Annotated in this window: 108 protein-coding genes, 2 tRNA genes and 3 rRNA genes (2 of these 113 running past the window's edge); 81 read left to right on the plus strand and 32 right to left on the minus strand. The window is 66.4% G+C overall.

Going from position 1 to position 111832, the window contains the following annotated elements; all coding sequences use genetic code 11:
- The 3 genes in view from ACWW1C_RS06300 to ACWW1C_RS06310 are tightly spaced (each overlapping or abutting the next) and all read right to left on the minus strand, a layout consistent with a single transcriptional unit that may run on beyond the window.
- Positions 1 to 384 carry the beginning of a dipeptide ABC transporter ATP-binding protein gene (locus tag ACWW1C_RS06300; RefSeq protein ID WP_455982638.1) on the minus strand. Its footprint begins 1452 nt before the window's first position, so only the first 384 of its 1836 coding nucleotides appear in the window; its start codon is at positions 382 to 384; its stop codon lies beyond the left edge, outside the window.
- Positions 381 to 1292, minus strand: coding sequence for an ABC transporter permease (locus tag ACWW1C_RS06305; RefSeq protein WP_455982639.1), 912 nt, complete (start codon positions 1290 to 1292; stop codon positions 381 to 383). The genes ACWW1C_RS06300 and ACWW1C_RS06305 overlap by 4 nt, the downstream gene beginning before the upstream one ends.
- Positions 1289 to 2263, minus strand: coding sequence for an ABC transporter permease (locus ACWW1C_RS06310; RefSeq protein ID WP_455982640.1), 975 nt, complete (start codon positions 2261 to 2263; stop codon positions 1289 to 1291). Before ACWW1C_RS06310 ends, ACWW1C_RS06305 begins: the two co-directional genes overlap by 4 nt.
- A 226-nt stretch (positions 2264 to 2489) precedes the next feature.
- On the opposite strand from ACWW1C_RS06310, the gene ACWW1C_RS06315 reads away from it, so the two are divergent.
- From ACWW1C_RS06315 to ACWW1C_RS06345, 7 genes are all read left to right on the plus strand, one after another.
- Entirely contained in the window at positions 2490 to 2735 is a 246-nt protein-coding gene (locus ACWW1C_RS06315; RefSeq protein WP_455982641.1) for a hypothetical protein, read from the plus strand.
- A gap of 187 nt (positions 2736 to 2922) precedes the next feature.
- On the plus strand, positions 2923 to 3168 hold the full coding sequence (locus tag ACWW1C_RS06320; RefSeq protein ID WP_455982642.1) for a hypothetical protein: 246 nt from the start codon (positions 2923 to 2925) through the stop codon (positions 3166 to 3168).
- A gap of 127 nt (positions 3169 to 3295) precedes the next feature.
- On the plus strand, positions 3296 to 4000 hold the full coding sequence (locus tag ACWW1C_RS06325) for a response regulator transcription factor (RefSeq protein WP_455984176.1): 705 nt from the start codon (positions 3296 to 3298) through the stop codon (positions 3998 to 4000).
- Complete coding sequence (locus ACWW1C_RS06330; protein ID WP_455982643.1) at positions 3978 to 5582, plus strand: sensor histidine kinase; 1605 nt, start codon at positions 3978 to 3980, stop codon at positions 5580 to 5582. The genes ACWW1C_RS06325 and ACWW1C_RS06330 overlap by 23 nt, the downstream gene beginning before the upstream one ends.
- Positions 5583 to 5629: 47 nt before the next feature.
- A complete protein-coding gene (locus ACWW1C_RS06335; RefSeq protein ID WP_455984177.1) occupies positions 5630 to 7489 on the plus strand; it encodes a glycosyltransferase family 39 protein in 1860 nt (619 codons plus the stop codon).
- A 217-nt stretch (positions 7490 to 7706) separates the two neighbouring features.
- Positions 7707 to 8963, plus strand: a complete 1257-nt coding sequence (locus ACWW1C_RS06340) for a glycosyltransferase (RefSeq protein WP_455982644.1) — start codon at positions 7707 to 7709, stop codon at positions 8961 to 8963.
- A 52-nt stretch (positions 8964 to 9015) separates the two neighbouring features.
- Positions 9016 to 10935, plus strand: a complete 1920-nt coding sequence (locus tag ACWW1C_RS06345; RefSeq protein ID WP_455982645.1) for an ArnT family glycosyltransferase — start codon at positions 9016 to 9018, stop codon at positions 10933 to 10935.
- Here the strand turns inward: ACWW1C_RS06345 and ACWW1C_RS06350 are convergent.
- Positions 10920 to 11333 carry a PaaI family thioesterase gene (locus tag ACWW1C_RS06350; RefSeq protein ID WP_455982646.1) on the minus strand — a complete coding sequence of 138 codons (414 nt, stop codon included), beginning with the start codon at positions 11331 to 11333 and terminating at the stop codon, positions 10920 to 10922. The two genes, ACWW1C_RS06345 and ACWW1C_RS06350, sit on opposite strands and share 16 nt — an antisense overlap.
- Before the next feature lie 177 nt (positions 11334 to 11510).
- On the opposite strand from ACWW1C_RS06350, the gene ACWW1C_RS06355 reads away from it, so the two are divergent.
- The 8 genes from ACWW1C_RS06355 (at position 11511) to ACWW1C_RS06390 (ending at position 20777) form a co-directional block, all read left to right on the plus strand.
- Positions 11511 to 12191, plus strand: a complete 681-nt coding sequence (locus ACWW1C_RS06355; protein WP_455982647.1) for a TetR/AcrR family transcriptional regulator — start codon at positions 11511 to 11513, stop codon at positions 12189 to 12191.
- Between the two features lie 29 nt (positions 12192 to 12220).
- On the plus strand, positions 12221 to 13177 hold the full coding sequence (locus ACWW1C_RS06360) for an SDR family NAD(P)-dependent oxidoreductase (RefSeq protein WP_455984178.1): 957 nt from the start codon (positions 12221 to 12223) through the stop codon (positions 13175 to 13177).
- Positions 13167 to 14849 (plus strand): AMP-binding protein, encoded by a 1683-nt coding sequence (locus tag ACWW1C_RS06365; RefSeq protein WP_455982648.1) that lies wholly within the window; start codon positions 13167 to 13169, stop codon positions 14847 to 14849. Before ACWW1C_RS06360 ends, ACWW1C_RS06365 begins: the two co-directional genes overlap by 11 nt.
- A 25-nt stretch (positions 14850 to 14874) precedes the next feature.
- Positions 14875 to 15993: a lipase family protein gene (locus tag ACWW1C_RS06370; RefSeq protein WP_455982649.1), complete on the plus strand. Its 1119-nt coding sequence runs from the start codon at positions 14875 to 14877 to the stop codon at positions 15991 to 15993.
- A 135-nt stretch (positions 15994 to 16128) separates the two neighbouring features.
- Complete coding sequence (gene cysD, locus ACWW1C_RS06375) at positions 16129 to 17079, plus strand: sulfate adenylyltransferase subunit CysD (protein WP_455982650.1); 951 nt, start codon at positions 16129 to 16131, stop codon at positions 17077 to 17079.
- A 1-nt stretch (position 17080) separates the two neighbouring features.
- On the plus strand, positions 17081 to 18928 hold the full coding sequence (gene cysN, locus ACWW1C_RS06380) for a sulfate adenylyltransferase subunit CysN (RefSeq protein ID WP_455982651.1): 1848 nt from the start codon (positions 17081 to 17083) through the stop codon (positions 18926 to 18928).
- On the plus strand, positions 18925 to 19668 hold the full coding sequence (locus ACWW1C_RS06385) for a 3'(2'),5'-bisphosphate nucleotidase CysQ (RefSeq protein ID WP_455982652.1): 744 nt from the start codon (positions 18925 to 18927) through the stop codon (positions 19666 to 19668). Before cysN ends, ACWW1C_RS06385 begins: the two co-directional genes overlap by 4 nt.
- 380 nt (positions 19669 to 20048) lie before the next feature.
- Entirely contained in the window at positions 20049 to 20777 is a 729-nt protein-coding gene (locus ACWW1C_RS06390) for a hypothetical protein (RefSeq protein WP_455982653.1), read from the plus strand.
- Here ACWW1C_RS06390 and ACWW1C_RS06395 read toward each other — a convergent pair whose 3' ends face one another.
- Both ACWW1C_RS06395 and ACWW1C_RS06400 read right to left on the minus strand, forming a co-directional pair.
- The gene (locus ACWW1C_RS06395) at positions 20778 to 21932 is read right to left on the minus strand and encodes a hypothetical protein (RefSeq protein ID WP_455982654.1); all 1155 of its coding nucleotides are present in this window, start codon (positions 21930 to 21932) and stop codon (positions 20778 to 20780) included. It lies immediately after the preceding gene.
- Positions 21925 to 22851, minus strand: coding sequence for a metal-dependent hydrolase (locus ACWW1C_RS06400; RefSeq protein ID WP_455982655.1), 927 nt, complete (start codon positions 22849 to 22851; stop codon positions 21925 to 21927). Before ACWW1C_RS06400 ends, ACWW1C_RS06395 begins: the two co-directional genes overlap by 8 nt.
- Positions 22852 to 22960: 109 nt before the next feature.
- Here ACWW1C_RS06400 and ACWW1C_RS06405 point away from each other — a divergent pair, with 109 nt between their 5' ends.
- The 5 genes from ACWW1C_RS06405 (at position 22961) to ACWW1C_RS06425 (ending at position 25955) form a co-directional block, all read left to right on the plus strand.
- Positions 22961 to 23581 (plus strand): TetR/AcrR family transcriptional regulator, encoded by a 621-nt coding sequence (locus tag ACWW1C_RS06405; RefSeq protein WP_455982656.1) that lies wholly within the window; start codon positions 22961 to 22963, stop codon positions 23579 to 23581.
- Between the two features lie 45 nt (positions 23582 to 23626).
- Entirely contained in the window at positions 23627 to 23899 is a 273-nt protein-coding gene (locus tag ACWW1C_RS06410; protein WP_455982657.1) for a hypothetical protein, read from the plus strand.
- Positions 23900 to 23952: 53 nt separating this feature from the next.
- Complete coding sequence (locus ACWW1C_RS06415) at positions 23953 to 24549, plus strand: cysteine hydrolase family protein (protein ID WP_455982658.1); 597 nt, start codon at positions 23953 to 23955, stop codon at positions 24547 to 24549.
- A 27-nt stretch (positions 24550 to 24576) separates the two neighbouring features.
- Positions 24577 to 25047: an Rrf2 family transcriptional regulator gene (locus ACWW1C_RS06420; protein WP_455982659.1), complete on the plus strand. Its 471-nt coding sequence runs from the start codon at positions 24577 to 24579 to the stop codon at positions 25045 to 25047.
- A gap of 317 nt (positions 25048 to 25364) precedes the next feature.
- Positions 25365 to 25955: a DinB family protein gene (locus ACWW1C_RS06425; protein ID WP_455982660.1), complete on the plus strand. Its 591-nt coding sequence runs from the start codon at positions 25365 to 25367 to the stop codon at positions 25953 to 25955.
- A gap of 20 nt (positions 25956 to 25975) precedes the next feature.
- Here the strand turns inward: ACWW1C_RS06425 and ACWW1C_RS06430 are convergent, their stop codons facing one another.
- Positions 25976 to 26605 carry a TetR/AcrR family transcriptional regulator gene (locus tag ACWW1C_RS06430; RefSeq protein WP_455982661.1) on the minus strand — a complete coding sequence of 210 codons (630 nt, stop codon included), beginning with the start codon at positions 26603 to 26605 and terminating at the stop codon, positions 25976 to 25978.
- A 77-nt stretch (positions 26606 to 26682) separates the two neighbouring features.
- Between ACWW1C_RS06430 and ACWW1C_RS06435 the strand changes: the two genes are divergently transcribed.
- Both ACWW1C_RS06435 and ACWW1C_RS06440 read left to right on the plus strand, forming a co-directional pair.
- The gene (locus ACWW1C_RS06435; protein ID WP_455982662.1) at positions 26683 to 27573 is read left to right on the plus strand and encodes an alpha/beta hydrolase; all 891 of its coding nucleotides are present in this window, start codon (positions 26683 to 26685) and stop codon (positions 27571 to 27573) included.
- Positions 27573 to 28229: a maleylpyruvate isomerase family mycothiol-dependent enzyme gene (locus ACWW1C_RS06440; protein ID WP_455982663.1), complete on the plus strand. Its 657-nt coding sequence runs from the start codon at positions 27573 to 27575 to the stop codon at positions 28227 to 28229. The genes ACWW1C_RS06435 and ACWW1C_RS06440 overlap by 1 nt, the downstream gene beginning before the upstream one ends.
- Here the strand turns inward: ACWW1C_RS06440 and ACWW1C_RS06445 are convergent.
- On the minus strand, positions 28201 to 28590 hold the full coding sequence (locus ACWW1C_RS06445) for a VOC family protein (protein WP_455982664.1): 390 nt from the start codon (positions 28588 to 28590) through the stop codon (positions 28201 to 28203). The genes ACWW1C_RS06440 and ACWW1C_RS06445 overlap by 29 nt on opposite strands.
- Before the next feature lie 75 nt (positions 28591 to 28665).
- Here ACWW1C_RS06445 and ACWW1C_RS06450 point away from each other — a divergent pair, with 75 nt between their 5' ends.
- Together ACWW1C_RS06450 and ACWW1C_RS06455 are read left to right on the plus strand one after the other, a co-directional pair.
- Positions 28666 to 29679 carry a nitronate monooxygenase gene (locus ACWW1C_RS06450; RefSeq protein ID WP_455982665.1) on the plus strand — a complete coding sequence of 338 codons (1014 nt, stop codon included), beginning with the start codon at positions 28666 to 28668 and terminating at the stop codon, positions 29677 to 29679.
- A gap of 20 nt (positions 29680 to 29699) precedes the next feature.
- Positions 29700 to 30197, plus strand: coding sequence for a DUF4232 domain-containing protein (locus ACWW1C_RS06455; RefSeq protein ID WP_455982666.1), 498 nt, complete (start codon positions 29700 to 29702; stop codon positions 30195 to 30197).
- On the opposite strand, the gene ACWW1C_RS06460 is transcribed toward ACWW1C_RS06455, so the two are convergent.
- Genes ACWW1C_RS06460 through ACWW1C_RS06470 form a run of 3 tightly spaced genes read right to left on the minus strand, consistent with a single transcriptional unit; the run spans position 30184 to position 33030 of the window.
- Complete coding sequence (locus ACWW1C_RS06460) at positions 30184 to 31065, minus strand: DUF4097 family beta strand repeat-containing protein (protein WP_455982667.1); 882 nt, start codon at positions 31063 to 31065, stop codon at positions 30184 to 30186. The genes ACWW1C_RS06455 and ACWW1C_RS06460 overlap by 14 nt on opposite strands.
- A 19-nt stretch (positions 31066 to 31084) precedes the next feature.
- Positions 31085 to 31729, minus strand: a complete 645-nt coding sequence (locus ACWW1C_RS06465) for a response regulator transcription factor (RefSeq protein ID WP_455982668.1) — start codon at positions 31727 to 31729, stop codon at positions 31085 to 31087.
- Positions 31717 to 33030, minus strand: coding sequence for a sensor histidine kinase (locus ACWW1C_RS06470; RefSeq protein ID WP_455982669.1), 1314 nt, complete (start codon positions 33028 to 33030; stop codon positions 31717 to 31719). The genes ACWW1C_RS06465 and ACWW1C_RS06470 overlap by 13 nt, the downstream gene beginning before the upstream one ends.
- Positions 33031 to 33168: 138 nt before the next feature.
- Between ACWW1C_RS06470 and ACWW1C_RS06475 the strand changes: the two genes are divergently transcribed.
- Together ACWW1C_RS06475 and ACWW1C_RS06480 are read left to right on the plus strand one after the other, a co-directional pair.
- A complete protein-coding gene (locus ACWW1C_RS06475) occupies positions 33169 to 34065 on the plus strand; it encodes an LLM class flavin-dependent oxidoreductase (protein ID WP_455982670.1) in 897 nt (298 codons plus the stop codon).
- Positions 34062 to 35309 carry an amidohydrolase gene (locus ACWW1C_RS06480; RefSeq protein ID WP_455982671.1) on the plus strand — a complete coding sequence of 416 codons (1248 nt, stop codon included), beginning with the start codon at positions 34062 to 34064 and terminating at the stop codon, positions 35307 to 35309. Before ACWW1C_RS06475 ends, ACWW1C_RS06480 begins: the two co-directional genes overlap by 4 nt.
- On the opposite strand, the gene ACWW1C_RS06485 is transcribed toward ACWW1C_RS06480, so the two are convergent.
- On the minus strand, positions 35249 to 35740 hold the full coding sequence (locus tag ACWW1C_RS06485; protein WP_455982672.1) for a hypothetical protein: 492 nt from the start codon (positions 35738 to 35740) through the stop codon (positions 35249 to 35251). The genes ACWW1C_RS06480 and ACWW1C_RS06485 overlap by 61 nt on opposite strands.
- A gap of 179 nt (positions 35741 to 35919) precedes the next feature.
- Here ACWW1C_RS06485 and ACWW1C_RS06490 point away from each other — a divergent pair, with 179 nt between their 5' ends.
- A complete protein-coding gene (locus tag ACWW1C_RS06490) occupies positions 35920 to 36570 on the plus strand; it encodes a DUF1942 domain-containing protein (RefSeq protein ID WP_455982673.1) in 651 nt (216 codons plus the stop codon).
- Between the two features lie 226 nt (positions 36571 to 36796).
- Here the strand turns inward: ACWW1C_RS06490 and ACWW1C_RS06495 are convergent.
- A tRNA-Arg gene (locus tag ACWW1C_RS06495) sits at positions 36797 to 36869 on the minus strand.
- 146 nt (positions 36870 to 37015) lie between these two features.
- Here ACWW1C_RS06495 and argS point away from each other — a divergent pair.
- From argS to rho, 6 genes are all read left to right on the plus strand, one after another.
- A complete protein-coding gene (argS, locus tag ACWW1C_RS06500; protein ID WP_455982674.1) occupies positions 37016 to 38668 on the plus strand; it encodes an arginine--tRNA ligase in 1653 nt (550 codons plus the stop codon).
- Positions 38665 to 40062: a diaminopimelate decarboxylase gene (gene lysA, locus ACWW1C_RS06505; RefSeq protein ID WP_455982675.1), complete on the plus strand. Its 1398-nt coding sequence runs from the start codon at positions 38665 to 38667 to the stop codon at positions 40060 to 40062. Before argS ends, lysA begins: the two co-directional genes overlap by 4 nt.
- Complete coding sequence (locus ACWW1C_RS06510) at positions 40059 to 41378, plus strand: homoserine dehydrogenase (protein WP_267315177.1); 1320 nt, start codon at positions 40059 to 40061, stop codon at positions 41376 to 41378. Before lysA ends, ACWW1C_RS06510 begins: the two co-directional genes overlap by 4 nt.
- On the plus strand, positions 41375 to 42442 hold the full coding sequence (thrC, locus tag ACWW1C_RS06515) for a threonine synthase (protein WP_455982676.1): 1068 nt from the start codon (positions 41375 to 41377) through the stop codon (positions 42440 to 42442). Before ACWW1C_RS06510 ends, thrC begins: the two co-directional genes overlap by 4 nt.
- Before the next feature lie 5 nt (positions 42443 to 42447).
- Positions 42448 to 43377 (plus strand): homoserine kinase, encoded by a 930-nt coding sequence (gene thrB / locus ACWW1C_RS06520; protein WP_455982677.1) that lies wholly within the window; start codon positions 42448 to 42450, stop codon positions 43375 to 43377.
- Between the two features lie 293 nt (positions 43378 to 43670).
- Positions 43671 to 45683 (plus strand): transcription termination factor Rho, encoded by a 2013-nt coding sequence (rho, locus tag ACWW1C_RS06525; protein WP_455982678.1) that lies wholly within the window; start codon positions 43671 to 43673, stop codon positions 45681 to 45683.
- A 65-nt stretch (positions 45684 to 45748) separates the two neighbouring features.
- Here rho and ACWW1C_RS06530 read toward each other — a convergent pair whose 3' ends face one another.
- Complete coding sequence (locus ACWW1C_RS06530; protein ID WP_455984179.1) at positions 45749 to 46285, minus strand: TetR/AcrR family transcriptional regulator; 537 nt, start codon at positions 46283 to 46285, stop codon at positions 45749 to 45751.
- A gap of 211 nt (positions 46286 to 46496) precedes the next feature.
- Here ACWW1C_RS06530 and fadD1 point away from each other — a divergent pair, with 211 nt between their 5' ends.
- From fadD1 to ACWW1C_RS06620, 18 genes are all read left to right on the plus strand, one after another.
- The gene (gene fadD1, locus ACWW1C_RS06535; protein WP_455982679.1) at positions 46497 to 48059 is read left to right on the plus strand and encodes a fatty-acid--CoA ligase FadD1; all 1563 of its coding nucleotides are present in this window, start codon (positions 46497 to 46499) and stop codon (positions 48057 to 48059) included.
- A 77-nt stretch (positions 48060 to 48136) separates the two neighbouring features.
- The gene (locus ACWW1C_RS06540; protein WP_455982680.1) at positions 48137 to 48481 is read left to right on the plus strand and encodes a YciI family protein; all 345 of its coding nucleotides are present in this window, start codon (positions 48137 to 48139) and stop codon (positions 48479 to 48481) included.
- A gap of 18 nt (positions 48482 to 48499) precedes the next feature.
- Positions 48500 to 49705, plus strand: coding sequence for an RNA polymerase sigma factor (locus ACWW1C_RS06545; protein WP_455982681.1), 1206 nt, complete (start codon positions 48500 to 48502; stop codon positions 49703 to 49705).
- A gap of 128 nt (positions 49706 to 49833) precedes the next feature.
- Positions 49834 to 50070, plus strand: a complete 237-nt coding sequence (gene rpmE / locus ACWW1C_RS06550) for a 50S ribosomal protein L31 (RefSeq protein ID WP_455982682.1) — start codon at positions 49834 to 49836, stop codon at positions 50068 to 50070.
- 100 nt (positions 50071 to 50170) lie between these two features.
- Positions 50171 to 51250 (plus strand): peptide chain release factor 1, encoded by a 1080-nt coding sequence (gene prfA / locus ACWW1C_RS06555; RefSeq protein WP_455982683.1) that lies wholly within the window; start codon positions 50171 to 50173, stop codon positions 51248 to 51250.
- A complete protein-coding gene (gene prmC / locus ACWW1C_RS06560; RefSeq protein ID WP_455982684.1) occupies positions 51247 to 52074 on the plus strand; it encodes a peptide chain release factor N(5)-glutamine methyltransferase in 828 nt (275 codons plus the stop codon). Before prfA ends, prmC begins: the two co-directional genes overlap by 4 nt.
- A gap of 45 nt (positions 52075 to 52119) precedes the next feature.
- Positions 52120 to 52779 (plus strand): L-threonylcarbamoyladenylate synthase, encoded by a 660-nt coding sequence (locus ACWW1C_RS06565; protein ID WP_455982685.1) that lies wholly within the window; start codon positions 52120 to 52122, stop codon positions 52777 to 52779.
- Between the two features lie 31 nt (positions 52780 to 52810).
- Entirely contained in the window at positions 52811 to 54007 is a 1197-nt protein-coding gene (locus ACWW1C_RS06570; RefSeq protein WP_455982686.1) for a glycosyltransferase family 4 protein, read from the plus strand.
- 259 nt (positions 54008 to 54266) lie between these two features.
- Positions 54267 to 54740, plus strand: coding sequence for an ATP synthase subunit I (locus tag ACWW1C_RS06575; protein ID WP_455982687.1), 474 nt, complete (start codon positions 54267 to 54269; stop codon positions 54738 to 54740).
- Positions 54741 to 54748: 8 nt separating this feature from the next.
- On the plus strand, positions 54749 to 55501 hold the full coding sequence (gene atpB, locus ACWW1C_RS06580; protein WP_455982688.1) for a F0F1 ATP synthase subunit A: 753 nt from the start codon (positions 54749 to 54751) through the stop codon (positions 55499 to 55501).
- Positions 55502 to 55577: 76 nt separating this feature from the next.
- Positions 55578 to 55841, plus strand: a complete 264-nt coding sequence (locus tag ACWW1C_RS06585; RefSeq protein ID WP_020104130.1) for a F0F1 ATP synthase subunit C — start codon at positions 55578 to 55580, stop codon at positions 55839 to 55841.
- 6 nt (positions 55842 to 55847) lie between these two features.
- Entirely contained in the window at positions 55848 to 56372 is a 525-nt protein-coding gene (locus ACWW1C_RS06590; RefSeq protein ID WP_455982689.1) for a F0F1 ATP synthase subunit B, read from the plus strand.
- Positions 56373 to 57713, plus strand: a complete 1341-nt coding sequence (locus ACWW1C_RS06595) for a F0F1 ATP synthase subunit B/delta (protein ID WP_455982690.1) — start codon at positions 56373 to 56375, stop codon at positions 57711 to 57713. It abuts the gene before it with no gap.
- A gap of 35 nt (positions 57714 to 57748) precedes the next feature.
- Positions 57749 to 59398 (plus strand): F0F1 ATP synthase subunit alpha, encoded by a 1650-nt coding sequence (atpA, locus tag ACWW1C_RS06600; protein ID WP_455982691.1) that lies wholly within the window; start codon positions 57749 to 57751, stop codon positions 59396 to 59398.
- Between the two features lie 7 nt (positions 59399 to 59405).
- Entirely contained in the window at positions 59406 to 60326 is a 921-nt protein-coding gene (locus ACWW1C_RS06605; protein ID WP_455982692.1) for a F0F1 ATP synthase subunit gamma, read from the plus strand.
- Between the two features lie 24 nt (positions 60327 to 60350).
- Positions 60351 to 61781: a F0F1 ATP synthase subunit beta gene (gene atpD, locus ACWW1C_RS06610; RefSeq protein ID WP_455982693.1), complete on the plus strand. Its 1431-nt coding sequence runs from the start codon at positions 60351 to 60353 to the stop codon at positions 61779 to 61781.
- Positions 61782 to 61817: 36 nt separating this feature from the next.
- Positions 61818 to 62183 (plus strand): F0F1 ATP synthase subunit epsilon, encoded by a 366-nt coding sequence (locus ACWW1C_RS06615; protein ID WP_064857757.1) that lies wholly within the window; start codon positions 61818 to 61820, stop codon positions 62181 to 62183.
- A gap of 7 nt (positions 62184 to 62190) precedes the next feature.
- Entirely contained in the window at positions 62191 to 62637 is a 447-nt protein-coding gene (locus ACWW1C_RS06620; protein WP_043397045.1) for a DUF2550 domain-containing protein, read from the plus strand.
- 1 nt (position 62638) lies between these two features.
- Here ACWW1C_RS06620 and ACWW1C_RS06625 read toward each other — a convergent pair whose 3' ends face one another.
- Positions 62639 to 63238: a cob(I)yrinic acid a,c-diamide adenosyltransferase gene (locus tag ACWW1C_RS06625; RefSeq protein ID WP_455982694.1), complete on the minus strand. Its 600-nt coding sequence runs from the start codon at positions 63236 to 63238 to the stop codon at positions 62639 to 62641.
- A gap of 71 nt (positions 63239 to 63309) precedes the next feature.
- On the opposite strand from ACWW1C_RS06625, the gene murA reads away from it, so the two are divergent.
- The 4 genes from murA (at position 63310) to rrf (ending at position 70273) form a co-directional block, all read left to right on the plus strand.
- Positions 63310 to 64563 carry a UDP-N-acetylglucosamine 1-carboxyvinyltransferase gene (gene murA / locus ACWW1C_RS06630; RefSeq protein ID WP_455982695.1) on the plus strand — a complete coding sequence of 418 codons (1254 nt, stop codon included), beginning with the start codon at positions 63310 to 63312 and terminating at the stop codon, positions 64561 to 64563.
- 391 nt (positions 64564 to 64954) lie between these two features.
- Positions 64955 to 66471, plus strand: a 16S ribosomal RNA gene (locus ACWW1C_RS06635).
- A 427-nt stretch (positions 66472 to 66898) separates the two neighbouring features.
- Positions 66899 to 70006 (plus strand): 23S ribosomal RNA (locus ACWW1C_RS06640).
- 153 nt (positions 70007 to 70159) lie between these two features.
- Positions 70160 to 70273: ribosomal RNA gene (rrf, locus tag ACWW1C_RS06645) — 5S ribosomal RNA — on the plus strand.
- Together the 16S, 23S and 5S rRNA genes form the textbook arrangement of a ribosomal RNA operon.
- Before the next feature lie 102 nt (positions 70274 to 70375).
- Here rrf and ACWW1C_RS06650 read toward each other — a convergent pair.
- Both ACWW1C_RS06650 and ACWW1C_RS06655 read right to left on the minus strand, forming a co-directional pair.
- Positions 70376 to 70885, minus strand: coding sequence for a methylated-DNA--[protein]-cysteine S-methyltransferase (locus tag ACWW1C_RS06650; protein ID WP_455982696.1), 510 nt, complete (start codon positions 70883 to 70885; stop codon positions 70376 to 70378).
- Positions 70882 to 72402, minus strand: a complete 1521-nt coding sequence (locus ACWW1C_RS06655) for a DNA-3-methyladenine glycosylase 2 family protein (protein ID WP_455982697.1) — start codon at positions 72400 to 72402, stop codon at positions 70882 to 70884. The genes ACWW1C_RS06650 and ACWW1C_RS06655 overlap by 4 nt, the downstream gene beginning before the upstream one ends.
- 184 nt (positions 72403 to 72586) lie before the next feature.
- Here ACWW1C_RS06655 and ACWW1C_RS06660 point away from each other — a divergent pair, with 184 nt between their 5' ends.
- Positions 72587 to 74674: a DUF1214 domain-containing protein gene (locus tag ACWW1C_RS06660; protein WP_455982698.1), complete on the plus strand. Its 2088-nt coding sequence runs from the start codon at positions 72587 to 72589 to the stop codon at positions 74672 to 74674.
- A 1-nt stretch (position 74675) separates the two neighbouring features.
- Here the strand turns inward: ACWW1C_RS06660 and ACWW1C_RS06665 are convergent, their stop codons facing one another.
- Both ACWW1C_RS06665 and ACWW1C_RS06670 read right to left on the minus strand, forming a co-directional pair.
- The gene (locus ACWW1C_RS06665; RefSeq protein WP_455982699.1) at positions 74676 to 74972 is read right to left on the minus strand and encodes a hypothetical protein; all 297 of its coding nucleotides are present in this window, start codon (positions 74970 to 74972) and stop codon (positions 74676 to 74678) included.
- Positions 74973 to 75015: 43 nt separating this feature from the next.
- Positions 75016 to 76617: an adenylate/guanylate cyclase domain-containing protein gene (locus ACWW1C_RS06670; protein WP_455982700.1), complete on the minus strand. Its 1602-nt coding sequence runs from the start codon at positions 76615 to 76617 to the stop codon at positions 75016 to 75018.
- Positions 76618 to 76681: 64 nt separating this feature from the next.
- On the opposite strand from ACWW1C_RS06670, the gene nucS reads away from it, so the two are divergent.
- Together nucS and ACWW1C_RS06680 are read left to right on the plus strand one after the other, a co-directional pair.
- Positions 76682 to 77362, plus strand: coding sequence for an endonuclease NucS (nucS, locus tag ACWW1C_RS06675; RefSeq protein WP_455982701.1), 681 nt, complete (start codon positions 76682 to 76684; stop codon positions 77360 to 77362).
- Complete coding sequence (locus tag ACWW1C_RS06680; RefSeq protein ID WP_455984180.1) at positions 77359 to 77649, plus strand: hypothetical protein; 291 nt, start codon at positions 77359 to 77361, stop codon at positions 77647 to 77649. Before nucS ends, ACWW1C_RS06680 begins: the two co-directional genes overlap by 4 nt.
- A gap of 29 nt (positions 77650 to 77678) precedes the next feature.
- On the opposite strand, the gene mce is transcribed toward ACWW1C_RS06680, so the two are convergent.
- On the minus strand, positions 77679 to 78152 hold the full coding sequence (gene mce, locus ACWW1C_RS06685; RefSeq protein WP_455982702.1) for a methylmalonyl-CoA epimerase: 474 nt from the start codon (positions 78150 to 78152) through the stop codon (positions 77679 to 77681).
- Positions 78153 to 78235: 83 nt separating this feature from the next.
- Here mce and ACWW1C_RS06690 point away from each other — a divergent pair, with 83 nt between their 5' ends.
- The 3 genes from ACWW1C_RS06690 (at position 78236) to ACWW1C_RS06700 (ending at position 80741) form a co-directional block, all read left to right on the plus strand.
- Entirely contained in the window at positions 78236 to 79417 is a 1182-nt protein-coding gene (locus tag ACWW1C_RS06690) for an acetyl-CoA C-acetyltransferase (RefSeq protein ID WP_455982703.1), read from the plus strand.
- A 63-nt stretch (positions 79418 to 79480) separates the two neighbouring features.
- Positions 79481 to 79840, plus strand: coding sequence for a DUF3817 domain-containing protein (locus ACWW1C_RS06695; protein ID WP_455982704.1), 360 nt, complete (start codon positions 79481 to 79483; stop codon positions 79838 to 79840).
- Positions 79841 to 79853: 13 nt separating this feature from the next.
- On the plus strand, positions 79854 to 80741 hold the full coding sequence (locus ACWW1C_RS06700; RefSeq protein ID WP_455982705.1) for a tetratricopeptide repeat protein: 888 nt from the start codon (positions 79854 to 79856) through the stop codon (positions 80739 to 80741).
- On the opposite strand, the gene ACWW1C_RS06705 is transcribed toward ACWW1C_RS06700, so the two are convergent.
- Positions 80735 to 81595, minus strand: coding sequence for an alpha/beta fold hydrolase (locus tag ACWW1C_RS06705; RefSeq protein ID WP_455982706.1), 861 nt, complete (start codon positions 81593 to 81595; stop codon positions 80735 to 80737). The two genes, ACWW1C_RS06700 and ACWW1C_RS06705, sit on opposite strands and share 7 nt — an antisense overlap.
- 43 nt (positions 81596 to 81638) lie before the next feature.
- Here ACWW1C_RS06705 and ACWW1C_RS06710 point away from each other — a divergent pair, with 43 nt between their 5' ends.
- Positions 81639 to 82238: a TetR/AcrR family transcriptional regulator gene (locus ACWW1C_RS06710; protein ID WP_455982707.1), complete on the plus strand. Its 600-nt coding sequence runs from the start codon at positions 81639 to 81641 to the stop codon at positions 82236 to 82238.
- On the opposite strand, the gene glgB is transcribed toward ACWW1C_RS06710, so the two are convergent.
- Together glgB and ACWW1C_RS06720 are read right to left on the minus strand one after the other, a co-directional pair.
- Positions 82225 to 84408 (minus strand): 1,4-alpha-glucan branching protein GlgB, encoded by a 2184-nt coding sequence (gene glgB, locus ACWW1C_RS06715; RefSeq protein ID WP_455982708.1) that lies wholly within the window; start codon positions 84406 to 84408, stop codon positions 82225 to 82227. The two genes, ACWW1C_RS06710 and glgB, sit on opposite strands and share 14 nt — an antisense overlap.
- Complete coding sequence (locus ACWW1C_RS06720; RefSeq protein WP_455982709.1) at positions 84405 to 86471, minus strand: alpha-1,4-glucan--maltose-1-phosphate maltosyltransferase; 2067 nt, start codon at positions 86469 to 86471, stop codon at positions 84405 to 84407. Before ACWW1C_RS06720 ends, glgB begins: the two co-directional genes overlap by 4 nt.
- Before the next feature lie 183 nt (positions 86472 to 86654).
- Here ACWW1C_RS06720 and glgP point away from each other — a divergent pair, with 183 nt between their 5' ends.
- Entirely contained in the window at positions 86655 to 89273 is a 2619-nt protein-coding gene (gene glgP, locus ACWW1C_RS06725; protein ID WP_455982710.1) for an alpha-glucan family phosphorylase, read from the plus strand.
- The gene (locus ACWW1C_RS06730; RefSeq protein ID WP_455982711.1) at positions 89270 to 90115 is read left to right on the plus strand and encodes a virginiamycin B lyase family protein; all 846 of its coding nucleotides are present in this window, start codon (positions 89270 to 89272) and stop codon (positions 90113 to 90115) included. Before glgP ends, ACWW1C_RS06730 begins: the two co-directional genes overlap by 4 nt.
- Here ACWW1C_RS06730 and ACWW1C_RS06735 read toward each other — a convergent pair whose 3' ends face one another.
- The gene (locus ACWW1C_RS06735; protein ID WP_455982712.1) at positions 90116 to 91330 is read right to left on the minus strand and encodes an FAD-dependent oxidoreductase; all 1215 of its coding nucleotides are present in this window, start codon (positions 91328 to 91330) and stop codon (positions 90116 to 90118) included. It lies immediately after the preceding gene.
- 101 nt (positions 91331 to 91431) lie between these two features.
- Here ACWW1C_RS06735 and ACWW1C_RS06740 point away from each other — a divergent pair, with 101 nt between their 5' ends.
- Positions 91432 to 91878: a MarR family winged helix-turn-helix transcriptional regulator gene (locus ACWW1C_RS06740; protein ID WP_455982713.1), complete on the plus strand. Its 447-nt coding sequence runs from the start codon at positions 91432 to 91434 to the stop codon at positions 91876 to 91878.
- Positions 91879 to 92040: 162 nt separating this feature from the next.
- Here the strand turns inward: ACWW1C_RS06740 and ACWW1C_RS06745 are convergent, their stop codons facing one another.
- Positions 92041 to 94047, minus strand: coding sequence for an ATP-dependent DNA helicase (locus ACWW1C_RS06745; RefSeq protein ID WP_455982714.1), 2007 nt, complete (start codon positions 94045 to 94047; stop codon positions 92041 to 92043).
- On the minus strand, positions 94044 to 95321 hold the full coding sequence (locus ACWW1C_RS06750) for a nicotinate phosphoribosyltransferase (RefSeq protein ID WP_455982715.1): 1278 nt from the start codon (positions 95319 to 95321) through the stop codon (positions 94044 to 94046). Before ACWW1C_RS06750 ends, ACWW1C_RS06745 begins: the two co-directional genes overlap by 4 nt.
- A gap of 53 nt (positions 95322 to 95374) precedes the next feature.
- Between ACWW1C_RS06750 and clpS the strand changes: the two genes are divergently transcribed.
- The 8 genes from clpS (at position 95375) to ACWW1C_RS06790 (ending at position 101361) form a co-directional block, all read left to right on the plus strand.
- The gene (gene clpS / locus ACWW1C_RS06755; RefSeq protein WP_455982716.1) at positions 95375 to 95686 is read left to right on the plus strand and encodes an ATP-dependent Clp protease adapter ClpS; all 312 of its coding nucleotides are present in this window, start codon (positions 95375 to 95377) and stop codon (positions 95684 to 95686) included.
- 3 nt (positions 95687 to 95689) lie between these two features.
- Positions 95690 to 96271: an oxidative stress transcriptional regulator AosR gene (gene aosR / locus ACWW1C_RS06760; RefSeq protein WP_455982717.1), complete on the plus strand. Its 582-nt coding sequence runs from the start codon at positions 95690 to 95692 to the stop codon at positions 96269 to 96271.
- Complete coding sequence (locus ACWW1C_RS06765; RefSeq protein WP_455982718.1) at positions 96268 to 97287, plus strand: P1 family peptidase; 1020 nt, start codon at positions 96268 to 96270, stop codon at positions 97285 to 97287. Before aosR ends, ACWW1C_RS06765 begins: the two co-directional genes overlap by 4 nt.
- Positions 97288 to 97313: 26 nt before the next feature.
- The gene (locus ACWW1C_RS06770) at positions 97314 to 97973 is read left to right on the plus strand and encodes a rhomboid family intramembrane serine protease (RefSeq protein ID WP_455982719.1); all 660 of its coding nucleotides are present in this window, start codon (positions 97314 to 97316) and stop codon (positions 97971 to 97973) included.
- A 138-nt stretch (positions 97974 to 98111) separates the two neighbouring features.
- Positions 98112 to 98879, plus strand: a complete 768-nt coding sequence (locus ACWW1C_RS06775; RefSeq protein ID WP_455982720.1) for a cyclic nucleotide-degrading phosphodiesterase — start codon at positions 98112 to 98114, stop codon at positions 98877 to 98879.
- Positions 98880 to 98918: 39 nt separating this feature from the next.
- The gene (rph, locus tag ACWW1C_RS06780) at positions 98919 to 99701 is read left to right on the plus strand and encodes a ribonuclease PH (protein WP_455982721.1); all 783 of its coding nucleotides are present in this window, start codon (positions 98919 to 98921) and stop codon (positions 99699 to 99701) included.
- A complete protein-coding gene (gene rdgB, locus ACWW1C_RS06785) occupies positions 99691 to 100299 on the plus strand; it encodes an RdgB/HAM1 family non-canonical purine NTP pyrophosphatase (RefSeq protein WP_455982722.1) in 609 nt (202 codons plus the stop codon). Before rph ends, rdgB begins: the two co-directional genes overlap by 11 nt.
- A 150-nt stretch (positions 100300 to 100449) precedes the next feature.
- Positions 100450 to 101361, plus strand: a complete 912-nt coding sequence (locus ACWW1C_RS06790) for an endonuclease domain-containing protein (RefSeq protein WP_455982723.1) — start codon at positions 100450 to 100452, stop codon at positions 101359 to 101361.
- Positions 101362 to 101445: 84 nt separating this feature from the next.
- Here ACWW1C_RS06790 and ACWW1C_RS06795 read toward each other — a convergent pair whose 3' ends face one another.
- On the minus strand, positions 101446 to 102045 hold the full coding sequence (locus ACWW1C_RS06795) for a TetR/AcrR family transcriptional regulator (protein WP_455982724.1): 600 nt from the start codon (positions 102043 to 102045) through the stop codon (positions 101446 to 101448).
- Between the two features lie 55 nt (positions 102046 to 102100).
- Between ACWW1C_RS06795 and ACWW1C_RS06800 the strand changes: the two genes are divergently transcribed.
- A complete protein-coding gene (locus ACWW1C_RS06800; protein ID WP_455982725.1) occupies positions 102101 to 102988 on the plus strand; it encodes a haloalkane dehalogenase in 888 nt (295 codons plus the stop codon).
- A gap of 99 nt (positions 102989 to 103087) precedes the next feature.
- Here ACWW1C_RS06800 and ACWW1C_RS06805 read toward each other — a convergent pair whose 3' ends face one another.
- Genes ACWW1C_RS06805 through ACWW1C_RS06815 form a run of 3 tightly spaced genes read right to left on the minus strand, consistent with a single transcriptional unit; the run spans position 103088 to position 104617 of the window.
- Positions 103088 to 103426, minus strand: coding sequence for a DUF3817 domain-containing protein (locus tag ACWW1C_RS06805; RefSeq protein ID WP_455982726.1), 339 nt, complete (start codon positions 103424 to 103426; stop codon positions 103088 to 103090).
- Complete coding sequence (locus ACWW1C_RS06810; RefSeq protein ID WP_455982727.1) at positions 103423 to 103791, minus strand: hypothetical protein; 369 nt, start codon at positions 103789 to 103791, stop codon at positions 103423 to 103425. Before ACWW1C_RS06810 ends, ACWW1C_RS06805 begins: the two co-directional genes overlap by 4 nt.
- A gap of 46 nt (positions 103792 to 103837) precedes the next feature.
- Positions 103838 to 104617 (minus strand): hypothetical protein, encoded by a 780-nt coding sequence (locus ACWW1C_RS06815; protein ID WP_455982728.1) that lies wholly within the window; start codon positions 104615 to 104617, stop codon positions 103838 to 103840.
- 94 nt (positions 104618 to 104711) lie between these two features.
- On the opposite strand from ACWW1C_RS06815, the gene ACWW1C_RS06820 reads away from it, so the two are divergent.
- Positions 104712 to 104794 (plus strand) — tRNA-Leu (locus ACWW1C_RS06820).
- 162 nt (positions 104795 to 104956) lie between these two features.
- Here ACWW1C_RS06820 and ACWW1C_RS06825 read toward each other — a convergent pair.
- The gene (locus ACWW1C_RS06825) at positions 104957 to 105088 is read right to left on the minus strand and encodes a hypothetical protein (RefSeq protein ID WP_455982729.1); all 132 of its coding nucleotides are present in this window, start codon (positions 105086 to 105088) and stop codon (positions 104957 to 104959) included.
- A gap of 192 nt (positions 105089 to 105280) precedes the next feature.
- Between ACWW1C_RS06825 and ACWW1C_RS06830 the strand changes: the two genes are divergently transcribed.
- From ACWW1C_RS06830 to ACWW1C_RS06840, 3 genes are all read left to right on the plus strand, one after another.
- Positions 105281 to 106411 (plus strand): fatty acid desaturase family protein, encoded by a 1131-nt coding sequence (locus ACWW1C_RS06830; RefSeq protein ID WP_455982730.1) that lies wholly within the window; start codon positions 105281 to 105283, stop codon positions 106409 to 106411.
- 128 nt (positions 106412 to 106539) lie between these two features.
- Positions 106540 to 107598, plus strand: coding sequence for a glycosyltransferase (locus ACWW1C_RS06835; RefSeq protein ID WP_455982731.1), 1059 nt, complete (start codon positions 106540 to 106542; stop codon positions 107596 to 107598).
- 97 nt (positions 107599 to 107695) lie between these two features.
- Positions 107696 to 108361, plus strand: a complete 666-nt coding sequence (locus tag ACWW1C_RS06840) for a TetR/AcrR family transcriptional regulator (RefSeq protein ID WP_455982732.1) — start codon at positions 107696 to 107698, stop codon at positions 108359 to 108361.
- A gap of 12 nt (positions 108362 to 108373) precedes the next feature.
- Here the strand turns inward: ACWW1C_RS06840 and ACWW1C_RS06845 are convergent, their stop codons facing one another.
- On the minus strand, positions 108374 to 109225 hold the full coding sequence (locus tag ACWW1C_RS06845; RefSeq protein WP_455982733.1) for an NYN domain-containing protein: 852 nt from the start codon (positions 109223 to 109225) through the stop codon (positions 108374 to 108376).
- An 86-nt stretch (positions 109226 to 109311) separates the two neighbouring features.
- On the opposite strand from ACWW1C_RS06845, the gene ACWW1C_RS06850 reads away from it, so the two are divergent.
- From ACWW1C_RS06850 to ACWW1C_RS06860, 3 genes are all read left to right on the plus strand, one after another.
- Entirely contained in the window at positions 109312 to 110187 is an 876-nt protein-coding gene (locus ACWW1C_RS06850; protein ID WP_455982734.1) for a formylglycine-generating enzyme family protein, read from the plus strand.
- Between the two features lie 119 nt (positions 110188 to 110306).
- Positions 110307 to 111110: a GntR family transcriptional regulator gene (locus ACWW1C_RS06855; RefSeq protein ID WP_455982735.1), complete on the plus strand. Its 804-nt coding sequence runs from the start codon at positions 110307 to 110309 to the stop codon at positions 111108 to 111110.
- Positions 111111 to 111177: 67 nt separating this feature from the next.
- Positions 111178 to 111832, plus strand: partial view of an arylsulfatase gene (locus ACWW1C_RS06860; RefSeq protein ID WP_455982736.1) — the beginning only. 698 nt of this gene lie beyond the right edge of the window; the window shows 655 of its 1353 coding nt (coding positions 1-655); the start codon lies at positions 111178 to 111180; its stop codon lies off the right edge, out of view.

The following is a 111832-nucleotide window of genomic DNA, read 5'->3' on the forward strand; positions in this document are numbered from 1 at the left end:
GGCGCGCCGGTCCACCGAGCGGTCATGTACGCGAAGGGCTTCGGCGATCTGGTCGCCGACCGTGTACACCGGGGTGAGTGCCGACATCGGGTCCTGGAACACCGTGCCGATCACCCGGCCGCGCACCTGGGACAGCGCGGCGTCGTCGAGTCCGACGAGCTGCTTGCCCTGCAGCTTCACCGAACCCGTGACCCGCGCGTGCTCGGGTAGCAGGCCCACCACCGCCATGGCGGTCGCCGACTTGCCGGCGCCGGACTCGCCGACCAGCGCCAGCACCTCGCCGGGAGCGATGTGAAAGTTCATGCCCCGCACCGCCGAGACGTCCTCCTCGGAGGTCTGGAAGCTGACGGTGAGGTCGCGGACCTCGAGCAACGGCGCGCTCATCGCGCCACCTCCGAAGACCGCCGTCGCCGTGGCCGCGCCGAGGGATCGAGTGCGTCACGCAGGCCGTCACCGATCAGGTTGGCGCACAGCACGATCAGTACCAGCACGCCGGCCGGGAACAGGAACACCCAGGGGAAGGTGGTGACCGAGGGGGTGCCGTCGGCGATCAACGTGCCCAGCGACACGTCCGGCGGCTGCACCCCGAAACCCAGGTAACTCAAACCGGTTTCGGCCAGGATGGCCAAACCGACGTTGAGCGTGGTGTCGATGATCAGGATGGACGCCACGTTCGGCACGATGTGCCGGGCGATGATCCGGGCATCGCTGACGCCCATATACCTTGCGGCTGTGACGAACTCGCGTTCGCGCAAGCTCATGGTCAGACCGCGCACCATGCGCGAGCTGATCATCCACGAGAACGCCGCCAACAGGATCACCAGCCACAACACCGTGCTCTGATGCCGGATGCGGGGTGTCACGATGGCGATCAGGATGAAACCGGGGATCACCAGCAGCAGGTCGACGATCCACATCAGCACCCGATCCCGCCAGCCACCGAAGTAGCCGGCCACCGAGCCGACCGTCGCGGCGATGACGGTCGAGATCACCGCCACGCAGACGCCGATGAGCATCGACTTCTGCATACCGCGCAGCGTCTGTGCGAGCACGTCCTGTCCAAGGGCATTGGTACCGAACAGGTGCCGGCCGTCCGGCGGTTGCAGCAACGCGCCGAAGTCCATGTCGGTGTGCGAGTAGGGGAGCAGCGGTGGGAGGGCATAACACCCGACGAAGAGGACCACCAACAGCACAAGCGACACCACGGCGGGGCGATTGCGGACGAAGCGCCGCGCGACCAGCGTGCGGCGCGAGGCGAACCGGGCGCGCGGCAGCCCGAACTGGACGCTCATGAGACCCGCACCCGGGGATCGAGGGCGGCGTAGACGACGTCCGACAGCAGACCGCCGATCAGGATCGTCGTCCCGGAGAACAACGTGAACGCGGCGACGATGTTGGCGTCCTGGCCCTGGATGCCCTGGACCATCCATTCACCCATGCCGTGCCAGCCGAAGATCTTCTCGACGAACACCGCGCCGGTGACCAGGCCCGCGACGCCATAGGCGAACAGGGTGGCCATCGGGATCAGCGCGGTGCGCAGACCGTGTTTGAACAGTGCCTGCCGCCGGGTCAGGCCCTTGGCGCGCGCGGTGCGGATGAAGTCCTGGCCGAGCACGTCGAGCATGGCGTTGCGCTGGTAGCGGCTGTATCCGGCGATGGCGCCGAGCGCCAGCGTGGTCGTCGGCAGCACCAGGTGCTGCAGCCGGTCGACGAAACCGTGCCAGCCGCCCGCCGCGTAGGGCGAGGTCTCGCCGGTGTACTGGAACAGCTGGAAGCCCAACACCTCGTTGACGCCGAGTGCGCCGAGAATCAGCAGGTTGGCGATGACGAACGTCGGGGCACTGAGAATCAGCAGAGCCAGCACGGTGATGGTCCGGTCGGAGAGGCGGTACTGCCGGATGGCGCCCCACGCCCCGATGAGCACGCCGATGATGGAGCCCAGGATCGACCCGATGGCCACCAGCCGCAGGCTGGTCCACACCCGTCGTCCCAGTTGTTCGGAAACCGGTTGCCCGGTAACGGTTTTTCCGAAGTCGCCCTGTACCGCGCCGGAGACCCAGCTGGCGTAGCGCGGCAGCAGTGTCTTGTCGAGCCCCAGGTCGTGTGCCTTGGCGTCGATCACGGACTGCGGCGGCCGGGGGTTGCGCTGCAACAGGTTGTCCAGCGGATGGAACGTCACCGACGTCAGCGCGAAGGTCAGGAACGTCGCCAGCGTCAACAGGATCGCGTAGTTGAACAATCGGCGGATCAGGAACCGCGTCATGGATTGCTCGCTGGAAACCGCATCTGGACAGGTTAAGAGATCCCGGCGCGCTAGCGCGGGATTGGCGCCCGATGGCTGCGGCCGCCCTGTTCCTGAGCTGGTGACCCGACCAGTTCTGATTCGGTGGAATACCTGACGGCCGGGGCGACTTGAAAAATATGACCGGCTGCGTGCCCCAACGTTGTGGCGAAATCGTGGCGGATCGCGTCTAGGTGGGAGACCCGCGATGAGTCGAACGAAGAATTCTGAAGTAAGTAACAAGTGGGCCATCGGCGTTATCGCCGGGAGCATGGTCGTCGGTGTCACGACCGTCGTACTTGTCGGAGCGCAGGCGCAGTCTGTGCAATCGACATCGGCCAACGGCACCTCGGTCAGTTCAGTCGTCAGCGCCACGACAGTCGGGCCGATCATCAGCGCCGCGCCGGCCATTACCGGACCCGCTCCGCTGTACCCGGGGCAGGACCCAGGCTGATGACGTCTGGGCCGTGGCGGAGAGGTCTCCGCCGCGGCCCAGACTCAATCGCCGCGGCTATGCGGGCGAACTCCCAGAAGCGATTCAGTGCGTTGACAGATTGCCGCGGTTGACTCGGAATATATGACCGATCGCGCCCCGACGGCGCGGCGCAGCGAAGCGGTCCCAAGTACACGGGAGGCAAGCCATGAGTCGAACAGAGACTTCCGGTATCACCCTGAAATGGGCGATCGGCATGATCGGCGGGAGCGCGGCAATGGGTGCAGTAGCGGTATGTGCGGGCGTGCTGGCCGGCCCGTCTGAGACGACGAGTGCCAACAGCACCCTGATCACGACGAGCACGACCGCGCCGGTCACTTTCGCGGCGCCGTCGATCACCGGCAAGGCTCCGCTGTGGGCCGGGCAGTCGCCGGATACCAACCCCCAGGGCTAGGAATCGGCTGCTGGTTTCACAGCTCGCGCATAGATTCGCCACAGTCGCAGCCCACACCGGTGCGAATAATGGAGCTGTGACAGGTCCCAGTAGCACCGCCCGTGACAGTGAAGCCCAGCGTGTCGTCATGCACCGGGCCGACGGCAAGCCGATCAACGTCCTCGTGGTCGATGACGAACCCGTACTGGCCGAGCTCGTCTCCATGGCGTTGCGTTACGAAGGCTGGGACATCGCGACGGCGGGCGATGGTGCGACCGCGATCGCGCTGGCCAAGGACAACCCACCCGACGTGGTGGTGCTGGACGTCATGTTGCCCGACATGAGCGGGCTCGACGTGTTGCGCAAGCTGCGCGAACAGATCCCCGGTTTGCCGTTGCTGCTGCTGACCGCGAAGGACTCGGTCGAGGACCGCATCGCCGGCCTGACCGCCGGCGGCGACGACTACGTCACCAAGCCGTTCAGCATCGAGGAAGTGGTGCTTCGGCTGCGTGCGCTGCTGCGGCGCACCGGTGTGGCGAACGAAGCCGGTGGAGCGCAGATCGTCGTCGGTGACCTGGTGCTCGACGAGGACAGCCACGAGGTGACGCGCGCCGGCGAGCAGATCACCTTGACCGCTACCGAGTTCGAGCTGCTGCGGTACATGATGCGCAACTCCAAGCGGGTGCTGAGCAAGGCCCAGATTCTCGACCGGGTGTGGAGCTACGACTTCGGCGGCCGCTCCAACATCGTCGAGCTGTATGTGTCCTACCTGCGCAAGAAGATCGACAGTGGACGCGAGCCCATGATCCACACGCTGCGTGGCGCCGGATATGTCCTCCGACCTGCCCGCTGAGGCCGGCACGCGGATCTGGCAGCCGCGTACCTGGTCGCTGCGGGTCCGGCTGCTGGTCACCCAGGTGCTGCTGCTGGCGTTGGTCATCGTCGGCGTCGGCGCGGCGACCGAGTTCGCGCTGCAGCGCTTTCTGCTGCACCAGTTGGACGACCAGGTGCTGGAGGCGGGGCGGCGCTCGGCCGCCATCTTCGAGTTGCCGCCGCCGCCGATGGCGCCGCCGCTCACCGGCGGGGTCCCCCGGCCATCCCTGGATCCACATTTCCGGATGCGCTTCGACCCCGAGGCCGGCCCCGGTCCCGGCTTCCTCAACGCCCCCGGGCAGGCCGTCGGCACCATCGGAGCGGTGGTGTTCCGCGGTCAGGTCGACGCCGGCGTCATCACCTCGGAGGGCAGTCGCGACTCGGTAACACTCACGGCCACCGCACAATTGGCGCAAGTACCGCCGGATCGCAAGATTCGCACCATGGACATCGACGGCGTGGGCACCTACCGGGTGATCGGTCTGCATCCCCGGCACGGCGGTCCGCAGACCATCGTCACCGGCCTGCCCACCCGCCACGTCGACAACACCCTGCTGTGGGTACTCGGCATGTTCTGTGCGGTGGGCGCCTTGGCGCTGATCGGCGCGACGGTGGTCGGGGTCTGGATCATCCGGCGCCAACTCGCGCCGCTGTCAAGGGTTTCCGCGGCCGCGCGCGACGTGGCCGACCGGGAACTGGACCGGGGCGAGGTGCAACTGCCGACGGAGATCGTGCACGTCGATCCGGTCGCCGCGCACACCGAGGTCGGCCAACTGGGGTCGGCGCTGAACCGCATGCTGGACCGGGTCGCCGGCGCGCTCGCGGCCCGTCATGCCAGCGAGACGCGGGTGCGCCGGTTCGTGGCCGACGCCAGTCATGAACTCCGCACCCCGCTCGCTGCAATCCGCGGCTATACCGAACTGGCGCAACGCAAAAGCGACCAGCTGCCCGCCGACGTCGCCCACGCGATGAACCGCGTCGAATCCGAGACGGCGCGTATGACCCGGCTCGTCGAGGACATGCTGCTGCTCGCCCGGCTCGACGCCGGCCGGCCGCTGGAGATGGAGAACGTCGACCTGTCCCAACTGGTCGTCGACGCCGTCAGTGACGCCCACGTCGCCGGTCCCGATCACGACTGGTCGCTGGATCTGCCCGAGGAACCGGTCACCGTCGAGGGCGATCCGGCGCGGCTGCACCAGGTACTGGTGAACCTGTTGGCAAATGCCCGCACGCACACGCCGGCGGGTACGTCGGTGACGATCTCGCTGGCCACCGACGCGGACGCCACGGTGATCAGCGTCGCCGACGACGGCCCGGGCATTCCAAAGACGTTGCAGCCCGAGGTGTTCGAGCGGTTCGCCCGCGGTGACTCGTCGCGATCTCGGCAAGCCGGCAGTACCGGCTTGGGTCTGGCCATCGTCGCCGCGGTCGTCAAGGCGCACGGCGGCACCATCAGCGTCGACAGCCGGCCCGGGGCGACGGTGTTCACCGTGCGCTTGCCCGCGGGCCCGGCCGATCCTGCCTCACAGCCACCGCACAGCGTCGCCTCGACGTCCGCCTAGTCAACGCGCCCACAATCAGACTGGTGACTGCCGTACCACGACGCTCGATGGGTGAGCGACTCCGACTCGGGCTCCTGCTGGCGGGGACCGCTGTGCTGTACCTGTGGAACCTGTCGGTGAGTGGTTGGGCCAACAGCTTCTATTCAGCCGCGGCGCAGGCGGGTGCCAGCGACTGGACCGCAATGTTGTTCGGCGCCAGTGACTCCGGAAACGCGATCACCGTCGACAAGACTCCCGGTGCGCTGTGGGTGATGGACCTGTCGGTGCGGTTGTTCGGGCTCAGCTCCTGGAGCATCCTGGTGCCGCAGGCCGTGATGGGTGTGGCAGCGGTGGCCGTGTTGTACGCCGCGGTGCGCCGCGCCGCCGGGTCGGCCGCCGCGCTACTGGCCGGCGCGGCATTCGCGCTGACCCCGGTGGCCACGTTGATGTTCCGGTTCAACAACCCCGACGCGCTGTTGGTCCTGCTTCTGGTGGCCGGCGCCTACTGCGTGCAACGCGCCTGCGAAAAAGACGCGGGCCGTTGGTGGTTGGTCGCCGCGGGGGTGGCCGCGGGATTCGCCTTCCTGGCCAAGATGCTGCAGGCGTTCCTGGTCCTGCCTGCCTTCGCCGCCACCTACTTGGTCGCCGGGCCGTCGTCAGTGCGTACCCGGATGTGGCGCCTGCTCGGTGCCGCCGCGTCGATGGTTGTCTCCGGCGGCTGGTACCTGGCGCTCGTCGAACTGTGGCCGGCCTCGTCGCGCCCGTATATCGGTGGATCGCAACACGATTCGATCATCGAACTGGCGCTGGGCTACAACGGCGTCGGCCGGCTGAGCGGGAACGAGCCTGGCGGTCTGGGCAACCCGAATTTCGATGTCGGCTGGGACCGGCTGGTGGGAGCCAGCATGGGCAGCTACGCGGGCTGGCTGCTGCCTGCGGCACTGATCTGTCTGGTCGCGGGACTGGTGCTCACCAGGCGCGCGCCGCGGACCGATCCGGCGCGGGCCGCCCTGATCCTGTGGGGTGGGTGGCTGGCGTTCACCGCCGCGGTGTTCAGCTTCGCGAACGGCATCGTGCACCAGTACTACACCGTCGCGCTGGCGCCGGCCATCGGGGCGTGCGTGGGTATCGGATCGGTGTTGTTGTGGCGCAACCGCACTACGTGGTCGGCGAGGCTGACCATGGCAGGCACCGTGGTGGCCACGGTGACGGTGGCCGCGATACTGCTGGGCCGTGGTGAGGTGACGTGGTTGCGGACGGCGGTACTGATCGCGGGTGCGGTCGCCGCAGCGTTGCTGCTCGCGCCGCCGCGCTTCCGCCCTGCGCGCCTGGCGGTCGCCACGGCGGTCCTGGTGTGCCTGGCGGCCCCCGCGGCGTATTCGATTGCCACCGCCGGTGTTTCGCACTCCGGGGCGATGCCGTCCGTCAGCGGGCCCGGCGGGCGCAGCGCCGGCTGGGGTCCGTCGCCTGGACACGGCAAGGCCCGCGGTCCCGCGGGCGGCCCGGGCCGTGCGATGGGCGCACCGCCGCAAGGCTTCCGGCCCGGCGGCGGGCTCTTCGATTCGCCGGTGCCCGGAGCGGCGTTGACCGCGCTGCTCGGCACCGACGCCGCGAACTACCGCTGGGCGGCCGCCGTCGTCGGCTCCAGCAACGCCGCCGGGTACCAGCTGGCGGCCCGTGCGCCGGTGATGGCGATCGGTGGCTTCAACGGCACCGATCCCGCGCCCACGCTGGCCCAGTTCCAGCAGTACGTCGCCGCCGGTCAGGTCCACTACTTCGTCGAAGGCGACGTCAAGATGGGTTGGGGACATCGCGGCGAAGACGATGCCGAGCAGGAATCTCAGCAGATCGCCACCTGGGTCAGCCGGCACTTCACCGCCACCACGGTGGACAACACCGTGGTCTACGACCTGACCCAGCCTCGCTGACCCCGCTTCGTTGACCCTGCGGTGGGGGTGCTCGGTTCTCGCGCTTTTGCGCCCAGGTCGCGGAGTCAGCGTCGGCTCTTTGTTGATCCTGCGGTGGGGGTGCTCGGTTCTCGCGCTTTTGCGCCCAGGTTGCAGAGCCAACGGCAGCCTCAAACACATAGCTTGCGCATAGCTTCAGCCCATGGCGGGCTAAAGCTACCGGCTGAAGATCATTGTCATGACCAACCTGCTCGAGGGCGACGCCGAACGCCGCTTCTCCACCCGCCAGAATGCCGCGGTTGTCGCACAGGCGACCGGCGTGCCGGTGCTGGACGTGGTGGTCCCCGTCTACAACGAGCAGGTCGCGCTGCCCGGCTCGATCCGCCGGCTGCACCGCCACCTGGAAGAGCACTTCCCGTACCCGGTGCAGATCACCATCGCCGACAACGCCAGCATCGACGAAACCCCGCGGGTCGCCGCCGCGCTGGCCGCTGAACTGGACAACGTCCGCGTCGTGCGACTGGAGCTCAAGGGCCGCGGGCGCGCGCTGCACGAGGTGTGGTCGCATTCGCCGTCACCGGTGCTGGTCTACATGGACGTCGACCTCTCGACCGACCTGGCCGCACTCGGCCCGCTGGTGGCCCCGCTGATCTCGGGCCACTCGGACCTGGCGATCGGGACCCGCCTCTCGCGGTCCTCTCGGGTCGTGCGGGGACCGAAGCGGGAGTTCATCTCGCGCTGCTACAACCTGATCCTGCGCGGTGCCCTGTCGGCCAAGTTCTCCGACGCCCAGTGCGGCTTCAAGGCCATCCGGGCCGATGTGGCCCAGGCCCTGCTCCCGCTCGTCGAGGACACCGGCTGGTTCTTCGACACCGAGCTGCTGGTGCTGGCCGAGCGCACGGGTCTGCGGATTCACGAGGTCCCCGTCGACTGGGTCGACGACCCCGACAGCCGGGTGGACATCATCGCCACCGCTGCGGCCGACCTCCGCGGCGTCGGCCGGCTGCTTCGCGGCTTCGCCAACGGCAGCATCCCGGTGAATACCATTGCCGCTCAGCTGGGTTCGTCGACAAAGGCGGCCGCGCCCGGCTCGCTGCTGCGTCAGGTCGTCCGCTTCGGGACCATCGGCGTCGCCTCGACCCTGGCCTACCTGCTGCTGTTCATGATGATGCACGCCGCGCTCGGCGCGCAGACGGCCAACCTGGTGGCCCTGCTGCTCACCGCGGTCGTCAACACCGCCGCCAACCGGCGCTTCACGTTCGGTGTCCGTGGCGGGGGAGCGGCAAGCGCGACCCGCCACCAGTTCGAGGGATTGATCGTCTTCGGTATCGCCCTGACCATCACCAGCGGCGCGCTGGCCGGGCTGCACGCGTTCGCGCCGCATGCCCACCACCTCCTCGAATTGAGCGTGCTGGTGGCCGCCAACCTGGTCGCGACCGCGGTGCGGTTCGTGCTCCTGCGCGGTTGGGTGTTCCACCCGCGGCGCGCAAATTAGGCACAGCGCACGAATTGACCTGCTTACCAACTGCTTTCGAGGAGACCCACGCGTGATCGCCACTGCGCCTGCCAAGGCTCACCTGCCGAGGGCCCGCCGTCGCCCGGCGGTCTGGACCCGTCCGGTATGGGAACGCACCGCACTGCTGACGCTGCTGGCCGCGACCGCGGTGCTGTACCTGTGGGCGCTCGGCTCGTCGGGCTGGGCCAACTCGTACTACGCCGCTGCGGCCCAGGCCGGCACCCAGAACTGGGAAGCGCTGCTGTTCGGCTCCTTCGACGCCGGCAACGCGATCACGGTCGACAAGCCGCCGGCGGCGTTATGGCTGATGGGCCTGTCGGGCCGGCTGTTCGGGTTCAGCGCGTTCAGCATGCTGCTTCCGCAGGCCCTCATGGGTGTCGCGTCGGTCGGCATGCTGTACGCGACGGTTCGCCGCACCAGCGGCGCGGTCGCCGGACTGCTGGCGGGCCTGGTGCTGGCGGTGACTCCCGTTGCGGCACTGATGTTCCGGTTCAACAACCCCGATGCACTGCTCGTCCTACTCCTGGTCAGTGCGGCCTACTGCACGGTGCGGGCCATCCAGGCCACCGATTTCTCCGTGGCTGCCCGGTGGATGACGCTCACCGGCGTCGTCGTCGGCTTCGCCTTCCTGACCAAGATGCTGCAGGCCTTCCTGCCGGTGCCGGGATTGGCGCTGGCGTTCCTGGTCGCCGCACCGTTCAGCGTGGGACGCCGGATCAGCGCCCTGCTGATGTCCGGTGTGGCTCTGGTGGTCTCGGCGGGCTGGTACATCGCGCTGGTGAGCCTGTGGCCCGCCGACGCCCGGCCGTACATCGCCGGGTCGACCGACAACAGCCTGCTGCAGCTGGCCTTGGGCTACAACGGCATCGAGCGCATCACCGGTGGTGACCGTCCCAGCGGTGGCCCCGGCGGCGGCATGCGGGACAACCTGTTCTTCGGCGGGCACGCCGGCATCACCCGATTGTTCGGCCCGTCGATGGGTGTCGAGATCTCGTGGCTGCTGCCGGTGGCATTGCTCGGTCTGGCGCTGTTGCTGTGGGCCGCCCGCCGCGCGCCCCGCACCGACCTGGGCCGTGCCGGGGTATTGCTCTGGGGCGGTTGGCTTCTGGTGACCGGCGTGGTGTTCAGCTTCATGGACGGCACGGTGCACCCGTACTACAACGTCGCGCTCGCCCCTGCGGTCGCCGCGTTGGTCGGCATGGTGGTCGCGCAGCTGTGGCAGCGGCGGGCTACGGTGCCGGCACGCCTGCTGCTCGCATTGCTTGTCGTCATCTCGGCCGGCTGGGCGTTCGCGTTACTGTCGCGCACCCCGGACTGGATGCCCGCGCTGCGGTGGAGCGTCGCGGTGGTGGCGGCGCTGGCGGCCGTGGCCCTCGTGGTGTTCGGGGCGCGCTCCGGACGGCTCCCGGCGGTCGTCGCCGGCATCGCGATCGCCGCGGCCCTGGCCGGGTCGGCGTCGTTCACGATCTACAACGTGGCGGCGGCGCACAGCAGTGGCCCCGGTTCGATGTCCGGCCCGCCGCGGCCCGGCGGCGACGCGTGGCCGGGTGGTGGCCCCGGCGGACCCGGACGCGACGGACCCAATGCCGAACTCGAGAACCTGATCCGCGGAGCCGACAACCGTTGGGCGGCAGCGACGGTCGGGTCCTTCCAGGCCGGCGATCTGGAATTGCGCACAGGTAAGTCGTTGATGGCGATCGGCGGATTCTCCGGCGGCGACAACGCGCCGACGCCGGCACAGTTCCGTCAGTACGTGGAGGACGGCCAAATCCACTACTTCATCGTCGGGGACCACAAGCGCGGTCCCGGACCCGGTGGCGGTCGTGAGCGGGGGAGTGCCGCGGAGATCACCGCCTGGGTGACGGGGCACTTCGCGAAGCTCGACGTCGGCGGCGCGACGGTCTACGACCTGGAAGCGCCGACGACGCCGGTGGATCACCCGATCTTGTAGGTACCGACGGCCTTGGCCACCGGGTCGCCGGATGGCGTCTCGATCTCGACTTCGCAGTGCACCAAGGACTTTCCGCGGTGCAGCACGCGGCCGACACCGATCAGGTCGGTCGACCGGGCGGGTGCCAGGTACTGGACCGACATCGAGATCGTCACCCCGCGAAGCGATTCCGGCTCGCGTTCGGTGGACCATGCCGCGGCCATGACGGTGACATCGGCCAGTGTGGCGATGGCGCCGCCGTGCACCATGTCCGCGAGCGTGGTGTTGGACGGGTCCCATGGCATCCGCAACCGAACCTCGGGGGCGTCGAGCGCTTCGGGGACGATGCCCAGTTTGGCGACCAACGGTGACTGCGGGATGAACTGCGCCATGACCTCGGCGCCGGTACTGGGGCTCATGTCATCGAAGTGTGCGCGCGGTGGGTAGTCGGTTCAATTACCTGGCAGGTAGTGGGGGTTACCTGGCGCGAAGCGCGGGCGGCACGGGCCGATGTTTCTGAATCTAATTCAAACTCTTGACCGCGAGGGCTCGATCTGCCTAGGTTGTTTGAACTCGATTCAAACTTTGGAGGTGTGATGCCGCCCAATCGTCGCGGCGAGGCATCGCGGGCAGCGTTGTTGGAGGCTGGGCGGATCGCGTTCAGTGAGAACCGCTACGAAGAGATGTCCATCGTGGATCTGGCCAAGTCGCTCGGCGTCGCGGCCGGCTCGATCAGCTACCACTTCGGTGGTAAGCGCGGTTTCTACCTGGCGGTGCTCGAGCAGGCGGCCGACGAGTTCTGGAGCAGTCTGGTCGAAATGCGCGGCCCGGCCATGGAGCGCCTGGCCCGCGGGGTGGACCAGTTCCTGGACCTTGCCCAGGCTCAGCCCCGAGTGTTCGAAGCGCTGATCACCGACGTCGCCGACGCCGAGGTCAGGGCCATCCACGGGCGGCACCGGGAGCGCATCGCGCACGCTCTGGCCGTGGAGATCACCGGAACCGACTCCACCCCGGTGCTGCGGGCCGCCATGAACGGATCGCTGTCGTTCATGGAAGGCGTTGTACTGCACTGGATTCGCGAGGAAGAGCCCAAACGTGACCAGGTGCACGGGCTCATCGTCGCCAATCTGATCTCCGCGGTGCTCAGCGCCGCCCGCGTCGATCCGGACATCGATCTCAGCCAGCGCGTCACTGATGCCGCGGTATCCGATTCCTGGTTGCTGTCCCTACTTACCGCCATGGGCATCTCCGCCCCCGCCACCAACCCTGTGGAGTGATTCCGTTGTCGACACGTCAGCTACCTGAATTGCCCTCCGGGCCATCACCGTTGGTGCATCACCCCGTCGCGCGGGCCGTCTCCTATCTCATCGGGCCCCGCGGCCTGCGCGACGTCGCGCGGCTTCGGCGCGAGATCGGGGGCAAGGTCGTCGTCATCACCGGGGCCTCCTACGGAGTGGGCGAGGCGACGGCCGAATTGTGTGGTCGAGCGGGCGCCAAGGTGGTGCTGGCGGCGCGCTCGCAAGAGCGACTCGAGGAGGTCAAAGACCGGATCGTCGCCGATGGCGGCACGGCGTACGCCTATCGACTCGACCTGACCGACGAACAGTCCGTCGCCGAATTCGCCGACGCCGTGCAGTACGACCTGGGACCGGTCGACTACCTGATCCACAACGCGGGCAAGTCATTACGCCGGTCGATACACCTGTCCTACGACCGGCCCAAGGACGTCACCGCGACCAGCGGCGCCAACTATGTCGGTCCGATGCGGCTGACCCTGGCGCTGCTGCCGGCGATGCGGGCCCGCGGCAGGGGCCACATCGTCAACGTGTCCACCGTCGGAATCATGTTCCCCGTCATGCCCAAATGGGGTTTCTACCTGTCCTCCAAGGCCGCGTTCGACTGGTGGCTACGCGCGGTCGGAATGGAGGCTCGCGCCGACGGTGTCACGTCGACCACCTTCTACGCCGGCCTGATGCACACCCGCATGAGCGCCCCGAGCCGCTGGATGCGCGTGCTACCCGGCCAGACGCCCGATGACGCGGCGCGCGTGATCGCCCGCGCGATGGTGCGCAAGCCGCGGACCATCACCCCGATCTACGGACATCCGTCGGCGGCGCTGGTGCCGATCCTGCGCATCCCGCTCGACGTCATCGTCGGGTTCGTCTACCGCCGCCTGGGAGATACGCAAGCGTCGCTGACCGCGGTGGCGAGCCCCGTCTCGGCTTCCGTGTCCATCCCGAGTGGCGCCGTCGATGTCAGCTAGTCCGGCACACGCTGTGCGGCAATGGTTTTCCGCACTGCCCGCCATCGCCACCTCGGGTGCCTTCACTGCGATCGGGCCGCGGACCGTGGCGGGGCTGATCACCGATTTCCGCAAATTCGGCCCGACACCGGCACTGCTGATCGCGTTGAGTGCCCGTCGCTTTCCCGATCGGGTCGCCGTTATCGACGACCGGGGCGCGCTGACGTATTCGCAACTGCAGCAACGGGCGACAGCGGTCGCCGCCGCGCTGTTCGCCTCATGTCCGCAGCCCCCGGCATCGGTGGGGATCATCTGCCGGAATCACCGCGGGTTCGTCGAGGCGATGACGGCCGGCGCCCAGCTCGGTGCCGAACTGATCTTCATCAACACCGAACTGCCCCCGGCGCAGCTCGAAGCCATCCTGCACCGGCACCGGCCCGACGTACTGATCTACGACGATGAGTACGCACAAGCCGTCGACGACGCAGGGTACGCGGGGCGCCGGGTGCTCGCCTGGCGCGCCGAACCCACCGCGGACACCGACGAACTGACGCTGGACGGCCTTGCCGCACAGCGTCATCCGGCACCGCCCCGGGTACGCCGACCGGTGAAGCTCACCCTGTTGACGTCGGGCACCACAGGCCTGGCCAAGGGTGTGCCCCGCGCGGTCAAGCCCCGCGCCATCGCGATGCTGTGCGCCACCGCCATGGCCACGCTGCGGCTGAAGTCGTCCGAGGTCGTCCTTGTCGCGCCGCCGTTCTTCCACGGATTCGGTCTGCTCACGTTGTTGGGGCCGCTCGCACTGGGCGGGACGGCGGTGTGCCGGCGCCGCTTCGACGCGCGGCAAACCCTCAGTGACATCGAGGCTTTCGGCGTCGACGTCCTCGTCGCGGTACCGGCCATGCTGCAGCGGATGGTCAATGTGCCCGAGTTGGATTCGCTCGCCGCCAGGCGCCCGCTGCGACTGGCGGTGACCGGCGCCGCGCCGATCTCGCCGGCGGCGGTGTCGGCGTTCATCGACGCGTTCGGACCGATCCTTGTCAACGGATATGGATCCACGGAAGCGGGTCTGGTCACCCTGGCCACACCGGCCGACCTCGCCTCGGCCCCGGATACCGTGGGCCGCACCGCCTTAGGGGTGTCCGTTCGGATTCTTGCCGACGACGGAAGAGCGGTGCCGGCGGGTCAGCCGGGCTCGATCTTCGTCCGGACTGTCCTGGACTACACCGGGTACACGCCGGACCAGAACGCACAGGTGGCGGCCAAGCAGGTCATCGACGGGCACGTGAAGACCGGCGACGTGGGGTATTTCGATGATCAGGGCCGCCTGTACATCGCGGGTCGAGCCGACGACATGATCGTCTCGGGCGGCGAGAACGTCTTCCCCGGCGAGGTCGAGAGTCGGCTGGCGGCACACCCGCAGTTGGCCGACGCCGTCGTGATCGGTACTCCCGATGAAGAATTCGGGCAGGTGCTCAGGGCGTTCATCGTTGCCGCGCCCGGAGCTGAGGCGCCCGCGCCCGACGAACTCAAGCAGTACGTCCGGGACCGGCTGGAACGCTACAAAGTTCCCAAGCAGTTCGTCGTGATCGATGAGATTCCCCGCAATGCGAGCGGCAAAGTTCTACGCTCGCAACTTGATTCACTTGCGCAGCCCCGGCTGTCGGATATCGAGGAGCAGCACCTTGCCTAGATCGCGGCGGTTGCGACGGTATGGCGTGAACGGTGGTTTCTACGACGCGGCACGCGACCGCCGCGCGGGGGCGCCGGGTGAACTGCTGCATGCCGAGCCCATGACCGCGCGCTGGTTCCCCGGCGTCCCCATGTCGGCCGGCGCCTGGCGCGTGTTGTACCGGTCCACGTCGGCATCCGGTGACTCGCAGGTGGTGTCCGGTGTCGTGCTCGTGCCGCGGACACCCGCCGCCGGCCCCGTACCGCTGCTGGGGTTCGCCCCCGGAACGCAGGGCCTCAGCCGCCGGGCGGCCGTGTCGCGGCAGTTGGCACTGGGCCTGGAATATGAAGCGCCGTTTCTCGCTGCCGCACTGAGAAGGGGGTGGGTGGTCGCGGTCACCGACTATCCGGGGCTCGGGACCCGGGGTTCGCACCCGTACGTCGTCGGCCGGTCATTGGGCCCGGCGGTGCTGGACATCATGCGCGCGGCGCGACAGCTCCCGCAGGCGGGCCTGTCGGCGACCGGGCCGGCGGGGATCTATGGGTACTCGGAGGGTGGCTGCGGCGCCGGGTGGGCCGCGCAACTGCAACCCGCCTATGCGCCGGACGTGCCGTTGGACGGGGTTGCGGTCGGCGCCGCACCGGCTGACCTGCCTGCGCTGGTGGACCGGCACGAACGCAGCTGGTTCTCGTTCCTGCTGATGTACGCCGCACTCGGTTTCGACCAGGCGTATCCCGAGCTGCAGCTGCACGGCTATCTCAACCGTGCCGGCCGCATGACGGTGGCCGTGATGCGGCGCACGCACATCGCCGCCGCGATCGCCATCGGCCTGCTGCTGCCCAAGCACCGGCGGCACTACCTGATCACCGACCCGCTGACCCACCCGGAATGGCTGCGCCTGCTCACCGACAACAGCCTCGGGCAGCTCGCGCCTGCTGCGCCCGTCATCGTCGGCGCGGCAAGGAATGACCAGGTCATTCCGTACCAGCAGCTCGAGACGCTCATCGAACGGTGGCGTCAGCTCGGCGTTGACCTCCGCCATCATCCGATCCCGTACGGCGAGCACCTGACGGGCGCACCCCAATTCTGTAAAGCCGCGCTCGCGTTCCTCGCCGATCGGTTCGCCGAACATCGGTCGATCGAGGCCGAACCCACCGCCAGCTGAGCGGGGAAGCCGGCGGGTGCCGGACGCGTTGTTCTCCCTGATCTCGGTGGTTGCAACCGTTGACACCGCACCACCGGGCACGTAAATTCTGACCATGGTTCTTAACTTGACCAGTTCTACCAACTTTACGGGGAAATGATGACCGTCACTCCCGACGCCGCCGAGGCGTCCAAGGTGGACCAGCGGGCCGCCAAATACGAATTGAGCCATCTGCGAGCGCTGGAGGCCGAGGCCATCCACATCATCCGCGAGGTCGCCGCGGAGTTCGAGCGGCCGGTGCTGCTGTTCTCCGGTGGCAAGGACTCGATCGTGATGCTCCACCTGGCCATCAAGGCGTTCGCGCCGGGCCGGCTGCCGTTCCCCGTCATGCACGTCGACACGGGTCACAACTTCGAAGAGGTCATCGCGACCCGCGACCTCCTGGTGGAAAAGCACAACCTGCGCCTGGTCGTGGCCAGCGTGCAGGAGGACATCGACGCCGGCCGCGTCGTCGACAACGGTCCGTCGCGTAACCCGCTGCAGACCGTGTCGCTGCTGCGCGGCATCCGGGAGAACAAGTTCGACGCCGCGTTCGGTGGCGCGCGCCGTGACGAGGAGAAGGCCCGCGCCAAGGAGCGCGTCTACAGCTTCCGCGACGAGTTCGGTCAGTGGGATCCCAAGAACCAGCGCCCCGAACTGTGGAACCTGTACAACGGTCGGCACCGCAAGGGCGAGCACATCCGCGTCTTCCCCCTGTCGAACTGGACCGAGTACGACATCTGGGCCTACATCGGCGCCGAAGAGATCGCGCTGCCGGCCATCTACTACGCGCACGAGCGCCAGGTCTTCGAGCGCGACGGCATGCTGCTCGCGGTGCACGAGTACCTGCAGCCGAACGCGGACGAACCGGTGATCACCAAGTCGGTCCGGTTCCGCACCGTCGGCGACGTCACCTGCACCGGTTGCGTCGAATCGGACGCTTCGACTGTCGAAGAAGTCATCGCCGAGACCGCGTTGTCCCGATTGACCGAGCGCGGCGCGACCCGCGCAGACGACCGGATTTCCGAGGCCGGTATGGAAGACCGTAAGCGGGAAGGCTACTTCTGATATGGCAACGTTGCTTCGTATCGCCACTGCTGGTTCCGTCGATGACGGTAAGTCCACGCTGATCGGCCGGCTGCTCTTTGACAGCAAGGCCGTCATGGAGGACCAGCTGGCCGCCGTCGAGCGCACCTCCAAGGAACGCGGCCACGGGTACACCGACCTGGCACTGGTCACCGACGGCCTGCGCGCCGAGCGGGAACAGGGCATCACCATCGACGTCGCCTACCGCTACTTCGCCACGGCCAAGCGCAAATTCATCATCGCCGACACCCCCGGCCACATCCAGTACACCCGCAACATGGTCACCGGTACCTCGACGGCGCAGCTGGCCATCGTGCTGGTCGACGCTCGCCACGGACTGCTGGAGCAGTCACGCCGGCACGCCTTCCTGGCGTCTCTGCTCGGTATCCAGCACATCGTGCTGGCCGTCAACAAGATGGACCTGATCGATTGGGACCGTGAGCGTTTCGAGAAGATTCGCGACGACTTTCACGAGTTCGTGGCCCGCCTGGACATCCAGGACGTCACCACCATCCCGCTGTCGGCGCTGGCCGGCGACAACGTGGTGACCAAGTCGGACAAGACCCCGTGGTACGACGGCCCGTCGCTGCTGAGCCACCTCGAAGAGGTGTACATCGCCGGTGACCGCAACCTCATGGACGTGCGGTTCCCGGTGCAGTACGTGATCCGGCCGCAGACCCACGAGCATGCCGACCACCGCAGCTACGCGGGCACCGTCGCCAGTGGTGTCATGCGCCCCGGTGATGAAATCATCGTTCTCCCAGCAGGGAAGACCAGCACCATCACCGCGATCGACGGACCCACCGGTCCGCTCGACGAGGCGTTCGCCTCGATGGCGGTGTCGGTCAGCCTGGCCGACGACATCGACATCTCGCGCGGCGACATGATCGCCCGTGTGCACAACCAGCCGCACACGACGCAGGAATTCGACGCCATGGTGTGCTGGATGTCCGACGACGCGGCACTCGAGCCGGGCCGGGACTACATCATCAAGCACACCACCCGCACCACGCGGGTCCGTGTTGCGGATCTGGACTACCGGCTGGACGTCAACACCCTGCACCGCGACAAGAGCGCAACGGCGTTGAAGCTCAACGAACTTGGCCGCGTCACGCTGCGCACGCAGCAGCCGCTGCTGCTCGACGAGTACTCGCGCAACTCGGTGACGGGATCGTTCATCCTCATCGACCCGGACACCAACGGCACCGTCGCCGCCGGCATGGTGCGCGACACCACGCCGGCCGCCAGTCGTTCGGCCAGCCCGAATGCCGTGCGGCACGCCAACCTCGTCACCGCCGAGGACCGGCTGTCCAAGGGCAGCACGGTGTGGTTCACCGGTCTGTCCGGCTCGGGCAAGTCGTCGGTGGCCATGCTGGTGGAGCGCAAGCTGCTCGAATTGGGCCGTCCCGCATACGTTCTCGATGGCGACAACCTGCGCCACGGGCTGAACTCCGACCTGGGCTTCTCGATGGCCGACCGTTCGGAGAACCTGCGTCGCCTCGCCCACATCGCCACGCTGCTGGCCGACTCCGGCCAGATCGTGCTGGTGCCGGCGATCAGCCCGCTGGAAGAACACCGCGAGTTGGCGCGAAAGGTCCACACGGACCAGGGATTCGAGTTCTTCGAGGTGTTCATGGACACCCCGTTGGCCGACTGCGAAGCCCGTGACCCCAAGGGCCTGTACGCCAAGGCGCGTGCCGGTGAGATCACGCACTTCACCGGTATCGACAGCCCGTACCAGCGGCCGAAGAATCCCGCTCTGGCCCTGGTGCCGGGCGATCTGGATGCCCAGGCGCAGCGCGTGGTCGACATGCTGGTGGCCGCGCGATGATCGATCACGAGGTCGCCGAGCGGCTGGCCACCCGCGCGGGTGACCTGCTGCTCGACGTGCGGGCCGAGTTCGCCACGGCCGACGCCTCCGAGCGGAAAGCCGCGGGGGACAAGCGCGCTCACGAGTTCCTGATGACGGAGCTCGCGCGGCTGCGTCCCGATGACGCGGTGCTCTCCGAGGAAGCGACGGAGGAAGAGCGGGCCAACAACGCCCGACTGACCTCCGACCGAGTGTGGATCATCGACCCGCTCGATGGCACCCGCGAGTTCTCCGAACTGGACCGTGACGACTGGGCCGTGCATGTGGCGCTGTGGGAATCCGGCGAGTTGGTCGCCGGCGCCGTGGCCCTGCCGGCACAGAACACCACGCTGCACACGCCGGAGGTGGCCGCGCCCCGTGCCGTCGACGGGCCGCCGCGCATCGTGGTGTCCCGCACCCGTCCGCCGGCCGTCGCCCTGGCGGTGCGTGACGCGCTCGACGGCGTGCTGGTCGAAATGGGTTCGGCCGGAGCCAAAGTCGCGGCGGTGATCCAGGGCCGCGCCGACGTGTACGTCCACGCCGGTGGCCAGTTCGAATGGGACTCCGCCGCCCCGGTCGCGGTGGCCCGCGCTGCCGGGTTGCACACCTCGCGGATCGACGGCTCGCCGTTGGTCTACAACCGCGAGGACCCGAAGCTGCCCGACCTCGTCGTGTGCCGGCCGGAACTGGCGGAACGGGTGTTGGCGATCACCGCGCAGTAGCTCTCAAGATCGACGAAATGGCTGTGGGAACTCAGGTTTCCGCAGCCATTTCGTTTCTCTCGGACGGTCTCGCGTTGATCGTGCGCCCTGAGGCGCGGGAAAGTCCCTGAGTGCAATCGAAGTGGTGATCTGCCACCCGATATTGCACTCAGGGACCTCTCACTGCCCGAAAAAGTACCTGGCTTCAACCGGCACGGTCGAAAGTGCCTCGTGATTGAAGCAATGGATTCGCGCGGCCGTTGAGTGCGAACTGACGTCGTAGTAGTTCGAGTAGGCATGTGCGTAGGTTCGCACTCAACGCGCTGAGTCAAAGATTGGCGTCGGGACCGAACTCTGAGCCGTGTCAGGATGCTGATGTGGGGTTCTTTGACTGCAATTGCATGCTGACCGGTGTCGACCTCAACTATGGCGGGGCTGTCGCTGTCATCCTACGAAAGACGCCCGAGGGATATGAGCCGATATCCCATGGTATTTCGGGGACGTATGACCGGCTCGGCACCATCGACGGTGTAGACGAAGACGCTGGTACTCAATTGGTGCTCGACTATTTCGTTCAGCAGCACCGCGCTGGCCGGTTCGTGGGCAGGTGGCACACCGGGAAAGACGACGACTACGTCGAGGCGATCGACGACATCGAAGTGCTACTCGGGCTCTGCGAACGGACAGGGACCATGAGTGACGAGATCGCGGACGGTTACCTGTCACCGATGGCTGCGCTCGACGAAGACGCTATCGTCCATGCGCTCATCTCGAAACCGATCTGGGATGCGATCGCCGCTGCAGGGGCGGAGGAGCCATCGCTGGAAGCCGCGTTCGGCGGTGCCCGGATCTCGCATGAAATCTACGGCGCTCGGCTGTCAGAGGTCGACGCGCACTTGCGTGCGATGGCCGCAGTCAGAACCTTTGTTGACAATCATCAACTCCGTTGGGCGACAACAGGGGAACCCGACCAGCGCTACCCGACTGAGATGGGCGGGCAATTGGGTTCCGCCGATGCGTTGGTGTTTTTGGCGGATGCACGCCGCGATTACCGTGACTCTCCGGTCGCGCTGGCTGGTCTTGATACCTACGAGGTTCACCTTCGTGACTGGATCGATCACTACGAATAGTCAGCTCGTGGCTGCCACCGAGAGCCGTTCCTTCTGCGGCGCCGGCGCCACGGTGCGCACCGCGGCGATGCACAGGACCGCGATGGCAAAGCACATCACGGTGTACCACAGGCTGCCGATCGGATCCCCATGCGCGGTAACGCCGTTGCCCGCGCCGAAGTATGCCGGCAGCGCGCTGAGCCAGAGCGCCGCCATGACCACCAGGTAGGCGACGGCGTAGCCGATCAACCAGGACGGGCTCGTGTACCGCGGCTCGGTCGGGCTGGCCACGGTCCCACGCAGCCGCCGCCACTGGGAGACGAGCGCCCAGACCGCCACGGCGCACACGGCCACCAGTTCGGCCGCGTAGGCGATGCCGCCGGCGGTGCTGCTGCCGGTCACGCCGCCGATGACGGTCGCGGGCAGCGGCAGGATCGCGGTGCCCAACGACGCCAGCACCCCGGCCACCACAGTGCGCCAGAGGATTTGGATACCGGTGAAGCGGCGGCCCCGGTCCGCGTGGCGGCCCACGAAGAACTGCACACACAACGCCAGCGACATCGGCCACAGCGCCGCGAACACCACCACGCTGGGCAGCGGCACAGAGTCGAACATCGGCTGGTTCATCGGGTTGTGCACCGACCATTCCCACCACCGCAGCTGCGGGCCCAGGTGGTCGAAGATCTCATAGAACGCGTGGTGGACGAACCCCACGCACACGGCGCCGACCAGGGTGCCGTAGCGGCGGAAAATCCCTAGGCTGCGGACGATTTCGAACGCGACGGTCGCCATCATCGGGTAGATCGCGACGATGTACAGCGGCAGCCGGCCCCACAGGAAGTCCACCGTGAACACGTTGTGCGCGAACATGGTGTCGACGCGGTCGGCGATGCCGAACGCCGCCGGAAAGTACAGTGGCGGTTCGATGATCAGCAGATAGGCCACCGCGCCGAACCACAGCGCGATGTTGGTGGCGTCACCGTGTCTGCGCCACCGGATGATTGCGTAGACCAGCGCCAGAATCGCGCCGGTGATGACTGTCAGCTCGAGGACCGGCAGGGTCCAGTTCTCCAGCTGCAGGGGATTGCGGACCTCGAGCAGGCCGCCGGCGGTCTGGCAGGAAAACCCAAGGCGCCCGGCAAGGTCTGCGAAAGTCGAGGAACACAGGTCAGACATTGGCGGCCTGCTTTCCGGCGGTGTACCAGTGGGTGACGTCGTAGCCGGCGTCATAGCGCTCGAACCACTCGGCCGCCAGCGCGGGCAGCTTCTCGTGCTCCGGATTGTGGCCCGGGATCTGGCTGCGCACGATGCCCGACAGCGCAGTCAATTGCTCGCGGACCGGGAGATCGTGGAACGCGCTGGTGAACGGTCCGAAGTCCGGAATCCGGCCCAGCCGCTTCAACACCGTGTTCTTGCGGCGTTCCAGCGCGAACGCCGACAGCGCGTCGACCTTGCGTACCTCCAGCGGCAGATGCTTGTTGAACCCGTTGCACGCCATGCGGATGCAGTCCATCACGTGCTTGAAGATCGACGGCGCCACCCGCATGCGGTACCACGGATCGTCGACGAGGCCGTTGTAGATGATCAGCGCCGAGCTGCGGTGCTCGACCTCTTCGACGAAGTGCCACAGGAACAGGGATGCGACGCGGTCGTCGCCCGGTGCGAACAGGGTGTCGTCATGGTCGAGCATCAACTTGAAGACCGGCGTGAACGTCGCCTCCAGGTCGGCGGTGTAGGCCAGCCGGTATTTGAGGGGTTTGTTGGCGACCAGGTCGTCGAACGCGGCGATGACCTCGTCGAGGGTCTCTTTGAGCTCCGGATGGGCCTTGATGAGGCCGCGCGCATGTGCCCGGTGGGCCATCGAATGCTGCCCCTCCTGCCGGACGAAGGCGTCGGCCTCTTCGGCGATCACCGGGTCGGTCAGCAGCGGCTTGGCCTCGGCCATGGTGCTGACGATCATCTTCTCGAACGCAATTGCCAAGAAGGACACGGCATTTGCCATTGCGGAGAACGCGGGGTTGGTCTCGTTCCAGAGGAACGGCACGGGGTGGTCCGCGAAAGCGAACCGCATCTTGCGGACCTGGAGATCGGTCATTGGGCACCTCGATCAGTAATCATACAAACTATGTCGCCTGTGTATGGTTACAGTGTCGGCTCGCATCCGTCAATGCCCGCGGCGATGTCAGCCGTGTACCGTCCGGCGGATGGCACGCAAACGTCGCGGTTGGGCTGGGGAGCCGCCCGCCGATGACGAGGAGGCGACCCGGCGGATCGTCGCCGCGGCTGTCGAGCTGCTGTCCGCGACGGGCACCGCGATCACCATCGCCGATGTCGCCGAGTCGCTCGGTGTCATCCGGCAGACGGTGTACCGGTACTTTCCGACGGCCGACGAGCTGATGCGGGCCGCCGCCATCGCTTCGGTCGCAGGCTTCCTGGATCAGCTCAGCGAGCACGTGCGGGGGATTCATGATCCCGCGGACGCGATGACCGAGGGTGTCCTCTACACACTCGACGCCGTGGCCCGGACACCACACCTGGGCATCCTGATGTCGGCGCCGTACGTCGGCGCGCACAGCAGCGACATGGCTTCTGCCGAGGCGCAGGACTTCGGCATGCAGATGATCACCCGATTCGATGTCGACTGGGCCGACTACGGATACGACGACGCGGCGCTGCGCGAGCTGGTCGAATTCACGCTGCGCATCATGCTGTCCTACTTTCTCGCGCCGGCCGGGGACGGCCGAACTCCCGACGAGTTGCGGTCCTTCATCCGGCGTTGGCTGGGCGCGGCGATTCTCGGCCAGCGGTCCGCCGGAGCCGGCTGAGCCAGCGGTGGCGATCAGCGCCGGTCAGGGCTACTTTGTGTTGGTATGAGCACACATCTGTCCACTCGTCGTTTGATGGCCGCGGCCGGCGGGGCCGCCCTCCTTGCGATGGGCGTGCTCACCGCAGGCTGCAGCAACAACGGCGGGCAGTCGCCGTCGACCACCACGACGACCACGCCGTCGACGTCTGCTTCGGTGGTGCCGACCGAGAAGAGCATCAGCCCGACCGGAGGCAACCTGTTCAGCCCGGGCGTCACCGCGCCGGGCGCGCCGAACGTGGCACCCGGTCTGCATCCGGGGATCAACGGCAACAACTGACTGCCGACGAAAATCGGCTCCTGGAAACATCTTTGAGCCACTAGGCTCACAAGATGACTCGCCCAACCCTGCGTGAATTGTCCAGCCTCCCCGTCGAACCGGTTCGTCTGGCGGACTCGGCTCTGGTCTTGATCGACTGCCAGAACACCTACACGCAAGGGGTGATGGAGCTCGAGGGCGTGCAGGCCGCGCTCGATGAGACCGCCGCGTTGCTCGACCGTGCCCGCACCGCAGGCATTCCCGTCATCCATATCCAGCACGATGACGGGCCGGGTTCGCTGTACGACATCGGCGCCGATATCGGTGCGATCGTCGACCGGGTGGCTCCGCGCGGCGACGAGCCGGTGATCGTCAAGCAGTTCCCGAACTCGTTCGTGCAGACCGATCTGGATGAGCGGCTCAAGGGCCTCGGCGCGTCGAACCTGGTGCTCGCCGGGTTCATGACGCACATGTGCGTGAACTCCACCGCACGCGGTGCGTTCAGCCTCGGGTACGCGCCGACGGTCGTGGCCGCGGCGACGGCGACCCGCACCTTGGCCGGGCCCGACGGTCAGGCCGTGCCGGCCGCGGCGCTGCAGGCGGCGAGCCTCGCGGGGCTGGCCGATCTGGTGGCGGTGGTGGCACCCAACGCGGCCGGTATTCCGGACTAATCCGGCCTGGAATGGCATGATTGGCTGATGCGGATGTCAGCCAAGGCGGAGTACGCCGTCCGCGCCATGGTCGAATTGGCCGCCGCCGAGACGGGCGTGCTGGTCAAAACCGAGGACCTGGCCAAGGCACAAGGCATCCCCGCGCAGTTCCTGGTCGATATCCTGACCAACCTGCGCACCGACCGTTTGGTGCGCAGCCACCGCGGCCGCGACGGCGGCTACGAGCTGGCCCGGCCGGCCGCGGACATCAGCATCGCCGATGTCCTGCGCTGTATCGACGGTCCATTGGCGAGCGTGCGGGACATGGGCCTCGGCGACCTGCCGTACTCCGGACCGACGGCGTCGCTCACCGATGTGTGGCGCGCCCTGCGCGCCAGCATGCGTTCGGTGCTCGAACAGACCAGCCTCGCCGACGTGGCCGCCGGTAACCTGCCCGACCACGTCAGCGAGCTGGCCGGCGACTACCGCACGCAGGAAGCCCGCCGCGGCCACTCCTAGCCGACTTCGCGCGAGCGGCCGCGTTTGTACGCCAACACGCCGCAATTGGTGTGCATTTTGCGCACCTTCGCGGCCGCCGAGCGTGCGCCAGGCCGGACTGAATTCCTCTCGGGCGAGTTTCCGGCGATCGTCGATCTACGTGCGACGGACGGCCTGATAACCTCGGACGCAGCGCTGGTCCCGGCAAGGCTTTGTTCCTTGAGATCAGGCGCGTAGGCCGTGGCTTGAATTGCCGGCCGGCATGAACCGTTTGTGCGGCTCCGCACATCTCACGCGCTCGCCGCACTTTCACCTTCAGGGCCGAAGACCATCGGCCGATGCCGCAGTGCAACTATTCGGCACCTGAAATCGCAAGCACAACAGAATATTTCGATATCCACGCCAACAGAATCGAGCTGACAATGACGACATGGTCGATACCGCAAATCACTACCGGGTCCGAACGCCGGTTGTTGGAGAGCGCGCTGGACCGCAACCGCGCTGAACTGGTCAACACCGTGCGCGGACTGCCGGAAGTCGATGCCCGTCGCCGCCTCGTTGCGTCAATGACCACCCCGGTCGGGCTGCTCAAGCACGCGGCGGTCGCCGAGCGAATCTGGTTCCAGCACATCCTCGGCGGGTTCCCGGATAGTGAATGCGGCGGCGGTACGACGGCGGGCGATACCAGCTTCATCGTCGATGGCGATGAGGCGGTGGCCGACGTGATCGCCGAATTCGAAAGTGCCAGTGCACGTTCCCGCGCTATCGCCGCCCAGTTCGATCTCGACGAAATCAGAACCCATCCGCACCTTGGCGAGGTCAACCTGCGATTCATCTACTTGCTCGCGATCGAGGACTTCGCGCGTCACGCGGGTCACGGCGACATCCTGCGCGAGCAGATCGAGCATTCTCGCGTTGGTGAGGAGTGACGATGTCGCTGACTGCGTTGTCACGAAACGGCATTGCCCGCCGCGGCGATCCCCGCGATCAGCATTCGTAGCCCGCCGTCGAAATCGTCTTCGACCGACACGGTCGTGGCGACCTCGGACAGCGCGGCGATGTGCGGGTACTGCCCTCCGGCCGCCGACCCGATGCGGGCCGCAGTCTCCGCCGCATCCCCGGAGAACGGTCCGGCCAGTTGAGCTTGCGCAGACCCCGTGACCAGGCCCAGCACGGCGTGAAACGCCGAGAGCCGGCCGGCGTCTGACAGGCCCGCTCGGCCCAGTGCGCCGACGAGCGCGTCGGCGATGGCGAACCCGGTGGCCGACGCCATTCGCCGGGTCAACACGAGGGGGATGGCGGCCGGGTGGGCGCGCACCCCGCGCCACATCGCGGACGCCGTCGCATGTACGTCGGCCGCCCAGTCGTCGGTGGGTTCGGGCACGACGATGCCGGCGGCCACGGCGGCGACAACCAGTTCCTCCAGGCCCTCCTTGTCGGCGACGTAGTTGTACATCGTCATCGGCCCGGTGCCCAGTGCGGCTGCCAGGGACCGCATGCTCAGCGCCGCCAAACCGGATTCATCGACTATTCGCAGTGCGGCCGAAGCGATTTCGTCCGTGGTGAACCGTGCGCGCATGAGCAACCCCTTGACAAGTACGTCGTACGTGTTGAAGTGTAGTCGATACGTACAGTGTACTTATGTGAGGAGTTGTGATGACATCAGCGATCCCGGTCGAGCGGTTGGATTTCGTCAGCGGTGGTGACCGTTGTGCCGCGTGGCTCACGTTGCCGTCGGCGCCAGGGCCGCACCCCGCGGTGGTCTTGGTCCACGGTCTCGGCGCCACCCGCGACATGATGCTGCCGCAGTACGAGCAGCACTTCGCCGCGGCGGGCATTGCCACCTTGTCCTTCGACTACCGGTTCACCGGAGAATCCGGAGGTCAACCGCGGCAACATATTTCGATTCCCGAACAATGCCGTGACGTCGCCGCCGCGATCGACTTCCTGCAGCGGCACCCAGAGGTCGATGCGGACCGAATCGGCTTGTGGGGCACGAGCCTCGGCGGCATGAACGTCGTGCGGGTGGCCGGCAGCCGGAACGATATCGCCGCTGCGGTGGTGCAATGTGCCATCACGCACGGGCCGGCGGCGGCCGGGACCGCCGGTCTCCGCGGCGCGCTGCGGCTGACGCCGGCGATCATCGACGACGCGGTGCGCGCGGTGTTCCGGCGCAGCCGTCGCTACGTGCCCATTGTCGGGCAGCCGGGGACCGTCGCACTCGTGACGGTCGCCGGTGCGGAGGACGGCTGGCGCTCGACGGTGCCGGCCGGCGCGACCTTCGACAACCGGATCACGGCGGTCGACGCCGCACTGTTGATCACGAGGTCGGCGCTGCGCTACGCGGCGACGGTGCAAGCGCCGCTACTGGTGTGCGTCTGCGATGACGAGACGCTGATGGATCCGCGCTACGCAGAAGCGGTGGCGCATCAGGCGCCGCGTGGGGTTGCCCGGCACTACGACTCCGACCACTTCGCCATCTACCATCCGCCGCTGGTGCGACGAGTGCTCGACGACCAGCTCGCCTTCCTGACGGAGCATCTCTGATGTCGGCGCGTGATCTGTTGCGCGCCAACGACGAACGCTTCGCCGGCGTAGTCGCCGGCTTGACACCCGACGAATGGGCGGCGCCGAGCCTCTGTGCGGACTGGAGCAACCGCGAGGTGCTGGCGCATCTGGTGGTCGGGTGCAGTCATCCGGTCGGCGGGTTCCTCGGCGCGCTGGTGCGGCACGGGAACTTCGATCGTGCCAACACCGCCGTCGCCAAGGAACGTGCACGAAGCTGCGGCATCGACAGTCTGCTGGACGATTTCCGGGCCGTCAGCGCGCGCCCGGCGGGAGTCGGCAGGTACTTTCCGGCGCAGCTCCTGATCGGCGACCACATCACCCATGAGTTGGACATCCTGTTCGCCGTCGGCCGCGAACCGGACATCCCGCCCCAGCTCCTGAATGCCGTGCTGGACACCCAGGTGGCTTTTCCGAACCCGTTCGTCCCGGCATACCGCAACAGTCAGGGGCTGCAGCTCGTCGCCGTCGACACCGGATGGCGTCACGGCGACACCGGGCCGACCGTGGAAGGCACCGCCGCCGAGCTGATCTCGGTGCTGGGCAACCGGCCCAAGGTGTTGCCCCGACTACGGGGTGTGGGTGCCGAGTTGCTGGCCGACCGGGTGCTCAGCCGCCTGAGCCGTACGGCCGGGTGATGATCTCCAGGTAATGCCCGCTCGGGTCCTGGAAGTAGACGCCCCGACCACCGTCGTTGTGATTGATCTCGCCGGGATGCTGTCCGCGCGGGTCGGCCCAATGTTGCAGCCCGCGTTCACGAATCCGGTCGTAGATCGCGGTGAATTCGTCCTCCGACACCAGAAACGCGTAGTGCTGCGGGAGGACGGCGGTGCTCTCCGGCAGCTGGGCGAAATCCAAGTTGACGCCGTGGTTCAGTTCGACGGCGAGGAAGGGCCCGGCTTCTCGGGCGGAAGGCAATCCGAAGAGCTCGGTGAAGAAGGTGGCCGCGGCCGAGCGGTCGGTCGAGTGGACGATGGTGTGGTTGAAGGTGATGGCCATATCCCTCTGTTCTACTCGTCCACGCGCGCCGCGTCACTGCCGGTGTGAGCGGTCCGTGCCTGTCATGATCTAGGTATGGCGTTCGACCTGCGTGAGCTGGCAGTTCCGGTGATCGTCGCGCCGATGGCCGGCGGGCCGACGACGCCCGAACTGGCCGCGGCGGGCTCCTCGGCCGGTGGTCTGGGATTCGTGGCCGCCGGCTACCTGACCGCAGGGGCGCTCGCCGATCGCATCACCGCCGCCCGCGCGCTGACCACCGGCCCGCTGGGTGTGAATCTCTTTGCCTCCCAACCCAGTACCGTCTCGCCTCGCGAGATCGAGCGCTACGCCGCCGACCTCGCCGGCGAAGCCACCCGGTACGGGACCGCACTCGGCGCTCCGACATTCAACGACGACGATTGGGCGGCCAAGCTCGACGTGGTCGCCGACTTGCGGCCCGACGTCGTGTCGTTCACCTTCGGCGGACCCACCGCCGACGAGTGCGCGCGATTGCGGCAGGCCGGCATCACCACGGTCGCGACGGTCACCACGGTGGCCGAGGCCCAGCTCGCGGTGGCCTCCGGCGTCGACGCCCTCGCCGTGCAAGGCCCCGGCGCCGGCGGCCACCGCGGCACCTACGACCCGCTGGCCGTGCCCGCCACGCAGCCGCTGACCGAGCTGTTGGCCGACGTGCTCGCCGCCACGGAAATGCCGGTCGTCGCGGCCGGCGGGCTGATGACTGCCGACGATGTCGCCGCCGTGATCGCGGCCGGCGCGGTGGCCGCGCAACTCGGTACGGCGTTTCTGCTCGCCGACGAGTCCGGCTCCAGTCCGGTGCACCGCGCCGCGCTCGTCGACCCGAGGTTCACCGAAACCGTGGTCACCAAGGCATTCTCGGGGCGCTACGCCCGCGGACTCCGCAACCGGTTCATCGACGAGCATGACGAGCAGGCCCCGCTGGGCTATCCGGAGGTGCACTACCTCACCAGCCCGGTGCGCAAGGCCGCGGTGGCGGCCGGCGATCCGGACGGGACAAATGTGTGGGCGGGTACCGGATTCCGGAGAATCCGGTCGGGGTCGGTCGCCGACATCATGGCCGGGCTCGGATGAGCGTCGTGAAAGGAACAGGCATGCGAACCGTTGTCGCGATCCCGTTGGCGGTGGCGTGCGCCTGGCCGATCACTGTCGCCCATGCCGACCCCGTTCAGGTTCCGCGTTGTGCCAGTGCGCAATTGACGCCGAGCCTCGGCCCGCCCGATGGTGCCGCCGGAACCACGTTCTATCCGTTGATCCTGAAGAACACCGGCGACGCCCCGTGCAGCATGTCGGGTTATCCGGCGGTGTCCTTCATCTCGGGCTCCGACAACCATCTGGTCGGCGTCGCCGCGAGCCAGGACGCGGAATCCATCATCGGTGTCGTGGTGATCTCACCCGGTCAGGCGACCTCGGCGAACCTCGGCATCGTCAACGCGGGCAACTTCCCAGCCGACTGTAATGCGGTGCCGGTCAGCGGTTTACAGGTCAACCTGCCGGGGGAGTCCGATCCGGTCATCATCGGTCACGCTGATACCGCTTGTGCCAGTACGGCGTACCCGACGTTGCGGGTGGGGCCGTTCACCGGCGCGTAGCGATGGAGATGCTGCCGTCATCGGTCCGTGCGGTGATCTGAGCGACGGCGCGGGCCGGGTCCTCGGTCTGCGGAACCCGCACCTTCGCGTGATCGCCGGCCTGTGCCCGAACCAGGTACGGACCGCCCGGCGGCACGGTGATGTCGATGTCCGAGTCCCGATTGGTGACGTCCACGGTGCGCGGGGCAACCTCACGGAAGTCCACGCCGATGTGTCCGTCGGTGGACTCGGCGATGAAGGCATCGGTGACGACGATCGGGGCGCGGGTCTGGATGTCGCCGCTCTGCGTGTGGATTTCGATCCGGCGGGCGTTGCCACCGAGCACGACGGCGCCGTCGGTGTTGTGCACGATCAGTTGATCCAGGTCGGTCTGGCTGAGCATCACGCCGACCTGTTGTTTGGTGGTCACCGAAAGCCGGTGTGCGACGTCAGGTGGCAGCGTCACCATGATTTCCCCGGGCGGACCGAAGTCGAACAGCGGGGACGGCTCACCGGTCACCGTGAGGCTGACGGCGCTGCCATTCCGGGTGACCTTCAACGCCTGATGGTCGTCTTTCGCGGTGTTGAGCAGGCGCATCCGGACCCGCGGTTCACTGACGTTGCGGTCGCTGGTGATCCGGATGGCTGTCGGCATGTCGCCGGTGTCGATCGTCAGGGAGTTGAAGTCGGCCGGCAGGGTCTCGGACTCGGCGGCGACGCGCACCGAGCTGATGCCCCAGGCCAGTCCGCCGATCCCGGCGGCCGCCGACAGCGTCACCACGACGGCGGTGACCACCAGCAGCGAGCGGATCGCCGAACGGCCACCCGGGGTCAGCTCAGGCGGCGCACCGGTGTCGGCCAGCGGTGCGGTATCCAGATTCGAAGTCATGGAAAGTCCTTTTCTCTCTTCAGGATTCGAGATAACGCAAGACGGCGAGGACACGCCGGTTCTCGCTGTCGTCGGGGGTCAGGTCCAGCTTGGTGAAGATCGAGGCGATGTGCTTCTCCGCGGAGCCGACCGAGATGTGCAGCAGCGCGGCAATTGCCGAGTTGGTCTTGCCTTCGGCCATCAGCTGCATCACCTCTTGCTCACGTGGGGTGAGCACGGCCAGGGTGGAGCGGCGGTGCGTGCGCACCAGGATTTGTGACACCACTTCGGGGTCCAGGACGGTGCCGCCGCTGCCCACCGTGGTGACGGCGTCCAGGAACGCCGGGACGTCGGCCACCCGGTCCTTGAGGAGGTAGCCGAAACCCCTTGTGTCGGAAGTGATCAGATCGGCCGCGTACCGTTCTTCGACATAGTGTGACAGCACCAGAACCGGCGACTCGGGATTCTGGCTGCGGAGCAGCGCGGCGGCGCGGATGCCCTCGTCGGTGAAGGTCGGCGGCATCCGGACGTCGACGATGACGAGGTCTGGCTGATGCTCGTTGACGGCACGCAGCAGCTCCGTGGCATCGGGCACCCCGGCCAGCACATCGTGGCCGGCGTCGATCAGGATGCGCTCGATTCCCGCGCGCAGCAGAGCCGAATCCTCGGCGATCACAATGCGCATGGCAGTACCGCCGTCACGGTCGTCGTACCGGTTTCGGGGCTCGAGACGGCGAAGGTGCCCCGCGCCGCGCGCACCCGCTCACCGAGTCCGCGCAGGCCCGTCGTGTCGTCGCCAGTGCTCTGGGCTCCGCCGATACCGTCGTCGAACACCGAGATGTGCAACTGGTCGGTGGGCTCGTGGTAGCGCACCGTCACCACGGCGTGGGTTGCCCGGGCGTGCTTCGCGATGTTGGTCAACGACTCGGCGACGACGAAGTATGCGCACGACTCGACCTCATCGGAAAAGCGTTTCGGCAGTTGCAGTTCCAGCGTCACCGGCACGCCCGCGGTTTCGGTGCGCTGCACCACTGCCGACAGGGCGGCGTCGAGCCCGCGGTCGGCCAGGATCGTCGGGGCGATGCCGCGCACCACATTTCGCAGTTCGAGGAGTGCGGCTTTGGCATCGTCGTGTGCTTCGGCGATGAGCTTGCGGGCTTCGGGTAGGTCGGAGTCGAGCTTGGTCTGGGCGAGCCCGATCGTCATTGCGAGCGATACGAGCCGGGGCTGCACGCTGTCATGCAGGTCGCGTTCGATGCGGTGCCGTTCGGTGGATGCCGACGACACCGCGCCGCGGCGGGCCTGGTGCAGGGCGCTGACCTCGTGCTGCAGTGCTGCCGTCGGGGACGCCGGCAGCAGCCACCGGTCGATGACGGCGTCCACGCGGGGGCCGAACACCAGGATGGCTCCGGCGGCGGCCAGCGCGATGACGGCCAGCAGCCAGGACAGCGGCGGGGAGATGAAGCTGAGCCCGGCGGCGGTATCGCTGTTGTGGATCGCGGTGGCCGCGGCAGGACCGATCAGCGCGAAGGCCAGTAGGGCGAACGCCAAGCCGACCGCGAAGATGTCGAAGACCATGCGCAGATAGCTGTGCGCCAACACCTTCCAGAACCGGCCACTGCTGACGTCCAACCACAGCTGATGCGCCCATCCTTGAAAACCGCTGTAGGGCGTCATCTTTCGGTACGGGACGGCGATTCCGAAGCCGAAGATCGCTTCGCTGCGTACCCGCTCCACCCGGTCGGTGGCGCGGACGGCGTACACGAACAACACCCCGCCGAACACCGTTCCGATCACCGACGGAATCGAGGTGACGGCGAGGATGAGAAGGGACAGCGGTATCCAGAACCAGATCATGCCGGCCACGGCGCCGACGATCATCGACGACGTGGGGACGACACCGAGGTCTGATGCGCGCTGCACCGGCGGTGCCGGTGTCGGATATGTCGGCTCGGCCGACGCGGGGCCTGTAGCGGTTGCGACCATGCCTCCAACTTAGGCACCGGCGGAGTCCGGAGACACGGCGTTTTCCTGCGACTGTTGTGGGGGTTTACCCCCGCCCGGTAGGCCAACCCGCACCTCGCGATGGACGCGCGTGCCAGAATCGGCTGTGTGCAGATCGGGATGACGATGCCAGTGATGGAGTCCAACCTCGACGCGGCCACGCTCACCGCGTGGGCCCGCGTGATCGACGGCGGGCCTTTCTCGTCGCTGTGTTGGGGTGAACGCATCGCTTTCGACAATCCGGATTCACTCACCCTGCTCGGTGCGCTCGCCGCCTGGACGGACCGGGTCCGACTGGTCACCACGGTGATCGTCCCGCAACTACATGATCCGGTGATGCTGGCGAAAGCGCTGGCCACCGGTGACTTGCTCAGTGGTGGACGGCTCACCGTCGGGATCGGCGTCGGAGGCCGTCACGAGGATTACCACGCCGTCGGCGCCGACCCCAAGACCCAGACCATGCGCGGCATGGCCGAACGCGTCGCCTTGATGAAGCGGGTTTGGGCGGGGGAGAAGCTCACCGAATCGGTTCTGCCCGTTGGCCCGCAGCCGGTACAACCCGGTGGTCCGAAGCTGCTCGTCGGCACCATCGGCTCGAAAACCATACGCAGCGCGGCGAATTGGGCCGACGGGATGGCGGGCACCACGCTGGACCTCAGCGTGGACCGCGAGAGCGAGCTGTTCGATGTCGCCCGCGCCGCGTGGGCCGAGGCGGGAAAGCCCAAGCCGCACTTGGCCACCTCGTTCTGGTTTGCCCTCGGCAAGGGTGATGAGCCGCGCAACCAGGTGCACCGTCACCTGCGCCGGTACATGAACTGGATTCCCGAGGAGTACGTCGACGCGATGGCGCCGACGACGGGCTGGGCCGGCACCGAGGACGAATTGCTCGACGTGCTACAGAAATTCGATGACATCGGTGCCGACGAGGTACATCTGATTCCGACCAGTTCGGACATTGACCAGCTGCGCCGGGTGGCCGACGTGGTCAGGGACTTCACCGGAGAGGCATCCCTATGACCCGTGCGTCCGACGTACTGGCCGGCCTGCCGCAGGTGCGGGTGTGGCAGGAGGACCTCTACCGGGATCTGCATCAGCATCCGGAGTTGTCGCACCAGGAACATCGCACCGCAAAGCTGGTGTCGGACAAGCTGACAGGGCTCGGCTATCAGGTGACCGAGGGTGTCGGCGGCACCGGTGTGGTCGGCATTCTGCACAACGGTGACGGCGCCTCGGTGTTGATGCGCGCCGACATGGACGCGCTGCCGGTCGCCGAGGCTACCGGGCTGACCTATGCCAGCACGGTCCGGGCCACCGATGCCGCAGGCAAGGACGTGCCCGTCATGCACGCATGCGGCCACGACACTCACGTCACCTGTCTGCTCGGTGCGGCCGCGCTGCTCGCCGACGGGCGAGATCACTGGCAGGGCACCGCGATCGCGTTGTTCCAGCCGGCCGAAGAGGTCGGTGGCGGTGCCGCGGGCATGGTCGCCGACGGCCTGGCGGACATCGTCGGCAAGGTCGACGTGGCCCTGGGCCAGCACGTCGGCCCGGCGCCCGCCGGACTGGTCGGCACCCGCAGCGGGCCGGTTCTGGCCGCCGCCGACAGCATCCGCGTGACGGTGTACGGGCGCGGCGGTCACGGGTCCATGCCGCATGCCTGCATCGATCCGGTGGTGCTGGCCGCCATGATCGTGGTCCGGCTCCAGACGGTCGTGTCGCGTGAAGTCGCACCCACCGAGACTGTCGTGCTCACCGTCGGCAGTATCAATTCGGGCACCAAGAGCAACATCATCGGTGACCACGCGGTGCTCGAACTGAACCTGCGCACCTACGACGAAGCGGTCCGCACCGCCGTCATCGCCGCGATCAAGCGCATCGTCGTCGCCGAATGCCAGGCGTCGGATTCACCGAAAGAGCCGGAATTCGATTTCTACGACCAGTTTCCGGTGACCGACAACGACGAGGCCACCACCACCCGTGCGCATGACGCATTCGTCGAGCACTTTGGCGACCGGGTGCTGACGATCCCGCCGGCTTCGGCCAGTGAGGATTTCAGTGACATCCCCAATGGTCTCGGCGTGCCGTACACCTACTGGATGTTCGGCGGTATCGATGCCGCCGAGTTCACCCGCGCGGCCGAGGCCGGCCGGATCAGCCAGGACATCCCGGTGAACCACTCGCCGACGTTCGGCCCGGTCATTCAGCCGACGCTGGACACGGGCACCGAGGCGCTCGTGGTGGCAGCGTTGGCCTGGTTGTAACCCTTTGGGCGGTAGGCGATCTCGAAGAGGCACGCCGCCAGCACGCAGAGTGCGATGGCTTCGATCATCTGGATGACCAGCATCGTCCACGTGGTGTGCGCGACCGCGACGAAGAACTGCATGTTCGGGATGACGACGAACAGCCCGCCCCAGACGCCCCACCACGCCGCCTTGCCCAGCCCGCGGCCCGGGTACAGCCGTAAGAACATGAAGCACAGCATCGTCAGCTGCAGCAGGTAGGTGAAGAACAGGAACGGGAACAGATCCATGATCTCCGCCAGCGGGCGCTGCGGGTAGTCGATCGCGGGGTAGCTGTTGCCAAACAGCACCGGCCCCAACGTCTTGTGAAAGACGACATCCAAAATGAAGGTCAGGATCGACACCGGCACCGCGATCCCCAAGAAGCGTCCCCACCCGAATTGCTTGCCCATGACGTCCTTCCGATCTCGAGATTCGGCTCGTTCCTATCCCGGTTGGGCACGCAGCGGATGTCGACATCCCGGCAGCCGGGCAATTACTGACTGATGATCTGGGCGAAGTGCGTTTGACCTGCGGTGCAACGAGGTAACCTCCGCGTGGAGACTGCCTGGAGGCACGAAGGGGAGTAACGGTGAAGATCAAACTTGCAGCCCCGGTCGGCATTGCCGCAATCGTGGTCGGCTTGGCCGGCGTGACGGCGGGTCCGGCTTCGGCGGCCAACAACATCAAGCCGTTCGGACAGCAGGAGGCGCTGAACGAAATCGGCTACACGGTCAAGGGCCTGAAGCCGAGTTCGGACCCCGTGCCCCACAACGGCCAGCTCTACTCAGCGACCGTGAAAGTGGAAGGACTCGGAGGCTGGGCGAACCCCATCACCGCGTTCTTCAACGCTCGAGCCGAGAGCGGAGCGAACTATCGGGTGATCGGCGGCGGTCTGCCGTCGGCACCTCCCGGCGCGACGACGACCGGAAAGCTCTACTTCGACGTCGTCGGTGACGTCCCGAACAGCGTCGTCTACAACGACGGCATGCAGGACCTGATGGTCTGGGTGCCCGGTGCGCCGGTTGGTGGTACGCCCAGTGACGCCGCGGACATGGACGAAGGCCCGGTCGGGACCAGCGAGATCATCAGCGCGCCGCCTGCCGAGAGTGCGGCACCTGCCGAGGGTTCGCCGACGGGCGGCAATCTGTTCACCCCTGACGTCATCGCGCCGTCCCCCTTCGAGCTCACTCCGGCGGACGTGGCTTCGCCGGGGTACAACTCCGGTAGCGGACGCCGCTGATTCCTACGAACAGAAGTCGCCCGATTCCTGACGGACGTCAGGCGGATTCTCGCAGTCCCACACGCCGCTGGTGCGGCGGCAGCGGGCGGCTACCAGTGCTGCGATTCGTCGGTTCGTGATCCGGTCCGTCGTCGTCGGAGTTTGTTGGCGAGAACAGACTGCGCCGGAGGGCTTGGGGATTCTTGGGCGACAAGGCGTGCGGAGCCGCACGTGATAGGTCGGAAAGTGCCCCCGGCAGGATTCGAACCTGCGGCCTTCTGCTCCGGAGGCAGACGCTCTATCCCCTGAGCTACGGGGGCGCTTGATGCTGGCGAGCCAGCGGCGCCGTTGGGCGATCACAGACTAGCGCATCGGTGGCCCGCCTCCCGAATCGGTGCGGACCGCCTATCGACCAGCGGACGACCGATGACAAGCGTGAGCAGCTCAGCCCATAGGATGGACCCCCGTGACCCCCGCCGATCTGGCTGAACTGCTAAAGAACACCGCCGCCGCGGTCCTGGTCGAACACGGCCTGGACCTCGCCGCGCTGCCCGAAACAGTGGTGATCGAGCGTCCGCGTAACCCCGAGCACGGCGATTACGCCACCAACCTGGCGTTGCAGCTGGGCAAGAAGGTCGGCGTCAACCCGCGTGACCTGGGCGAATGGCTGGCCGAGGCGCTGATCAACGCGGACGGCATCGCAGACGCGAGCATTGCCGGTCCGGGCTTCGTGAACCTGCGCATCGAGGCGTCCGCGCAGAGCGTCGTCGTCCTCAACGTCCTGGGCGGCGGCGCCAGCTACGGCACGTCCGAGGAGCTCAAGGGCCGTCGCATCAACCTGGAGTTCGTCTCGGCGAACCCGACGGGACCCATCCACATCGGCGGCACCCGCTGGGCCGCTGTCGGTGACGCGCTGGGCCGTCTGCTGGCCACGCAGGACGCCACCGTCACGCGTGAGTACTACTTCAATGACCATGGCGGGCAGATCGACCGTTTCGCCCGCTCGCTGGTTGCGGCCGCCAAGGGCGAGCCGGCGCCGGAGGACGGCTACGGCGGCGACTACATCAAGGACATCGCGGCCGACGTCGTGGCCAAGCGGCCCGACGCGCTGAGCCTGCCGGCCGATGAGTGCCAGGAAGTCTTCCGCGAGCTCGGCGTGGACCTGATGTTCTCATCGATCAAGCAGTCGCTGCACGACTTCGGCACGGACTTCGACGTGTACACCCACGAAGACTCCATGCACACCTCGGGCCGGGTGCAGCAGGCCATCGACAAGTTGCGCGACAACGGCTCGATCTATGAGCAGGACGGCGCAATCTGGTTGCGCACCACCGACTTCGGTGACGACAAGGACCGCGTCGTCATCAAGAGCGACGGCAACCCGGCATACGTCGCCGGCGACATCGCGTACTACCTGGACAAGCGCCAGCGCGGGTTCGACCTGTGCATCTACATGCTCGGCGCCGACCACCACGGCTACATCGGCCGCCTGAAGGCCGTCGCCGCCGCGCTGGGGGAGGACCCCGCCACGGTCGAGGTGCTGATCGGCCAGATGGTCAACCTGGTCAGGGACGGCCAGCCGATGCGCATGAGCAAGCGCGCCGGCACCGTGATCACGTTGGAAGACCTGGTCGACGCCATCGGCGTGGACGCGGCCCGATACGTGCTGATCCGGTCGTCGGTGAACAGCCCCATCGACATCGATCTGGGGCTGTGGGCCAGCGCGTCCAACGAAAACCCGGTCTACTACGTGCAATACGCGCACGCCCGGCTGTCGGCCCTGGCGCGCAACGCCGCCGACCTCGGCCTGCAGTCGGACCTCGGGCACCTCGATCTGCTCAGCCACGATCGCGAAGCCACGCTGATGCGCACCATCGGCGAGTTCCCGCGCGTGCTCAAAACCGCTGCGGCCCTTCGTGAACCGCACCGCGTGTGCCGGTACCTGGAAGACCTGGCCGGTGACTACCACCGGTTCTACGACTCCTGCCGGGTGCTCCCGATGGGCGACGAAGAGCACAACGACCTGCACCGGGCGCGGCTCGCGCTGTGCGCGGCGACCCGCCAGGTCATCGCGAACGGTCTGCACATCCTCGGCGTCAGCGCTCCGGAGCGGATGTGAGCGGGCAGTCCACCGGCACCGCGGTGCCGGAGAAGCCACGGACGCCCGACGAGGTCAACCTGTTGGCGTCGAATGTTTGGCCGCGCAACCTCGTTCGTAACCCGGACGGTCAGGTCAGCATCGCCGGCGTGACGGTCGGTGCACTGGCCGAGCAGTTCGGCACGCCGCTGTTCGTCATCGACGAGGACGACTTCCGGTCGCGTTGCCGCGAGATCGCCGACGCGTTCGGTGGCGGCGAGCACGTGCACTACGCCGGAAAGGCGTTCCTGTGCGCCGAGATTGCCCGATGGGTCGCGCAGGAGGGCCTGTGCCTGGACGTCGCCACCGGCGGCGAGCTGGCCGTGGCGCTGCATGCCGAGTTCCCGGCCGAGCGAATCACGGTGCACGGCAACAACAAATCGGTCCCTGAGCTGACCGCCGCGGTCAAGGCCGGCGTCGGGCACATCGTGCTCGACTCCGAGATCGAGATCGAGCGCCTGGAGGCCATCGCCGGTGCGGCAGGCGTCGTGCAGGACGTCCTGGTCCGCGTGACCCCCGGTGTCGAGGCGCACACCCACGAATTCATCTCCACCGCCCACGAGGACCAGAAGTTCGGTCTCTCGCTGGCCAGCGGCGCGGCGATGGAGGCGGTGCGCAAGGTCTTCGCGACCGACAACCTGCGGCTGGTCGGCCTGCATTGCCACGTCGGCTCCCAGATCTTCGACGTGGCCGGGTTCGAGATCGCCGCGCACCGCGTCATCGGCCTGCTGCGCGACGTCGTCGCCGAATTCGGTGTCGAGAAGACCGCGCAGATGTCCGTCATGGATCTCGGTGGGGGACTGGGCATCTCGTACCTGCCCAGCGACGACCCGCCACCCATGAAGGAACTGGCCGACAAGCTCAAAGCCATCGTGAAGGCCGAGTCCGAGGCCGTCGGGCTGCCCACGCCCAAGCTCGTCGTGGAGCCCGGCCGCGCCATCGCCGGCCCCGGCACCATCACGCTCTACGAGGTCGGCACCGTGAAAGACGTTGCGGTGTCGGCCGACAAGTACCGGCGCTACGTCAGTGTCGACGGCGGCATGAGCGACAACATCCGGCCGTCGCTGTACGACGCCCAGTACGACGCCCGGCTGGTTTCGCGCGCCGGCGACGCTCCGGCGACGCTGGCCCGGATCGTCGGAAAGCATTGCGAGACCGGCGACATCATCGTCCGGGACACTTGGGTGTCCGATGATCTCGCACCCGGTGATCTACTGGCAGTCGCCGCCACCGGCGCCTACTGCTATTCGATGTCCAGCCGGTACAACCTGCTGACCCGTCCCGCCGTCGTCGCGGTGAAGGACGGCAACGCACGCCTGATCTTGCGCCGGGAGACCGTCGAAGACCTGTTGAGCCTGGAGGTGAGTGGTCAATGAGTGAAAAGCCAATCGGCGTAGCAGTTCTCGGACTCGGGAACGTCGGGACCGAGGTGGTCCGGATCATCAACGACAGCGCCGACGACCTGGCCGCTCGCATCGGTGCGCCGCTCGAGTTGCGCGGCGTCGGCGTGCGCAAGGTCGCCAAGGGCCGCGGCGTGCCTGTCGACATGCTCACCGATGACATCGAGGCGCTGGTTTCGCGCGACGACGTCGACATCGTCATCGAGCTCATGGGACCCGTCGAGCCGGCCCGCAAGGCCATCATGGCCGCGCTGGAGCAGGGTAAGTCGGTGGTCACCGCCAACAAGGCGCTGATGGCGCAGTCCACCGGTGAACTGGCCCAGGCGGCCGAAAAGGCCCGCGTGGACCTGTATTTCGAGGCGGCCGTGGCCGGCGCGATCCCGGTGATCCGCCCGCTGACCCAGTCCCTCGCGGGTGACGTAGTGCTGCGGGTGGCCGGCATCGTCAACGGCACCACCAACTACATCCTCTCGGCGATGAGCGAGACCGGCGCCGACTACGCCGACGCACTCGCCGAAGCCGGTGTGCTGGGTTACGCCGAGGCCGACCCGACCGCCGACGTCGAGGGCTACGACGCCGCCGCCAAGGCCGCCATCCTGGCGTCCATCGCGTTCCACACCCGGGTCACCGCCGACGACGTCTACCGCGAGGGCATGACCAAGGTCAGCGCCGCGGATTTCGAGTCCGCCAAGGCGCTGGGCTGCACCATCAAGCTGCTCGCCATCTGCGAGCGCCTCACCACAGGCAAAGGCAAGCAACGGGTTTCGGCCCGGGTCTACCCGGCGCTGGTGCCGCTCGAGCACCCGCTGGCCTCGGTCAGCGGCGCATTCAACGCCGTGTTCGTCGAGGCGGAAGCGGCCGGTGAGCTGATGTTCTACGGGCGGGGTGCGGGCGGTGCCCCGACTGCGTCGGCCGTCATGGGTGACGTGGTCATGGCGGCGCGCAACCGCGTACAGGGTGGCCGTGGCCCGCGCGAGTCCAAGTACGCCAAGCTGCCCATCGCGCCCATCGGCGCCATCGAAACCCGCTACTACGTCAGCATGAACGTCGCGGACATCCCGGGTGTGTTGTCCTCCGTCGCCGCCGAATTCGCCAAGCGCAAGGTGAGCATCGCCGAGGTCCGCCAGGAGGGCATGGAGGACGAGTCCGGGCAGCGCAGCGGCGCCCGCATCGTCGTCGTCACCCACCGGGCCACCGATGAAGCCTTGTCGGAAACCGTTGCGGCCCTTGCTGATCACGAAGCGGTGCAGAGCATCAACAGTGTGCTGCGCATGGAAGGAACGAGTAAATGAGCGTGCACAAGCCGTGGCCCGGCCTGATCGAGGCCTACCGGGACCGTCTGCCCGGCACGGAGAACTGGACACCGGTCACCCTGCTCGAGGGTGGCACCCCGCTGATCCACGCCAAGCGGCTGAGTGAACTGACCGGTTGCACAGTGCATTTGAAGGTCGAGGGGCTCAACCCGACCGGTTCGTTCAAGGACCGTGGCATGACCATGGCCGTCAGCGACGCGGTGGCCCGCGGCCAGAAGGCCGTGCTGTGCGCATCCACCGGCAACACCTCGGCCTCTGCGGCCGCCTACGCCGCGCGCGCAGGCATCACCTGCGCGGTGCTCATCCCGCAGGGCAAGATCGCCATGGGCAAGCTGGCGCAGGCAGTCATGCACGGCGCCAAGATCATTCAGGTCGACGGCAACTTCGACGACTGTCTGGAACTGGCGCGCAAGCTGACCGCCGAGTACCCGACCATCGCCCTGGTCAACTCCGTCAACCCGGTCCGCATCGAGGGGCAGAAGACGGCGGCGTTCGAGATCGTCGACGCGCTCGGCACCGCTCCCGACGTGCACTCGCTGCCGGTCGGCAATGCCGGCAACATCACCGCCTACTGGCGCGGTTACAGCGAATACCACCGTGACGGCGTCTCCGACCGGTTGCCCCGCATGCTCGGCACGCAGGCCGCCGGCGCGGCGCCGCTGGTGCTCGGCGAGCCCGTCAAGAACCCCGAGACCATCGCGACCGCGATCCGAATCGGTTCTCCGGCATCGTGGGACGGTGCCGTGGCGGCCAAGGAGCAGTCGGACGGCCGCTTCCTCGCCGCCACCGACGAAGAAATCCTGGCCGCGTACCACCTGGTCGCCAAGGCCGAAGGCGTGTTCGTCGAGCCCGCGTCGGCCGCCAGTATCGCCGGCCTGCTCAAGTCCATCGAGGACGGCTGGGTCAAGGCCGGCTCGACCGTGGTCTGCACCGTCACCGGCAACGGCCTCAAGGATCCCGACACCGCCCTCAAGGGCATGCCCGAGGTCAAGGCCATCCCGGTCGATCCGACTGCAGTGGTCGAACAGCTCGGACTGGTCTGACGCCAGTGACCGTGAACCTGCCCGCCGGACTGCTCGCCACCGCCGTCGTCCCCGCCTCGAGCGCCAATCTCGGCCCCGGCTTCGACAGCCTGGGCCTCGCGCTGAGTCTGTACGACGAAATTCAGGCTGAGACAACCGATTCCGGCCTCACCATCGAGGTGACGGGAGAGGGGGCCGGGCAGGTTCCGGACGACGAGTCCCATCTGGTCGTCCGGGCGATCCGGCGCGGCCTGGCCGCGGGCGGAGTCTCGGTTCCCGGTCTGAACATCAAGTGTCGCAACGTCATTCCGCACTCGCGCGGACTCGGCTCGTCGGCCGCCGCGGTGGTCGGCGGTTTGGCTGTCGCCAATGGCCTTATCGCCCAATCGGGTTCACAGCCACTGACGCTCGAACAGCTGGTCCAGCTGTCGTCGGACTTCGAAGGCCATCCCGACAACGCCTCGGCCGCCGTGCTGGGCGGTGCCGTGGTGTCCTGGACCGCACCGGGCCCGGCCTACGCGGCCGTCCCGCTGACGCTGCATCCCGACATTCATCTGTTCCCGGCGATTCCGCAGGTGCGCTCGTCGACCGCGGAGACCCGGGCGGTGCTTCCCGCACAGATCGCGCATGCCGACGCCACGTTCAACGTCAGCCGTGCCGCACTCCTGGTCGTGGCGCTGACGCAGCGTCCGGATTTGCTGATGGCGGCCACCGAAGACGTGATGCATCAACCGCAGCGTGCAGCGGCGATGCCGGCCTCGGCGGAATATCTGGCGATGCTCCGGCGTTCTGGGGTTGCAGCAGTGCTTTCTGGTGCTGGACCTGCGCTTATCGCATTCAGCACCGAGCCCGAACTGCCGGCCGAAGTCCTCGAATTCGGTGCGGCCAACGGTTTCGCCGTCGAAAAGATGGCGGTGGGCCAAGGGGTTCGCTGGACCGTCGGTGCCGGCGTCTAACGGAAAGCACACGCCGGAGTGGCGTTTCTTGCTTCATTGTCGGATGAGAGATATTCTCGCACCGTCCAGCAATCGCAGGCTCTAGTACCTGCGCCTACGGTAGGACGACCACTCTTCTCTTAGATGTTCAACTCGTGGACTGATGGTTCGCCGCACGGCGGCAAATCCTGGTGCTTGGCTGATGCACTGCCTCAGCCGACCCCCGGCATTTGACGAATGCGGTTCGGGGAAGCCGTCCGACTGCGAACAAACCCTCGCCTGATCAACTGCGCGAGGGCACAGAAAGGAAATCCGTGACTGATACGGACCTCTTCACCGCCGACGGCAACACTGACGCCCCGGCAACTGAAGCGCCGGCGGCCGGACGCTCCGGATCGCTGACCAGTCTTCTGCTCCCCGACCTGCGTGCGCTCGCTGCCCAGGCCGGCGTCAAAGGCACCTCCGGCATGCGCAAGAGCGAATTGATCGCCGCCATCCGGGAACACCGTGGCGAGGCCAACGGCGCCAAGACCGAAGCCAAGGCCGCGAAAGCCGAAGCCAAGACCGAGGCCAAGGCCGCCGAGGCCGTCAACGGCAACGACGCCGCCAACGAGGCCAAGGAAGCCCCGGCCGCGAGCAACGCCGACGCTGCCGCCGGTGACGCCCCCGCAGCTGAGCAGACCCCGCGCCGCGAGCGCCGCGGCTCCTCGCGCCGGGCCGGTGCGCCCGTCGACGGTGAAGCCGGCGATGCCGGTGACAAGCCCGCCGAAAAGGCCGGCAAGACCGAGAACGCGGACAACGCCGACGCCCCCCGCGAGGAGCGCAACCGCGAACGGAACGCCGACAACAGCAACCAGGGCGGCAACAAGGCCGAAGGTAACCAAGGCGGCAACCGCGACCAGGGCGGTAACCGCGACCGCGATCGTGGCGGCGACAACCAGGGTGGCAACCGCGACCAGGGTGGCAACCGCGACCGCGATCGTGGCGGCGACAACCAGGGCGGTAACCGCAACCAGGGCGGCAACGACAACTCGAACAACAATGACGACGACGACAGCCGTCAGGGCCGTCGCGGCCGTCGGTTCCGCGACCGTGACCGTCGTCGTCGCGGCGAGCGTGGCGACAACCAGGGCGGGAACGCCGAGACCGAACTCCGCGAGGACGATGTCCTGCAGCCGGTCGCCGGCATTCTCGACGTGCTGGACAACTACGCGTTCGTCCGCACCTCGGGCTACCTGGCCGGCTCCAACGACGTCTACGTCTCGATGAACATGGTCCGCAAGAACGGCCTGCGCCGCGGCGACGCGGTGACGGGTGCCGTGCGGGTCCCGCGCGAAGGCGAAAGCAGCGCGCAGACCGGAAATAACCCGCGCCAGAAGTTCAATCCGCTGGTGCGCCTGGACAGCGTCAACGGTGGTCCGGTCGAGGCGGCACGCAACCGTCCCGACTTCACCAAGCTGACCCCGCTGTACCCCAACCAGCGGCTGCGCCTGGAGACCACGCCCGATCGGCTGACCACGCGGGTGATCGACCTGATCATGCCGATCGGTAAGGGTCAGCGTGCGCTGATCGTGTCCCCGCCGAAGGCCGGTAAGACGACGATCATGCAGGACATCGCCAACGCGATCACCCAGAACAACCCGGAATGCCACCTCATGGTGGTGCTCGTCGACGAGCGTCCGGAAGAGGTCACCGACATGACGCGCTCGGTGAAGGGTGAGGTCATCGCCTCGACCTTCGACCGCCCGCCGTCAGACCACACCCAGGCTGCCGAGCTGGCGATCGAGCGGGCCAAGCGCCTGGTCGAGCAGGGCAAGGACGTTGTGGTGCTGCTGGACTCGATCACCCGTCTGGGCCGCGCGTACAACAACGCGTCGCCGGCGTCGGGCCGCATCCTGTCCGGTGGTGTCGACTCGACCGCGCTGTACCCGCCGAAGCGCTTCCTCGGTGCTGCGCGCAACATCGAGAACGGCGGCTCGCTGACCATCATCGCGACCGCGATGGTCGAGACCGGCTCCACCGGTGACACCGTCATCTTCGAGGAGTTCAAGGGCACGGGTAACGCCGAGCTCAAGCTCGACCGCAAGATCGCCGAGCGCCGCGTGTTCCCGGCCGTCGACGTCAACCCGTCGGGCACCCGTAAGGACGAGCTGCTGCTCGGTCCGGACGAGTTCGCGGTCGTGCACAAGCTCCGCCGCGTGCTGTCGGGTCTGGACCCGCACCAGGCCATCGACCTGCTGATGAGCCAGCTGCGCAAGACCAAGACCAACTACGAGTTCCTGGTCCAGGTCTCGAAGACCGCTCCGGGCAACATGGACAACGACTAGTCCCAGCCCACGCAAAAGCCCCCGGAATCAACTGATTCCGGGGGCTTTTGCGTTAGGTCGTCGGACTACGGTTGGGCCTTCAGGCCTGGCATCACGTAGCGACGCACGTGCGCGAGCAGTTCGTCGGCATTGTTGGCGTCGAGCCGCTGCCCGGGCATCGTGGCGAGTGACAGGATGACGCGCGCGACCCACTCGGCAGCGTCGTCGATGTCGGTGTCAGGGTGGATTTCGCCGTTGTCACGAGCGGCGACGAGGTAGCGGGACCAGAAATCGGCGAGGTCGGGCACCAGGCCCTGCACGCCGGCGCCCGCGCAGGCGGCGAACTCGTCGGGCTCCTCCACGCGCAGCTTCATCAGCAGCGCGCCGGGGTCGTCATATGCCGTGCGGCCGTGCTGGATCCCGGTCACGATCTGGTTGTCCAGACCACCGATCGACGCCAGCATGGCGTGCGCGTCGGTCCAGTAGGCGTTGTTCAGGCGGACGATCGCCGCGCCCAGCAGCGTCACCTTGTCCGGGAAATGTCGGTAGAGCCAGCCACGGGATACGCCCGCGGCCTCGGCGACCTCGGATACCGTGGTGGCGCGAATTCCCTTGGCGCGCATGCACTCTTCAGCGGCGTCGATCAGTCGATCGCGCACGCTTCTCGGGGATTCAGGGCTTGCCACCGGAGGTCTCCTCACATGTCAACCGGGCGAACGACGATTCTGCCAGGGCGCTGACGCTATTGCGCTACCCCTCAGCCATGGTAGACACTTTCCAGAATCTGTTCACTCTGGGTGGTTGTCGTGATCACCCACCGCACCGGGAGCCTAAATGGCGGAGACCCTTCAGCAGCTGCTTCGCGAACGCGCCGACCAGGACACCGTCGCCGTCAAGTACGGCGACACGACCTGGACCTGGCGAGAGTACGTCGCCGGAGCCAAGGCGCAGGCCGCCGCCCTCGTGGGTCAGGCCGACCCGCTTCGGCCGCTGCACGTGGGCACTCTGCTCGGCAACACCCCCGAGATGCTGACGGCGCTGGCCGCCGCGGCGTTGGGCGGCTACGTGCTGTGCGGCATCAACAACACCCGTCGCGGTGAGGGGCTGGCCCGCGACATCGCCCGCGTCGAATGCCAGATAGTCCTCGTCGATGAGCACGGGCGCGCACTCCTCGAAGGCGTCAGCCTGCCCGGTGTCACCGTCATCGACGTCACCGCGACCGAATGGCCGCAGCGCGACCTGACCCCGCATCGGGAAGTCGGACCCGACGACACCTTCATGATGATCTTCACCTCGGGCACCAGCGGCGAGCCGAAGGCCGTCGAGGTGGCCCATTCCATCGTGCTGTTCTCGGCCGCAGCCCTGGTGCAGCGCTACGAACTGACAGAACAGGACACCTCCTACCTGGCGATGCCGCTCTTCCACTCCAACGGCGTCTACGCCGGCTGGGGCGTCGCACTCGGTGCCGGCGCGGCGATGGCGCCGGCACAGTTCTCCGCGTCGAGGTTCCTGCCGGACATCCGCCGCTACGGCGCGACCTACATGAACTACGTCGGCAAGCCGCTGGCCTACATCCTGGCCACCGCCGAGCAGCCCGACGATCACGACAACCCGCTGCGCGTGGCCTTCGGCAACGAAGCCGCCGACCGCGACATCGACGAGTTCAGCCGTCGATTCGGCTGCAACGTGTGGGACGGCTTCGGCTCGACCGAGCTCGCGATCATCATCACCCGTTCGGAGGGCACTCCGGCAGGCAGCGTCGGGCAGGGGTTCCCGGGCGTGGCTGTCTACGACCCGGAAACCGTCACCGAGTGCGAGGCGGCCCGCTTCGACGAAACGGGCGCCCTGATCAATGCCGAGGCGGCGACCGGCGAGCTGGTGAACACCAACGGCAGCGGCATGTTCCGCGGCTACCACAACGACCAGGGCGCGACGGATGAACGCCTGCGGCACGGCATGTACTGGTCGGGTGACCTGGCCTACCGCGACGCCGACGGCTGGATCTACCTCGCCGGCCGCACCGCCGACTGGATGCGAGTTGACGGGGAGAACGTCACCGCGGCGCCCATCGAGCGAATCCTGTTGCGGCACCCCGTGATCAGCCGGGTCGCGGTGTATCCGGTGCCCGACGAGTTCGTCGGCGACCAGGTGATGGCCGCCATGGTGCTGCGTGACGGCCAGACCCTCGACCCGACGTCATTCGCGGAGTTCCTGGCCGCGCAGCCAGACCTGTCTGCGAAGTCCTGGCCGCGGTATGTCTGGCTCGCCGACGACCTGCCCAGCACCGCGACCAACAAGATTCTCAAACGGGAACTGGTCGCCCTGGGCGCCGATCCGGCCGGCCGCGTGGTCTGGCAGCGCGACGGCACCGAGTACACGCGGGTCGCCGAAAACTGATTCCGGCCGTCGTGTCCCCGTGCGGTTCGCCCGTTCGTCTCAAAGGTGTTGGACGATCAACCCTGAAGGAGACAACGATGAAATACGCGACGCTGATCTACATCAAGCCGGGCAGTCACGACACGGATCTCACCGAAGACGAGCACATGGCGGTGACGGCCGAATACATGGCCCTGCGGCAGGAGCCGCAGTGCGTCGGTGGCGGCCACCTGCAACCGGTCGAGACCGCCACGACGGTGCGCGGCGACGGACTGATCACCGACGGCCCGTACGCCGACACCAAAGAGGTGTTCGGTGGGTACTTCGTCATCGAAGCCGACAATCTCGACGTCGCTCTGGAATGGGCGCAGCGGATCCCGGCCGTGCGGATGGGCGGAGCCGTGGAGGTGCGTCCGCTGGTCGAAATCCCGGGGGAGGTCTAGGGCGAGCGAAGCGACGGGATGGGTCGAGCCCTGATCGACGACATTTTCGCGCGGGAGTGGGGCCGGGTCCTGGCCGCGCTCATCGGCATCCTCGGCGACTTCGAACTCGCCGAGGATGCCGCGCAGGAGTCGTTCGCCCGGGCCGCCGAGCGCTGGCCGCGCGACGGCGTGCCCGAAGCGCCCGTCGCCTGGTTGGTGCGCACCGGTCGCAACGCGGCGATCGACCGGTTGCGCCGCGAGCAGACGCTGCAGGCCAAAACCCGGCTGCTCCAAGCGGATCAACAGGCAACCACCATGGACGAGATCGACCTCGACGACAGCACCATCGGCGACGAGCGCCTGCAGCTGATCTTCATGTGCTGCCATCCGGCGCTGGCGCGCGAGGCCCAGGTGGCGCTCACGCTGCGGGCGCTCGGCGGGCTGACCACAGCCGAAATAGGGCGCGCCTTCCTGGTTTCCGAGGACACCATGAAGCGTCGGCTCTCCCGCGCCAAGACCAAGATCAAGGCGACGAACATCCCGTTCGCGCTGCCGGCCGACCGGCTGCTGCCCGACCGCGTGGCAGCGGTGCTCGCGGTGATCTACCTCATCTTCAACCAGGGCTTCACCGAGCGCGACGACCTCGCCACCGAAGCGATCCGGCTGGGCCGGCTGCTCGCCGAATTGCTGGCCGACGAACCCGAGGCCTACGGGCTGCTGGCCCTGATGCTGCTGCACGATTCGCGACGCGCGGCCCGGGTGGCCGACGGCCAGGTGGTGCCACTCGCCGAGCAGGACCGGACGTGCTACGACCAGGCCAAGGTCGACGCCGGCCGGGCCGCCCTCGACCGCGCGTTGGCCCTGCGGCCGGCCGCCGGGCCGTACGTGCTGCAGGCGGCCATCGCCGCCCTGCAGGCCGAGGACGAGATCGACTGGCACGAGGTCGTGGTCCTCTACGAGCGGCTGGAAGAGCTGACCGGATCGCCTGTCGTCGCGCTCAACCGTGCGGTGGCCGTCGCCGAAGCCGGCGATCCCGCCCGGGCACTGGGGCTCATCGACGCACTTGACCTCGGTGACTACCGCTACCTGCCGTCGACTCGGGCGGAATTGTTGCGCCGGTTGGGCCGCACGGCCGAGGCGCGGGACGCGTTCGAACGGGCGCTGACGCTCGCGACGACCGAGCCGGAACGACGATTCCTGGCGCGCCGGCTGACCGAGCTGGGACAGCACTCCGGCCAGGAATAGTCGCCGGCCCGGCGGCGTTTAGGACCTTGGCGGCTGACCTGGCATAATCGACCGCCGAACCCCCTCGGTTCCGGTTCACGTCCGAATAATCGGGCGACCCGGCGCCATCGATCGCAGAGGACCATGAAATGAAATCGGGTATTCACCCCGCATACGTCGAGACCACAGTGGTCTGCGGTTGCGGTAACAGCTTCCAGACGCGTAGCACCAAGGAAAGCGGCCACATCGTGGTCGAGGTGTGCTCGCAGTGCCACCCGTTCTACACGGGCAAGCAGAAGCTTCTCGACACCGGCGGCCGCGTGGCTCGCTTCGAGAAGCGCTACGGCAAGCGCAACACCGGCTCGAAGGCCGCATCCGAGAGCTAGCTTCGTTTACGGCGCCCCGATCTGTCGCATTCGCGTCAGGTCCGGGCGCCGTTTTCGTATCCAGAGCCCGGCACCCCAGAACAACCGCAGGAGTCCGAAAGTGGCAGAGACAGATACCGCGCCCCGCATCGAGGCGCTGCTGGCCGAGCACGCCGACCTCGAGCGGCAGCTGGGGGACCCGAACCTGCATGCGGACGCCGGCGCGGCCCGCAAGGTCGGTCGCCGGTTCGCGCAGGTCTCGCCGATCGTGGTGACCTACCGCAAGCTCGAGACTGCCCAGGGCGACCTCGAAGCCGCTCGGGAGCTGGCCGCCGAGGACGCCGCGTTCGCCGCGGAGGTGCCCGAGCTGGAGGCCCGCGTCGCCGAACTCGACGCCAAGCTGACCGATCTGCTGGCCCCGCGTGATCCGCACGACGCCGACGACGTCGTGCTCGAGGTGAAATCCGGTGAGGGCGGTGAGGAGTCGGCGCTGTTCGCGTCGGACCTCGCGCGCATGTACATCCGGTACGCCGAGCGCCATGGCTGGACCGTCACGGTGCTCGACGAGACCTGGTCCGACCTCGGCGGCTACAAGGACGCCACCATCACCATCGCCAGCAAGGGCGATTCCGCCGACGGCGTGTGGTCGCGCATGAAATTCGAGGGCGGCGTGCACCGTGTGCAGCGCGTGCCCGTCACCGAATCGCAGGGCCGCGTGCACACGTCGGCCGCCGGCGTACTCGTGTACCCGGAGCCCGAAGACGTCGAGCAGGTCCAGATCGACGAGTCGGACCTGCGCATCGACGTCTACCGCTCGTCCGGCAAGGGCGGCCAGGGCGTCAACACCACCGACTCGGCGGTGCGTATCACGCACCTGCCCACCGGCATCGTCGTCACCTGCCAGAACGAGCGCTCGCAGCTGCAGAACAAGGCCCGCGCCATGGTGGTGCTCGCCGCGCGCCTGCAGGCACTCGCCGAGGAGCAGGCCTCGGCCGACGCCTCCGCGGACCGCGCCAGCCAGATCCGCACCGTGGACCGCAGCGAGCGCATCCGGACGTACAACTTCCCGGAGAACCGGATCGCCGACCACCGCATCAACTTCAAGGCCCACAACCTCGACCAGGTGCTCGACGGCGACATGGACGCGCTGCTCGACGCCCTCGCGGCCGCCGACAAGCAGGCCCGGCTCGCGCAAGAGTGATCCGCCAGGCCATCACTGAGGCGACCACGCAGCTGGCCGCCGCGGGTATCGATTCCGCCCGGGTCGACGCCGAATACCTCGCCGCCCACGCCGCCGGGGTGGACCGCGCGCGGGTGCTGTGGTCCGAGCCGGACCCGGCGTTCTATCCGCGCTTCCGCGCGCTGGTGCAGCGCCGCGCACAACGAATTCCCTTGCAGCACTTGATCGGAACCGCCGCATTCGGTCCCGTTGAGGTGCAGGTCGGTCCGGGGGTGTTCATTCCCCGGCCCGAGACCGAGGCGCTACTGGAGTGGGCCATGAACCAGGCGCTGCCGCCGAGCCCGGTGATCGTGGACCTGTGTACGGGATCGGGAGCCCTGGCACTCGCGCTCGCGCACACCTGGCCGCAGGCGCAGGTCGTCGCCGTCGAGAAGTCCCCGGAGGCCCTCGTCTACGCCCGGCGCAACTGCGCCGCCAGCAGAGTCGAGGTGCTCGAAGCGGACGTCACCGTTCCCAGCCTGCTGGCAGACAGGGACGGCACAGTGGACCTGCTGGTGTCCAACCCGCCGTACATCCCCGACGGCGCCGACCTCGATCCCGAAGTCATCGACCACGACCCGGCCAGTGCCCTGTTCGGTGGGCCCGACGGCATGTCCGTCATCGTGCCGATCATCGCGCTGGCAGCCCGGTTGCTGCGTCCCGGCGGCAAGTTGGGCATCGAACACGACGACACCACAGCCGATCAGGTGGTGGCCGCGCTGGACCGCGACGGTACGTTCGGTGACATCACCGCGCGGCGCGATCTGACCGGGCGGCCCCGGTTCGTCACCGCGACCCGACGGTAAAACGGGTCATGGCAACCGACGAAACGCTTGCGTGAGGAGTCATAGATGGAGACGTTCGACTGCGGTGATGCGGCCAAGCGCGCCACCGGGATCGCCTCGGCTATCAGTGCGCTCAAGGGCGGTCGCCTGGTCGTGCTGCCCACCGACACCGTCTACGGACTGGGTGCCGATGCCTTCAACAGCGAGGCCGTCGCGGCGCTGCTGGCCGCGAAGGGGAGGGGCCGCAACATGCCCGTCCCGGTTCTGGTCGGTTCGTGGCGCACCATCGACGGGCTCGTCTACGCCGTGCCGCCCGCTGCCCGGGACCTGATCGAAGCGTTCTGGCCGGGCGCGCTGAGCCTGGTCGTGCGGCAGGCCCCGTCGCTGTCGTGGGATCTCGGTGACACCAACGGCAGCGTCATGCTCCGCATGCCGCTGCACCCGGTGGCGATCGAGCTGCTGCGCGAGGTCGGTCCCATGGCTGTGTCCAGCGCCAACATCTCCGGGCAGCCGCCCGCGGTCAACGCCGACGAGGCGCGGGCGCAGCTGGGCGACAAGGTCGAGGTGTACCTCGATGCCGGACCGGCGACCAAGCAGGCCGCGTCCACGATCGTCGACCTGACCGGCGGGGCACCGCGAGTGCTGCGGGAAGGGCCGATCTCCGCCGCGCAGATCGCCGAAGTACTCGGTGTCGAAGCGGAGTCCCTCACCGGCGAGCCGGCGTGACGGCCAGCGAGAAGCCGGAGGCGGATCGCGCATGACCGTAGTCGCCGACGCCGGCCGGCTGCTCGCGCAGATCGACCGAGGCACCGGGGTACCGCTCCGGGAGCTGGTGCTGGTCGGTCTCACCGCGGCGATCATCACCTACTTCGCCACGGGCTGGGTGCGGGCACTGGCGTTCCGGTTCGGTGCCGTCGCCTACCCGCGCGAGCGTGACGTCCACGTCCAGCCTGTCCCGCGCATGGGCGGGCTGGCCATGTACATCGGGGTGGTGGCCGCGGTGCTGCTGGCCTCCCAATTACCCGCGCTGACACGAGGTTTCGTCTATTCGTCCGGCATGCCGGCGGTCGTGGTGGCGGGCGGCCTGATCATGCTCATCGGCCTGATCGACGACCGCTGGGGCCTGGATGCCCTGACCAAGTTCGCCGGCCAGATCACCGCGGCCAGTGTCCTGGTCACCATGGGTGTCGCGTGGAGTGTGCTGTACATCCCGATCGGCGGCGTCGGCACCATCGTGCTGGACCAGGCGTCGTCGATCCTGCTGACCCTGGCGCTGACGGTCTCGATCGTCAATGCGATGAACTTCGTCGACGGCCTCGACGGCCTGGCCGCGGGCCTGGGCCTGATCACCGCGTCGGCCATCTGCATCTTCTCGGTCGGGCTGCTGCGCGACCACGGCGGTGACGTGCTGTTCTACCCGCCGGCCGTCATCTCGGTGGTGCTTGCCGGCGCCTGCCTGGGCTTCCTGCCGCACAATTTCCACCCCGCCCGGATCTTCATGGGGGATTCCGGGTCCATGCTCATCGGCCTGATGCTGGCTGCCGCGTCGACCACCGCGGCCGGCCCGATCTCGCAGAACGCCTACGGCGCGCGCGATGTGTTTGCTTTGCTGTCGCCGTTCCTGTTGGTGGTTGCGGTGATGTTCGTGCCGGCCCTCGACATGCTGCTGGCCATCGTTCGTCGCACCCGTGCCGGCCTGAGCCCGTTCAGCCCCGACAAGATGCATTTGCACCACCGGCTGCTGCAGATCGGGCACTCGCACCGCCGCGTCGTGCTGTTGATCTACCTATGGGTCGGCATCGTGGCTCTCGGGGCGGCCAGCACCATTTTCTTCGACCCCCGGTACACCGGTGCGGTGATGCTCGGAGCCATCTTCCTGGCCGCCATTTTCACCCTGATCCCGCTGCTGCGGCGACGCGATGACCTGCCAGAAGGCGAGTACGACAAAAAGTAGTAGGTGCCCGTTTTCGGGTGCCCACCATGTGGTACGGTTCTCGCAGAACCCGAAAAACCTCGCGGGTTGCCGGCCCGGCCCATCGGTTCACACAAGCCGATCGGCGCCGAATGACGACCGACAAAGGGAGCTTCCCCTTGGGTGATTCCAGTGTGCCCGACGCGCTCGATGTGACCTTCGATACGCTCTTTGGGCACGCACACAGGATTGCCAGGTATATGGGGACGGCACTCGTGACCGCGGGATTGAGGTGAACACCATGACGACACCAGCGCAGGACGCGCCCTTGGTGTTGCCGGCAGTGGCTTTTCAGCCTATTCGATTGTTTGCTATCTCGCTCCTCGTAACGGTTGTCGCGCTCGGCGGCGGCTACGCAGTGAGTGGAAATCTCAAGTTCGGCGCCTTCTTCGGCCTGGGGATGGCGCTCGGTCTCACCAACGCACTCATGGTCCGTCGCGCGGTTGCCAAGGTCACCGCCAAGGACCACCCGCTGAAGATGCAGATGGCGGCCAACTCCGCGATGCGGTTGGTGGTCATCTCGGTGGTCGCGCTGTTGATCACGTGGTTCTTCAAGCCGGCCGGTATCGGCGTGCTGTTCGGGGTGGCACTGTTCCAGGCGATTCTTGTCATGAGCACCGCATTGCCGGTGATGAAGAAGGTGCGAGCCGGCCAACGTAACGGTGGCGGCGTCGACCAACCAGAAGCACACGACGGATCAGAAGCAAAGGACTGACGACCCAAGTGATTCAACAATTCACCGCCGAGGCCGCCATTGAGGTCGGCCACCACGAGCAGCACGAGCTGTGGGGCTACACCTTCAACGTCGACACGATCATCGCCACGAGCGTGGCCGCGGTCATCGTCATCGCGTTGGCCTTTGTCGTGCGGGCGAAGGTGACCTCCACCGGGGTGCCCGGCGGTGTGCAGCTGTTCTTCGAGGCCATCACCATCCAGATGCGCCAGCAGATCGAGACCGCGATCGGTATGAAGGTCGCTCCGTTCGTGCTGCCGCTGGCCGTCACGATCTTCACCTTCATCCTGATCTCCAACTGGCTCTCGGTCCTGCCGGTGCAGTTCGGTGGGGAAGACGGTGGCGCCAAGGAGTTGCTGGCCCCGCCGGCCTCCGACATCAACTACGTGTTGGCGCTCGCGCTGTTCGTGTTCCTCTGCTACCACGCTGCGGGTATCTGGCGCCGGGGCGTCTTCGGCCACTTCAAGAAGCTGCTGAAGGGCCACGTCGCGGTCCTGGCTCCGATCAACATCGTCGAGGAGATCGCCAAGCCGGTCTCGCTGTCTCTCCGACTCTTCGGCAACATGTTCGCCGGCGGCATCCTGGTCGCGCTGATCGCGATGTTCCCCTGGTACGTGCAGTGGGCGCCGAATGCCATCTGGAAGACCTTCGACCTGTTCGTCGGCCTGATCCAGGCGTTCATCTTCGCGCTGCTGACGATCTTGTACTTCAGCCAGTCGATGGAACTCGACGAGCACCACTAAGTACCCGCAAGACCTGTAGGAACCACAAATAAGACCCTGGTAGCGCAGCTACCAGTTACCAAGGAGGAAAAAGAGAATGGCCGACGCAGCAACGAACGCCACTATCATCCAGGGCGCCCTCATCGGCGGTGGCTTGATCATGGCCGGTGGCGCCATCGGTGCCGGTATCGGTGACGGTATCGCCGGTAACGCGCTGATCTCGGGCATCGCCCGCCAGCCGGAGGCCCAGGGCCGTCTGTTCACCCCGTTCTTCATCACCGTTGGTCTGGTGGAAGCCGCGTACTTCATCAACCTGGCCTTCATGGCGCTCTTCGTGTTCGCCACCCCGGGCCTGTCGTAATCCAACATGGGTGAGTTGAGCGCAACCATCCTGGCCTCGGGCCAGGCAGCAGCGGAAGGCGGCGGGGGTCAGAACTTCCTGATCCCCAACGCGACCTTCTTCGTCGTGCTGATCATCTTCCTGATCGTGCTCGGCGTGATCGGCAAGTGGGTTGTGCCACCTGTCAGCAAGGTTTTGGTCGAACGCGAGGAAATGCTGGCCAAGACCGCCGCTGACAACCGGAAGTCGGCTGAGCAGGTAGCCGCCGCAGAGGCGGACTACAACGCGGCGATGGCGGGTGCTCGCACGGAGGCTTCGGCCATCCGCGACGAGGCCCGCAACGAGGGCCGCAAGGTCGTCGACCAGGCGCGTGCAGCGGCGAGTGGTGAGGTGGCCGAAACCCTCAAGGGTGCCGACCAGGCACTGTCCGCACAGCGACAGTCCACAGAGGCCGAACTGCAGTCGTCGGTCGACAACCTGTCCCAGACGCTGGCGAGCCGGATCCTCGGCATCGAGTTGGCGTCTGACGTGAAATCAGGCGGGAGCCAGTAGATGGAAATCTTCATCGGGCAGCTGATCGGCTTTGCCGTCATCGTGTTCATCATCTGGAAGTACGTGGTGCCTCCGGTGAAGGGCTTGATGGCCAAGCAGCAGGAAGCCGTTCGCGTCGCGCTGGCCGAAAGTGCCGAAGCCGCACAGAAACTCGCGGACGCCGACAAGATGCACGCCAAGGCTCTTGCCGACGCCGAGGCTGAGTCGAGCAAGGTGACCGACGAGGCGCGGCACGATTCGCAGCGCATCGTCGAGCAGCTCACCGAGCAGGCCGGCATCGACGCCGAGCGGATCAAGGCGCAGGGCGGCCAGCACGTCGAGCTGATGCGCCAGGGCGTCATCCGCGAGCTCCGTCAGGGGCTGGGTGCGGATTCGGTGGCCAAGGCCGACGAACTGGTGCGCCAGTACGTCTCCGAGCCCGCCGCACAGGCCGGTACCGTCGACCGCTTCCTCGCCGATCTGGAGCAGATGGCGCCGTCCTCCGCCGAGGTCGGTACCCACGCCGAGGTGAAGCTGCGGGCCGCGAGCCGGGACTCGCTGACCGCTCTGGTCGGCAAGTTCGACGCCGCCGCGGGTGGTCTGGATGCGGCCGCGCTGACCGCGCTGTCCGATGATCTGGCCGCCGTCGCCCGCCTGCTGCTGACCGAGGTCAACCTCGACCGGCACCTGGCCGAGCCTGCCGACAACCCCGCCCCCAAGGTCGCACTGCTCGACGCGGTGCTGTCCGGCAAGATCGGCGCCCCCGCCCTGGAGCTGCTGCGCTCCGCGGTGTCGTCGCGCTGGTCGGAGCAGTCCGACCTGGTCGACGCCGTCGAGCACATCGCTCGCCTGGCGCTGATCAAGCGGGCCGAGGTCAGCGGTGACGTCGCCGAGGTCGAGGACCAGCTGTTCCGCTTCAACCGGGTGTTGGACGCGCAGCCGCGCCTCTCGACGCTGCTCGGTGACTACGGCACCCCGGTCGACGGCCGAGTTGCGTTGCTGGACAAGGTCCTTACCGGTGCCAACGGCTCGGTCAACAGCACCGTCAAGGCGCTGCTGACGCAGACCGTGAGCCTGCTGCGTGGCGAACGTGCCGACCAGGCAGTCCTCGATCTGGCCGAGCTGGCAGTCGCCCGCCGCGGTGAGGTGGTTGCCCACGTCGAAGCGGCCGCAGCCCTGTCCGATGCCCAGCGGACCCGACTCACGTCGGTCCTCACCCGCATCTACGGCCACCCGGTGTCCATCCAGCTGCATGTCGATCCGAGCCTCCTCGGTGGTCTGACCATCACCGTCGGTGACGAGGTGATCGACGGATCCATCTCGTCACGACTGGCTGCCGCCTCCAACCGGCTGCCCGACTAACTCCGAAACACCCAAGACTAGGAAGACCAAAAACCATGGCAGAGTTGACAATCTCGGCTGCTGATATCGAAGGTGCCATCGAGAACTACGTAACGACGTTCTCGGCCTCGACCGATCGCGAGGAAATCGGCACCGTCGTCGACGCCGGTGACGGCATCGCACACGTCGAGGGTCTGCCCTCGGTTATGACCCAGGAACTGCTCGAGTTCCCCGGCGGCGTTCTGGGCGTGGCCCTGAACCTCGACGAGCACAACGTCGGTGCGGTCATCTTGGGTGGCTTCGAGAAGATCGAAGAGGGCCAGCAGGTCAAGCGCACCGGCGAGGTGCTCTCGGTGCCCGTCGGCGACGAGTTCCTGGGCCGCGTCATCAACCCGCTCGGTGAGCCCATCGACGGCCAGGGCGAGATCAAGGCCGAGACCCGTCGTGCCCTCGAGCTGCAGGCCCCCAGCGTGGTTCAGCGCCAGAGCGTCAGCGAGCCGCTGCAGACCGGTATCAAGGCCATCGACGCCATGACCCCGATCGGCCGCGGCCAGCGCCAGCTCATCATCGGTGACCGCAAGACCGGCAAGACCGCCGTCTGCGTCGACACCATCCTGAACCAGCGCGAGGCCTGGGAGACCGGCGACCCGAAGCAGCAGGTTCGCTGCGTCTACGTCGCCATCGGCCAGAAGGGCACCACCATCGCCAGCGTGAAGCGCGCGCTGGAAGAGGGTGGCGCCATGGAGTACACGACCATCGTCGCGGCTCCCGCCTCTGACCCCGCCGGCTTCAAGTGGCTGGCCCCGTACACCGGCTCGGCCATCGGCCAGCACTGGATGTACAACGGCAAGCACGTCCTGATCGTGTTCGACGACCTGTCCAAGCAGGCCGACGCCTACCGCGCGATCTCGCTGCTGCTGCGTCGCCCGCCGGGCCGCGAAGCCTTCCCGGGTGACGTCTTCTACCTGCACTCGCGTCTGCTGGAGCGTTGCGCGAAGCTGTCCGACGAGCTCGGTGGTGGCTCGATGACGGGTCTGCCGGTCATCGAGACCAAGGCCAACGACATCTCGGCGTTCATCCCGACCAACGTCATCTCGATCACCGACGGCCAGTGCTTCCTGGAGTCCGACCTGTTCAACCAGGGTGTGCGCCCCGCCGTGAACGTCGGTGTGTCGGTGTCCCGCGTCGGTGGTGCCGCCCAGATCAAGGCGATGAAAGAGGTGGCGGGCTCGCTGCGTCTGGACCTGTCGCAGTACCGCGAGCTGGAGGCCTTCGCGGCCTTCGCCTCGGACCTGGACGCCGCTTCGAAGGCCCAGCTGGACCGTGGTGTTCGCCTCGTCGAGCTGCTCAAGCAGCCGCAGTACAGCCCGATGGCTGTCTCGGACCAGGTCGTCGCGATCTTCCTCGGTACCCAGGGCCACCTGGACTCGGTTCCGGCCGAGGACGTCACCCGCTTCGTTGACGAGCTCCTGGAGCACGTCAAGGCCAGCCACGCCGACATCCTCGATGGCATCAAGTCGACCAAGAAGCTGTCCGAAGAGGGCGAGGCCAAGCTGGTCACCGTCATCAACGACTTCAAGAAGGGCTTCGCGGCCACCGACGGTAGCTCGGTCGTCGTGAAGGAGGCCGAGGCTGAGGCCCTGGACCCCGCTGAGCTGGGCCAGGAGTCGGTCAAGGTCAACAAGCCGGCACCGAAGAAGGCCTAGGTAACCAATGGCAGCCACACTGCGCGAGCTACGTGGGCGAATCAAATCCGCTTCGTCGATCAAGAAGATCACGAAGGCACAGGAGCTGATCGCCACGTCGCGGATCGCTAAGGCGCAGGCCCGGGTCGACGCGGCCCGGCCCTACGCCACTGAGATCACCAACATGCTCACCGAGCTTGCGGGCGCCAGCGCGCTGGATCACCCGCTGCTCGTGGAGCGGCAGAACCCGCGTCGTGCCGGGGTCTTGGTGGTGTCGTCGGACCGCGGCCTGTGCGGCGGTTACAACGCCAACGTGCTGCGTCGGGCCGAGGAACTGTTCACGTTGCTGCGCAACGAGGGCAAGGACCCGGTGCTGTATGTCGTCGGCCGAAAGGCCTTGGGCTACTACAGCTTCCGCCAGCGCGCCGTCGCCGACTCCTGGACCGGCTTCTCGGAGCGTCCGGAGTACGTCAACGCCAAGGAAATCGCCGACACCCTGGTGACGGCGTTCATGGCCGGCGCCGACGACGAGGGTGACGGACCGGGAGCCGACGGCATCTTGGGTGTCGACGAACTCCACATCGTCTCGACCGAGTTCAAGTCGATGCTGTCGCAGACCGCCGAGGCCGTGCGGATCGCGCCGCTGGCCGTCGAGTACACGGGGGAGCCGACCGGCATCCACACCCTGTACTCGTTCGAGCCCAGCGCGGACGCGCTGTTCGATGCGCTGCTGCCGCGGTACATCGCGACCCGTGTGTACGCGGCACTGCTTGAGGCCGCGGCCTCGGAGTCGGCTTCGCGTCGACGCGCCATGAAGTCGGCAACGGACAACGCCGACGACCTGATCAAGGCCCTGACCCTCGCCGCGAACCGCGAGCGCCAGGCCCAGATCACCCAGGAAATCAGCGAAATCGTCGGTGGCGCCAACGCGCTGGCCGACGCGAAATAGGCCCCGTAGGAAGCGAAGAGAGAAATGACTTCTGCCGTAGAGACCAAGACCGCTGGTCGCGTGGTTCGCATCACCGGCCCGGTGGTGGACATCGAATTCCCGCGTGGCTCGGTGCCCGAACTGTTCAACGCCCTGCACGCCGACATCACGTTCGGTGCGCTGGCCAAGACCCTGACCCTCGAGGTCGCCCAGCACCTCGGTGACAACCTGGTGCGCTGCATCTCGATGCAGCCGACCGACGGCCTGGTGCGTGGCACCGAGGTTCGCGACACCGGTGCCTCGATCTCGGTGCCCGTCGGCGACGGCGTCAAGGGCCACGTGTTCAACGCCCTGGGTGACTGCCTCGACGAGCCGGGTTACGGCAAGGATTTCGAGCACTGGTCCATCCACCGCAAGCCCCCGGCCTTCGCCGACCTGGAGCCCCGCACCGAGATGCTGGAGACCGGTCTGAAGGTCGTCGACCTGCTCACGCCGTACGTGCGTGGTGGCAAGATCGCCCTGTTCGGTGGTGCCGGTGTCGGTAAGACGGTTCTGATCCAGGAGATGATCAACCGTATTGCCCGCAACTTCGGTGGTACCTCCGTCTTCGCCGGCGTCGGCGAGCGCACCCGTGAGGGTAACGACCTGTGGGTCGAGCTCGCGGACGCCAACGTGCTCAAGGACACCGCCCTTGTGTTCGGCCAGATGGACGAGCCGCCAGGCACCCGTATGCGCGTCGCCCTGTCGGCCCTGACCATGGCCGAGTACTTCCGCGACGAGCAGAACCAGGACGTGCTGCTCTTCATCGACAACATCTTCCGGTTCACCCAGGCCGGTTCCGAGGTCTCGACCCTGCTGGGTCGTATGCCTTCGGCCGTGGGTTACCAGCCGACGCTGGCCGACGAGATGGGTGAGCTCCAGGAGCGCATCACCTCGACCCGTGGTCGTTCGATCACCTCGATGCAGGCCGTGTACGTGCCCGCCGACGACTACACCGACCCGGCCCCGGCCACGACGTTCGCCCACCTGGACGCCACCACCGAGCTTTCTCGTGCGGTGTTCTCCAAGGGCATCTTCCCGGCCGTGGACCCGCTGGCGTCGTCCTCGACGATCCTGCACCCCAGCATCGTCGGCGACGACCACTACCGGGTCGCTCAGGAAGTCATCCGAATCCTGCAGCGCTACAAGGACCTTCAGGACATCATCGCCATCCTCGGTATCGACGAACTGTCGGAAGAGGACAAGGTGCTGGTGTACCGCGCCCGTAAGATCGAGCGCTTCCTGAGCCAGAACATGATGGCCGCCGAGCAGTTCACCGGCCAGCCGGGTTCGACGGTGCCGCTGAAGGAGACCATCGAGGCGTTCGACCGTCTCGCCAAGGGCGACTTCGACCACCTGCCGGAGCAGGCGTTCTTCCTCATCGGTGGTCTCGACGACCTGGCGAAGAAGGCCGAAAGCCTCGGCGCCAAGCTGTGACGACCGTAGTTACCCGAGCACGAGAGGTGGTGTGACATGGCCGAAATGGACGTCGAGATCGTCGCCGTCGAGCGCGCGCTGTGGACAGGTAAGGCCACATTCGTCTTCACTCGCACCACCGCCGGCGAGATCGGCATCCTGCCCCGGCACATCCCGTTGGTCGGCCAGCTGGTCGACGATGCGATGGTCCGGGTCGAGCGTGAGGGCGAGGATGATCTGCGGATCGCGGTGTCCGGTGGGTTCCTCTCGGTGACCGAGGAGACCGTGCGGATTCTGGTCGAAGATGCGGCGCTGGAGTCGGAGATCGATGCGCATGCGGCCAAGGCCGATGCCGCGTCGGACGACGAGGCGACCGCTGCGTGGGGCCGGGCGCGTCTGCGCGCCGTAGGCCAGCTCGACTGATACCCCGATGAGCGCGTCCATGTTGATGATGGTCGCGCTCGTCGGCGTGTTGGTGCTGGCTGTTGCCGCGCTGAGTTATCGGCTGTGGAAGTTGCGTCAGGTTGGCGGTACCGCCGCCATCCTGCGCGACTACCCAGCTGCCGGCGGCCACGGGTGGCGGCATGGAGTCATGCGCTACCGCGGTGGTGAGGCCGGCTTTTATCGTTTGTCGAGCCTGCGCTGGTGGCCTGACCGGACGCTGTCCCGTCGCGGCCTGGAAGTCGTCGGGCGCCGCGCCCCACGGGGCGACGAATTCGACATCATGACCATCGAAACGGTCATTCTCGAGCTGCGCGACAACAGTCCCGAACGACGCAGCGGTTACGAAATCGCTTTGGACCGTGGCGCTTTGACGGCCTTCACGTCGTGGCTCGAGGCCCGGCCGTCGCCGCGGTCCCGTCGCCGCGCGGTCTGAATCACGACCCCGCCGCGGTGTCCCCGTTGCCGCGTCCCGCGGCGGGCTGCCACAACACATCACCGTCCGGGTTCGCGACCCGGGACAGGATGAACAGCAGATCCGACAGCCGATTCAGGTATTTGGCCGGCAGGACGCTGACCGCATCGCCGTGTTCATCGATCGCCTGCCAGGCCGCTCGCTCCGCGCGCCGGACCACGGTGCGGGCGACGTGCAGGTACGCCGACAGCGGAGTGCCGCCGGGCAGGATGAACGACGTGAGCTTCGACAGCGGCTCGTTGAACTCGTCACACCAGGCTTCCAGCCGGTCGATGTACGGCTGCGTGATCCGCAGCGGCGGGTATTCCGGATTCTCGACCACGGGCGTTGACAGATCGGCGCCGGCATCGAACAGATCGTTCTGAATTTGCAGCAGTACCAAGCGAATTCGTGCGTCGGGTGCGCCCGCGGCGACAGCGACGCCGATGGCGGCGTTGGCTTCGTCACAGTCCGCATACGCCGCCAGGCGCGCGTCGTTCTTCGACACTCGGCTGAAATCGCTGAGTCCGGTCGACCCATCGTCACCGGTCCGGGTATAGATGCGGGTCAGGTGCACGGCCATGGTCAAACCGTACTCGCGGTGACCCGTTCGTTGTCTGACACCGGCCCTCGCCGCTGTTTACACTTAGCCGCGTGAGCGAGCGTTTCGTGGTGGCTGGGGGTAGCCGGCTGTCCGGCGAAGTTGCCGTGGGGGGCGCGAAGAACAGCGTGCTCAAGCTCATGGCCGCGGCATTGTTGGCCGAGGGCACCACCACGATCACCAACTGCCCGGACATCCTGGATGTGCCGTTGATGGCGGAGGTGCTCCGCGGACTAGGTGCCACCGTCGAGCTCGAAGGCGATGTTGCCCGCATCACCTCACCGGACGAGCCCAAGTACGACGCGGATTTCGCCGCGGTCCGGCAGTTCCGCGCTTCGGTGTGTGTGCTCGGTCCGTTGGTGGGGCGCTGCAAGAAGGCGAAAGTTGCGCTGCCCGGTGGCGATGCGATCGGGTCGCGGCCGCTGGACATGCACCAATCCGGTCTGCGGCAACTGGGCGCCCGATGCAATATCGAGCACGGTTGCGTGGTCGCGGAAGCGGACCACCTGCGCGGGGCAGAGATCCAGCTCGAATTCCCGTCCGTTGGTGCGACCGAGAACATCTTGATGGCGGCCGTGCTCGCCGAGGGCGTGACGGTCATCCACAACGCGGCGCGCGAACCCGACATCGTCGATATCTGCGACATGTTGAACCAGATGGGTGCCAAGGTCAGCGGGGGAGGGACCTCGACCCTGACCATCACCGGCGTGGACAAGCTGCATCCGACGGAGCACCGCGTGATCGGTGACCGGATTGTGGCTGCGACCTGGGGAATTGCCGCGGCGATGACGCGGGGCGATGTCGCCGTCACGGGGGTGGACCCGCAACACCTGCAGCTCGTGCTGCACAAACTTCACGATGCCGGCGCGACCGTGACGCAGCACGACAACGGTTTCCGCGTGGTGCAGTACGAACGGCCGAAGGCGGTCAATGTCGCGACGTTGCCGTATCCGGGGTTCCCGACCGACCTGCAACCGATGGCCATCGGTTTGGCTTGCATCGCCGAGGGCACATCGATGATCACCGAGAACGTGTTCGAAGCCCGGTTCCGGTTCGTCGAGGAGATGATCCGCCTGGGCGCCGACGCCCGGACCGACGGACATCACGCGGTGGTTCGCGGAATTCCGCAGTTGTCGAGTGCGCCGGTGTGGGCATCGGATATTCGTGCGGGCGCCGGCCTGGTGTTGGCGGGATTGGTCGCGGATGGCGATACCGAGGTTCACGACGTTTTCCACATCGACCGGGGGTACCCGTTGTTCGTGGAGAACCTCGTAAGTCTGGGCGCGGAGGTCGAACGGGTCAGTTGACGGCGGTTGGCGTGTCGCGCTGAGCGTTCCGACGGACTGCTCTGCGACGCGTTTTCGGCCAAAAACCGCCCGTATGCAGCCGTTTTGTAAAATCAAGATCGGCCCGCTAATGTATTCCAAGTCAGCAGCGAGCGGGGCCAAAAAAGCCCAGAGCAAGAGCTTGACAGCCCGACCAAGAGATAGTAGGTTGGTGGGGTTGCCCGAAAACGGCGTGTTGTTTGAGAACTCAATAGTGTGTTTGGTGGTTTTTGTTTGTTGTTTTTTGACTGCACTCCGTGTTTTCCCGTTTGTGGGGTGTGGTTGTTTTTTTGATGCCAGTTTGTTTGGTGTCTTTTGTTTGTGATCGGATTTTTCTGATTCGAATTCTGCCTGTCTTTGGATGGGACGTTTTTGTTTGGAGAGTTTGATCCTGGCTCAGGACGAACGCTGGCGGCGTGCTTAACACATGCAAGTCGAACGGAAAGGCCCTTCGGGGTACTCGAGTGGCGAACGGGTGAGTAACACGTGGGTGATCTGCCCTGCACTTTGGGATAAGCCTGGGAAACTGGGTCTAATACCGAATATGACCACGCTCTTCATGGGGTGTGGTGGAAAGCTTTTGCGGTGTGGGATGGGCCCGCGGCCTATCAGCTTGTTGGTGGGGTAATGGCCTACCAAGGCGACGACGGGTAGCCGGCCTGAGAGGGTGACCGGCCACACTGGGACTGAGATACGGCCCAGACTCCTACGGGAGGCAGCAGTGGGGAATATTGCACAATGGGCGCAAGCCTGATGCAGCGACGCCGCGTGAGGGATGACGGCCTTCGGGTTGTAAACCTCTTTCAATAGGGACGAAGCGCGAGTGACGGTACCTATAGAAGAAGCACCGGCCAACTACGTGCCAGCAGCCGCGGTAATACGTAGGGTGCGAGCGTTGTCCGGAATTACTGGGCGTAAAGAGCTCGTAGGTGGTTTGTCGCGTTGTCCGTGAAAACTCACAGCTTAACTGTGGGCGTGCGGGCGATACGGGCAGACTAGAGTACTGCAGGGGAGACTGGAATTCCTGGTGTAGCGGTGGAATGCGCAGATATCAGGAGGAACACCGGTGGCGAAGGCGGGTCTCTGGGCAGTAACTGACGCTGAGGAGCGAAAGCGTGGGGAGCGAACAGGATTAGATACCCTGGTAGTCCACGCCGTAAACGGTGGGTACTAGGTGTGGGTTCCTTCCTTGGGATCCGTGCCGTAGCTAACGCATTAAGTACCCCGCCTGGGGAGTACGGCCGCAAGGCTAAAACTCAAAGGAATTGACGGGGGCCCGCACAAGCGGCGGAGCATGTGGATTAATTCGATGCAACGCGAAGAACCTTACCTGGGTTTGACATGCACAGGACGCCGGCAGAGATGTCGGTTCCCTTGTGGCCTGTGTGCAGGTGGTGCATGGCTGTCGTCAGCTCGTGTCGTGAGATGTTGGGTTAAGTCCCGCAACGAGCGCAACCCCTATCTTATGTTGCCAGCGCGTTATGGCGGGGACTCGTAAGAGACTGCCGGGGTCAACTCGGAGGAAGGTGGGGATGACGTCAAGTCATCATGCCCCTTATGTCCAGGGCTTCACACATGCTACAATGGCCGGTACAAAGGGCTGCGAATCCGTGAGGTGGAGCGAATCCCTTGAAAGCCGGTCTCAGTTCGGATCGGGGTCTGCAACTCGACCCCGTGAAGTTGGAGTCGCTAGTAATCGCAGATCAGCAACGCTGCGGTGAATACGTTCCCGGGCCTTGTACACACCGCCCGTCACGTCATGAAAGTCGGTAACACCCGAAGCCGGTGGCCTAACCCTTGTGGAGGGAGCCGTCGAAGGTGGGATCGGCGATTGGGACGAAGTCGTAACAAGGTAGCCGTACCGGAAGGTGCGGCTGGATCACCTCCTTTCTAAGGAGCACCATTTACATGCCCTTCGGGGTTTCCCCCATCCCCGTACAAATTGCGGGAATTGGTGGTTGGGATTGTCGCCGGCGCCTGTAGTGGGCTTGTCCGGCGGGTGCATATGACAACGAACGCTGATCAGCTGGGATGACACGTTGATCGAAGAAATTGCCAGACACACTGTTGGGTCCTGAGACAACAGGCCCGTTCGCTTCTGCCCTGGTGGGTGGGAGACACCGTCCCGTTGGGGGTGGTGGGGGTTGTTGTTGCCTCACCGGTTTTGGTGGTGGGGTGTGGTGTTTGACTTGTGGATAGTGGTTGCGAGCATCTAATGCACGCAGAATGATGCGCCTGGAGGCTTCGGTTTCCGGGTTGTGTGTTCTGGGTGTGTTGATGTGCAATTTTGATTCTTGTTTTCAATTGGTTTTTTGTGTCGTAAGTGTTTAAGGGCGCATGGTGGATGCCTTGGCATCAGAGGCCGATGAAGGACGTAGGAGGCTGCGATATGCCTCGGGGAGCTGCCAACCGAGCGTTGATCCGAGGATGTCCGAATGGGGAAACCCAGCACGAGTTATGTCGTGTTACCCACGCCTGAATATATAGGGTGTGGGAGGTAACGCGGGGAAGTGAAACATCTCAGTACCCGTAGGAAGAGAAAACAATTGTGATTCCGTGAGTAGTGGCGAGCGAAAGCGGATGAGGCTAAACCGTATGCATGTGATACCGGGTAGGGGTTGTGTGTGCGGGGTTGTGGGACCTATCTTTCCAGTTCTATCCGGCTGGAGGGCAGTAAGAAAATGTCGTGGTTAACGGAAGTGGCTTGGGATGGCCTGCCGTAGAGGGTGAGAGTCCCGTACGTGAAAACCCGATGTCTGCCTTGATGGTGTTCCCGAGTAGCAGCGGGCCCGTGAAATCTGCTGTGAATCTGCCGAGACCACTCGGTAAGCCTAAATACCTTCTGATGACCGATAGCGGATTAGTACCGTGAGGGAATGGTGAAAAGTACCCCGGGAGGGGAGTGAAATAGTACCTGAAACCGTGTGCCTACAATCCGTCAGAGCCCTCCTTCGTGGTGGGGTGATGGCGTGCCTTTTGAAGAATGAGCCTGCGAGTCAGGGACATGTCGCGAGGTTAACCCGTGGGGGGTAGCCGTAGCGAAAGCGAGTCTGAATAGGGCGTATCCCGTAAGGGTGTAGTGGCGTGTTCTGGACCCGAAGCGGAGTGATCTACCCATGGCCAGGGTGAAGCGCGGGTAAGACCGCGTGGAGGCCCGAACCCACTTAGGTTGAAGACTGAGGGGATGAGCTGTGGGTAGGGGTGAAAGGCCAATCAAACTCCGTGATAGCTGGTTCTCCCCGAAATGCATTTAGGTGCAGCGTTGCGTGTTTCTTGCCGGAGGTAGAGCTACTGGATGGCCGATGGGCCTCACCAGGTTACTGACGTCAGCCAAACTCCGAATGCCGGTAAGACAAAAGCGTGGCAGTGAGACGGCGGGGGATAAGCTCCGTGCGTCGAGAGGGAAACAGCCCAGATCGCCGACTAAGGCCCCTAAGCGTGTGCTAAGTGGAAAAGGATGTGCAGTCGCGAAGACAACCAGGAGGTTGGCTTAGAAGCAGCCACCCTTGAAAGAGTGCGTAATAGCTCACTGGTCAAGTGATTGTGCGCCGATAATGTAGCGGGGCTCAAGCACACCGCCGAAGTCGCGGCATCCGCAAGGATGGGTAGGGGAGCGTCCTGCATCCAGTGAAGCAGCCTAGTGATGGAGCTGTGGAGGGTGTGGGAGTGAGAATGCAGGCATGAGTAGCGAATAGGCAAGTGAGAACCTTGCCCGCCGAAAGACCAAGGGTTCCTGGGGCAGGCCAGTCCGCCCAGGGTGAGTCGGGACCTAAGGCGAGGCCGACAGGCGTAGTCGATGGACAACGGGTTGATATTCCCGTACCCGTGTGTGTGCGTCCGTGATGAATCCATTGTGCTAACCATCCAAATGGCACGTGATGATCCTTTCGGGGATCACGTGTTGCCGGCTGCGTGGGACCCTGGTGGGTAGTAGTCAAGCGATGGGGTGACGCAGGAAGGTAGCCGTACCGGTCAGTGGTAATACCGGGGTAAGCCTGTAGGACGAACGATAGGCAAATCCGTCGTTCATATGTCTGAGAGGTGATGCATAGCCGAGTGAGGCGAATTCGGTGATCCTATGCTGCCAAGAAAAGCCTCTAGCGAGTGCACACATGGCCCGTACCCCAAACCAACACAGGTGGTCAGGTAGAGAATACTAAGGCGTACGAGTTAACTATGGTTAAGGAACTCGGCAAAATGCCCCCGTAACTTCGGGAGAAGGGGGACCTCCATACCGTCAAGGCCTTCGCGGCCGGCAGCGGGAGGGGGTGGCACAAACCAGTGAGAAGCGACTGTTTACTAAAAACACAGGTCCGTGCGAAGTCGCAAGACGATGTATACGGACTGACGCCTGCCCGGTGCTGGAAGGTTAAGAGGACCTGTTAACTCCTTCGGGGGTGAAGCGGAGAATTTAAGCCCCAGTAAACGGCGGTGGTAACTATAACCATCCTAAGGTAGCGAAATTCCTTGTCGGGTAAGTTCCGACCTGCACGAATGGCGTAACGACTTCTCAACTGTCTCAACCATAGACTCGGCGAAATTGCACTACGAGTAAAGATGCTCGTTACGCGCGGCAGGACGAAAAGACCCCGGGACCTTCACTACAACTTGGTATTGGAGTTCGGTACGGTTTGTGTAGGATAGGTGGGAGACTGTGAAGCGCACACGCCAGTGTGTGTGGAGTCGTTGTTGAAATACCACTCTGATCGTATTGGGCTTCTAACTTCGGACCGTATATCCGGTCCAGGGACAGTGCCTGGTGGGTAGTTTAACTGGGGCGGTTGCCTCCTAAAATGTAACGGAGGCGCCCAAAGGTTCCCTCAACCTGGACGGCAATCAGGTGTTGAGTGTAAGTGCACAAGGGAGCTTGACTGCGAGACCTACAAGTCGAGCAGGGACGAAAGTCGGGACTAGTGATCCGGCACCCCCGAGTGGAAGGGGTGTCGCTCAACGGATAAAAGGTACCCCGGGGATAACAGGCTGATCTTCCCCAAGAGTCCATATCGACGGGATGGTTTGGCACCTCGATGTCGGCTCGTCGCATCCTGGGGCTGGAGCAGGTCCCAAGGGTTGGGCTGTTCGCCCATTAAAGCGGCACGCGAGCTGGGTTTAGAACGTCGTGAGACAGTTCGGTCTCTATCCGCCGCGCGCGTCAGAAACTTGAGGAAACCTGTCCCTAGTACGAGAGGACCGGGACGGACGAACCTCTGGTCTACCAGTTGTCCCACCAGGGGCACCGCTGGATAGCTACGTTCGGACAGGATAACCGCTGAAAGCATCTAAGCGGGAAACCTCTTCCAAGACCAGGTTTCTCACCCTTTTAGAGGGATAAGGCCCCCCGCAGACCACGGGATCGATAGGCCAGACCTGCACATCTAGCAATAGATTCAGGGAACTGGTACTAACCGGCCGAAAACTTACACACACCAAAAAAGAACCAGTGTGTAAACCAAGAACATTCGCACATCAATGCGCGCAACCACAATCCACACAACAGTCGAACAGACCACACCCCACCACCAAATAACACCCCAAAAGGGTGTTACAAGGAACCGGTGGAGGCGTAATTAAATAGAGTTACGGCGGCAACAGCGGCAGGGAAACGCCCGGTCCCATCCCGAACCCGGAAGCTAAGCCTGCCAGCGCCGATGATACTGCCCTGCACGGGCGGAAAAGTAGGACACCGCCGAACACAAATTGACCTCAGCCCCCGATGAAAATCGGGGGCTGAGGCATTTTGCATTTGTGCCACTTTTATCGGGCGCCGCGCAATCAATTCCGCGGCGCCGGCCGACTAATCGAACAGCGTCGGCTCTTCGGCTCCTGAACGACTCTTCTCCAGATCGAGCAACAGTCTCTTGCGGTTCAGCCCACCGCCGTAACCGGTGAGGCTGCCATTGGCGCCGATCACTCGGTGACACGGCACGATGATGCCGACCGGATTGTGGCCATTCGCCAATCCGACGGCCCGTGATGCTCCCGGCGATCCGAGTTGCAACGCGATTTCGCCGTACGAACGCGTTTCGCCGTAGGGAATGGTCAACAGTGCGCCCCACACGCGTCGCTGGAATTCGGTGCCGACGAGATCGAGTTCCAGGTCGAACTCCTGGAGTTCGCCGGCGAAGTAGGCGCTGAGTTGGTCGACGGCATCCGGAAATGCGGTCTCGTCGGGCTCCCAGCCGTCATGGCTGGGCTCATAGGTCTGATCGTCCATCCGTAGATGCCGGATCCGGCCATCGCGACCGGCGATCGTGATGGTTCCGACCGGACTCTCCATGGTCCGGGTCTGCAAGGTGGCCGTCATGCCTGCTCCTGTTGTGGTGATTGCGGAGGATTGCTGGTCAGCGGCGGCCACTGGTTGACCGCATGATCCAGAGAGGTCCACAGGTGTTGGGTCGCGTAGGCGCGCCATGGGCGCCAGTGCGCACTGTGCTCGATCAGCCGGCGTGGATTGTCCGGCAGCCCAGCTTGTTTGGCCGCGGCCTGGACCCCGAGGTCGCTGGCGGGAAAGGCGTCGGGATCTCCGAGCCCTCGCATCGCGATCACCTCAGCTGTCCACGGCCCGATCCCCGGCAGTTCGGCCAGCTGTGTCCTGGCTTGTAACCAGTCCGACCCGGCGTCGAGCTCGAGGGTGCCGACGGCGAGGGCGTCGATCAGCGCGACCAGGGTCCGTCGGCGTGACTCGGGGAAGGCGAGGCGGCTCGGGTCGATCTCGGCCAGCTGCGCCACGGACGGGAAGACGTGGGTCAAGGTCCCCACCGGGTCGTTGATGGTCGTGCCGTAGGCCTGTGCCAGCCGACGGGTGTGCGTCGCTGCCGCCTTCATGGACACCTGCTGGCCGATCACCACCCGCAGTGCCAACTCGTTCTCGTCGACCGTGCGGGGAATGCGCTGTCCCGGCGCCTTGGCGACGATGGGCGCCAGGTGCTCGTCGGTGTTGAGGATGTCGATGACGGCCTCGGGGTCGGCGTCGAGGTCGAGGAGTCGTCGGCACCGGGCGATGGCAGTGGCCAGGTCGCGGAAGTCATCGAGGATCAGCGTGCATTGGACGTGATCGACGCGGGGCGACAGTCCCACGATGCCGCTGCCGTTGGGGAGCCGGAGGGTGCGCCGGAACACGCCGTCGTGCACCTCTTCGACGCCGGGCACCGCGCCGGCCGCCAGGTGGCCGAACACCCCTTCGTAGGCGAAGGGCGTCCGCACCGGCAAGCGAACGGAAAGCGTTCCCGTGCCTTGGGTTTCGTTGGGTGCGAAGCGGGCCTGTGCGCGTTGGCGGAGGTCGGTGGGCGTCAGCGCGCACACTTCGCGAATGGTGTCGTTGAACTGGCGGATGCTGGAGAAGCCTGCCGCGAACGCGACGTCGCCGAAGGGCAGTTTCGTGGTCTCGATGAGCACCCGCGCGGTCTGGCTGCGTTGGGCTCGGGCGAGGGCCAGGGGATTCGCGCCCACCTCTGCTTGGAGCAGTCGCTCGAGCTGCCGGGTGGTGTAGCCGAGCCTGGCGGCCAGTCCGGTGACGCCCTCCCGATCGACGGTGCCGTCGGCGATCAGGCGCATGGCGCGAGCGACCACGTCGGTGCGGATGTTCCATTCCGGTGACCCCGGCGACGCGTCGGGCCGGCAGCGCTTGCACGCCCGGAAGCCCGCCCCCTGCGCTGCGGCGGCGGTTGGGTAGAAGCGCACGTTACGCGCGAACGGAGGCCGCACTGGGCAACTGGGACGGCAGTAGATGCCGGTGGTGAGGACGGCCGTGACGAACCAACCGTCGAACCGGGCGTCCTTGGATTGGACTGCCCGATAGCAGCGGTCGAAGTCGTCGTACATGCCTTCGACAATGGCATGCGGCAGACCCGAGTACTAGCGGAAAATCGACATCAACGTGCCTGGCGAGACAATTTTAATCATTTGTCTCGTTTTCTACTGAATTGCGGGCAAGGCCCTGTTATAACTGGAACGCGTTCTAGTCGGGGTTTAGGGGAGTCCAATGCCGATCAATAGTCTTGAGCAGTTGCCCACTGGCGCAGCCAGATTCGTCGGCCGGGTTGGTGCGTTGGCGGTCGCCCTGGGGATCGGTGCGGCCGTGGCGAGTAGCCCGGGCGTGGCGTTCGCCGCACCGAAAGACGCCGGAGGATCGTCATCCGACAGCCATGCCGCAGGTGAGAGTCACGCCAAGGGCGGCGGAGACAAGACCGACTCGAACGAGCCGAAGAACGACAAGGGTGCCAAGCGCTCCGGCGCCGTGAATCCGGGAAAGAAGTCGTCGAAGCGGCCGTCGGGGAAGGCGGACGTCGCGAAGCCATCGGCTGCGAAGGATGCCGCTGACACCGGCAAGACGTCCGAACCCGATGCGAAGCCGAAGCCCGCGGACAAGAAGGTGGCGACCACGCCCGCCGTGACGGCGGCCCAGAAGCCCGCGAAGGTGCAGGTGGCCGCCACTGCGAAGACGACCGCATCCGTGGGCGCCCTGCCGCGGGTGCACGTGGTCACGCCGGTGGCGACGCTCGGTGCGCCGGTCGCTGCGGCCACCGCCGCGGTGTCGCACGCACTTTCGGCGGTGGGCTTGAACGGTACGGCGAATGCCTCGGGGAACCCCGTCGCGCCGCTGCAGAACGCGGCGTTGTCCGCGCTGCTCGGCGTCACCCGCCGGGAGAACGCTTCCGCCGCCGCGACGACGACATTGGCCGCGGCGCCGACGACGCTCCAGAGCGCCGCCACGGTGCTCGGCACGTCGCAGCAGCTGGCTGGGGAGAAGAACGCCAACGCCATCGTGAACACGCTGCCGATGCAATTCATGAAGGTGATCCTGAAGTGGGCGTTCCAGATGAATGCCAAGCAGCAGTACTCGCAAGTCGGGGGACCCGATCAGGAGAACCTGAACCAACTCGGCCAGGCGGTCGACGAATACGCACAGCAGGCCGCCATGGAGTACCAGCTGCTCAACCCGATGCGGCCGACGGTGCTGGAAATGGTTATGCCGCCGCATAATTGGTTCGGGCAATCGATCACGGGCACCCGCATCCTGTATGACAACCCGGACACCATCTACCGGATGATGGCGGTCAACTCGACGTCGACCTACGTCATCAGTGGCAAGTTCGGACCGGGGGAGCGGCCCGCCGAGACCACGTTCAGTGTGTTGACGGGTCTCGGCGGCAAGACGGCCGCGGTGCTCAACGCCAAGGACATGCAGATCAACCCGGACGGCACCTTCACCGTGACGGTGAGTTCGCGTCCGGCCGAACCGGGGCAGACCAACCATCTGCAGATCCCGACCGACACCACTTTGATCGTGGCCCGGAACACGCTGTCGGACTGGAACACTCAAGATCCGATGAGCTTGTCCATCGACCGGATCAGCGGTCCCCGGAACAGCCTGTTCGCGCAGATCGGTGGCTTCGACATCCCAGGCCTCGGTCCGGCGGTCTCCGGCAATCCGTTCCTGACCAACCTGGTTTCGCTGGTCCCGCCGCTGCCGGTGATGCCGCGATTCCTGCAGGGCCTGGAAGCGTCGGTGATCCTGGCACTCGGGCTGCGGATGGAACCGCAGTACATGGACGTGGCGACCAAGGATTCGTCGGGAAAGACGAAGCCGCCCAACGTCTTCACCGACCCAGAGAGCAACGCGACGTTCCTGTCGACCCAGGTGCAGAGCCCGGGGTACTTCCAATTGGCCAACGATCAGGCGCTGGTGTTGACGATCAAGCCCGGTGACGCCGGCTATTTCGTCGTACCGGTGACGAACGACTGGACCATCACCAAGAACTACTGGGATCAGCAGACCAGCCTGAACATCGCGCAGTCGTTGGCCAACCCGGACGGCAGCTACACCATCGTGGTGTCGCCGACGGATCCTGGTGTGGCGAACTGGGTTTCGACCGGTGGACTGAACCAGGGCACCATCTCGATCCGCTTCCAGGACCTCGACCCCACGGGCACCAACCTGCCGAAGGTGAGTTCACAGGTGGTGGCGCTCAGCGACCTCGGAACGGTGCTGCCGGCCGGGACGACGTATGTCACCGCGGCTGAACGGCAAGCGGCACTCGACGAACGGAAGGCCGGTTTCGACAAGCGTTTTGCGCCCTACCCGCAGGCGTGACTCAGTACTCGTGGTTGGGGCACTGCACGTCGACGTAGACCGTGGCCGCCACTGGCCCGCCGGGCTTGAAGTTGCCTGGATTGTTCACCCCGGTGACCCAGCAGACGTCGAGCGGTTTGACGTCGAAGCCGTTGGTCCAGTTGATCTGCACCAGGTAGCCCTCGGACTGAAGGTTGTTGATGACGTCGGCTGCCGAACCGCCGGTGTCGAGCGCGGGGTCGGCAGCGGCGAGCGGGGCCAGTGCCAGCGACACGGTGAGCGCGCCGGTGGCCGCGGCCATGACGGTATGTCGCTTCATGGTCACCATGATCCTCCGGATCTGTGTGACGCAGATATGAATTTCAGGCCAGGACGGCCAACTGCGTCGGCTCGGACAACCCCCGCAGCGTCACGGTGTCACCCAATGCCCAGTGCGCGCTTTCGGATTCGCTGACGGCATCGAGCATGCTCGCGGCGGCTGCCAGATGGCCCGGCACGGACTTGGCGAGCTCGCACAGTCGAGCCGCCGCGTTGACGGGCTCGCCGATCACGGTGTACTCGAACCGTTCCTTGGCCCCGACGTTGCCGGCCACCACGGTGCCGGCCGCGACGCCGAGGCCCGCCTTCAGTTCGGGCACTTCGTCCCGTAGTCGCGACGCGATCGCCCGGGCGGCGGCCAGGGCGTCACCTTCGGTGCACTGCAACGACACCGGCGCCCCGAAAACCGCCAGCACGGCGTCGCCTTCGAATTTGTTCACGAACCCGTGGTGCCGGTCCACCTCGTCGACGATGACGGCGAAGAAACGGTTCAGGAGTTCGACGACCTCGACGGCCGGTCTGCTGGTCACCAGTTGGGTGGAGCCGATGACGTCGACGAAGATCACCGCGGCATGCCGCTCTTCGCCGCCGAGTTGCGGCTTCTCCTGCTCGGCGAGCGCCGCGACCTCGCGTCCCACGTGCCGGCCGAACAGGTCGCGGACCCGTTCGCGTTCCCGTAGCCCGTGCACCATCGAGTTGAATCCGCGTTGCAGCTGGCCCAATTCGGTGCCGTCGAAGACCACCAGATCAGTGGTCAGGTCGCCCTTCTCGACGCGACTCAGTGCCTGTCGCACGATGCGGATGGGGCTGGCGGTCAGCCACGCCACGATCCACATCAGCACCGCGCCGAACACCAACGCGAACACCGCCAGCACCAGTACGGCGAAGGCGAATTGAGTTGGGGTGAGGGTGCTTTGGGTCAGCGCGAACACCGCGGCCAACAGCACGCCGAGCATCGGGACTCCGGAGCCGAATGCCCACACGACCATGGTTCGGCCCATGATCCCCGGGGCCAGCCGGGACGGCGGTCGTCCGGCCTGAAGGGCGTCGGCGGCGACCGGGCGCAGCGCGAACTCGGTGTACAGGTTGCAACTGGTGGATACGACGATGCCGGGGAACGTGACACCCAGCAGCAGTTTGGGAATGAACTGTGTGTCGTGCAGCGCGTAGAGCGTCGTCAGCAGTACGGCACCGGCGCCCCAGAGGAAGAGCAGCACCCGGGTGAGCTGGCCCGGTGCCCGGAAGGTGTTGCGCTGGTCCTCGACCGTCGGGGTGCGTTCTTCGATGGCCCACCGCACGCTCTGGATCACCCGGTTGGTCGCCCACACCACGCCGATGAGGAAGGCGAACAAGATGTAGGTGGGCGCGACGATCGTGGTGATCCACCAGACGTCGGACCTGAAGACGTTGGGGGTCGGGAACAGCACTGTCTCGATGAGAATCGAGACGCCGACGCCGATCATGTTCGCGACGATCACGAAGGTCGTCAGGATCAGTTGGATGCGGATCCGGCGTCGGCGCTGAGTTTCGGAGACGCGCCCCAGGATCCACGAGCCATATGCAGGCGTGGCCTGCAGGCTGGTGCGCGGGGTGATGGCTTCCCGTAGCCGCGCCAGGCGCGTCGTCCCGGTTTGGTCGGCAGTCATTGGTCGTCAGCCTAGTTCGTGGGGCGAGTCCGGACTCGGATTCAGTGGCCCTAAGGTGGGTCGGGTGCGTCTCGTGATCGCCCAGTGCACTGTTGACTACGTCGGACGTCTGACCGCACATCTGCCGTCGGCCCGTCGCCTGTTGTTGTTCAAAGCGGACGGATCGGTGAGCGTGCATGCCGACGACCGCGCCTACAAGCCGCTGAACTGGATGACGCCGCCGTGCTGGATCGTGGAGGAGGCGGCGGTAGACGGCGTTTCGACGTTGGTCTGGGTGGTCGAGAACAAGGCCGGCGAACAGCTGCGGATCACGGTCGAGGACATCGAGCACGACTCCAGCCACGAGCTCGGCGTCGATCCCGGGCTGGTGAAGGACGGCGTGGAGGCCCACCTGCAGGAGCTGCTCGCCGAGCACGTCGAGCTGCTGGGTGTCGGTTACACGTTGGTGCGACGGGAGTACCCGACGCCGATCGGCCCGGTGGACCTGTTGTGCCGCGACGAGACCGGCGCGTCGGTCGCCGTGGAGATCAAGCGGCGCGGCGAGATCGACGGCGTCGAGCAGCTGACGCGGTACCTCGATCTGCTCAACCGGGACAGCGTCCTGGCGCCGGTGGCCGGGGTATTCGCCGCCCAGCAGATCAAGCCGCAGGCGCGCACGTTGGCCACGGACCGTGGAATTCGTTGCGTGACTTTGGACTACGACAAGATGCGCGGCATGGACAACGACGAGTTCCGGTTGTTCTGATGCCTCGGCGACGTCCGGAGCGGCCTCGGCGGGACCCGCCGCCGCTGCTCGGGCTGTCGTCGCGTCGCGTGGAGACCGGACCCGACGGGTATGAGTACGAGGTGCGGCCGGTGGCCGGTTCGCGCGCCGTCAAGACCTATCGGTGCCCCGGGTGCGATCACGAAATCCGGCCGGGCACAGCGCATGTGGTGGTGCTGCGGGTCGACGACGCCGAGGACCGCCGCCATTGGCATACGCCGTGCTGGGCGAATCGGGGGAACAGAGGACCGACGAGAAGGTGGTCCTAGACAGGCTCAGGGAGCCGCGTCAGTGTCGTTCAGTGTGCGTCGGCGGCCGGCTCGACCAGCTCGATCAGCACACCACCGGCATCCTTCGGGTGGATGAAGTTGATGCGCGAGTCGGCGGTGCCGCGGCGCGGGGCGTCGTACAGCAGGCGGACGCCCTCGGCGCGCAGGCGTTCGGACAGGGCGTCGATGTCGCTGGTCCGGTAGGCCAGCTGCTGCAGGCCGGGACCGCGGGTGTCGAGGAACTTGGCGATGGTCGACGTTTCGTCGAGCGGGGCCAGCAGCTGAATCTGGGCGCTTCCGACCGGCGCGCCACGCACCGAGAGCATGGCCTCGCGCACGCCCTGGCTCTCGTTGACCTCTTCGTGCAGCACGATCATGCCGAGGTGGTCGTGGTACCAGCGAATCGCGGCGTCGAGGTCAGCCACGGCGATACCGACGTGATCGATGGCGGTCACGAGCGCGCTGGCCAGCGCGGGACGGGCGTCGACGTGTTCGGTGGTCATAACGTAAAGGTAACCTGATACGACCGAATTTGCGCCTGTGTGATCGGCCACATTAGCCGTTACAGATTTGTTGGAGGATGGAAATGACGACCTCGGTAATTGTTGCCGGAGCCCGCACTCCGGTGGGCAAGTTGATGGGTTCGCTGAAAGATTTCTCGGGCAGCGACCTGGGCGCCGTCGCCATCAAGGGCGCACTGGAGAAGGCCGGCGTGGAGGCCTCTCAGGTTGATTACGTGATCATGGGCCAGGTCCTGACCGCCGGTGCCGGCCAGATGCCGGCGCGTCAGGCGGCCGTCGGTGGCGGCATCCCGTGGGACGTCCCGGCGCTGACCATCAACAAGATGTGCCTGTCGGGCATCGACGCCATCGCGCTGGCTGACCAGCTGATTCGTGCCGGCGAGTTCGAGGTCGTGGTGGCCGGTGGCCAGGAGTCCATGAGCCAGGCCCCGCACCTGCTGCCCAAGAGCCGCGAGGGCTACAAGTACGGCAACGTCACCGCGCTGGACCACCTCGCGTACGACGGTCTGCACGACGTCTTCACCGACCAGCCGATGGGCGCCCTGACCGAGCAGCGCAACGATCAGGACAACTTCACCCGCGCCGAGCAGGACGAGTTCGCCGCGCAGTCGCACCAGAAGGCCGCGGCCGCCTGGAAGGACGGCGTCTTCGCTGACGAGGTGGTTCCGGTGTCCATTCCGCAGCGCAAGGGCGACCCGATCGAGTTCGCCGAGGACGAGGGCATCCGTGGCAACACCACCGCCGAGTCGCTGGGCGGCCTGCGGCCGGCGTTCCGCAAGGACGGCACCATCACCGCCGGTTCGTCGTCGCAGATCTCCGACGGTGCGTGTGCCGTCGTGGTGATGAGCAAGGAGAAGGCCGAGTCGCTGGGCCTGACCTGGCTGTGCGAGATCGGCGCCCACGGCGTCGTCGCCGGTCCGGATTCGACGCTGCAGAGCCAGCCGGCCAACGCCATCAAGAAGGCCGTCGAGCGCGAGGGCATCTCCGTCGACCAGCTGGACGTCATCGAGATCAACGAAGCCTTCGCGGCAGTGTCGCTGGCCTCGACCAAGGAGCTGGGCGTCGCCGGGGACAAGGTGAACGTCAACGGTGGCGCCATCGCCATCGGCCACCCGATCGGCATGTCGGGTGCCCGGATCACCCTGCACGCGGCGCTGGAGCTGGCCCGCAAGGGTTCGGGTTACGCGGTCGCCGCATTGTGTGGTGCCGGTGGTCAGGGCGACGCCCTGATCCTGCGTCGTCCCTGATTTGTCGCGAGGTGTGAACTACGCCTCGTAGTAGTCAGCCCGTCACTCGGGCACAATGGCGCCATGAACGCTGTTGTGCCCCGGGTGGCGGGCTGGTTTCGTTTGATCGCTCTGGCCGAGGCCTTCAGCTGGGTCGGGCTGCTGACCGGCATGTACTTCAAGTACCTCGGCACGCCCCGCACCGAGATCGGTGTGCAGATCTTCGGCATGGTCCACGGCGTGGTGTTCCTGGCGTTCGTGGCCACCGGGCTGATCGTCGGCTGGGCCGCGCGGTGGTCGCTGGTCACCTGGGTGCTGGCGGCGGTGTCGAGCATCGTGCCGCTGGCCAGCGTGGTCTTCCTGCGCTGGGCTGAACGAAGCGGTGCGCTGGCTGTGGGCGCCCGTACCGCTGAGGGCGAACCGGAGCCGTCGGCCGTCGCGTGACAGACTGGACAGCGTGACTCGTCCGCGTCCTATCGGTCCCGCGCTGGCTGGCGCGGTGGACCTCTCTGCACTCAAAAATCGTCCCGCTGAAGGTGCTGCCGCTGCCGGTGGCGCGCCCGGTGGCATAGAGATCACCGAGGCCAATCTCGAAGCCGAGGTGCTGATCCGCTCCGGTGAGGTGCCCGTCGTGGTGCTCTTGTGGTCGCCGCGCAGCGACTCGAGCATCCAGCTGGGACAGACACTGTCCGCGTTGGCTGCCGAGGACGGCGGCAAGTGGTCCTTCGGCACGGTGAACGTCGACACCGCGCCGCGCATTGCCCAGATGTTCGGCATCCAGGGCGTGCCGACGGTCGTCGCGCTGGCCGGCGGACAGCCGATCACCTCGTTCGAGGGCGGTCAGCCGGCAGACCAGCTGCGGCGCTGGGTCGACTCGCTGTTGCAGGCGACCGCCGGCAAGTTGGGTGGCGGCGCCGAGGGCGAGGAGGAGCAGGTCGATCCTGCGCTCGCGCAGGCGCGGGACGCCCTGGACACCGGAGACTTCGACGGCGCGCTGGCCGCGTATCAGGCGATCCTCGAGGCCGATCCGGCGAACGTCGAAGCCAAGGGTGCCGTGCAGCAGATCGCGTTCCTCCAGCGCGCGTCCGCGCAGCGTCCGGAGGCCGTGCGCCTCGCCGACGCTTCGCCCGACGACATCGACCTGGCCTTCGCGGCCGCCGACGTGCAGCTCTTCCAGCGCGACGTCGACGGTGCCTTCAACCGGCTGATCGCGCTCGTCAAGAAGACCGCGGGCGACGACCGGACTCGGGTGCGTACCCGGCTGATCGAGTTGTTCGACCTGTTCGACCCGGCCGACCCCGAGGTCATCGCCGGGCGCCGCAACCTCGCCAACGCGCTCTACTGATCTCGCGCGAGCGGGGGTGCCGCCGACCGGCGCGGCACCTCGGGCAGTGACTCCCAGAATTCTGTGACAGCTTGAGCGATCGTGTCGGCATCGACCAGTAGCGGGCCGACGTGTCCGGAGCCGGTGAGGCTTACGACGCGGGCGTCGGGCATGGCCGCCGCTGCCGCGCGGGCGTCGGCGGGGGACCACTCTTGATCGCCGAGATCGCCGGTCATCAGCAGCGTAGGGACGGTGACGCCGGCGAGCTGGGACGTCAGCGCATGCCAGCTGTGCATGTATCGGATTGTGCGTCTTACTGATTCGCGGTCCATCGCGCGGAACGCGGCTTTGAGCTCGGCGGCCCGCGTGGGGTGGGCGGTGCCGGCGCCGCCGAGGAGAACGTCGAACAGAATCTTGGTCAGCAGGGGGTTCGGGCCGAGCAGTGCGTACGCCACGGCGAGCGGATACGTCTGGGTCCAGCGCTGACGTCGGCTGACGGGCAGGATCGGTGCCGCGATGGTGGTCAGGCTGTGCAGGCGGTTCGGCTCGACCGCCGCCAACGTGATGCCGACGTGGCCGCCCCAGGCGTTGCCGATCCAGTCGACCGTGTCGAGACCCAGCGCGTCGATCACTTCACCTGCGGCACTTGCACATTCGTCGAGGGTGAAATCCCGGTGGATGGGGCTGCTCGCGCCGTATCCCGGTCCGTCGATGGTCACCACCTGCCGTTGGGCCGCGAGGGTTTCGGTGAGCGGACCCCAGCTGCGCGAGTCCACCCACAGGCTGTGCCAGAAGACGGCGGGAGGACCCGTTCCGGCGCGACGCACGTGCAGATCGCCGAGGCAGGTGGGGACGTGGGTGTCGAGTGTCGTCATGGCGACCTCCATACAGTCTGTATGCTGATACCATACAACTTGTATGGTCACGGTCAAGGGGGATTCCCGGGAGCGGCTCGTCGCAGTCGCCACCGAGTTGTTCGGTGCGCAGGGCTATCACCAGACCGGTACCGAAGAGATCGTTCGCCGCAGCGGGGTGACCCGTGGCTCGCTGTACCACCATTTCGCGGACAAGGAAGCGCTCTTCGAGGAGGTCTTCGACCGCGCCGACCAGGTGGTGAGTGCGCGGGTTCGGGCGGCTGCCGCGGCCGCCGCCGAACGGGGCGACGACGCGTGGTCGGTGTTCCTCGCCGGCTGGGATGCGGTGCTGGACACCGCGGTTGACGCGCCGCTGCAGCGCATTCGCGTGGTCGACGCGCCCGCCGTACTCGGCTGGCAGAAATGGCAGGAGCGCAACGCCCGGTACACCCTGGCCAATATCGAGGCCGGCCTCGTGAGCTTGCTCGAGCAGGGTGTGCTTGTGCCGCAGCCGATCTCACCGTTGGCGGTGCTGCTGATGGGACTCAGTAATCAAGCCGTCGCCGCGATTGCCGGGGCGACGGATCCGGTCCGGGCCCGTCACGACATCGGGGCCGCGGTGCGCCGTCTGCTCGACGGGCTGCGGGACGCTAGGCGGGCTTGAGCCAGAGCGCCGACAGCGGCGGGAGCACCAGGACGGCAGAGGCGGGGCGGCCGTGCCACGGCTCGTCGGTCGCCTCGACCGCACCCATGTTGCCCGCTCCGGCCCCGTTGTACACGGTCGCGTCGGTGTTCAGCAGTTCATGCCAGGTCCCGGCGTGCGGCAGCCCCAGTCGGTACTGCGAGTGCTCGCTGCCGGAGAAGTTGAAGACGCAGGCGATGGCCGACCCGTCGTCGCCGAACCGTAGGAAGCTCAGCACGTTGTTGCTCGAGTCATTGGCGTCGATCCACGAGTAGCCCTCGGGACTGCTGTCGCGGGACCACAGCGCGCGGTTGTCGCGGTAGATGCCGTTGATGTCGCGGACCAGTCGCTGCACGCCGGTCGAGAAGCTGTGCTCGCCGAGCTGGAACCAGTCGAGCCCGCGTTCCTCGGACCATTCCGCGCGCTGGCCGAATTCCTGTCCCATGAACAGCAATTGCTTGCCCGGGTGTGCCCATTGGTAGGCCAGTAGCTGACGCAGGCCGGCCGCCTTGGCGTGGTCGTCACCGGGCATCCGGGTCCACAGCGTGCCCTTGCCGTGCACGACCTCGTCGTGGCTGATCGGCAGCACATAGTGCTCGCTGTAGGCGTACAGCATCGAGAACGTCATCTCGTGGTGGTGGTAACTGCGATGCACCGGATCGTGGCTGATGTAGTCCAGGGTGTCGTTCATCCACCCCATGTTCCATTTCATGGAGAAGCCAAGGCCGCCAAGGTTTGTCGGCCGGGTGACGCCGGGCCACGAGGTCGATTCCTCGGCGACGGTGACGATGCCGGGCACCAGTTTGTGGACGGTGGCGTTCATCTCCTGCAGGAACTGCACCGCCTCCAGGTTCTCCCGGCCGCCGTAGATGTTGGGCGTCCAACCGCCGTCCGGGCGGGAGTAGTCCAGGTACAGCATGGAGGCGACGGCGTCGACGCGGAGGCCGTCGATGTGGAACTCCTCCAGCCAGTACAGCGCGTTCGCCACCAGGAAGTTGCGGACCTCGTTGCGACCGAAGTCGAAAACGTAGGTGCCCCAATCGAGTTGCTCACCCCGGCGGGGGTCGGCGTGCTCGTACAGGGGGGTGCCGTCGAAGCGGCCCAGTGCCCACGAGTCCTTCGGGAAGTGCGCGGGCACCCAGTCGACGATCACGCCGATGCCGGCCTGGTGCAGCGTGTCGACGAGGTACCGGAAGTCGTCGGGCGTGCCGAGTCGCGAGGTCGGCGCGTAGTACGACGTCACCTGGTAACCCCAGGAGCCGCCGAAGGGGTGCTCGGCCACCGGCAGCAGCTCGACGTGTGTGAAGCCCTGTGCCACCACGTATTCGGTGAGCTCGACGGCCAGCTCGCGGTAGCTCAGGCCCGGGCGCCACGACATGAGATGCACCTCGTAGGTGCTCATGGGCTCGAAGATCGGGTTGAGTTCGGCGCGGGCGGCCATCCAGGCCTCGTCCTGCCAGACATGGGAACTCACAAAGGTTTTCGACGCCGTCAGCGGCGGCACTTCGGTGCTGAAGGCCATCGGGTCGGCACGATCGGCGACGGCTCCGTTGGTGCCGTTGCCGCCGTGGATGCGGAATTTGTACAGGCTGCCGACTTCGAACCCGGGCCAGAACAGCTCCCACACCCCGGACGAGCCCAGTGCCCGCATCGGTGCCTCGCTGCCGTCCCAGTGGTTGAAGTCGCCGATCAGGTTGACGCCCTTGGCGTTCGGTGCCCATACCGCAAAGGAGAAGCCTTCGACCACGCCGTCCGGTGTGGTGAACGAACGGGGTTGTGCACCAAGGATTTCCCAGAGCCGTTCGTGGCGGCCCTCGGCCAGCAGGTGCAGGTCCATGTCGCCGAGCGTGGGCAGGAAGCGGTAGGGGTCGGCCGTGGCGTGCACGACGTCGCCCGGGTACTCGACCTCGAAGCGGTAGTCGGCCAGGTTGTTGAACGGCACCTCGACCGCGAACAGGCCACCCTCGATGGCTTCCATCGGGTAGCGCTTCTTGCCGATCAGCACCGTGACGCCGGTGGCGTGCGGGCGCAGCGCCCGGATGACCGTGCGCTTGCCGTACTCGTGCGCACCCAGGATGGCATGCGGGTCGTGGTGCTCGCCGGCCAGCAGTCGGGCCAGTTCGGCGACGGGTGGACGGAGGTTGCTGCTCACGGTTGCCTCCGTAGGAGATTCAGCCGCTTGTCGTACGGGATTTGCGGCATGTTCAGTATGTGGGCTACCGCTCTGCCCGGGTCCAGTCGCACGTAATTCGATGCGCCCCATTGGTATTCCTCACCGGTGATCTCGTCGCGAACCCAGAACCGGTCGTGGTCGTCCATGCCGAGGGCGCCCATGTCCAGCCAGAGCGTTGCCTGCTCGGGGCCGAATGCGTTGAGCGTCAACACCACGAGGACGGTGTCGCCGGTAACGGGGTCGAACTTGCTGTACGCCAACAACGAGTCGTTGTCGACATGATGAAACTTGATGGTCCGCAATTGGCTGAGCGCCGGATGCACTCGGCGGATCTCGTTGAGCCGGGTCAGCAGCGGCTCCAGGGACCGGCCGCCGGCCAGGGCTGCTTCGAAATCCCGCGGCCGCAGCTGGTACTTCTCGGAGTCCAGGTACTCCTCGCTGCCCTCGCGAACAGCCAGATGTTCGAACAGTTCGTAACCCGAGTAGACGCCCCAGGACGAGCTCAACGTTGCGGCCAGCACCGCCCGGATCGCGAACATGCCTGGGCCGCAATGCTGCAGGCTGGCATGCAGGATGTCGGGGGTGTTGACGAACAGGTTGGGTCGGTAGAAATCGGCGTACTCGGCGATCTGCTGGCCGAATTCCGTGATCTCCCACTTGTAGTTGCGCCAGGTGAAGTACGTATACGACTGCGTGAAGCCGAGTTTCGCGAGCCCGTAGAGACGGGCCGGCCGAGTGAAGGCCTCTGACAGGAACAGCACGTCGGGGTCGAGGTTCTTCGCCTGGGCGATCAGCCACGCCCAGAAGTTGGCCGGCTTGGTGTGCGGGTTGTCGACCCGGAAGATCTTGACGCCGTGCGACATCCAGAACTTGACCACGCGCAGCACCTCGTCGTACAGGCCGGCCGGGTCGTTGTCGAAGTTCAGCGGGTAGATGTCCTGGTACTTCTTCGGCGGATTCTCCGCGTACGCGATGGTGCCGTCGGGCAGCACCGTGAACCACTCCGGGTGTTCCTTGGCCCAGGGATGGTCCGGCGCGCATTGCAGCGCCAGATCGAGCGCCACCTCCAGGCCGTTGTCGCGGGCGGCGGCGACCATGTCGTCGAACTCGGCGATGGTGCCCAGGTCCGGGTGCACGGCGTCGTGTCCGCCTTCGTCGCTGCCGATGGCCCACGGGGAGCCGACGTCACCCGGCGCCGCGGTGACGTTGTTGTTCGGGCCCTTGCGGTGCACCTTGCCGATCGGGTGCACCGGCGGTAGGTAGAGGACGTCGAAACCCATTGCGGCAACGCGCGGAATGGCCTTTGCGGTCGTGGAGAACGTGCCGTGCACCGCCTGGCCGTCGGCGTCCCAGCCGCCGGTGGACCGCGGGAAAAGTTCGTACCAGGAACTGAACCGGGCCCGCGGCCGGTCGACCCAGATGCCGTATTGCTCTCCGCGAGTGACCAATTCCCGCAGCGGGTACTTGCGCAGCAGGTCGGTCACATCCGGGGCCAGGGCCGCCGCGGCACGGACGAATGGATCGCCCGATTCGCGAAGTCGCCGGGCAGCCGCGAGCAGCGGGGCGCGATCGTCCTGCGGGACGGCCGTGGCAGCGCGCTCCAGCAGCCCCGCACCGATCAGCAGATCGTTGGACAGCTCGGCCTCGCTCTGGCCGGCCTCGAGCTTGGCGGTGATGGCGTGGCGCCACGTCGCGATGGGGTCGCCCCAGCCGTCGATGCGGAACGTCCACAGGCCGACGCTGTCGGGGGTGAACTGGCCGTGAAACACGTCCGGTGTGAAGCCCTGCGCCATAGGGAGCCGGGTCGGCTTGACCTTGGCCCGCGGCGGTGCCGGAGTCGGCGTTGCGCCCGGCGGCGTTTCGGCGAGCTGCGGGTAGACGGGGCCGTGGTAGCGCACCACCAGCGTCGCGGCGACGGCGTCGTGGCCTTCGCGCCACACCGTCGCGCTGATCGGAACCACTTCGCCGACCACAGCCTTTGCGGGATATCGGCCCGCGGACACCACTGGTGCGACGTCGTCGATCTCGATCCGACCGGCCACCCAAATCACTCCTTACCCGGGCTCATGCCACTACGCACCGTAGTGGCCGCAATGGCCCGCCCGTGCTCTGATACCCACCGTAGTAGCCGATGACACCACAGGGGCAGTGAGCAGTTGGATGCGTCGTGCACAGTCGCCGAACTGACCCTGCACGTGAAAAAAATGTCAGTAAGGTTGGCTCGTGTGAAAGCCCTCCGTCGGTTCACCGTCCGTGCCCACCTGCCCGAACGTCTCGCCGCCCTGGAGCGGCTGTCCATCAACCTGCGCTGGTCCTGGCACACGCCCACTCAGGAGCTGTTCGCCGAGATCGATCCGGCGCTGTGGGAACAGGTCGGTGCCGACCCGGTGGCATTGCTCGGGGCGGTCAGCCCCGCGCGTCTGGATGAACTGGCAGCAGACGACGACTTCGTCGGCCGGGTGAACCACCGTGCGACCGATCTCGACAGCTATCTGAGCCGGCCCCTGTGGTACCAGGAGCAGGCCGACAATGCCGAGGACGGTGGCCCCGCGATGCCGAGGGGCATCGCGTACTTCTCGATGGAGTTCGGCGTCGCGGAGGTGCTGCCGAACTACTCGGGCGGTCTGGGCATCCTGGCGGGCGACCACCTCAAGTCGGCGTCGGACCTCGGCCTGCCGCTGATCGCGGTGGGGCTGTACTACCGGTCCGGCTATTTCAAGCAGTCGCTGACGGCCGACGGTTGGCAGAACGAGAACTATCCCTCGCTTGATCCGCAGGGCCTGCCGCTGCGGCTGTTGACCGGCGCCGACGGCCAGCCAACGCTGGTGGCACTGAACCTGCCGGAATCGCAGGTGCTGCGGGCACGGGTGTGGGTGGCGCAGGTCGGGCGAGTTCCGTTGTTGCTGCTCGATTCGGACATCCCGGAGAACGATCACGAACTTCGCTCGGTGACCGACCGGCTGTACGGCGGAGACCAGGAACATCGGATCAAGCAGGAACTGCTCGCCGGTATCGGCGGCATCCGCGCGATCCGGGCGTTCACCGAGATCGAGGGCATCGAGGCGCCCGAGGTCTACCACATGAACGAAGGCCACGCGGGTTTCCTTGGCGTGGAACGTATTCGGGAGTACATCAGCGGGTCCGGGCTGGACTTCGAGACCGCGCTGACGGTGGTGCGGTCGTCGACGGTCTTCACCACCCACACGCCGGTGCCCGCCGGTATCGACCGGTTCCCGGTCGAGATGGTGCGCCGCTACTTCGACGACACCGTCGCCTCGCCGCTGCTGCCCGAGGTACCGCTGTACCGGGTGGTCGCGTTCGGCGCCGAGGACGACCCGGAGAAATTCAACATGGCGCACATGGGTTTACGGCTGGCGCAGCGGGCCAATGGCGTGTCGCTGCTGCACGGCCGGGTCAGTCGCGGCATGTTCAACGAACTGTGGCCGGGCTTCGACCAGGCCGAGGTACCGATCGGGTCGATCACCAACGGCGTGCACGCACCCACCTGGGCGGCGCCGCAATGGCTCGAGTTGGGCCGCGAGCTGGTCGGCGTCGAGGGGATGGAGGCTGTCGACCAGGCCGCCGGGGAGCCCGAGCTATGGCAGCGGTTGCATGACGTCGACCCAGGTCACCTGTGGTGGATCCGGTCTCAGCTGCGCGAGATGCTCATCGCCGATGTGCGCGCCCGGCTGCGGCGCTCGCGGCTCGAGCGCGGTGCCACCGAGGCTGAATTGGGCTGGATCGCAAAGGCTTTCGATCCATCTGTGCTGACCATCGGGTTCGCCCGCCGGGTGCCCACCTACAAGCGCCTGACCCTGATGCTGCGCGACCCGGAGCGTCTGGAGCGGCTGCTGCTCGATGAGTCGCGGCCGGTGCAGCTGATCGTCGCGGGCAAGTCGCATCCGGCCGACGACGGCGGCAAGGCCCTGATCCAACAGGTCGTGAAGTTCGCCGACCGGCCCGAGGTGCGGCACCGCATCGCCTTCCTGCCGGACTACGACATGTCGATGGCGCGCCTGCTGTACTGGGGCTGCGATGTGTGGCTCAACAACCCGTTGCGCCCATTGGAAGCGTGCGGCACGTCCGGCATGAAGAGCGCGCTCAACGGCGGACTGAACCTGTCGATCCGCGACGGCTGGTGGGACGAGTGGTACGACGGCGAAAACGGTTGGGAGATCCCGACAGCCGACGGTGTCATCGACGAAACGCGGCGTGACGACCTCGAGGCCGCGGCGCTGTATGACCTGATGGAGCACTCGGTGGCGCCGAAGTTCTATGAGCGCAACGAGCACGGCGTGCCGATGCGGTGGGTCGAGATGGTGCGGCACACGCTGCAGTCGCTCGGGCCGAAGGTGCTGGCATCGCGCATGGTGCGCGACTACACCGAGAAGTACTACGCCCCTGCGGCACAGTCGTTCCGGCGCACCGTGGAGCCGGTCGGCGGCGAGCCCTACGGTGCGGCCCGCGCGCTGGCTGCTTATCGCCAGCGCGTGACCGAGGCCTGGCCGAAGATTCAGATCACCGAGGTGGACAGCTACGGGCTGCCTGACACGCCGCTGCTCGGTTCGGAGTTGTCGCTCACCGCCACGGTGCTGTTGGCGGGGCTGCGTACCGATGAGGTTGTGGTGCAAGCGGTTCTGGGTCGCGTCGACGCCGGTGACCAGCTGGTGGAGCCGGTGACCGTGCCGATGAAGCACACCGGTTCCGGTGAGGGCGGCGTCGAGGTGTTCTCGGCGACCACGCCGCTGCCGGTGGCCGGCCCGGTCGGGTACACCGTGCGGGTGTTGCCGCACAACGCATTGCTGGCCGCGGACAACGAGCTCGGGCTGGTCACGCTGGCGTGAGTGCACTGACTGTTGCGGTCGACGGTGGACCGTACGCGCTGGCGGCCGGCCCGGATGGCGCGATGTGGGTGACGTTGGTATCGGCGGGTTCGGTGGCCCGGATCGACAGCCGCGGCGAGGCTCGACTGTTCGAACTCGGCGGCGACAGCCGGCCGATGCAGGGCTGCGCGGGAGCCGACGGAGCCGTGTGGTTCACGTGTTCCGGCACCGACCGCCTGGCCCGGATCACCGGTGACGGCGCGGTGTCATTCGTCGAATTGGATGCCGGCAGTGCGCCGTTCGGTATCACCGTCGGACCTGACGATGCCGTGTGGTTCACCGCCATGGATGCCGGGACGGTCGGCCGGGTGGGTGCCGACCACACGGTCGAGGTGGTCGCCAAGCCCGGCGGGATGCCGTCGATGATCACCGCCGGCGGCGACGGTGCGTTGTGGTTCACCCTGAATCAGAAGTCTGCGATCGGGCGACTGACTGTCGCCGGCAAGCTGTCGACCCGGCCGACGCCGACACCGTCGGCGGGGCCGGTTGGCATTTGCGCCACGCACGATGATGCGGTGTGGTTCACCGCAATTGGTGCGGACAAGCTGGGACGCATCCCGCTGAACGACGCCATCCAGGAGCTCGACCTACCGGGCAAGCCGCACGCGGTGGTCGCCGACGAGGCCGACGGCGTGTGGGTGAGCCTCTGGGGCGCGGACGCGATCGCGCGGGTCACCGCCGACGGCGAGGTCTCGACGTTCGATCTGCCACCGGGCAGCGAGCCGCACGGGTTGGCGGTCGATCGGGACGGCGCGCTGTGGGTGGCGCTGGAGTCCGGGTTCGTGGTGCGGCTGCCGGTGTAATCAGGCAGGCACCGGCTGAACGGTGCGGTCGAAGTCGATGTGGTGCCCCTGCAGCCACATCATCGAGCGGCCATCGTCTTTCGCGGCCTGCCGGAATACCACCGGCAGGATCAGATCACGAAGAATCCGCCCCACCGGGCCGGCGGCCTTGGTGTTGGCCGAGCGGTGTCCGTGGCGGACGATCTTCTCCACCCGGCGGCGGCGCAACGATTCGAATGTCGTGAATGCCGTCGGGATGTCAGGACAATCGCGCAGGCACTGCGCGAGCACCACGGCGTCCTCGACGGACATCGACGCGCCCTGGCCCGCAGATGGTGCGGTGGCGTGGGCGGCGTCGCCGATGATGATCTGATTACGGTGGTTGTGCCAGTGCTTCACCACGGGCAGATCGTAGGTGGCCCAGCCGATCATCGGGCCCGGCGCCGCGTCGATGATGTCGTGCGCGGGTCCTGCGTCACCGGACATCAACTGGTGCAGCCAGTTTCGCCAATCGGCGTCTGTCATGTCCGACAGTACGCCGCGTTCGGGTTCTCTGGTCATCGGCGGGTTGGCGAACCACACGGTGCCTCCGTCCGGCGTGGGAAACCAGGCGAAGAAGCAGCGGGTGCCGAACTGCATCCGGAATTCCTGCGGTGGCACATCGACGACGAAATCGGGGATGTAGCCGCCGACATTGAGCACCGGCACGTAGCGCGGGGTGTGTGCGTGGGGGTCGATCGCGCGGCGTACCGCGGAATGAATGCCGTCGCAGCCGATCAACAGATCACCGGTTGCGCTGCTGCCATCGGTGAACCGTGCTTGGACGCGCCCATCGGAAGACGTTGTTGCGGAGGTGAATTCCTTGCCGTAGCTGTATCGGGCGCCGCGCGCATTCGCCACGGTATTGAGTTCGCGATACAGATCGGCGCGACGCATCATGACTGACAGTTGCCCGTCCGGACGCGGTGCGGCCATCGGAATGCGCCCCAGCGTCTTGCCGCTGCCGGTGATGAAGCTGATGGTGTCGTTGCGGTAGCCGAGGTTCTCGAGCGGGGCGGCCGCGTCGACGGCACGTAGCGCGTCCATGCCGTTGGCCTGAAAGTTCAGCCAGGCGCCGCGCAGGTCGGCGCCGGACGGGGAACGCTCGTAGATGTGGGCAGCGATACCCACCCGTTGCAGCGCGATGGCCAGGACCGGGCCGGCCACCCCGGCGCCGATGATGAGCGCTTCGGTCATGCGTGTCCTCGGTTCGTCGCCAGATAGCTCGAAGATCAGATAACTTGATGATCAAGCAATAGGATGAAAGGTGGATCGCTCGATTGTCAAGCGAAAGTCCGGTGCCTGATCGCGTGGGTGCGGCGGTGCAGGCCTATCAGGCCGCCGTCGACGACTTCGACCGCGAGGTCGCGCGTCTGCTCGGCATCAACGCGACCGATGCGCGGTGCCTGGAGATTCTGATCCAGGAGGCCTCCGGGGTCACCCCGCGGGAGTTGGCCGACCGGCTGGGCCTCACGACCGGCAGCGCCACCACGATGCTCGACCGGCTGGAGAAGGTCGGCTACGTGACGCGTTCGGCGCACCCCAGTGACCGGCGCAAGCTTCTGGTTCACGCGACCCCCACCGCGCGGGAGCGTGCCTTCGAGCTGATCGGCCCGCTGGTCGACGAGGGGCAGCGCACCTTGCTCAGCCGTTACAGTGCCAAGCAATTGGAACTGATCACCGAATTCCTCACGCGGGCAGCTGAATTGCAGCGCGAACACGTCGCGCGGTTGCGGGGGATGTGAACGACCTCGGGCGTGTCGCCGCTACCTTGGACATGTCGCGCCTGGACCTGTCAGCATGTGCTGACATCGTCATCACATGCTGACAATGTCAGCCTCGGCTGACAGGTCCGGGCGCGATGTGGTGAGGACAGAGCTCGAGGGGCCGCGGTGACCGCGCGCCCGTCAGCTCGACGCGGCCAACCGCTCCAATGCACTGCGCACCCGAACCGGGTCGGTGGTCGACCAGTACGGCGGTAGCGACGACTGCAGGAACCCGCCGTAGCGGGCCGTCGCCATCCGGGAATCGAGGATCGCGATGACGCCGCGGTCGTCGACGCTGCGCAGCAGTCGTCCCGCACCCTGCGCCAACAGCAGCGCCGCGTGTGACGCCGCCACCGCCATGAACCCGTTGCCGCCGCGGGCTGCGATGGCCCGCTGCCGCGCGGTCAGTAGCGGATCGTCGGGGCGGGGGAACGGAATTCGGTCGATGATCACCAGCGACAGCGACGGTCCCGGTACGTCGACGCCCTGCCAGAGCGACAACGTGCCGAACAACGATGTCTCGGCGTCTTCGGTGAAGCGGCGCACCAGGGTTGACGTGGAGTCCTCGCCCTGGCAGAGCACCGGGGTGTCCAGTCGCTCGCGCATGATCTCGGCGGCTGCCTTTGCGGCCCGCATCGACGAGAACAGCCCGAGGGTGCGTCCGCCGGCGGCGGTGATCAGCTCGTAGATCTCGTCGAGCTGTTCCGGGGCGGCGGCGTCGCGGCCCGGCGGCGGCAGGTGCTTGGCGACGTACAGGATGCCCGACTTGGCATGGGAGAAGGGCGATCCCACGTCCATGCCCTTCCATTTCGGCGGCGTCGCGGTGGAGTCTTCCGGCACCGACAAACCCCAGGCCCGCGCCATCGATTCGAAGCGGCCGCCGATCGTCAGCGTGGCGGACGTCAGCACCGCGGTCACCTCGCCGAACAAGCGGCCGCGCAGCAGCCCGGCCACCGACAACGGCGCGACCCGCAGGATGTATCGCACTGTGCCCCTGGACTCTTCGCGATCCAGCCACACCACGTCGTAGCGGTCGGGGATGGCCGGGACGAACGAGTCGATGATGCGCGACGCGGTGTCGCTCAGGTCGGTCAGTGCGGTGACTGCCTCGCTGCGCGCGGCTGCGGCCGTGGGGTCCGACGGCGCCGTGTCGATCGCCATCTTGACCTTGTCCGTCGAGTCGCGGACCACCGTCAGGTAGGTGGCGAGCTCGTCGTCGAGCACGTCGATGCGTCCGGGCTCCATGTCGTGGATCGCCGACCCCAGCGTGGCGATGGCGGCCTCGAGGCGTTCTGCCAGTTCAGGTTCCACCAACCGGGCGGCCCGCCGGAGCGCCACGGCCATGGACGTGGCGGACAGCTCGCCGGTGGCGACGCTGGTGACCCGGTCGACCAGTTCGTGGGCCTCGTCGACCACCAGCAGCTGGTGTTCGGGCAGGACGTTGACCTCGGAGATGGCGTCGATGGCCAGCAGCGCGTGGTTGGTGACGATGACGTCGACCGCGCCGGCCTTGGCGCGGGCCTTCTCCGCGAAACAGTCTGTGCCGTAAGGGCAACGCGTGGCGCCGATGCACTCGCGGGCACCCACGCTGACCTGCGACCAGGCCCGGTCCAGCACGCCTGGCACCACCTCGTCGCGGTCGCCGCTCTCGGTGTCCGACGACCACTCGATGAGCCGCTTGACGTCGCGGCCCAACGCCGACGCGGCGACGGGGTTGAACAGTTCTTCTTGCGGGAGATCCTCTTCGGCGGAGGCGCCGCTGTGAACCTTGTTCAGGCACAGGTAGTTTCCGCGTCCCTTGAGCAACGCGAACTCGGGGCGGCGGGGTAGATGTGGGGCCAGGGCGTCGGCCAGGCGGGGCAGATCGCGGTCCACCAGCTGGCGTTGCAGTGCGATGGTTGCCGTCGACACCACCACCGGTTGATTCGACGCCACGGCATGCGCGATCGATGGCACCAGGTACGCCAACGACTTTCCGGTACCGGTCCCGGCCTGGACGGCCAGATGTTCGCCGTTGTCGAAAGCGTGGCCGACGGCTTCGGCCATCTCGATCTGTCCGCTGCGTTCGGCACCACCAAGGGCTGATACCGCGATGGACAGCAGCCCCGAAACGGTTGAAGCGTCCTTCGAATTGGACTTGCGGCTCATGCACCCACCAGTCGGGTCGGGATGGCCGGTTCACCGCGGGACAGCTTGAGTCCGTCCCACGGCAGGCTGTGCAGACCGGCGGCCACGCGCGCGCGGGCGTCGGCCAGCGAGGAGTCGTCCACGACGGAACCCGAGCGGACCAGCGGCACCGTCAGCATCCGGCCGTCGTCGGCTGGAACCGAATCAGCGGGGTACACGACCTCTTCGACGATGGTGCCCGACTCTTTCGCCAATCGCATCGCGGCTTTGCGGCCGCCGTGAGATTCCTTGTGGCTGCTGCGTTTCGCCACGGGCATACCGTCGACCTCGACCAGCTTGTAGACCATGGAGGCGGTCGGCGCACCGGACCCGGTGACGACCGACGTACCGACGCCGTAGACGTCGACGGGCGCCGCGGCGAGGCCGGCGATCGAGTATTCGTCGAGGTCGCCGGACACCACGATGCGGGTGCCGGTCGCGCCCAACCCGTCGAGTTGGTCGCGGACCTGGCGGGCCATCACGCCGAGATCGCCGGAGTCGATGCGTACGGCGCCGAGCTCGGGCCCAGCCACGGCGATGGCGTTGGCCACGCCCTGAGTGATGTCGTAGGTGTCCACGAGCAGCGTCGTCCCGACACCCAACGCGTCGACCTGCGCGCGGAATGCGGCGGCTTCGTCGGGCCCGGTCGCCGCCGTGTGCACGAGGGTGAAGGCGTGCGCGCTGGTGCCCAGCGCCGGGACGCCGTAGGTGCGCTGCGCCTCCAGATTCGAGGAGGCGGTGAAACCTGCGAGGTAGGCGGCCCGCGCGGAGGCGACCGCAGCCTGCTCGTGCGTGCGCCGTGAGCCCATCTCGATCAGGGGCCGGCCGCCCGCGGCGCTTACCATGCGGGCGGCGGCCGAGGCGATCGCGGTGTCGTGATTGAAGATCGACAGCACGAGCGTCTCGAGGATCACGCACTCGGCGAAGGTGCCGTGGATCGACAGCACCGGGGAATCCGGAAAGTACAGCTCACCCTCGGGATAGCCGTCGATGTCGCCGCGGAACTCGTAGTCGGCCAGCCAGCGCAGCGTCTCGGGCTCCAGGAAGTTCAGCGAGGCCAGCGCGGCGTCGTCGAACCGGAACTCGGCGAGCGCCGAGAGGAACCGCGCGGTCCCGGCGACCACGCCGTAACGGCGTCCGAACGGCAGCCGCCTGGCAAACACCTCGAACGACGCGCGACGGTGTGCGGTGCCGTCGCGCAGGGCAGCAGCGAGCATCGTGAGCTCGTATTTGTCGGTTAGCAACGCGGCGGTCACAGAGCTCACCGTACTGGTTCATCGACCGGCATCTCCCCGGCTATTCTGGGCTCATGGTTCTGGGTGCCAGCTCGTCGACGGTGGTCGCGCGCACAAGCCCGGCGACTGACGTCGACGAGGTCGCCGCCCTGGACAGTCCGTGGGTGACCATCGTCTGGGACGACCCGGTGAACCTCATGACCTACGTGACGTACGTCTTCCAGAAGCTGTTCGGCTACAGCGAGGTGCGCGCCACCGAGCTGATGATGCAGGTGCACACCGAGGGCAGAGCCGTCGTCTCGGCGGGCAGCCGGGAATCGATGGAGGTCGACGTCACCAAACTGCACGCAGCCGGCCTGTGGGCAACCATGCAGCAGGATCACTGACCGGTGCGCAAGTGGAAGCGGGTCAACACGTCGTCGGGCGTGCGCATCAAGTCCGGGCTGGAGGCGCACGAGGTCACGATGCTGCGCAACCTGGTCGGCTCGCTGATCGAGATGCTCGACGATCGCGAATCCTCTTCACCGCCTGATGAACTCGCCGAATTGACCGGCATGAAGATCGGGCCTTCGCAGGCTCCCGACGACGACACCATGCGCCGGCTGCTGCCGGACTTCTACCACGATCCGGCCACGCATCCCGATGGCCGTGCCGCCGGTGAGAGCCTCAACGGCGCGCTGCGCAGCCTCCACGAGCCGACCATCGTCGACGCCAAACGGCAAGCTGCCCAACGACTCCTGGACTCGCTTCCGGACCCGGCCGGAAAGTTCGAGCTGACGGAGGAACAGGCTGAGGCCTGGGCGTCCGCGATCAACGACGTCCGGCTGGCCCTCGGCGCCATGCTCGACATCGGACCCGATGGGCCGCAACGTCTTTCGCCGGACCATCCGATGGCGGGGCATCTGGAGGTGTATCAGTGGCTGACGTATCTGCAGGAATACCTGGTGCTGAGCCTGCTGGACGAGCGGTGACGGGCTCCATCACCTTCGTCCACGACATCCTGGTCGGCAACTACCAGCGCATCGAAGACGCCACCCTGGGCGGCGGCTGGGCCACCGGCACCACCGTCGTCCTGGCCCCGCCCGGAACCGTCGGCGCGGTCGACGTGCGCGGGGGAGCGCCCGGCACCCGCGAGACCGACCTGCTGGATCCGTCCAACAGCGTGCAGCACGTCGACGCGATTGTGCTGACCGGCGGGAGCGCCTACGGGCTGGCCGCCGCGGACGGCGTCATGACCTGGCTGGAGGAGCACGACCGCGGCGTGAAGATGCCCGGCGGACGCGTACCGATCGTGCCCGGTGCGGTGATCTTCGATCTGCCGGTCGGCGCGTGGGCCAATCGTCCGACGGCCGATTTCGGCTACCAGGCCGTCGCTCACGCGGGCACCGACGTGCCCACCGGCAATGTCGGCGCGGGCGCCGGCGCACGGGCCGGCGCACTGAAGGGCGGACTCGGCACCGCATCGGTGACGCTCGACAACGGCGTGACCGTCGGCGCGCTCGTCATCGTGAACGCGGCCGGCCACGTCGTCGACCCGCAGACCGGTCTGCCGTGGTCGGCTGACCAGATCGCCCGCTTCGGGCTGCAGCCTCCGCCGCCCGACCAGATCGAGGCGTACGCGGCCCGGGTGAAAGACCCCAAGCCGCTCAATACGACCGTCGCCGTCGTCGCGACCGATGCCGCGCTCAGCCCGGCCGGCTGTAAGAAGGTGGCCGTCGCCGCGCACAACGGGCTGGCCCACACGATCCGTCCGGCGCACACCGCCGTCGACGGCGACACCGTCTTCGCGCTCGCGACCGGTCGGGTGCACATCGAACCGGACGCGGCGACACCCGAGCAGATGAACCCCGAGACGCGGCTCATCTCCGAGATCGGGGCGGCCGCCGCCGACGCGCTCGCGACCGCCGTGATGGTCGGGGTACTCGCGGCCGAGTCGATTGCCGGCATTCCGACCTACCGCGACCTGCTGCCAGGAGCCTTCGCCTGACGGTGTCCGCCGGTAGCCTTTAGAGCATGAGCTACGACCTGTCGACGACCCCGTCGAAGCCGAAGCCGCCTGCACCGTGGAAGGTCGGTGGCGTCACGATCGTCAGCTTCGTCGTGCTGCTGTGGCTCATCGAGGGCTGGGATGCGCTGCACAACCAGGAGCTCAATCAGGACGGCATCCGGCCGCTGGAGACCGACGGGCTCTGGGGCATCTTGTGGGCGCCGCTGCTGCACGCCGACTGGGCGCACCTGATCGCGAACACCGGCCCGGCTCTGGTGCTCGGCTTCCTGGTGACCCTCGCCGGCATGGGGCGCTTCCTCGCGGCCACCCTGATCATCTGGATTCTGGGCGGATTCGGCACCTGGCTCATCGGCAACATCGGTGCGCCCCGCGGCGTCGAATCGGTGCACATCGGCGCGTCCGGGCTGATCTTCGGGTGGCTGACGTTCCTCATCGTGTTCGGCTTCTTCACCCGGCACGCGTGGCAGATCATCGTCGGCATCATCGTGTTGTTCGTCTATGGCGGTGTGCTGTGGGGCGCGCTGCCGGGCACGTTCGGGGTGTCGTGGCAGGGCCATCTGTGCGGTGGCATCGCCGGCGTGTTCGCGGCGTATTTGCTGAGCAGTCCGGAAAGGGAAGCGCGCGAACGGCGTAAGGGTTCAGCTCTGCCGTCGATTCCGACGTAATTTGCTGAATTCGGAATTCGCCGCACGCGCCGTTACCGGAAGCGTGATCGGTATCGCTTTCGGGACCAATCGAGAAACTGGCCGCCCAATGGTGCCGTCTTTTCGTCGCAGGACGTGTTGACGTGGCAAGCTAGGGGTGTGCGCCTCACCATTCTCGGTTGCTCCGGCAGCGTGGGTGGGCCGGATTCTCCGGCCTCGGGCTATCTGCTGACCGCTCCGGACACCACACCGATGGTTATCGACTTCGGTGGAGGCGTGCTCGGCGCACTGCAGCGTCATGCTGATCCGGGCGCCGTAAATATATTGCTGTCACATCTGCATGCCGACCATTGTTTGGACTTGCCGGGCCTGTTCGTCTGGCGGCGGTATCACCCGAATCCGCCGGTTGGTCGTGCGCTGATGTTCGGTCCGGCGGCCACGTGGCACCGGCTCGGTGCGGCATCGTCGCCTGAGGGCGGCGAGATCGACGACATCACCGACATCTTCGACATCCAGGTCTGGGTCGACGGCCAGGAGGTCGAGATCGGCGCGCTGAAGGTGACGCCGCGACTGGTGTGTCACCCGACCGAGTCGTACGGCATGCGCTTCACCGATCCGTCGGGCGCGACGCTCGTCTACTCCGCGGACACCGGCTACTGCGACGCGCTGGTGGATCTCGCTCGCGGCGCCGACGTGTTCCTGTGTGAGGCGTCGTGGACCGACTCGCCGGACCGTCCGCCGAAGCTGCACCTGTCCGGTGCCGAGGCCGGCCGCGCTGCTCGTGAGGCCGGCGTCAAAGAGCTGCTGCTGACGCACATCCCGCCGTGGACGTCCCGCGAGGACGTCATCAGCGAGGCCAAGGCCGAGTTCGACGGACCCGTGCACGGCGTCGTGTGCAACGAGTCGTTCGACATCACTCGTAGGTAAGGTCCCGCCCAGCTGTTCGTCGCCCGCTAGGGTTGTGCGGTGTCCAGACGAGAAGACGGCCGCCTTGACGACGAGCTCCGCCCGGTAAAGATCACCCGAGGATTCACCAAGCACCCGGCAGGGTCGGTATTGGTGGAGTTCGGCGAGACGCGGGTCATGTGCACCGCCTCGGTATCCGAAGGGGTGCCGCGCTGGCGCAAGGGTTCCGGGTTGGGCTGGCTGACCGCCGAATACGCGATGCTGCCGGCCGCCACCCATGACCGCTCCGACCGCGAGTCGGTGAAGGGCCGCGTCGGTGGACGCACCCAGGAGATCAGCCGGTTGATCGGCCGCTCGCTGCGCGCGTGCATCGACCTGAGCGCGCTGGGCGAGAACACCATCGCCATCGACTGCGACGTGCTGCAGGCCGACGGTGGCACTCGTACCGCGGCGATCACCGGCGCGTATGTGGCGTTGGCCGACGCTGTGACGTACCTGTCGGCTGCGGGACGGTTGAAGGATCCGCGTCCGCTGTCGTGTGCCATCGCTGCCGTGTCGGTCGGTGTGGTCGACGGCCGGGTCCGCACCGACCTGCCGTACACCGAGGACTCGCGCGCCGAGGTCGACATGAACGTCGTCGCCACCGACACCGGGACTCTGGTCGAGGTGCAGGGCACGGGCGAAGGCGCGACGTTCCCGCGCTCGACGCTGGACAAGCTGTTGGACGCGGCTTTGGCTGCCTGTGACCAGTTGTTCGCGCTGCAGCGCGAGGCGCTGGAGCTGCCGTACCCGGGCGTGCTGCCCGAGCCGTCGGGTCCCGCGAAGAAGGCATTTGGTGCCTGAGCTCCTCGTCGCTTCACGCAATGCGAAGAAGCTGGTGGAGTTGCAGCGGGTTCTCGATGCCGCGGGGGTTGTCGGCCTGACGCTGTTGTCGTTGGCCGATGTGCCCGAGTATCCCGAGGCACCCGAAACCGGAGCCACGTTCGAGGAGAACGCGCTGGCCAAGGCTCGTGACGGGTTCGAGGCCACCGGAATCCCTTGTATCGCAGATGATTCCGGAGTTTCGGTCGATGCGCTGAACGGTATGCCCGGTGTGCTGTCGGCCCGGTGGGCCGGGCGGCACGGAGATGATGCGGCGAACCTTTCGCTGCTGTTGGGCCAGATTCAGGACGTGCCCGACGAGCGGCGGGGAGCGGCATTCGTGTCGTGCTGTGCGCTGGTTTCTGCTTCGGGTTCGGTGGTCGTGCGCGGGGAGTGGCCCGGCATGATCGCCCGCGAGCCGCGGGGTTCGGGCGGGTTCGGGTATGACCCGATCTTCGTGCCTGCGGGCGGATCGGTGTCCGCGGCCGAGCTGACTGCTGCTGAGAAGGACGCGGCGTCACACCGCGGGCGGGCTCTTGCGCAGTTGGTGCCGGCGCTGCGGGAGTTGGCGGGCTTGTAGGCTCCGCAGTTGTCGCCGAACGCAACTGCACGGCGATTTTCGGGCTGATTTCCCGCCACCCAGTTGCGTTCGGGGGCGGGGCTGGCGTTATCCACAGGGTTCGATAGCCACAGCTGGCGAGATGCACGCGCCGCTGGGCACACTGCGCTGGTGGGGGAGCCATTCATCGGGAGTGAGGCGATTTCAGCAGGGCGCTTGACTCGGCATCAATTGCGGACGGATTTCGTGGCCGTGCACAAGGACGTGTACGTGCCAAGGGGGACGAGGCCGACCGCGATCATGCGGGCGAAGGCGGCATGGCTGCGCTCCAAACGCAGAGGTGTGCTCGCGGGTTTCTCGGCGGCCGCGTTGCACGGGGCGAGGTTCATCGGGCCAGAGGTACCTGCCTACATCTGTGACCGCTACTGCCGTCGCGAGCGGGGTGTGGTGGTGTGGCGAGACACTCCGGCTTCCGATGAGACGAGCCGCATAGGCGAGATGCTGCTGACCACGCCGTCGCGTACCGCTGTTGATCTGGCACGCAAGTTCCCCGAGGACGTCGCCGTCGCGGCGATTGATGCGTTGGCGCGCGCTGCGCGGATGACGGTCGCAGACATCGAGATGCAACTCGACCGGCACCGCGGACAGCGCGGCATTCTGCAAGCGCGGAAGACAATCGCACTTGTCGACCCGAAAGCGGAATCCCCTCGCGAAACAGCGTTGCGGCTGTTGATTATTCGGGCCGGTCTTCCGAAGCCCAAGAGTCAGTATCCGATAGACAACGAGTACGGGGTCTTGATCGGTGTCGTCGATTTTGCCTGGTGGGACTTGAAGATCGCCGTCGAGTACGAAGGCGTCCACCACACAGATCCGGAAGTGGTTCGCAGGGACATCGCACGGATCGAGAGCATGGTCGAGGTGGGTTGGCTCGTTGTTCGGGTCACTGCACGCGATCCGGCTGGGGTGGTGTTGCGGCGGATTCTCAATGCGCGGGCATCGCGAGGTGTGGTTGATGATGTTGCTTGGCGTTTTCCGCGCGACGAGGCGGAAAAACTGTGGCCCACGGAGATTCGGGCCTCTTAGGGTCCGTCGTGGTTAATCGAACGCAACTGCACGGCGATTTTCGGGCTGATTTCCCGCCACCCAGTTGCGTTTGGGGTCCGGCGGTCAATTCGAGGCGGCGAGATAGCCGTCGATGAAGTCGTGGAGTGCAGGCGCCAGATGCGCGACGCCGGAATCGTTGAGCTTCGCCAGCAGGATGATGCCTTGATACTGCGCGAGTAGTGCGTGCGCGAGCTCCTGCGGATCGGTGCCGGGGCGCAGGGCTCCGGCGGCTGCGGCCTCCTGGGCGATGACCGCCAAATGGTGTTCCATCGCTTTGAGTGTGTGCGCCAGGTGCGCCCGCAGATCGTCGTCAGTAGTGGACAGTTCGGCGGCGAAGTTGCCGAACGGGCAGCCCACCGCGCGGCCGAACTGTGCTTCGAGGGCGGACTGGATGACGCCGATGGCGTCGGGTACCGCGTGCAGTTTCTCCACTGGCGTCGCGGTGGGGGATCCGGCGAGCTGACGCTGAAATACCTTGGCGTGCAAGTCGATAACAGCCTTGCCCAGCTCTGACTTCGATGTGAAGTAGTGGTAGAAGCTGCCCTTGCGGATGTCCGTGGCGCGGCAGAGTTCGTCGACCCCGACGGCTTGGTAGCTGCGTTCGAGGAAGAGCCGGGCGGCAGTGGCCACCAGGCGATCGCGGGCGTCAGAAGTGCGGGGCACCTGTGAATGATATTTGGTAGTTGACCGGTCGGTCAAGAAAGCCTAGCTTGAGGACATGACTACCGCAGAGGTCTTCCGTACGCCCGACGAGCGATTCGCCGACCTGCCGGGCTACGACTTCAAGCCGAACTACGTCGACGTCGACGGGTTGCGTATGCACTACCTCGACGAGGGGCCGCGCGACGGTAAGCCCATCGTGTGTTTCCACGGCGAGCCGACGTGGGCGTACCTGTACCGCAAGATGATCGGCCCGTTCGTCGAGGCCGGGCACCGGGTGATCGTGGCCGACTACGCGGGGTTCGGTCGTTCGGACAAGCCGACCGACCGGCGCTGGTACAGCTATGACCGGCACGTCTCGCTGGTGACGCAAGTATTGGGCGGCCTGGACTTGAACGACGCCACCGTCGTGGTGCAGGACTGGGGTGGCCCGATTGGCTTGCGGTGGGCCATGGAGAACGCGAATCAGGTTGGTGCCCTGGCGATTTTCAACACCGGCCTGTTCACCGGCCGGGTGTCCAAGGGCTTCATGGCGTGGCGCGCGTTCGCCGAGGCCAACCCCGACTTGCCGGTCGGTTTCGTGATTCAGGGCGCGACGACGACTGAGTTGCCTGCTGACGTGGTCGCGGCGTACGACGCACCGTTCCCCACGGTCGAGTCGAAGGCCGGCGCCGCGCAGTTCCCGCTGTTGGTGCCCATCACGGATGACGCTGCCGGGGCTGCTGAAATGCAGGCCGTCACTGATGCGCTGTCGCGGTGGGAGAAGCCGGCGCTAGTGGCGTTCTCCGACCAGGATCCGGTGTTCCCGTATCCGCGTGCGGGGGAGGCGTTCGTCGACCTGATCCCGACGGTCGACGAGCAGGTACGCATCGAAAATGCGTCGCACTTCCTGCAGGAGGATCGCGGCGAGCAGTTGGCGGTCGAGGTTTTGAAACACCTCGGCTGAGGTTGTTGGCTTACGACTTCGCGAGCCTGACGGGATGGCGTTTTTCGGGTCGATTCTCCGCCACCGGGTCAGGCTCGTGACAGGGCCACGCGATCAGACTCAGAGGTCGAAGCGCTTCTTGACGTCTTCGGTGCGGAAGTGCTCGACGATGATGCCGAGCAGCGGGACGGTACCGGCGAAGAGGGTGCCGATGGTCTGGCCGAGCGGCCAGCGGACCTTGACCGCCAGGTTGAACGTGCACAGCAGGTAGATGAAGTACACCCAGCCGTGGACGATGCCGATCCAGTTCAGGCTGACGTCGTTGAAGACGTAGTGCGCGACCAGCTCGTAGCAGAGGGCGATGAGCCAGATACCGGTCGCCCAGGCCATCACGCGGTAGGCGATCAGTGCCTTGCGGATGGCGTCTTTCGACACGGCGGTCGGCTGCGACTCGGTCATGTGGTGGTCCTGTCCTGTTTGTCGTTCTCGGCCAATGCGGCGAGGTAGGCGTTGTACTCGGCGGTTTCCGGGTCGATGTCTGCGGCGGCCTTGGGGCGCTCGGGAAGCAGGCCTTCCGGGATTTCGGTGGGCCCATCAGTCGCCGGCGCGACGGGGCCCTCGTCCTCGTAGCGGACGAACTTGTAGTAGCCGTAGAAGCAGAAAGCGCCGAACATCGGCCACTGCAGGGCATAGCCCAAATTCTGGAAGGTGCCCGCGCTGGACTGGAAGCGCGACCACTGCCACCAGGCCAGGGCCATGCAGCCCAGGGCGGCGACGGTCACCAGCACGATGAGCGCCGGCCTCCTACGCCGTGTAGTGGACATAAGCCAACGGTACCGCGCGTGACCTCGGGTTTGCGATTCGCGTGGGCTACGACGCCGCACGTTGGACGCATGGCCACGGCACGATGCGGGACTTGGGTCCGATGAATTCGTCTAGGCGTGCGGTGTCTGCTTTGCGGTAGATAGATAGCTGCTTCTTCGATGACCGGCGCCAGTGGATGCCGAGTTGGTCCAGCGCACCAGTAAATAGATTGACGATGTCCTCGGACAGATTCGTGAAGTGGTAGCGGACGCTTCGGACGCCTCGGTCATTCGCGACGACCCGGCACCCGTCGCTGTGGATGAGACCGAGGACGAACTCCTCGGTGGCTAGGTCGACAAGGTCCTGTTGCCACGGTTCCAGCTTGATCGCGCGAGTGTGCTTCCTGCCAGGACCGTGCTGCGGGAACAGACACGGCCAATGTTTGGAGCAGACGTACACCTCGATGCAGCCCTTCCGCTGCGTGGCCCCGGCCTGTTTGCCTGGGATAACGGCAGCGATCGCTTCCTTGCAGCGCTCGATGATGGCCGGGTACTTCTGGTCTAGGACGATTCGAAGGCGCCAAACTCCACGGCGTGCGGCAGAGATACAGCCGTCGCCCAGGTACAAACCAAGTAGATAGCTGTATTCCGCAGGCGGGAGAGCAGTGAAATCGTGGTCCATGCCGCAGCTGGAGTCTCCGGCGACTTGGCGCCGCCAGATGCCTGGAGCCTTCCGCCAGTCCCGCACCGTGGTTCGCGGAATTGCCGTTGCTCTGGCGATGGCGCAGTTGTTCATTCCGTCGGCGATGAGCCGTTGCACGACGTCGAATTCTTCTGCTGATCTCACGCGCGTCCCCCTTCGATCGCGTGACACCACTAACGTATGACGGGCCACCGACAGATCTCGTTCGCGTGACCAGCGGTAGGCTGACAGCGTTTGAGCGCGAGTGTCGGAATTGGCAGACGAGATGGGTTTAGGTCCCATTGTCCTATGGGCGTGGGGGTTCGAGTCCCCCCTCGCGCACTCTTGGGGAGTCGAGTCAGGGATAACACCCTGACCCGACTCGTCGCCAAGCAATCATCTGCGCAGCTGCCAGAGGGCACCCCGCGCGAACTCCCGGCCCGCAGCGAAACCCCGCACACCCGCTGCGAAAAACGTTGGGCTAGTTATCCATTGGGGATGCGGTCAGTGCTTTTTGTGCACCGCGTTGTCGATTGGCGATGGCTGGTCGGTCTTGGCGCGCTTGTCTGCGCGTTTCTCTTTGAGCGACTTGCCGGATTTCTTGGCCATGCTCTGCCGAGGAGATTTGTCAGCCATGGTCGGCCCCTTTGTATTGGGGGCCTGGGTGGTCCCTGTCACCCGACCATACGTGCGCTGCAGAGGTGGCGCAACGATGTAGGTCAACAGTGTTGACAACCCCTGACCGGCCGTGTTGACTGGAATGCGTACGGGCGGCCGCGCCGTGGCGGAGCCCAGGCTTGTCGCCGCGCACTATTGACTGGGACCTAGGTGGCAATACGCGACATCGCGGCTTATACGCATCTGAGTCAGCGTGACATCGATGCGTTCGGAGCGGAGCTGGATGCCATCCGCTCTGATGTCGAGGACTCGCTCGGTGTCAAAGACGCGGCCTATATCCGGCATGTGATCGTGTTTCAGCGGGTCCTGGATGTCGTGGCCCGGCTGCTGATCGTCGGCTGGCGTTCCCGGCTCGGCTGGTCCGTCGGAACCTTGTCGTTGGCCTACGCGAAATCCGTTGAGAACATGGAGATCGGGCACAACGTCTGCCATGGGCAGTGGGACTGGATGAACGACTCGGAGATCCACTCCACCGCGTGGGAATGGGACATGGTGGGGTCGTCGGCGCAGTGGCGCTACTCCCACAACTATCGCCACCATGTGTATACCAACGTGCACGGCATGGACGACGATCTCGGATTCGGGGTGATGCGAGTCTCTCGCGATCAGCCCTGGGAGCCGGCGAATCTGGCGCAACCCCTGGCAAATCTGTTGTTGGCCTTGACCTTCGAATGGGGCATCGCGCGGCACGGATTCCACTCCGACGAGAGCCGGGCGAGCACCGCGGCCGGCAAGCGGGCCGTCAAGCGGACCATGCTGGTCAAGATGGCCCACCAGACGGCCAAGGACTACCTCGTCCTGCCGGCGCTCGGCTGGCGTCGTTGGCGTCGGGTGCTGACCGCGAACATCGCCGCCAACCTGCTGCGCAACCTGTGGGCCTACGTCGTGATCTTTTGCGGACACTTCCCCGACGGTGTGCAGACCTTCGCTCCGGAAATCGTGCACGAGGAGACGAGGGCCGAATGGTACCTACGTCAGATGCTGGGCACGGCGAACTTCAAAGCCGGTCCGCTGCTGGCATTTTCGAGCGGAAACCTGTGCTACCAGATCGAGCATCACCTGTTTCCGGATCTGCCGAGCAACCGCTACGCGCAGATCAGCCTGCGAGTGCGAGAGCTGTGCGACAAGTACGACGTGCCGTACACCTCCGGGTCCCTCGCCCGCCAGTACCTGCAAACCTTGCGGACCAACTGCCGGCTCGCGCTGCCCGACCGAGGTTCACGGGCAGCGCCGGCCGGTGGTGGACGCGCCGTATCCAGCATTAAGTCGGGACAGTCTTGAAATCTCTTTCCAGCCTTGAACATTCGGTTTCCCCAGCACCTCGCTACCCAGGGGGCGGCTTGTTGACCTTCGGGATTCTCGGCACCTACCCGCCAACGCGATGCGGCCTGGCGGGGTTCAGTGCTGCCTTGAGCGATGGGCTGCACCGCCTGGGCGTCGATGTCAGCGTGGTGCGAGTCGCCGACGGGCAGTCCACTGCGGACGGTCGCGTGATCGGCGAGCTGTCTGCTGGGGCGCCGGCGTCAGCGTCGGCAGCGGCGGACTTGCTCAGCCGCAGCGATATCGCCCTCATTCAACATGACTTCGGCATCTATGGCGGTGCGGACGGATCCGACGTCGTCGATGTGGTCGGCGCATTGCAGGTTCCGTCGATCGTCGTCGCACACACCATTCCCGCGGATGTGACGCGACGTCAGCGTTCGGTGTTCGAGTCGTTGATGGCACTCGCCGATCAGGTGGTCGTCATGTCCGACGCGGCGAGCGCCCGGGTGTGCGCGGACTTCGATGTCGACCGCAGGAAAGTCACGACGATTCCGCACGGCGCGGCGATCCCGACCGGTCCGCGGATGAAGCGACCCAGTCGCCCCACCCTGCTGACCTGGGGTCTGTTGCGGCCGGGCAAGGGAGTCGAGCGGGTTATCGCCGCAATGGATTCGTTGCAGCGACTCAGCGGCCAGCCGCGTTATGTTGTCGCCGGCCGGACGCATCCGGCGACCCTCGCCGCCGACGGCGAGGCCTACCGCGACGCCTGCATCGAACAAGCGCGCGCCGGCGGGGTGGCCGGTTCGGTGCATTTCGATGCCGGCTATCGCGACGTGCCGTCATTGACCGAGCTGGTCATGTCGGCGGCCGTGGTGGTGCTGCCCTTCGACTCCACCGATCAGGTCAACTCCGCTGTTCTGGTCGAAGCGATTGCGTGCGGCCGGCCGATTGTCGCCACTGCGTTTCCGCACGCAGTCGAGCTGCTCTCCACCGGCGCGGGCATCGTGGTCGCTCACGATGATCCGGAGGCGCTGCGGTCTGCGCTGCATGCCGTACTGAGTCAGCCCCGATTGGCCGGCGCGATGGCCGCGGAGGCGCGAAGCCGCGCGCCGGAGATGGCCTGGCCGGTAGTGGCGAAGTCGTATCAATCTGTGGCGCAACGAATTCTGGCCCGACGGCGGGCGGAGCGGGCGCGGGCGCACTAAAAGATCCGGCGTCGACAAGGTCTGTCGGCGGCGCGGGCGGGTAATGTCATTCCACCACGTGATCCGTTGCGGGACAGTCAAAGGAGGTACCGTCACGATGGTCGGGCAGATCAGCCGTGCAGTGATTCTCCACGCCGCCTTGCAGATCGTCGACCGCGACGGTGTTGACGGGCTGTCCATGCGGCGGCTCAGTGACGAGATCGACCGCGACCCAGCGGTGCTGTACCGGCACGTGCCGAACAAGGCGGCTCTGCTCGACGGTGTGGCGGAGATGGTGATCGGCCAGCTGCAAATCGATGCCACGGATTCGGACTGGACGGGGCAATTGCGGGCGGTGGCCCACGATTTCCGGCGGTTGGCGCTGGAACACCCAAATGTGGTGCCGCTGTTGGTCACCCGACCGCTGGCAACGCCGCTCGGGCAGCGTCCGCCGGGGCTGCTGCGGCCCCTGGAGGAGGTCGTGACGCTGCTCGCCGGGGCCGGGTTCAGTGACCTCGACGCCCTGAACATCTACCGGTTGCTCTTCGGCTACCTCTACGGCCACATTCTGACCGAGCTGCAGGAAGTGGTCGAGCGTCCCGAGGAATCCGATGATGTCCTGCGGTTGGGGCTGCACCGATTGTCGATCACGGAGTTCCCCAAGGTGCGGGCGCTGGCTTCGGCACTGGCCGACTATGACGGGGCCGCCGAACTCGATCGGGGCCTCGACATGCTGTTCATCGGTTTGGGGGCAACCATCGCCCCGGCCGGGCAACAGCGCTGAAAATTGACGGCGCTACTGCGCGCTGAGTCGCACCAGCCGGGTGGTCGAGCTTTCGTCGAGCTCAACGACGTCGGTGCGGGACCGCAGGAAATCGCTGAAAGACTTGAAACCCAAAGCCTTTTCGTTGAAGGACGGGTCCATCCGCTTCATCTGCGCCTTCACCACAGAATTGTGCAGCCATTCGACGTCGTCCTTTTCCAGCCCGATCTGCAGGGCGCGCGTCAGGAGGGCAGTGGCGGAGGTCTGGGGGTCGGGCTGTTCGGGCTCGGCTTTGGTGCTGCGCCGGGCGCGTTTGGGCGGCTCGGCAGCGGGCTCGAGGGCGGGCACGCCGGGCAGGGCGTCGTAGGTGACGAACTCGTCGCAGGCTGCCGCGAGCGCTCGGCTCGACGACCCGGCCACCCCGATACCCACCACGTACCGGCCGAGGCGCTTGCAGCGTTGAGCCAGTGGAATGTAGTCGGAGTCGCCGGCGGCGATGACGACGTGGGTGAGGTCGGGCAGGCGGAACATGTCCTCGACGGCGTCGACCGCCAACCGGATGTCGGCGCCGTTCTTGCCGTAGGCGGCGGCCGGGAACAACTGCACGAGGTCGACGGCGCGGCCGACGAGCTGCTGCCGATAACCGGCGTTGACCTCGGCCGACCAGTCGGCATACGCGCGGGTGAGCACCAGCGTCCCGAACGATGACGCGAAGTCGAGTACCGCACCGACGTCGACGGTGGCGCTGGTCAAGCGCTCGGAGTCGAGTCCCTTGGCCTTGTCCTTCTGAAAAGAGTTGCGGCCGTGCACCTGGTCGTAGCGGGAGATGACGATGTTGTCGAAGTCGAGGTAGACCGCGACGCGGGTCGCGGTGGTGTCCGTCATCTGCCCAGTGTGGTGCATCGCGGGTGGGTTATGGCGCGCAACCCACTCGGACGCGCGTTTTGCCCCGATGTGCCTACCCTGTCGGGATGCTCACCGAACTGATCGCGCTCGCCGGCGGGTCCTACCGCATGGGGTCACAGGACTTCTATCCGGAGGAAGCACCGGTGCGCGAGGTGACGGTCCCGCCATTCTCGATCGAACGCCATCCGGTCACCAATGCCCAATTCGCCGAGTTCGTGGCCGCGACCGGGCACGTGACGGTTGCTGAGCAAGCCCTCGATCCGGCGGCGTTTCCGGGCGTCCCCGCGGATGAGCTCATTCCCGGGGCATTGGTGTTCCGCGGTACTGCCGGCCCGGTCGATCTGCGCAACTGGCGGGAATGGTGGACGTGGGCGCCCGGCGCGAGCTGGAAGCACCCGCAGGGTGCCGGATCGACCATCGAGGACCGGCAAGACCATCCCGTGGTCCAGGTCGCTTACCCGGACGCCGCGGCCTACGCGGCGTGGGCGGGACGGCGACTGCCCACTGAAGAGGAGTGGGAGTACGCGGCCCGTGCCGGTTCGGCAGCGGTGTACGCCTGGGGCGACGATGTTCGGCCCGATGGGCAGCTGATGGCCAACACCTGGCAGGGCAAGTTCCCGTACCGCAACGACGGCGCGCTAGGCTGGACCGGCACCTCGCCCGTTGGGACCTTTACGTCCAACGGTTTTGGCCTCGTCGACATGATCGGCAACGTGTGGGAGTGGACCAGGACGCGGTACACGCCGCGGCACCAGGCCAACCCCGAGTTGACCGGCTGCTGCCCGCCACCCGCGGGTGACCCGTCGGTGATGCAGACCCTCAAAGGCGGTTCGCACCTGTGCGCACCGGAGTACTGCCACCGCTACCGGCCGGCGGCGCGGTCGTCGCAGTCGCAGGACAGCGCGACCACGCACATCGGCTTCCGGTGCGTGGCCGACTAGGTGGCGTTAACCGCTATAAAACGCCGTGACATTGCCGCTGGCCTAGGGCTTTACCTGCGATCAGGTGGCGTAACACTGGTCGTATCGCCACCGGTGGCCATCGGTGGCACAGTGAGTTCATGACCCGCCGCCCGCACATTCCGCCGAAGGACTTCCCACGTCCTGCGGCCCGGGAATATGCGGGCACCCGCGCCGATGCGGCCCGCTGGGCCCGCGACGTCCTGCGCGGCCAGATCCTCGACGGCGTCTACGGCGGCCTGGCCGCGGCGCGGCCGATGCTGCCACCGGAGAACGAACTCGCCGCCGAATTGGGGGTCAGTCGCAACGCGATACGCGAAGCCCTGGAACTGCTGCGCGGCGAAGGGCTGATCACCCGGGTGCAGGGGGCCGGCACCTTCGTCACCGGCGCCAAGCTCAGTCAGCGCATCGACCGGCTGGAAGGCCTCGCGGAATCCCTTGCCGGGCACCAGCTTCCGGTCGAGAATACCGTGCTTTCGGCGCGGGAGTCGGTCGCGTCGCCGTTCGTCGCGGCGAAACTGCAAGTGGCAGAGGGCGCACCGATTCTGTTCATCGAACGCCTGCGCTCGGTCGGCGGGGTGCCGTTGTCGCTGGACACCACATCGTTGCGGATCGGGGCGATACCTGTCGACGCCAACCTGGCTGATCAAGACGTCTTCGCCCTGATCGAAACCGAACTCGGGATGCGGCTGGGCTGGGCCGAGATTACCGTCGAATCGGTCTCGGCCGACGCGGACACCGCCAAACTTCTCCAATTGCGCACCGGTGCACCGCTATTGCTCCTGCACCGGCTGACTCACCTCGAAGACGGCACTCCGTTCGACCTCGAGACAGTGCGGTACCGCGGCGACCGCTGTTCGTTGATCACCACCGCCGCAAGGGATTCCGCGCCGCCGCCATCGTAGTCGGCACCTGCAGTCAATCACCCATTCCCCTTACCGATTTCGCAATCGATAGAGAGGCAGTACAGCCATGCCCGAACAACCCAACATCGTCTATTTTCACGTCGACAACCTCGGCATGGGAGAGCTCGGCTGCTACGGCGGCGGCATCCTGCGCGGCGCCGACACCGTCCGCATGGACGCCTTCGCGGCCGAATCGCTGAAGCTGTCGCACTTCGTCGTCGAACCACAGTGCACGCCCACCCGATCGGCATTGATGACCGGCCGGTACCCCATCAGGTCCGGCAACCACACCATCGCCCTCGGTGGCAACGGCGGCGGCATCGTCGCGTGGGAGCGCACCATGGGCGACATCTTGTCTGAAGCCGGCTATGCCACAGCATGTTTCGGTAAGTGGCACATCGGCGCCGAGGACGGCCGCTGGCCGACCGATCACGGCTTCGACGAGTGGTACGGCCCGGCCCGCACCTACGACGAGTGCCTGTGGCCCGACGACCCCTGGTACAAAGCCGAACGCGACGGCTATTCCTACATGTACGACGGCACCAAGGAAGGCGGCGTCACGACCACCGACCAGCAGCTGACGGTCAAGCTCAAGGGCGAGGTCGACGGCGAGTACGACCGCCGCGCCAAGGATTTCATGAAGCGCAGCGTCGAAGCGGACAAGCCGTTCTACCTGTACCACAACCACTCGCTGATGCATTTCCCGATGGAGGTCCGTCCCG

It is taken from the genome of Mycobacterium sp. HM-7 (genome assembly GCF_053852335.1).

What these genes read in the sequence shown, in the direction of transcription:
- ACWW1C_RS06320 (WP_455982642.1), top strand. Translation starts at nt 2,923, where the DNA reads ATGAGTCGAACAGAGACTTCCGGTATCACCCTGAAATGGGCGATCGGC.
- cysN (WP_455982651.1), top strand. Translation starts at nt 17,081, where the DNA reads ATGGCAACGTTGCTTCGTATCGCCACTGCTGGTTCCGTCGATGACGGT.
- ACWW1C_RS06810 (WP_455982727.1), bottom strand. Translation starts at nt 103,791, where the DNA reads ATGTCCACTACACGGCGTAGGAGGCCGGCGCTCATCGTGCTGGTGACC.
- ACWW1C_RS06330 (WP_455982643.1), top strand. Translation starts at nt 3,978, where the DNA reads ATGTCCTCCGACCTGCCCGCTGAGGCCGGCACGCGGATCTGGCAGCCG.
- ACWW1C_RS06690 (WP_455982703.1), top strand. Translation starts at nt 78,236, where the DNA reads ATGACGACCTCGGTAATTGTTGCCGGAGCCCGCACTCCGGTGGGCAAG.
- ACWW1C_RS06405 (WP_455982656.1), top strand. Translation starts at nt 22,961, where the DNA reads ATGGCACGCAAACGTCGCGGTTGGGCTGGGGAGCCGCCCGCCGATGAC.
- ACWW1C_RS06420 (WP_455982659.1), top strand. Translation starts at nt 24,577, where the DNA reads ATGCGGATGTCAGCCAAGGCGGAGTACGCCGTCCGCGCCATGGTCGAA.
- ACWW1C_RS06325 (WP_455984176.1), top strand. Translation starts at nt 3,296, where the DNA reads ATGCACCGGGCCGACGGCAAGCCGATCAACGTCCTCGTGGTCGATGAC.
- ACWW1C_RS06385 (WP_455982652.1), top strand. Translation starts at nt 18,925, where the DNA reads ATGATCGATCACGAGGTCGCCGAGCGGCTGGCCACCCGCGCGGGTGAC.
- ACWW1C_RS06845 (WP_455982733.1), bottom strand. Translation starts at nt 109,225, where the DNA reads ATGACGGACACCACCGCGACCCGCGTCGCGGTCTACCTCGACTTCGAC.
- ACWW1C_RS06575 (WP_455982687.1), top strand. Translation starts at nt 54,267, where the DNA reads ATGACGACACCAGCGCAGGACGCGCCCTTGGTGTTGCCGGCAGTGGCT.
- ACWW1C_RS06425 (WP_455982660.1), top strand. Translation starts at nt 25,365, where the DNA reads ATGCCGCAGTGCAACTATTCGGCACCTGAAATCGCAAGCACAACAGAA.
- ACWW1C_RS06620 (WP_043397045.1), top strand. Translation starts at nt 62,191, where the DNA reads ATGAGCGCGTCCATGTTGATGATGGTCGCGCTCGTCGGCGTGTTGGTG.
- ACWW1C_RS06655 (WP_455982697.1), bottom strand. Translation starts at nt 72,402, where the DNA reads ATGTACGACGACTTCGACCGCTGCTATCGGGCAGTCCAATCCAAGGAC.
- ACWW1C_RS06745 (WP_455982714.1), bottom strand. Translation starts at nt 94,047, where the DNA reads ATGAGCCGCAAGTCCAATTCGAAGGACGCTTCAACCGTTTCGGGGCTG.
- ACWW1C_RS06805 (WP_455982726.1), bottom strand. Translation starts at nt 103,426, where the DNA reads ATGACCGAGTCGCAGCCGACCGCCGTGTCGAAAGACGCCATCCGCAAG.
- atpD (WP_455982693.1), top strand. Translation starts at nt 60,351, where the DNA reads ATGACTTCTGCCGTAGAGACCAAGACCGCTGGTCGCGTGGTTCGCATC.
- ACWW1C_RS06415 (WP_455982658.1), top strand. Translation starts at nt 23,953, where the DNA reads ATGACTCGCCCAACCCTGCGTGAATTGTCCAGCCTCCCCGTCGAACCG.
- ACWW1C_RS06445 (WP_455982664.1), bottom strand. Translation starts at nt 28,590, where the DNA reads ATGGCCATCACCTTCAACCACACCATCGTCCACTCGACCGACCGCTCG.
- ACWW1C_RS06455 (WP_455982666.1), top strand. Translation starts at nt 29,700, where the DNA reads ATGCGAACCGTTGTCGCGATCCCGTTGGCGGTGGCGTGCGCCTGGCCG.
- ACWW1C_RS06410 (WP_455982657.1), top strand. Translation starts at nt 23,627, where the DNA reads ATGAGCACACATCTGTCCACTCGTCGTTTGATGGCCGCGGCCGGCGGG.
- ACWW1C_RS06695 (WP_455982704.1), top strand. Translation starts at nt 79,481, where the DNA reads ATGAACGCTGTTGTGCCCCGGGTGGCGGGCTGGTTTCGTTTGATCGCT.
- ACWW1C_RS06840 (WP_455982732.1), top strand. Translation starts at nt 107,696, where the DNA reads ATGGTCGGGCAGATCAGCCGTGCAGTGATTCTCCACGCCGCCTTGCAG.
- ACWW1C_RS06395 (WP_455982654.1), bottom strand. Translation starts at nt 21,932, where the DNA reads ATGTCTGACCTGTGTTCCTCGACTTTCGCAGACCTTGCCGGGCGCCTT.
- ACWW1C_RS06585 (WP_020104130.1), top strand. Translation starts at nt 55,578, where the DNA reads ATGGCCGACGCAGCAACGAACGCCACTATCATCCAGGGCGCCCTCATC.
- ACWW1C_RS06855 (WP_455982735.1), top strand. Translation starts at nt 110,307, where the DNA reads ATGACCCGCCGCCCGCACATTCCGCCGAAGGACTTCCCACGTCCTGCG.
- clpS (WP_455982716.1), top strand. Translation starts at nt 95,375, where the DNA reads ATGGTTCTGGGTGCCAGCTCGTCGACGGTGGTCGCGCGCACAAGCCCG.
- ACWW1C_RS06625 (WP_455982694.1), bottom strand. Translation starts at nt 63,238, where the DNA reads ATGGCCGTGCACCTGACCCGCATCTATACCCGGACCGGTGACGATGGG.
- ACWW1C_RS06605 (WP_455982692.1), top strand. Translation starts at nt 59,406, where the DNA reads ATGGCAGCCACACTGCGCGAGCTACGTGGGCGAATCAAATCCGCTTCG.
- ACWW1C_RS06615 (WP_064857757.1), top strand. Translation starts at nt 61,818, where the DNA reads ATGGCCGAAATGGACGTCGAGATCGTCGCCGTCGAGCGCGCGCTGTGG.
- ACWW1C_RS06450 (WP_455982665.1), top strand. Translation starts at nt 28,666, where the DNA reads ATGGCGTTCGACCTGCGTGAGCTGGCAGTTCCGGTGATCGTCGCGCCG.
- ACWW1C_RS06340 (WP_455982644.1), top strand. Translation starts at nt 7,707, where the DNA reads ATGACCAACCTGCTCGAGGGCGACGCCGAACGCCGCTTCTCCACCCGC.
- ACWW1C_RS06475 (WP_455982670.1), top strand. Translation starts at nt 33,169, where the DNA reads ATGACGATGCCAGTGATGGAGTCCAACCTCGACGCGGCCACGCTCACC.
- ACWW1C_RS06530 (WP_455984179.1), bottom strand. Translation starts at nt 46,285, where the DNA reads ATGCGCGCCAAGGGAATTCGCGCCACCACGGTATCCGAGGTCGCCGAG.
- ACWW1C_RS06335 (WP_455984177.1), top strand. Translation starts at nt 5,630, where the DNA reads ATGGGTGAGCGACTCCGACTCGGGCTCCTGCTGGCGGGGACCGCTGTG.
- ACWW1C_RS06460 (WP_455982667.1), bottom strand. Translation starts at nt 31,065, where the DNA reads ATGACTTCGAATCTGGATACCGCACCGCTGGCCGACACCGGTGCGCCG.
- ACWW1C_RS06465 (WP_455982668.1), bottom strand. Translation starts at nt 31,729, where the DNA reads ATGCGCATTGTGATCGCCGAGGATTCGGCTCTGCTGCGCGCGGGAATC.
- ACWW1C_RS06770 (WP_455982719.1), top strand. Translation starts at nt 97,314, where the DNA reads ATGAGCTACGACCTGTCGACGACCCCGTCGAAGCCGAAGCCGCCTGCA.
- ACWW1C_RS06590 (WP_455982689.1), top strand. Translation starts at nt 55,848, where the DNA reads ATGGGTGAGTTGAGCGCAACCATCCTGGCCTCGGGCCAGGCAGCAGCG.
- ACWW1C_RS06365 (WP_455982648.1), top strand. Translation starts at nt 13,167, where the DNA reads ATGTCAGCTAGTCCGGCACACGCTGTGCGGCAATGGTTTTCCGCACTG.
- ACWW1C_RS06545 (WP_455982681.1), top strand. Translation starts at nt 48,500, where the DNA reads ATGGGTCGAGCCCTGATCGACGACATTTTCGCGCGGGAGTGGGGCCGG.
- ACWW1C_RS06800 (WP_455982725.1), top strand. Translation starts at nt 102,101, where the DNA reads ATGACTACCGCAGAGGTCTTCCGTACGCCCGACGAGCGATTCGCCGAC.
- ACWW1C_RS06315 (WP_455982641.1), top strand. Translation starts at nt 2,490, where the DNA reads ATGAGTCGAACGAAGAATTCTGAAGTAAGTAACAAGTGGGCCATCGGC.
- ACWW1C_RS06825 (WP_455982729.1), bottom strand. Translation starts at nt 105,088, where the DNA reads ATGGCTGACAAATCTCCTCGGCAGAGCATGGCCAAGAAATCCGGCAAG.
- ACWW1C_RS06710 (WP_455982707.1), top strand. Translation starts at nt 81,639, where the DNA reads ATGGTCACGGTCAAGGGGGATTCCCGGGAGCGGCTCGTCGCAGTCGCC.
- cysD (WP_455982650.1), top strand. Translation starts at nt 16,129, where the DNA reads ATGATGACCGTCACTCCCGACGCCGCCGAGGCGTCCAAGGTGGACCAG.
- ACWW1C_RS06430 (WP_455982661.1), bottom strand. Translation starts at nt 26,605, where the DNA reads ATGCGCGCACGGTTCACCACGGACGAAATCGCTTCGGCCGCACTGCGA.
- ACWW1C_RS06305 (WP_455982639.1), bottom strand. Translation starts at nt 1,292, where the DNA reads ATGAGCGTCCAGTTCGGGCTGCCGCGCGCCCGGTTCGCCTCGCGCCGC.
- thrC (WP_455982676.1), top strand. Translation starts at nt 41,375, where the DNA reads ATGAGCGTGCACAAGCCGTGGCCCGGCCTGATCGAGGCCTACCGGGAC.
- ACWW1C_RS06565 (WP_455982685.1), top strand. Translation starts at nt 52,120, where the DNA reads ATGGAGACGTTCGACTGCGGTGATGCGGCCAAGCGCGCCACCGGGATC.
- ACWW1C_RS06400 (WP_455982655.1), bottom strand. Translation starts at nt 22,851, where the DNA reads ATGACCGATCTCCAGGTCCGCAAGATGCGGTTCGCTTTCGCGGACCAC.
- ACWW1C_RS06705 (WP_455982706.1), bottom strand. Translation starts at nt 81,595, where the DNA reads ATGACGACACTCGACACCCACGTCCCCACCTGCCTCGGCGATCTGCAC.
- ACWW1C_RS06570 (WP_455982686.1), top strand. Translation starts at nt 52,811, where the DNA reads ATGACCGTAGTCGCCGACGCCGGCCGGCTGCTCGCGCAGATCGACCGA.
- ACWW1C_RS06665 (WP_455982699.1), bottom strand. Translation starts at nt 74,972, where the DNA reads ATGAAGCGACATACCGTCATGGCCGCGGCCACCGGCGCGCTCACCGTG.
- ACWW1C_RS06540 (WP_455982680.1), top strand. Translation starts at nt 48,137, where the DNA reads ATGAAATACGCGACGCTGATCTACATCAAGCCGGGCAGTCACGACACG.
- ACWW1C_RS06650 (WP_455982696.1), bottom strand. Translation starts at nt 70,885, where the DNA reads ATGACGGCCACCTTGCAGACCCGGACCATGGAGAGTCCGGTCGGAACC.
- ACWW1C_RS06390 (WP_455982653.1), top strand. Translation starts at nt 20,049, where the DNA reads ATGCTGACCGGTGTCGACCTCAACTATGGCGGGGCTGTCGCTGTCATC.
- mce (WP_455982702.1), bottom strand. Translation starts at nt 78,152, where the DNA reads ATGACCACCGAACACGTCGACGCCCGTCCCGCGCTGGCCAGCGCGCTC.
- ACWW1C_RS06510 (WP_267315177.1), top strand. Translation starts at nt 40,059, where the DNA reads ATGAGTGAAAAGCCAATCGGCGTAGCAGTTCTCGGACTCGGGAACGTC.
- ACWW1C_RS06595 (WP_455982690.1), top strand. Translation starts at nt 56,373, where the DNA reads ATGGAAATCTTCATCGGGCAGCTGATCGGCTTTGCCGTCATCGTGTTC.
- ACWW1C_RS06485 (WP_455982672.1), bottom strand. Translation starts at nt 35,740, where the DNA reads ATGGGCAAGCAATTCGGGTGGGGACGCTTCTTGGGGATCGCGGTGCCG.
- ACWW1C_RS06440 (WP_455982663.1), top strand. Translation starts at nt 27,573, where the DNA reads ATGTCGGCGCGTGATCTGTTGCGCGCCAACGACGAACGCTTCGCCGGC.
- fadD1 (WP_455982679.1), top strand. Translation starts at nt 46,497, where the DNA reads ATGGCGGAGACCCTTCAGCAGCTGCTTCGCGAACGCGCCGACCAGGAC.
- rpmE (WP_455982682.1), top strand. Translation starts at nt 49,834, where the DNA reads ATGAAATCGGGTATTCACCCCGCATACGTCGAGACCACAGTGGTCTGC.
- ACWW1C_RS06470 (WP_455982669.1), bottom strand. Translation starts at nt 33,030, where the DNA reads ATGGTCGCAACCGCTACAGGCCCCGCGTCGGCCGAGCCGACATATCCG.
- ACWW1C_RS06480 (WP_455982671.1), top strand. Translation starts at nt 34,062, where the DNA reads ATGACCCGTGCGTCCGACGTACTGGCCGGCCTGCCGCAGGTGCGGGTG.
- ACWW1C_RS06310 (WP_455982640.1), bottom strand. Translation starts at nt 2,263, where the DNA reads ATGACGCGGTTCCTGATCCGCCGATTGTTCAACTACGCGATCCTGTTG.
- ACWW1C_RS06350 (WP_455982646.1), bottom strand. Translation starts at nt 11,333, where the DNA reads ATGAGCCCCAGTACCGGCGCCGAGGTCATGGCGCAGTTCATCCCGCAG.
- ACWW1C_RS06735 (WP_455982712.1), bottom strand. Translation starts at nt 91,330, where the DNA reads ATGACCGAAGCGCTCATCATCGGCGCCGGGGTGGCCGGCCCGGTCCTG.
- ACWW1C_RS06850 (WP_455982734.1), top strand. Translation starts at nt 109,312, where the DNA reads ATGCTCACCGAACTGATCGCGCTCGCCGGCGGGTCCTACCGCATGGGG.
- ACWW1C_RS06355 (WP_455982647.1), top strand. Translation starts at nt 11,511, where the DNA reads ATGCCGCCCAATCGTCGCGGCGAGGCATCGCGGGCAGCGTTGTTGGAG.
- ACWW1C_RS06435 (WP_455982662.1), top strand. Translation starts at nt 26,683, where the DNA reads ATGACATCAGCGATCCCGGTCGAGCGGTTGGATTTCGTCAGCGGTGGT.
- atpA (WP_455982691.1), top strand. Translation starts at nt 57,749, where the DNA reads ATGGCAGAGTTGACAATCTCGGCTGCTGATATCGAAGGTGCCATCGAG.
- ACWW1C_RS06670 (WP_455982700.1), bottom strand. Translation starts at nt 76,617, where the DNA reads ATGACTGCCGACCAAACCGGGACGACGCGCCTGGCGCGGCTACGGGAA.